The sequence below is a fragment of the Arthrobacter sp. H-02-3 genome (genome assembly GCF_003097355.1).
Lineage (GTDB): Bacteria > Actinomycetota > Actinomycetes > Actinomycetales > Micrococcaceae > Arthrobacter > Arthrobacter humicola.
The window spans coordinates 1-98,405 of the sequence record NZ_PYUI01000017.1 but is presented as its reverse complement, the minus strand read 5'-3'; the positions used below and the strand labels follow the sequence as shown (position 1 = coordinate 98,405).

At 67.7% G+C, this 98,405-nt stretch carries 94 protein-coding genes and 1 rRNA gene; 74 read left to right on the top strand and 21 right to left on the bottom strand.

The window, feature by feature from the left end; translation table 11 throughout:
• Positions 1–352 precede the first annotated feature (352 nt).
• The 8 genes from C9424_RS15775 (at position 353) to C9424_RS15740 (ending at position 9,214) form a co-directional block, all read left to right on the top strand.
• On the top strand, positions 353–736 hold the full coding sequence (locus C9424_RS15775; protein WP_116767844.1) for a hypothetical protein: 384 nt from the start codon (positions 353–355) through the stop codon (positions 734–736).
• 202 nt (positions 737–938) lie between these two features.
• Positions 939–1,922, top strand: a complete 984-nt coding sequence (locus C9424_RS15770; protein ID WP_116767843.1) for a bifunctional riboflavin kinase/FAD synthetase — start codon at positions 939–941, stop codon at positions 1,920–1,922.
• A gap of 99 nt (positions 1,923–2,021) precedes the next feature.
• Positions 2,022–2,876 carry a tryptophan 2,3-dioxygenase gene (gene kynA, locus C9424_RS15765; RefSeq protein ID WP_091249783.1) on the top strand — a complete coding sequence of 285 codons (855 nt, stop codon included), beginning with the start codon at positions 2,022–2,024 and terminating at the stop codon, positions 2,874–2,876.
• Complete coding sequence (kynU, locus tag C9424_RS15760; protein WP_116767842.1) at positions 2,873–4,138, top strand: kynureninase; 1,266 nt, start codon at positions 2,873–2,875, stop codon at positions 4,136–4,138. The genes kynA and kynU overlap by 4 nt, the downstream gene beginning before the upstream one ends.
• A 202-nt stretch (positions 4,139–4,340) precedes the next feature.
• Positions 4,341–4,610 carry a 30S ribosomal protein S15 gene (rpsO, locus tag C9424_RS15755; protein ID WP_091249788.1) on the top strand — a complete coding sequence of 90 codons (270 nt, stop codon included), beginning with the start codon at positions 4,341–4,343 and terminating at the stop codon, positions 4,608–4,610.
• Positions 4,611–4,856: 246 nt separating this feature from the next.
• Positions 4,857–7,109, top strand: a complete 2,253-nt coding sequence (locus tag C9424_RS15750; protein WP_116767853.1) for a polyribonucleotide nucleotidyltransferase — start codon at positions 4,857–4,859, stop codon at positions 7,107–7,109.
• A 185-nt stretch (positions 7,110–7,294) separates the two neighbouring features.
• Positions 7,295–8,638, top strand: a complete 1,344-nt coding sequence (locus C9424_RS15745; RefSeq protein ID WP_116767841.1) for a M16 family metallopeptidase — start codon at positions 7,295–7,297, stop codon at positions 8,636–8,638.
• 78 nt (positions 8,639–8,716) lie between these two features.
• The gene (locus tag C9424_RS15740; RefSeq protein WP_116767840.1) at positions 8,717–9,214 is read left to right on the top strand and encodes a DUF1579 domain-containing protein; all 498 of its coding nucleotides are present in this window, start codon (positions 8,717–8,719) and stop codon (positions 9,212–9,214) included.
• A gap of 29 nt (positions 9,215–9,243) precedes the next feature.
• Here C9424_RS15740 and C9424_RS15735 read toward each other — a convergent pair whose 3' ends face one another.
• Both C9424_RS15735 and moaA read right to left on the bottom strand, forming a co-directional pair.
• The gene (locus C9424_RS15735; protein ID WP_116767839.1) at positions 9,244–9,510 is read right to left on the bottom strand and encodes a MoaD/ThiS family protein; all 267 of its coding nucleotides are present in this window, start codon (positions 9,508–9,510) and stop codon (positions 9,244–9,246) included.
• A 7-nt stretch (positions 9,511–9,517) separates the two neighbouring features.
• Positions 9,518–10,657 carry a GTP 3',8-cyclase MoaA gene (moaA, locus tag C9424_RS15730; protein WP_202615900.1) on the bottom strand — a complete coding sequence of 380 codons (1,140 nt, stop codon included), beginning with the start codon at positions 10,655–10,657 and terminating at the stop codon, positions 9,518–9,520.
• A gap of 132 nt (positions 10,658–10,789) precedes the next feature.
• Between moaA and C9424_RS15725 the strand changes: the two genes are divergently transcribed.
• The 10 genes from C9424_RS15725 (at position 10,790) to C9424_RS15680 (ending at position 19,707) form a co-directional block, all read left to right on the top strand.
• Positions 10,790–11,533, top strand: coding sequence for a response regulator transcription factor (locus C9424_RS15725; RefSeq protein ID WP_116767837.1), 744 nt, complete (start codon positions 10,790–10,792; stop codon positions 11,531–11,533).
• On the top strand, positions 11,520–12,869 hold the full coding sequence (locus tag C9424_RS15720) for a sensor histidine kinase (RefSeq protein WP_116767836.1): 1,350 nt from the start codon (positions 11,520–11,522) through the stop codon (positions 12,867–12,869). Before C9424_RS15725 ends, C9424_RS15720 begins: the two co-directional genes overlap by 14 nt.
• Positions 12,870–12,904: 35 nt before the next feature.
• Entirely contained in the window at positions 12,905–14,806 is a 1,902-nt protein-coding gene (locus C9424_RS15715; protein WP_237563491.1) for a molybdopterin-dependent oxidoreductase, read from the top strand.
• A 26-nt stretch (positions 14,807–14,832) separates the two neighbouring features.
• Positions 14,833–16,056: a molybdopterin molybdotransferase MoeA gene (locus C9424_RS15710; RefSeq protein WP_116767835.1), complete on the top strand. Its 1,224-nt coding sequence runs from the start codon at positions 14,833–14,835 to the stop codon at positions 16,054–16,056.
• Positions 16,044–16,595: a cyclic pyranopterin monophosphate synthase MoaC gene (gene moaC, locus C9424_RS15705; protein ID WP_116767834.1), complete on the top strand. Its 552-nt coding sequence runs from the start codon at positions 16,044–16,046 to the stop codon at positions 16,593–16,595. The genes C9424_RS15710 and moaC overlap by 13 nt, the downstream gene beginning before the upstream one ends.
• Positions 16,592–17,104: a MogA/MoaB family molybdenum cofactor biosynthesis protein gene (locus C9424_RS15700; protein ID WP_116767833.1), complete on the top strand. Its 513-nt coding sequence runs from the start codon at positions 16,592–16,594 to the stop codon at positions 17,102–17,104. Before moaC ends, C9424_RS15700 begins: the two co-directional genes overlap by 4 nt.
• A complete protein-coding gene (locus tag C9424_RS15695; RefSeq protein ID WP_116767832.1) occupies positions 17,094–17,600 on the top strand; it encodes a molybdenum cofactor biosynthesis protein MoaE in 507 nt (168 codons plus the stop codon). Before C9424_RS15700 ends, C9424_RS15695 begins: the two co-directional genes overlap by 11 nt.
• Before the next feature lie 68 nt (positions 17,601–17,668).
• Positions 17,669–18,427, top strand: coding sequence for a 4-hydroxy-tetrahydrodipicolinate reductase (gene dapB / locus C9424_RS15690; RefSeq protein ID WP_091249815.1), 759 nt, complete (start codon positions 17,669–17,671; stop codon positions 18,425–18,427).
• A 5-nt stretch (positions 18,428–18,432) separates the two neighbouring features.
• Entirely contained in the window at positions 18,433–18,915 is a 483-nt protein-coding gene (locus C9424_RS15685) for a hypothetical protein (protein WP_116767831.1), read from the top strand.
• Between the two features lie 54 nt (positions 18,916–18,969).
• Positions 18,970–19,707 (top strand): VOC family protein, encoded by a 738-nt coding sequence (locus C9424_RS15680; protein ID WP_116767830.1) that lies wholly within the window; start codon positions 18,970–18,972, stop codon positions 19,705–19,707.
• A gap of 101 nt (positions 19,708–19,808) precedes the next feature.
• Here C9424_RS15680 and C9424_RS15675 read toward each other — a convergent pair whose 3' ends face one another.
• Entirely contained in the window at positions 19,809–21,062 is a 1,254-nt protein-coding gene (locus C9424_RS15675) for a heparan-alpha-glucosaminide N-acetyltransferase domain-containing protein (protein WP_116767829.1), read from the bottom strand.
• A 92-nt stretch (positions 21,063–21,154) separates the two neighbouring features.
• Between C9424_RS15675 and C9424_RS15670 the strand changes: the two genes are divergently transcribed.
• The 8 genes from C9424_RS15670 (at position 21,155) to C9424_RS15635 (ending at position 30,172) form a co-directional block, all read left to right on the top strand.
• The gene (locus tag C9424_RS15670) at positions 21,155–21,583 is read left to right on the top strand and encodes a hypothetical protein (RefSeq protein WP_237563489.1); all 429 of its coding nucleotides are present in this window, start codon (positions 21,155–21,157) and stop codon (positions 21,581–21,583) included.
• The gene (locus C9424_RS15665; protein WP_116767827.1) at positions 21,580–22,344 is read left to right on the top strand and encodes a carbon-nitrogen hydrolase family protein; all 765 of its coding nucleotides are present in this window, start codon (positions 21,580–21,582) and stop codon (positions 22,342–22,344) included. Before C9424_RS15670 ends, C9424_RS15665 begins: the two co-directional genes overlap by 4 nt.
• 104 nt (positions 22,345–22,448) lie before the next feature.
• On the top strand, positions 22,449–23,357 hold the full coding sequence (dapA, locus tag C9424_RS15660; RefSeq protein WP_116767826.1) for a 4-hydroxy-tetrahydrodipicolinate synthase: 909 nt from the start codon (positions 22,449–22,451) through the stop codon (positions 23,355–23,357).
• A 60-nt stretch (positions 23,358–23,417) separates the two neighbouring features.
• Positions 23,418–25,109, top strand: coding sequence for a ribonuclease J (locus tag C9424_RS15655; protein ID WP_116767825.1), 1,692 nt, complete (start codon positions 23,418–23,420; stop codon positions 25,107–25,109).
• 273 nt (positions 25,110–25,382) lie between these two features.
• Positions 25,383–28,364: an FtsK/SpoIIIE family DNA translocase gene (locus C9424_RS15650; protein ID WP_116767824.1), complete on the top strand. Its 2,982-nt coding sequence runs from the start codon at positions 25,383–25,385 to the stop codon at positions 28,362–28,364.
• A gap of 26 nt (positions 28,365–28,390) precedes the next feature.
• Complete coding sequence (pgsA, locus tag C9424_RS15645; RefSeq protein ID WP_091249836.1) at positions 28,391–29,029, top strand: CDP-diacylglycerol--glycerol-3-phosphate 3-phosphatidyltransferase; 639 nt, start codon at positions 28,391–28,393, stop codon at positions 29,027–29,029.
• Complete coding sequence (locus C9424_RS15640) at positions 29,026–29,580, top strand: CinA family protein (protein WP_116767823.1); 555 nt, start codon at positions 29,026–29,028, stop codon at positions 29,578–29,580. Before pgsA ends, C9424_RS15640 begins: the two co-directional genes overlap by 4 nt.
• 139 nt (positions 29,581–29,719) lie before the next feature.
• Complete coding sequence (locus C9424_RS15635; protein WP_066434909.1) at positions 29,720–30,172, top strand: helix-turn-helix domain-containing protein; 453 nt, start codon at positions 29,720–29,722, stop codon at positions 30,170–30,172.
• A 60-nt stretch (positions 30,173–30,232) separates the two neighbouring features.
• On the opposite strand, the gene C9424_RS15630 is transcribed toward C9424_RS15635, so the two are convergent.
• Positions 30,233–30,760, bottom strand: a complete 528-nt coding sequence (locus C9424_RS15630; protein WP_116767822.1) for a MarR family winged helix-turn-helix transcriptional regulator — start codon at positions 30,758–30,760, stop codon at positions 30,233–30,235.
• A gap of 41 nt (positions 30,761–30,801) precedes the next feature.
• Between C9424_RS15630 and C9424_RS15625 the strand changes: the two genes are divergently transcribed.
• From C9424_RS15625 to dapF, 6 genes are all read left to right on the top strand, one after another.
• Entirely contained in the window at positions 30,802–31,038 is a 237-nt protein-coding gene (locus tag C9424_RS15625; RefSeq protein WP_116767821.1) for a DUF3046 domain-containing protein, read from the top strand.
• A 262-nt stretch (positions 31,039–31,300) separates the two neighbouring features.
• Positions 31,301–32,353, top strand: coding sequence for a recombinase RecA (gene recA, locus C9424_RS15620; protein ID WP_018774457.1), 1,053 nt, complete (start codon positions 31,301–31,303; stop codon positions 32,351–32,353).
• A 190-nt stretch (positions 32,354–32,543) separates the two neighbouring features.
• Positions 32,544–33,023, top strand: a complete 480-nt coding sequence (locus tag C9424_RS15615; RefSeq protein ID WP_202615899.1) for a regulatory protein RecX — start codon at positions 32,544–32,546, stop codon at positions 33,021–33,023.
• A gap of 79 nt (positions 33,024–33,102) precedes the next feature.
• The gene (miaB, locus tag C9424_RS15610; protein WP_202615898.1) at positions 33,103–34,704 is read left to right on the top strand and encodes a tRNA (N6-isopentenyl adenosine(37)-C2)-methylthiotransferase MiaB; all 1,602 of its coding nucleotides are present in this window, start codon (positions 33,103–33,105) and stop codon (positions 34,702–34,704) included.
• 52 nt (positions 34,705–34,756) lie between these two features.
• Positions 34,757–35,695, top strand: a complete 939-nt coding sequence (miaA, locus tag C9424_RS15605; RefSeq protein WP_116767849.1) for a tRNA (adenosine(37)-N6)-dimethylallyltransferase MiaA — start codon at positions 34,757–34,759, stop codon at positions 35,693–35,695.
• Between the two features lie 51 nt (positions 35,696–35,746).
• On the top strand, positions 35,747–36,700 hold the full coding sequence (gene dapF, locus C9424_RS15600; protein WP_116767820.1) for a diaminopimelate epimerase: 954 nt from the start codon (positions 35,747–35,749) through the stop codon (positions 36,698–36,700).
• On the opposite strand, the gene C9424_RS15595 is transcribed toward dapF, so the two are convergent.
• Positions 36,681–37,295, bottom strand: a complete 615-nt coding sequence (locus tag C9424_RS15595; protein WP_116767819.1) for a class I SAM-dependent methyltransferase — start codon at positions 37,293–37,295, stop codon at positions 36,681–36,683. The genes dapF and C9424_RS15595 overlap by 20 nt on opposite strands.
• Positions 37,296–37,985: 690 nt before the next feature.
• On the opposite strand from C9424_RS15595, the gene hflX reads away from it, so the two are divergent.
• Entirely contained in the window at positions 37,986–39,584 is a 1,599-nt protein-coding gene (gene hflX / locus C9424_RS15590) for a GTPase HflX (RefSeq protein WP_116767818.1), read from the top strand.
• Positions 39,577–41,724 carry an ATP-dependent DNA helicase gene (locus C9424_RS15585; protein WP_272914154.1) on the top strand — a complete coding sequence of 716 codons (2,148 nt, stop codon included), beginning with the start codon at positions 39,577–39,579 and terminating at the stop codon, positions 41,722–41,724. Before hflX ends, C9424_RS15585 begins: the two co-directional genes overlap by 8 nt.
• An 81-nt stretch (positions 41,725–41,805) precedes the next feature.
• Here C9424_RS15585 and lexA read toward each other — a convergent pair whose 3' ends face one another.
• Positions 41,806–42,555: a transcriptional repressor LexA gene (lexA, locus tag C9424_RS15580; RefSeq protein WP_091250045.1), complete on the bottom strand. Its 750-nt coding sequence runs from the start codon at positions 42,553–42,555 to the stop codon at positions 41,806–41,808.
• Positions 42,556–42,908: 353 nt separating this feature from the next.
• Here lexA and C9424_RS15575 point away from each other — a divergent pair, with 353 nt between their 5' ends.
• The 8 genes from C9424_RS15575 to C9424_RS15545 all read left to right on the top strand — a co-directional run bounded on the left by C9424_RS15575 (position 42,909) and on the right by C9424_RS15545 (position 49,181).
• Complete coding sequence (locus C9424_RS15575; protein ID WP_116767817.1) at positions 42,909–43,298, top strand: LysM peptidoglycan-binding domain-containing protein; 390 nt, start codon at positions 42,909–42,911, stop codon at positions 43,296–43,298.
• A 68-nt stretch (positions 43,299–43,366) separates the two neighbouring features.
• Positions 43,367–44,485 carry a histidinol-phosphate transaminase gene (locus C9424_RS15570; RefSeq protein WP_116767816.1) on the top strand — a complete coding sequence of 373 codons (1,119 nt, stop codon included), beginning with the start codon at positions 43,367–43,369 and terminating at the stop codon, positions 44,483–44,485.
• Between the two features lie 70 nt (positions 44,486–44,555).
• Positions 44,556–45,182 carry an imidazoleglycerol-phosphate dehydratase HisB gene (gene hisB / locus C9424_RS15565; protein ID WP_091249867.1) on the top strand — a complete coding sequence of 209 codons (627 nt, stop codon included), beginning with the start codon at positions 44,556–44,558 and terminating at the stop codon, positions 45,180–45,182.
• Entirely contained in the window at positions 45,179–45,910 is a 732-nt protein-coding gene (gene hisH / locus C9424_RS15560) for an imidazole glycerol phosphate synthase subunit HisH (protein WP_116767815.1), read from the top strand. Before hisB ends, hisH begins: the two co-directional genes overlap by 4 nt.
• Positions 45,911–46,069, top strand: coding sequence for a hypothetical protein (locus tag C9424_RS21700; RefSeq protein WP_202615897.1), 159 nt, complete (start codon positions 45,911–45,913; stop codon positions 46,067–46,069).
• Between the two features lie 48 nt (positions 46,070–46,117).
• On the top strand, positions 46,118–46,864 hold the full coding sequence (priA, locus tag C9424_RS15555; protein ID WP_116767814.1) for a bifunctional 1-(5-phosphoribosyl)-5-((5-phosphoribosylamino)methylideneamino)imidazole-4-carboxamide isomerase/phosphoribosylanthranilate isomerase PriA: 747 nt from the start codon (positions 46,118–46,120) through the stop codon (positions 46,862–46,864).
• Positions 46,865–46,877: 13 nt separating this feature from the next.
• Positions 46,878–47,804 carry an SseB family protein gene (locus C9424_RS15550; RefSeq protein WP_116767812.1) on the top strand — a complete coding sequence of 309 codons (927 nt, stop codon included), beginning with the start codon at positions 46,878–46,880 and terminating at the stop codon, positions 47,802–47,804.
• 63 nt (positions 47,805–47,867) lie between these two features.
• The gene (locus C9424_RS15545; protein WP_116767811.1) at positions 47,868–49,181 is read left to right on the top strand and encodes an MFS transporter; all 1,314 of its coding nucleotides are present in this window, start codon (positions 47,868–47,870) and stop codon (positions 49,179–49,181) included.
• 187 nt (positions 49,182–49,368) lie between these two features.
• On the opposite strand, the gene C9424_RS15540 is transcribed toward C9424_RS15545, so the two are convergent.
• Positions 49,369–49,755: a DUF1844 domain-containing protein gene (locus C9424_RS15540; RefSeq protein WP_091249882.1), complete on the bottom strand. Its 387-nt coding sequence runs from the start codon at positions 49,753–49,755 to the stop codon at positions 49,369–49,371.
• 440 nt (positions 49,756–50,195) lie between these two features.
• Between C9424_RS15540 and infC the strand changes: the two genes are divergently transcribed.
• The 4 genes from infC to C9424_RS15520 all read left to right on the top strand — a co-directional run bounded on the left by infC (position 50,196) and on the right by C9424_RS15520 (position 53,135).
• Complete coding sequence (gene infC, locus C9424_RS15535; protein WP_237563488.1) at positions 50,196–51,272, top strand: translation initiation factor IF-3; 1,077 nt, start codon at positions 50,196–50,198, stop codon at positions 51,270–51,272.
• A 115-nt stretch (positions 51,273–51,387) separates the two neighbouring features.
• Positions 51,388–51,582 (top strand): 50S ribosomal protein L35, encoded by a 195-nt coding sequence (gene rpmI, locus C9424_RS15530; protein WP_009358635.1) that lies wholly within the window; start codon positions 51,388–51,390, stop codon positions 51,580–51,582.
• 120 nt (positions 51,583–51,702) lie between these two features.
• Complete coding sequence (gene rplT / locus C9424_RS15525; RefSeq protein WP_116767806.1) at positions 51,703–52,173, top strand: 50S ribosomal protein L20; 471 nt, start codon at positions 51,703–51,705, stop codon at positions 52,171–52,173.
• A gap of 65 nt (positions 52,174–52,238) precedes the next feature.
• A complete protein-coding gene (locus tag C9424_RS15520) occupies positions 52,239–53,135 on the top strand; it encodes a TrmH family RNA methyltransferase (RefSeq protein WP_116767804.1) in 897 nt (298 codons plus the stop codon).
• A gap of 142 nt (positions 53,136–53,277) precedes the next feature.
• Here the strand turns inward: C9424_RS15520 and C9424_RS15515 are convergent, their stop codons facing one another.
• On the bottom strand, positions 53,278–53,547 hold the full coding sequence (locus C9424_RS15515) for a GlsB/YeaQ/YmgE family stress response membrane protein (protein ID WP_091249893.1): 270 nt from the start codon (positions 53,545–53,547) through the stop codon (positions 53,278–53,280).
• Positions 53,548–53,776: 229 nt separating this feature from the next.
• On the opposite strand from C9424_RS15515, the gene C9424_RS15510 reads away from it, so the two are divergent.
• Positions 53,777–54,697, top strand: a complete 921-nt coding sequence (locus C9424_RS15510) for a cation diffusion facilitator family transporter (RefSeq protein WP_116767803.1) — start codon at positions 53,777–53,779, stop codon at positions 54,695–54,697.
• 157 nt (positions 54,698–54,854) lie between these two features.
• On the opposite strand, the gene C9424_RS15505 is transcribed toward C9424_RS15510, so the two are convergent.
• Positions 54,855–56,063 (bottom strand): MFS transporter, encoded by a 1,209-nt coding sequence (locus C9424_RS15505; RefSeq protein ID WP_116767801.1) that lies wholly within the window; start codon positions 56,061–56,063, stop codon positions 54,855–54,857.
• Between the two features lie 204 nt (positions 56,064–56,267).
• On the opposite strand from C9424_RS15505, the gene C9424_RS15500 reads away from it, so the two are divergent.
• The 4 genes from C9424_RS15500 to C9424_RS15485 all read left to right on the top strand — a co-directional run bounded on the left by C9424_RS15500 (position 56,268) and on the right by C9424_RS15485 (position 59,730).
• Positions 56,268–56,732, top strand: coding sequence for a (deoxy)nucleoside triphosphate pyrophosphohydrolase (locus C9424_RS15500; protein ID WP_116767799.1), 465 nt, complete (start codon positions 56,268–56,270; stop codon positions 56,730–56,732).
• 90 nt (positions 56,733–56,822) lie between these two features.
• Positions 56,823–57,965, top strand: coding sequence for a Re/Si-specific NAD(P)(+) transhydrogenase subunit alpha (locus C9424_RS15495; RefSeq protein WP_116767797.1), 1,143 nt, complete (start codon positions 56,823–56,825; stop codon positions 57,963–57,965).
• Complete coding sequence (locus C9424_RS15490) at positions 57,965–58,360, top strand: NAD(P) transhydrogenase subunit alpha (RefSeq protein WP_116767795.1); 396 nt, start codon at positions 57,965–57,967, stop codon at positions 58,358–58,360. The genes C9424_RS15495 and C9424_RS15490 overlap by 1 nt, the downstream gene beginning before the upstream one ends.
• Positions 58,357–59,730, top strand: a complete 1,374-nt coding sequence (locus C9424_RS15485) for an NAD(P)(+) transhydrogenase (Re/Si-specific) subunit beta (RefSeq protein ID WP_116767793.1) — start codon at positions 58,357–58,359, stop codon at positions 59,728–59,730. The genes C9424_RS15490 and C9424_RS15485 overlap by 4 nt, the downstream gene beginning before the upstream one ends.
• Before the next feature lie 20 nt (positions 59,731–59,750).
• Here the strand turns inward: C9424_RS15485 and C9424_RS15480 are convergent, their stop codons facing one another.
• Positions 59,751–60,944, bottom strand: coding sequence for an Rv2578c family radical SAM protein (locus tag C9424_RS15480; RefSeq protein ID WP_202615896.1), 1,194 nt, complete (start codon positions 60,942–60,944; stop codon positions 59,751–59,753).
• Between the two features lie 78 nt (positions 60,945–61,022).
• Here C9424_RS15480 and C9424_RS15475 point away from each other — a divergent pair, with 78 nt between their 5' ends.
• On the top strand, positions 61,023–61,370 hold the full coding sequence (locus tag C9424_RS15475) for a GntR family transcriptional regulator (RefSeq protein WP_116767847.1): 348 nt from the start codon (positions 61,023–61,025) through the stop codon (positions 61,368–61,370).
• Positions 61,367–62,449: a DUF1648 domain-containing protein gene (locus tag C9424_RS15470; protein WP_116767791.1), complete on the top strand. Its 1,083-nt coding sequence runs from the start codon at positions 61,367–61,369 to the stop codon at positions 62,447–62,449. The genes C9424_RS15475 and C9424_RS15470 overlap by 4 nt, the downstream gene beginning before the upstream one ends.
• A 49-nt stretch (positions 62,450–62,498) precedes the next feature.
• Here the strand turns inward: C9424_RS15470 and C9424_RS15465 are convergent, their stop codons facing one another.
• On the bottom strand, positions 62,499–62,801 hold the full coding sequence (locus tag C9424_RS15465; RefSeq protein ID WP_116767789.1) for a helix-turn-helix domain-containing protein: 303 nt from the start codon (positions 62,799–62,801) through the stop codon (positions 62,499–62,501).
• A 63-nt stretch (positions 62,802–62,864) separates the two neighbouring features.
• On the opposite strand from C9424_RS15465, the gene map reads away from it, so the two are divergent.
• A complete protein-coding gene (gene map / locus C9424_RS15460) occupies positions 62,865–63,647 on the top strand; it encodes a type I methionyl aminopeptidase (RefSeq protein ID WP_116767787.1) in 783 nt (260 codons plus the stop codon).
• A gap of 100 nt (positions 63,648–63,747) precedes the next feature.
• On the opposite strand, the gene C9424_RS21465 is transcribed toward map, so the two are convergent.
• Positions 63,748–63,897 carry a hypothetical protein gene (locus C9424_RS21465; protein WP_161958237.1) on the bottom strand — a complete coding sequence of 50 codons (150 nt, stop codon included), beginning with the start codon at positions 63,895–63,897 and terminating at the stop codon, positions 63,748–63,750.
• A 28-nt stretch (positions 63,898–63,925) separates the two neighbouring features.
• On the opposite strand from C9424_RS21465, the gene pcp reads away from it, so the two are divergent.
• On the top strand, positions 63,926–64,567 hold the full coding sequence (gene pcp, locus C9424_RS15455; protein ID WP_116767785.1) for a pyroglutamyl-peptidase I: 642 nt from the start codon (positions 63,926–63,928) through the stop codon (positions 64,565–64,567).
• Between the two features lie 51 nt (positions 64,568–64,618).
• Here the strand turns inward: pcp and C9424_RS15450 are convergent, their stop codons facing one another.
• Both C9424_RS15450 and C9424_RS15445 read right to left on the bottom strand, forming a co-directional pair.
• Positions 64,619–65,257, bottom strand: coding sequence for an SIMPL domain-containing protein (locus C9424_RS15450; RefSeq protein ID WP_116767784.1), 639 nt, complete (start codon positions 65,255–65,257; stop codon positions 64,619–64,621).
• Between the two features lie 27 nt (positions 65,258–65,284).
• Positions 65,285–65,728: a hypothetical protein gene (locus C9424_RS15445; RefSeq protein WP_116767782.1), complete on the bottom strand. Its 444-nt coding sequence runs from the start codon at positions 65,726–65,728 to the stop codon at positions 65,285–65,287.
• 426 nt (positions 65,729–66,154) lie between these two features.
• Between C9424_RS15445 and pheS the strand changes: the two genes are divergently transcribed.
• Genes pheS through C9424_RS15430 form a run of 3 tightly spaced genes read left to right on the top strand, consistent with a single transcriptional unit; the run spans position 66,155 to position 70,579 of the window.
• A complete protein-coding gene (pheS, locus tag C9424_RS15440) occupies positions 66,155–67,216 on the top strand; it encodes a phenylalanine--tRNA ligase subunit alpha (RefSeq protein WP_091249929.1) in 1,062 nt (353 codons plus the stop codon).
• A gap of 2 nt (positions 67,217–67,218) precedes the next feature.
• The gene (pheT, locus tag C9424_RS15435) at positions 67,219–69,762 is read left to right on the top strand and encodes a phenylalanine--tRNA ligase subunit beta (RefSeq protein ID WP_116767780.1); all 2,544 of its coding nucleotides are present in this window, start codon (positions 67,219–67,221) and stop codon (positions 69,760–69,762) included.
• Between the two features lie 55 nt (positions 69,763–69,817).
• Complete coding sequence (locus C9424_RS15430; RefSeq protein WP_116767778.1) at positions 69,818–70,579, top strand: 4'-phosphopantetheinyl transferase family protein; 762 nt, start codon at positions 69,818–69,820, stop codon at positions 70,577–70,579.
• Positions 70,580–70,657: 78 nt separating this feature from the next.
• On the opposite strand, the gene C9424_RS15425 is transcribed toward C9424_RS15430, so the two are convergent.
• The 4 genes from C9424_RS15425 to C9424_RS15410 form a co-directional block, all read right to left on the bottom strand.
• Positions 70,658–72,106, bottom strand: coding sequence for a M1 family metallopeptidase (locus C9424_RS15425; RefSeq protein ID WP_442862046.1), 1,449 nt, complete (start codon positions 72,104–72,106; stop codon positions 70,658–70,660).
• 48 nt (positions 72,107–72,154) lie between these two features.
• The gene (locus C9424_RS15420) at positions 72,155–76,078 is read right to left on the bottom strand and encodes a Pls/PosA family non-ribosomal peptide synthetase (RefSeq protein WP_116767775.1); all 3,924 of its coding nucleotides are present in this window, start codon (positions 76,076–76,078) and stop codon (positions 72,155–72,157) included.
• A gap of 123 nt (positions 76,079–76,201) precedes the next feature.
• Positions 76,202–77,167, bottom strand: coding sequence for a quinone oxidoreductase family protein (locus C9424_RS15415; protein WP_116767773.1), 966 nt, complete (start codon positions 77,165–77,167; stop codon positions 76,202–76,204).
• 200 nt (positions 77,168–77,367) lie between these two features.
• Entirely contained in the window at positions 77,368–78,459 is a 1,092-nt protein-coding gene (locus tag C9424_RS15410) for a fatty acid desaturase family protein (protein ID WP_116767771.1), read from the bottom strand.
• A gap of 292 nt (positions 78,460–78,751) precedes the next feature.
• On the opposite strand from C9424_RS15410, the gene argC reads away from it, so the two are divergent.
• The 10 genes from argC (at position 78,752) to C9424_RS15360 (ending at position 89,010) form a co-directional block, all read left to right on the top strand.
• Complete coding sequence (gene argC, locus C9424_RS15405) at positions 78,752–79,783, top strand: N-acetyl-gamma-glutamyl-phosphate reductase (RefSeq protein ID WP_116767769.1); 1,032 nt, start codon at positions 78,752–78,754, stop codon at positions 79,781–79,783.
• Positions 79,780–80,946 carry a bifunctional glutamate N-acetyltransferase/amino-acid acetyltransferase ArgJ gene (gene argJ, locus C9424_RS15400; protein ID WP_116767767.1) on the top strand — a complete coding sequence of 389 codons (1,167 nt, stop codon included), beginning with the start codon at positions 79,780–79,782 and terminating at the stop codon, positions 80,944–80,946. The genes argC and argJ overlap by 4 nt, the downstream gene beginning before the upstream one ends.
• Positions 80,947–80,971: 25 nt before the next feature.
• Positions 80,972–81,904, top strand: coding sequence for an acetylglutamate kinase (gene argB, locus C9424_RS15395; RefSeq protein ID WP_116767766.1), 933 nt, complete (start codon positions 80,972–80,974; stop codon positions 81,902–81,904).
• Positions 81,905–81,954: 50 nt separating this feature from the next.
• Positions 81,955–83,247: an acetylornithine transaminase gene (locus C9424_RS15390; protein ID WP_442862048.1), complete on the top strand. Its 1,293-nt coding sequence runs from the start codon at positions 81,955–81,957 to the stop codon at positions 83,245–83,247.
• Entirely contained in the window at positions 83,244–84,266 is a 1,023-nt protein-coding gene (gene argF, locus C9424_RS15385) for an ornithine carbamoyltransferase (protein WP_237563487.1), read from the top strand. Before C9424_RS15390 ends, argF begins: the two co-directional genes overlap by 4 nt.
• Positions 84,266–84,799, top strand: coding sequence for an arginine repressor (locus C9424_RS15380; protein ID WP_091249947.1), 534 nt, complete (start codon positions 84,266–84,268; stop codon positions 84,797–84,799). The genes argF and C9424_RS15380 overlap by 1 nt, the downstream gene beginning before the upstream one ends.
• 143 nt (positions 84,800–84,942) lie before the next feature.
• Positions 84,943–86,148 carry an argininosuccinate synthase gene (locus tag C9424_RS15375; RefSeq protein WP_091249950.1) on the top strand — a complete coding sequence of 402 codons (1,206 nt, stop codon included), beginning with the start codon at positions 84,943–84,945 and terminating at the stop codon, positions 86,146–86,148.
• A 5-nt stretch (positions 86,149–86,153) separates the two neighbouring features.
• The gene (gene argH, locus C9424_RS15370) at positions 86,154–87,590 is read left to right on the top strand and encodes an argininosuccinate lyase (RefSeq protein ID WP_116767764.1); all 1,437 of its coding nucleotides are present in this window, start codon (positions 86,154–86,156) and stop codon (positions 87,588–87,590) included.
• 104 nt (positions 87,591–87,694) lie between these two features.
• Entirely contained in the window at positions 87,695–88,216 is a 522-nt protein-coding gene (locus C9424_RS15365; protein ID WP_116767762.1) for a pyridoxine/pyridoxamine 5'-phosphate oxidase, read from the top strand.
• A 56-nt stretch (positions 88,217–88,272) separates the two neighbouring features.
• Positions 88,273–89,010: a maleylpyruvate isomerase family mycothiol-dependent enzyme gene (locus tag C9424_RS15360; protein ID WP_116767760.1), complete on the top strand. Its 738-nt coding sequence runs from the start codon at positions 88,273–88,275 to the stop codon at positions 89,008–89,010.
• Between the two features lie 45 nt (positions 89,011–89,055).
• Here the strand turns inward: C9424_RS15360 and C9424_RS15355 are convergent, their stop codons facing one another.
• Positions 89,056–89,574 carry a methylated-DNA--[protein]-cysteine S-methyltransferase gene (locus C9424_RS15355; protein ID WP_116767758.1) on the bottom strand — a complete coding sequence of 173 codons (519 nt, stop codon included), beginning with the start codon at positions 89,572–89,574 and terminating at the stop codon, positions 89,056–89,058.
• A 29-nt stretch (positions 89,575–89,603) separates the two neighbouring features.
• Positions 89,604–91,094, bottom strand: a complete 1,491-nt coding sequence (locus tag C9424_RS15350; protein ID WP_116767756.1) for an AlkA N-terminal domain-containing protein — start codon at positions 91,092–91,094, stop codon at positions 89,604–89,606.
• Positions 91,095–91,194: 100 nt separating this feature from the next.
• On the opposite strand from C9424_RS15350, the gene C9424_RS15345 reads away from it, so the two are divergent.
• Together C9424_RS15345 and C9424_RS15340 are read left to right on the top strand one after the other, a co-directional pair.
• Complete coding sequence (locus tag C9424_RS15345) at positions 91,195–91,929, top strand: DNA-3-methyladenine glycosylase (RefSeq protein ID WP_116767754.1); 735 nt, start codon at positions 91,195–91,197, stop codon at positions 91,927–91,929.
• Positions 91,930–91,980: 51 nt separating this feature from the next.
• Entirely contained in the window at positions 91,981–92,643 is a 663-nt protein-coding gene (locus C9424_RS15340; protein WP_116767752.1) for a hypothetical protein, read from the top strand.
• Between the two features lie 6 nt (positions 92,644–92,649).
• Here C9424_RS15340 and C9424_RS15335 read toward each other — a convergent pair whose 3' ends face one another.
• Positions 92,650–93,267 (bottom strand): GNAT family N-acetyltransferase, encoded by a 618-nt coding sequence (locus C9424_RS15335; RefSeq protein ID WP_116767750.1) that lies wholly within the window; start codon positions 93,265–93,267, stop codon positions 92,650–92,652.
• Positions 93,268–93,403: 136 nt separating this feature from the next.
• Between C9424_RS15335 and C9424_RS15330 the strand changes: the two genes are divergently transcribed.
• From C9424_RS15330 to C9424_RS15315, 4 genes are all read left to right on the top strand, one after another.
• Complete coding sequence (locus C9424_RS15330) at positions 93,404–93,961, top strand: adenine phosphoribosyltransferase (protein ID WP_116767748.1); 558 nt, start codon at positions 93,404–93,406, stop codon at positions 93,959–93,961.
• 150 nt (positions 93,962–94,111) lie between these two features.
• Positions 94,112–96,340: a HelD family protein gene (locus tag C9424_RS15325; protein WP_116767746.1), complete on the top strand. Its 2,229-nt coding sequence runs from the start codon at positions 94,112–94,114 to the stop codon at positions 96,338–96,340.
• 130 nt (positions 96,341–96,470) lie between these two features.
• Complete coding sequence (gene tyrS, locus C9424_RS15320) at positions 96,471–97,784, top strand: tyrosine--tRNA ligase (RefSeq protein WP_116767744.1); 1,314 nt, start codon at positions 96,471–96,473, stop codon at positions 97,782–97,784.
• A 512-nt stretch (positions 97,785–98,296) separates the two neighbouring features.
• A 16S ribosomal RNA gene (locus C9424_RS15315) occupies positions 98,297–98,405 on the top strand; the annotation flags it as partial.

The window sequence follows — 98,405 nt, the reverse complement described above, 5'->3', positions numbered from 1 at the left end:
CCGCCACCCCACGTCGACCCCCGCCAAACACCCCGACGCAACAAATACTTCCGCCCCGATATGCCCCGGCAGTGATTGCGTCACCCGAGCGAGTCACTCGGCGGGGACGATTCAAAGCGGCGCGTCATCCGGGACGTGGAATCCGGGCGGGACCTGGGGGCCAGCCGGGACCTGGTGCCCGGGCGGGAGACCGGACAGGAGTCTGGAGGCCAAACGTCGGCCCGAGGGAGTTCCCCGCGCGTTATCGTCTTCAGGCGGCCCAGGGAATTGGAAACCTGGCTGGCGGAAGAAACCGCGGCCCGGGCCGAAAGCCTCTGAGTCACAACGGCCGATACGTGTCTAGGGTGGAGGCATGGACCAACGCCGTCTGCTGCTGCGGGCAGTGAAGTCGTTCCACACCTTCGCCTGGTTCACAATCGAGGCCTGCATGGCCTACGTCCTCTATACGGGTATCAGGGGCCGCACCGACCGGAAAGCGGGCGCTGCCGCCGTCGTGGTCGCGGTAGAGACGCTGATCTTCGCCGCGAACGGCTTCCACTGTCCGCTGACCGCCGTCGAGCGGGACCTCGGCGACGGCAAAGGCACGGTCACGGATATCTACCTGCCGCATTGGTTCGCGCGAAACCTGCCCGGGATCCACGTCCCGCTCATCGTCGCCGCCGCACTGCTGCACTGGCGGAACTGGCGCATCCACGCGGTCCGGGACAGCCAGCGCAGGCTCCTGCTGGGTCGATAGGCCCCACGCGCGCTGACGCCGTCGCCACGATGCCTTTGAATCGGCTTCCCGCCGAACGGCGCACCGGCCGTGCCCGCGAGGCTGCCCCGGAAGCCGCGTGCGCCGTCCGGAGGCTGCCCGGATTGCGGGTAATCTTAGAGAGTTCCGGAGCCGGCACGGTCCCTCCGGAAGAGTTCATGGCAGGCAGCAAAAGGCGAGGTTGATGGTCCACATCTGGAACGATCTGTCCGAAGTCCCGTCGGACTTTGGTCCTTCGGTTGTCACGTTCGGCAATTTCGACGGCGTGCACCGCGGCCACCAGCAGGTGCTGTCGCAGCTCATCCGCACCGCCCGCTTGAACCACGCCCGCGCCGTCGCGATCACCTTCGATCCGCACCCCGCGCAGGTGCACCGTCCGGAATCGGCTCCCGAGCTGATCATGGGGCTGGAGGACAAGCTCGTGGCACTGGGTGAGCTCGGCCTCGATGCCGTACTGGTGATGAAGTACTCGCTGGAGCTCGCCAGCCACACACCTGAAGAATTTGTCTCCACGGTCCTTGTGGACGCCCTGAAAGCGAGCCACGTGGTGATCGGCCACGATGCCCGGTTCGGCCGCGGCAATTCCGGCGACCTCTCCACCATGCAGGAACTGGGCAGGAAGTTCGGTTTCGAGGTGCTGGTCATCAGTGAGTTCGGCTCTGAAGGCTTCCCCATCCACGACGACGCCGGCACGGACCGCCGCTGTTCGTCCACGTGGGTGCGCGAGGCCCTCCGCGCCGGCGACGTTGCCACCGCCGCTGCCGTACTGGGGAGACCGCACCGGATGCGCGGCGAGGTGGTGCACGGTGCCGCACGCGGCCGCGACCTTGGCTTCCCCACGGCAAACCTGGCGTCGACGGCGAGCGGGTACATTCCCGCGGACGGCATCTACGCCGGCTGGCTCGTGGACCAGGCCGGGACCCGCTGGCCTGCGGCCATCTCCGTGGGCTCCAACCCCACGTTCGACGGCGTGAGCCGTCAGGTAGAAGCCCACGTGATCGACCGCCCGGAGGAGTCCGTAGAGGACTTCGATCTGTACGACCAGACAGTTGTGGTGGAATTCGTCTCCAGGCTGCGCGGCATGGTGGCGTACCGTGGGCCTGAGGCATTGGTGGAGCAGATGCGTCTGGACGTCGTCCAGGCCCATGACATCCTGTTCGCCCGCTGACAGCGGGGCCGGACCGGCGTCCAACCCCGCGCCGACGGCGTTCTGACTCACTGGAGCCGCGCGCTGAATCACAGCCAGGCGGCAAGGAAGGCAAGAGACGTGACCATCGAGAAGAACACGAGGGAGCTGGACAGGGACATCGTCCGCGACTTCAGCACGCGGATGAGCTACGCATCCTATTTGCAGTTGCCCACCCTGCTCAGCGCCCAGCAGCCTGTCAGCACCCCGGAACACCACGACGAGATGTTGTTCATCATCCAGCACCAGACCACGGAGCTGTGGCTGAAGCTGGTGCTGCACGAGCTTCGCAGCGCCGCCGCCTGGCTGCGTTCTGACGACCTCGGCTCCGCCCTCAAAGCGATCGCCCGCGTCAAGCACATCCAGAAGACCCTTACCGAGCAGTGGTCCGTGCTGGCCACCCTCACGCCCACCGAGTACTCGCAGTTCCGCGGCTTCCTCGGCAACTCGTCCGGGTTCCAGTCCAGCCAGTACCGGGCGGTCGAGTTCCTGCTCGGCAACAAGAACGCCAAGATGCTTCCGGTCTTCGAATCGGACCCCGAGGCCCACGAAATGCTGCGCGAACTGCTCGACGCCCCCAGCATCTACGACGACTTCCTGGCGTATCTCAAGCGCCAGGGCTTCGACGTCCCGGCCTCCGTGCTGGAACGCGACGTCACCAAGGCCCACGAGTTCTGCCCGGAATTGGTTCCGGTGTTCAAGTACATCTACGAGAACGCCGCCGACAACTGGGGTGCCTATGAGGCCTGCGAGGAACTCGTGGACCTCGAGGACAACTTCCAGCTCTGGCGCTTCCGCCACCTGCGCACCGTCCAGCGCACCATCGGAATGAAGGCCGGCACCGGCGGGTCCAGCGGGGCCGCGTTCTTGCAGAAGGCCCTGGAACTGACCTTCTTCCCGGAGCTCTTCGCAGTGCGGACGGAGATCGGCCAGTGAACGCGATCAATGCGGAGACCGCAGGCAACACTACCGACGCCCTGTGGCAGCGCGCCCGCGACCTCGATGCCGCGGATCCGCTCGCAAACTACCGGGAACACTTCGTCGGCACGGACACCGACCTGTCCTACCTTGACGGGAACTCGCTCGGACGGCCGCTCAAACGGACCATCACCGACATCAGCACCTTCATCCAGGACAGCTGGGGCGGCCGCCTGATCCGGGGCTGGGATGAGGAGTGGCTCGAACTGCCCCAGGCCATCGGCGACCAGCTCGGCCGCGCGGTGCTCGGTGCGGCGCCCGGACAGACCATCATTGCCGACTCCACCACCGTGGTGCTGTACAAGCTGATCCGCGCCGCCCTGGCCGCCGTCACAGATCCGGCCCGGACCGAAATCGTCCTGGACACGGACAATTTCCCCACCGACCGCTATCTGGTGGAGGGAATCGCCCGCGAACGGGGCCTGACCCTGCGCTGGATCGACGCCGATCCCGCCTCCGGCGTCACCGTCGAGCAGGTGCGGGCCGCGACGGGGCCGGCCACCGCCGTCGTGGTCCTGAGCCAGATCGCCTACCGTTCCGGTTTCCTCGCCGACCTGCCGGCCGTCACCGCCGCAATCCACGACGCCGGCGCCCTGGTGGTGTGGGACCTTTGCCACTCCGCCGGATCGGTGGAGATCGCATTGGACGACGCCGACGTCGACTTTGCGGCAGGCTGCACCTATAAGTACCTGAACGGGGGACCGGGCTCGCCCGCGTTCGCCTACGTCAACGACCGGCACCTGGCCGGGTTGCAGCAGCCGATCTGGGGCTGGATGGGACGCAAGGACGCGTTCGAAATGGGTCCCGGCTACGAGGCCGCTCCCGGCATCCGAGGCTTCCTCAGCGGCACCCCGGCCATCTTCGGGATGCTCGCCATGCGCGGCACACTGGACCTGATCGAGGAAGTGGGCATGGCCGCGCTCCGCGCGAAGTCGCGGGTGCTGACGGCCTTCGCCCTCGAACTCTACGACGCCTGGCTGGCACCGGCCGGCGTGCAGCTGTCCACCCCGCGGGACCCCGAACTGCGCGGCAGCCACGTGACGATCGACCACCCTGCTTTCCGTGAAATGACGGCCGCCTTGTGGGATCAGGACGTGATTCCCGATTTCCGTGCCCCGCAGGGCATCAGGATCGGGCTGTCTCCGCTCAGCACCTCCTTTGAGGAGCTGTACCGCGGCGTCGCTGCCATCCGGGAGCTGCTTTCGGGCCCGGAGAACTGAGCCCCTTCGCCGGCTGGCACGGCAGGCGGTTTCGACAAGATCGCGGACGTGCCACTAAACTAAACGTTGGATCCGGCTGCAGTCCGTGGCGGCTGGTTCCTGTTGTGTACGGGATACCTGGCTTCGGCAGGGTATTCCGGGACGGCACCCCCGGCAGTGAAGTACTGTTTTCGGGCCTCACGGCACATCTCTAGGAGTTAACGTGGCACTTGAAGCCGCTGTAAAGCAGTCCATCATCAAGGAATTCGCAACGTCCGAGGGCGACACCGGTTCGCCGGAGGTCCAGGTTGCAGTCCTGACTCAGCGGATCAAGGATCTCACTGAGCACATGAAGGTGCACAAGCACGACTACCACACCCAGCGCGGTCTGCTGGCCATGGTTGGTCGTCGCAAGCGCATGCTCACCTACCTCAAGAACACTGACATCACCCGCTACCGTCAGCTCATCGAGCGCCTCGGCCTGCGTCGCTAGTCAGCTTTAAGGGGCGGCCCCTTCCGGACCGGAAAGGGCCGCCTTCTTCAGGACAAAACTAAACAGGAGGATCAACCGCATCACGCATTCGCGGTCCTCGGTAGTGATTCCCGGGAACGGCTTCAAGGATTGAAGCCCGGCCCGTGGGTCTCGATCGATGACCGGGTGCAGTGCAGGCCAGTAGACAGATGCTGGGCTGGGTTGATGCGGCTGGGCTCCGTGAACCATGAAACGGAGGTGACTCTCTTGGAGGGTCCCGAAATCCAGTTCTCAGAAGCAGTCATTGACAATGGCCGCTTCGGCAAGCGTGTAATCCGCTTCGAAACCGGCCGTCTTGCCAAGCAGGCCGCCGGCGCAGCGATGGTCTACATCGATGAAGAGACCGCACTGCTGTCCGCCACCACCGCCGGCAAGCACCCGCGTGAAGGCTTCGACTTCTTCCCGCTGACGGTCGACGTCGAAGAGCGCATGTACGCTGCCGGCCGTATCCCGGGCTCGTTCTTCCGCCGCGAAGGCCGCCCCTCCACGGAAGCCATCCTGGCCTGCCGTCTCATGGACCGCCCCCTGCGCCCCGCATTCGTCAAGGGCCTGCGCAACGAGGTCCAAATCGTCGTCACCGTGCTGTCCATCAACCCGGACGAGCTCTACGACGTCGTAGCCATCAACGCTTCCTCGATGTCCACCCAGCTTTCCGGCCTGCCCTTCTCCGGCCCGATCGGCGGCGTCCGCGTTGCCCTCGTCGCCGACGAGCACGGCTCGCAGTGGGTTGCTTTCCCGAAGCACTCCCAGCTTGAGAACGCCGTCTTCAACATGGTCGTTGCCGGCCGCATTGCTGGCGATGACGTCGCCATCATGATGGTTGAAGCCGAAGCCACCGACAACTCCTGGAACCTCATCAAGGAACAGGGCGCCACCGCCCCGACCGAAGAAGTTGTCTCCGAAGGACTTGAGGCCGCCAAGCCGTTCATCAAGGCCCTCTGCGAAGCACAGTCCGACCTGGCGGCCCGCGCCGCCAAGCCGACCGTCGAGTTCCCGGTTTTCCTGGACTACCAGGACGACGTCTACGCCGCCGTCGAGTCCGCTGCCGCCGAGAAGCTGGCAGCCGTCTTCCAGATCGCCGACAAGCAGGAACGCGACACCGCCTCCGACGAGCTCAAGGACGAGGTCACCTCTTCCCTGGCCGGCCAGTTCGAAGGCCGTGAGAAGGAGCTGTCCGCAGCCTTCCGCTCCGTCACGAAGCAGGTTGTGCGCCAGCGCATCCTCAAGGACCAGATCCGCATCGACGGCCGCGGCCTGACGGACATCCGCCAGCTCACCGCCGAGGTTGAGGTCCTGCCCCGCGTTCACGGCTCGGCCATCTTCGAGCGCGGCGAGACGCAGATCATGGGTGTCACCACGCTGAACATGCTCAAGATGGAACAGCAGATCGACTCGCTGTCTCCCGTGACGCGCAAGCGCTACATGCACAACTACAACTTCCCGCCGTACTCCACCGGCGAGACCGGCCGCGTCGGTTCCCCGAAGCGCCGCGAAATCGGTCACGGAGCCCTCGCAGAGCGCGCCATCATGCCGGTGCTGCCCTCCCGCGAGGAATTCCCCTACGCCATCCGCCAGGTGTCTGAGGCCCTCAGCTCCAACGGTTCGACGTCGATGGGTTCCGTCTGCGCGTCCACGCTGTCCCTGCTCAACGCAGGTGTGCCGCTGAAGGCCGCTGTTGCCGGCATCGCCATGGGCCTGGTCTCCGACCAGGTTGACGGTCAGACCCGCTACGCCGCCCTGACCGATATCCTCGGCGCCGAAGATGCTTTCGGCGACATGGACTTCAAGGTTGCCGGTACCTCCGAGTTCGTCACGGCCATCCAGCTGGACACGAAGCTCGACGGCATCCCGGCCTCCGTCCTGGCAGCCGCCCTGAAGCAGGCCCGCGAAGCCCGCCTGCACATCCTGGACGTCCTGAACTCCGCGATCGACACCCCGGACGAGCTCTCCGAGTTCGCGCCGCGCGTCATCGCGGTTAAGATCCCGGTAGACAAGATCGGCGAGGTCATCGGCCCGAAGGGCAAGATGATCAACCAGATCCAGGAAGACACCGGAGCCGACATCTCGATCGAGGACGACGGAACTGTCTACATCGGCGCCACGAACGGCCCGTCTGCCGACGCAGCACGGTCCGCGATCAACGCCATCGCCAACCCGCAGATCCCGGAAATCGGTGAGCGTTACCTGGGCACGGTCGTCAAGACCACCACCTTCGGCGCCTTCGTTTCCCTGACCCCGGGCAAGGACGGTCTGCTGCACATCTCCGAGCTGCGCAAGATCGCCGGTGGCAAGCGCGTGGACAACGTCGAGGACGTCGTCTCCGTCGGCCAGAAGATCCAGGTGGAAATCACCAAGATCGACGACCGCGGCAAGCTCTCCCTGTCGCCCGTTGTGGCCGACGAGGCAGGCTCCGAGGACGCAGACAGCGCTGAGGTCTCCGCGGACGCCGCAGCAGAGTAGTCTCTCCTGACCAAACGGCGGGGCCGGTGGATCATCCACCGGCCCCGCCGATGGTTAAAGCCCTCGTAGGTGTCCCTGCAGATGTTCCTGCTTATGTCCAGGGAGCAGCCGCCGGGGGAGTGGCCCGCTGGTACGATGGCAGGCAGATTTGACGCATTATTTTGATGGTTTATGGAAAGGTCTTGATGACAGTCGTCCCCCTGCCGCTTGAGCAGAATCAGCACGCAGACACCCTGATCCACGGAGCCGACGGCGGTTCCGAGGTTCGCCGCTCGGTCCTTCCCGGCGGCGTCCGCGTGCTGACCGAAGCCATGCCCGGCCAGCGGTCGGCAACCATCGGTTTTTGGGTCGGTGTGGGCTCACGCGACGAGGCCCCCGGGCAGCACGGCTCCACCCACTTCCTGGAACACCTGCTGTTCAAAGGCACCAAGCGCCGGACCGCCCTGGAAATCGCCTCGGCCTTCGACGAGGTCGGCGGGGAATCAAACGCCGCCACCGCGAAGGAAAGCACCTGCTACTTCGCCCGCGTCCTGGACACCGACCTCCCCATGGCGATCGACGTCATCGCCGACATGATCACTGGGGCCGTCCTGGACCCGCAGGAGATGGAGCAGGAACGCGACGTCATCCTCGAGGAAATCGCGATGGACAGCGACGACCCCACGGACGTCGCGCATGAGCACTTTGTCGCCGCCGTCCTCGGATCCCACCCCCTCGGCCGCCCGATCGGCGGCACCCCGGCAGCCATCCGCGCCGTGGCCCGCGACTCGGTGTGGGACCACTACCGCCGTTACTACCGTCCCGACGAGCTCGTGGTCACCGCCGCCGGCGGGCTGGACCACGACGTCGTCTGCGGGCTTGTGGTGGATGCCCTGCACTCCGCCGGCTGGAACCTTGAGCCCGCTGCCGCTCCCGTGCAGCGCCGCTCCACCGAGCGCGCGGACATCACCGGCACCGCCGGCTTGCACGTCGTCAAGCGTCCCGTGGAACAGGCCAATATCATCATGGGGTGCCCGTCGCTGGTCGCCACGGACGACCGCCGCTTCGTCATGAGCGTTCTCAACGCCGTCCTTGGCGGCGGCATGTCGTCCCGGCTCTTCCAGGAGGTCCGCGAGAAGCGCGGACTCGTCTACTCCACCTACTCTTTCGCCTCCTCGTACGCCGACGCCGGCTATTTCGGCATGTACGCCGGCTGCACGCCGTCGAAGGTCCGGCAGGTTATCGAGCTGCTCGGCGCAGAACTGGACAAGCTGGCCTCGGACGGAATCTCCGACGAGGAACTCCGCAAGGCAGTGGGACAGCTGTGCGGCGGCATCGTGCTGGCACTGGAGGACACCGGTTCCCGGATGTCCCGGCTGGGCCGCGCGGAGCTGGTGTCCGGCGAGTACCAGGACATCGACGAGACCCTGCGCCAGATCAAAACCGTCACCGCAGCGGAAGTCCAGGAGCTCGCCCGTCAGCTCGCGGCCGCGCCGCGGACCGTCACGGTGGTGGGTCCGTTTGAGGAAACCGAGACGTTCGGGCTCTAGCTTTGTAAATCGCCGGTCTTTACACCGGCGCAGGCACGGCGTGATGATGGTGGCGGGGTCACTCGGGAGGAACTCCGCATGGGAGGAACTGTGGACCGGCCGCTGCCAGGCAGTGCATGCGCGGCGCTAGAGCCTTTCCTGGGCCGGTGGACGGGGACCACACACTGGGAGGCCTCCGCATGGGGTCCGGCGCGCAGCGCGGAATCCGAGATCATCTTCTCTCCCGCGGCCGCCGGGCTGGCTGTGACACAGAGCTACCGCCACACGGATGAAGACGGATCCCGCTCCGAAGGTCATGGTGTCTTCACAATGGACCCGGATCGCCCCGACACCTTCTGGTACCACGTCAACAGCATGGGGCTGCCGCCCGAGGCGCCCGCGCGCGCGAGCTGGGAAGCCGGCACCCTGACCGTGGAACGACGCAGCGACCGCGGCACCGCGCGGCACACCTTCCGGGTGGACGGCGGCGTCCTGACGCACGCTGCCGGGCTCCGCCTGGGCAAGGCGAGCGAGTTCACCACCTTTATGACCACCGTCTGCCGTCGCGTCCCCGAAGGCGCCTCCATCACGGCCTGAGGTTAGCCGATGCGTCGGGCCGTTGAGGCTTAGCCTCCGGCGAACGGCGGCAGCACGTCCACGACGTCGGCCTGCTGGAGCGTCTTTGCATGGTCACGCACGGCCACCTCGTTGAGCAGGAAGCTGGAACGGGACAGGATGCGTGCCAGCGGCGGTGTACCGGCCGGCGGCTCGGGGCGTTCGACGGCGAGGATCGCCTCAAGCAGCGCGGCGAGGGTGTCGCCGTCGGCGAGGTCGAAGCGTTCTTCATCCACGCCGGCGGCAGCGCGCGCGGCAGCGAAGTAGCGTACGTTCACGAAAAAGTCAGCCTCCGATGGCGCTCATGCTGCGGTCCGGCTGGACAAAGTCGGGGGCGTCGAGCCCCACATGGTCCATGCCGTGGGCCTTGGGCTTGATCCACATGGCATCCTGCCAGCGTTCGGCCAGTCGTTCGTCGCTTGCACCCTCGCGCAGCAGCCCCAGCAGGTCCACTTCCTCGCGCGAGAACAGGCAGCTCATGATCTTGCCTTCGGCAGTGATGCGCGTGCGGCGGCAGTCTGAGCAGAATGGCTCCGTAACGGAGGCGATGATGCCCACGGTGCCGAGCACTGGGCCGGTGGCCTCGCCGGTGCCGGGAACGCGTGCACGCACTTCGAACCGTTCCGCCGGGGCGCCGTCGCGGTCCCGCGGGTCGGAACTGAGCACGTAGTCGGTGGAGAGCAGCCCGCGGATCTCCGCAGCGGTGATCATATTCCGGCGGGTCCAGCCGTGGTCCGCATCCAGCGGCATCTGCTCGATGAAGCGCAACTCATAGCCGCGGTCCAGCGCCCAGGCCAGCAAGGCCGGCGACTCGACGTCGTTGATGCCGCGCATGAGCACGGCGTTGAGCTTGACCGGACCCAGGCCCGCAGCCCAGGCGGCGTCCACGCCGGCGAGGACCTTGTCCAGGAAGGGGCGGCGGGTCAGCTTGGCGAAGGTTTCCTCGTGCAGGGAATCGAGGGAGACATTGATCCGGGAGAGTCCGGCAGCCTTGAGCCCGGCAGCCTTCTTGTCCAGGCCGACGGCGTTGGTGGTCATGGAGATCGGCAGCTCAGGGTGGGCCCGGCGGAGCGCGGAGATAATGTCCAGCAGATCCGCGCGCACCAGCGGCTCGCCTCCGGTCAGCCGGAGTTCGCGCACGCCCAGCATGTCGACGCCGATCCGCACAATCCGCACGATCTCCTCGGCAGACATCACCGCCTGCTTGGACAGCCACTCCAGGCCCTCGGCCGGCATGCAGTACGTGCAGCGCAGGTTGCACTTGTCCGTCAGCGATAAGCGCATGTCCGTGGCACGGCGGCCGTAACGATCGACGAGCCCGGCAGGCAGGCCGTGCGGGCGCCCGGACAGCGCGGCTGCGGCAGGCGTGCCTGTTCCGGGACTGCCTGCCTCGCGGGGCTGGGGCATACCCAGTTGAACTGTCATAGAGTCAGGCTACGCCACCCCGCGGCAGACGTCACAGCCGCGTGACGGCAGGGATATTACGTCTTCGGGAACGATGTCCGGCAGGGCTTCGGATGCCTGCCCGCGGCGCGGCCGCGAACCTATGCTGGAAGCGTGAACACGACCCAGCAGGCCTCGGATGCAACGGAGTACCGGCGCATCCTCCTCGTCGAAGACGAGCCGACCATCGCCGGGGTGGTCCGAGACTATCTCGTCCAGGCGGGATTCCAGGTGGTCCTCGCCGGCGACGGGTTCACGGCCCTGCGCCTGGCCGCGGAACGCCGCCCGGACCTTGTCCTGCTGGACCGGATGCTGCCGGGCCTGGACGGCGTGGAAGTCTGCCGCCGGCTGCGGGCAGCACATAGTGTCCCGGTCATCATGCTCACGGCCCTGGGCACCGAGGACGACCGGATCCTGGGCCTGGAAGCCGGCGCGGACGACTACGTCACCAAACCGTTCTCGCCCCGCGAACTGGTCCTGCGCGTCCGCTCGGTCCTGCGCCGGAGCATTCCCGAATTCAGTCCCGAGCCCTCCATTGAAGTGGGCGGCTTCGACCTCAGCCCGGCCGCGCGCACGGTCACCCGCCACGGCCGGCCCCTGGCGCTGACCGCGCGGGAATTTGACCTGCTGGCCTTCATGCTGCGCCGTCCCCGCCAGGTCTTCAGCCGCGAAGAGCTCATGAAGGCCGTGTGGGGCTGGGATTACGGTGACCTCTCGACGGTGACGGTCCACGTGCGCAGGCTGCGCGAGAAGATCGAGGACGACCCCACCCGCCCCGCCATCCTGAAAACGGTCTGGGGCGTCGGCTACCGGCTGGACCCCAGCGACGAGGAAGAAACCGCCGGTGCAGACCTCTGAACTCCTGACCATCATCGGCTGGGCCGTGGCATGGGGCGCCGTGATCGGGGCCGCATCCCTGCTCGTGCTGAAACCGCTGCGCAAGGCCTCCTTCGCGGTGCAGATCTGTGTGGTGGTCCTCGCCGCCGTGGCGGTCCTGGTCGCCGGAATGGTCAGCGCCTTCAACGCCATGTTCATCTCGGCCCGGGACCTCGAGGTCATGTGGTACGTCCTGGCGGTGGCCTCTGCGGTGGCCGTTGCCATCGCCCTGGTGCTCGGATCGCGGGTGTCGCGGAACGCCAGGGACCTGGTCGAAGCCGCCCGGAGCATCGGCCGCGGCGAGAGCCCGGGGATCCAGTCCCCGGTGATGAGCCACGAACTGGCCGCCCTCGCCGCGGAGCTCGACTCCAGCAGCCGGAAGCTGGAGGCGTCCCGGCAGCGGGAGGCCGCCGTCGAGAACGCCCGCCGCGAACTCGTCAGCTGGATCTCCCACGACCTCCGGACGCCGCTGGCGAGCATGCGGGCCATGACCGAGGCGCTGGAAGACGGCATGGCATCGGATGTCCCCGGCTATTACCGCAAGATCATCGCTCAGACGGACCTCATGGCGGGCATGGTCAACGACCTCCTGGAACTGTCGAAGATCCATGCCGGGACCATGCGGCTCAAAGCCGAGCCGCTGGACCTGTACGACCTCGCCAGCGACGCCATCGCCGACCTCGCCGCGCTAGCGCAGCAGCATGGCGTCACGCTCGACGGCGGCGGCCGGCGCGAGTGCCTGGCTCTCGCCGACGGCCCCTCGATGGGACGCGCCATCCGGAACGTCGTGCTGAACGCCATCGTCCACAGCCCGCCGGGCTCCCGCGTCACCGTCGAAGTGGGGCGGGAAGGGGACCGGGCCGTCGTCGCTGTCACCGACGGCTGCGGCGGGATCCCCGAAGAGGACCTGCCGCATGTCTTCGAGACCGGCTGGCAAAAGAATCCCGCCCGGCGCCCGGCGAGCCGCCTGCCCGCTCCGGACGACGCGGGGGTGCCAGGGTCGGACGAGCCGGCAGGCACCTTGCGCTACAGCGGGGCCGGGCTTGGCCTGAGCATCGTCGCCGGAATCGTCAAGGCCCATGAGGGGACCGTCACCGTGGAGAACGTCGACGGCGGATGCCGCTTCTCGCTGCTGCTTCCCGGCCAGGAGGTCCCTGCCAAGGAGGCCTCCGGCCACGCGACGGCGGTTCGGCCATCCCCGGCGGACGTTCCGTCCGCTGGCGGCCTCGCTCCCGGCGCGTCCTCGGCGGGCGGGGAACAGGACAGGCGTCCGCCGGACCCGGCGGACGAGACGCTCCATACCGGACGCACGCAGTGAACCGCGGCGCGGGCCTGGACGAACAGGGGGCCGAAATGGACAAGGACATGCACAAGCGGTTGGACCAGGACACGGCCCAAGCAACGGATGAGGACACGGGCAAGGCCATGGATAAGGAAATCACCGGTCAGGAGCAACGCGCTGGAACGCAGGTGCAGCAGGGACAGGCCGGGCAACCGCCACGCAAGCAACCGCAGTCCAAGCAAGGCCGGCCCGGGCAAGACCGTTCGAAGGACCGGCGGACGCGGGACCTGTGGGCCGCCGCGGCCGGACTGGTGGCCGTCGGGACCGCAGTGGTGCTCGGCGAACTCACGGCCAGCCTGGTGAGCCCCACAGTTTCTCCCGTGACGGCCGTGGGCGGGGCAGTGATCGATGCCGTCCCGCCGGGCGTCAAAGAATGGGTCATCTCCGTCTTTGGTACCGCGGACAAACTGGCACTCCTCGGTGGCATGGCACTGGTCATCGCCGCGCTCGCCGCCTTGTCCGGGGTCCTGGAAGTGCGGCGCCGATTCGCCGGGGTGGCCGTCATCGCGGTCTTCGGCGCCGTGGGCCTCGTGGCCGTCCTGAGCCGGGCCGACCTGACCGCGAACGCGATCCCCGTCCCGGTGCTGGTGGCACTCGTGGGGATCGCCCTGCTGCGCTGGCTCATCCGCAAACTCGAGACGTGGCTGCCCGACCCGAACGGAGCCCCGGACGGAGCCACGGACGGGGAGCCGGCCGCGGCGACGGTCCCGCCGGAGCCCGACCCGTCCGAAACCCGGGCGGCGGCGCAGCCTGTCCCGGTGGTGGCCCCGGCCGCGGAGACTTCCCCGCCGGAAACCGCTGCCGCCGCGCGGGCCGCCGAGCCTCCGGCCGGCGAGGTCGGACCTGCCCGGCGCCGCTTCCTGCTGGCCCTCGGCGGAACCGCTGCGGTTGCCGCCGTCGCGGGTGTGCTCGCGTCCACCCTCAGGGGAGCCGCCGCCGTCGTCAGTGACGTGCGCAGCAAGCTGGCCATCCCGACGGCCGCCTCACCGGCGCCGCCCATCCCCGCGGGCGCCGAGATCCGGCTGGACGGCCTCGGACCGCTCGTGACCCCCAACAAGGACTTCTACCGGATCGACACCGCCCTGCGCGTGCCTCTGGTGGACCCGGCGCAATGGACGCTGAAGGTCACCGGCCTGGTGGAACGCGAGATTGAACTCGACTTCGCCACCCTTCTGGCCAAACCCCTGACAGAACGCCATGTGACCATCGCCTGCGTCTCCAACGAGGTGGGCGGAGACCTGATCGGCAACGCCAAGTGGCTCGGCTGGCCGGTCCGCGAACTGCTCGCCATGGCCGGACCCAAGCCCGGAGCCGACATGGTGCTCTCCCGAAGCACGGACGGCTGGACGGCCGGGACGCCGCTGGAGGCACTCACAGACAGCCGCGACGCGCTGCTGGTCGTGGGAATGAACGGCGAACCGCTCCCGCTGGAGCACGGTTTCCCGGTCCGGATGATCGTGCCCGGGCTGTACGGCTACGTCTCGGCCACCAAGTGGGTCACCGAACTGAAAGTGACCCGCTACGCGGACGATGTCGCCTACTGGACGCCCCGCGGCTGGAGCGAGCGCGGGCCCATCAAGACCTCGTCCCGCATCGACGTGCCGCAGGACGGGCGCAGCGTGACGGCAGGGACCGTGGTGTTCGGCGGGGTCGCGTGGGACCAGCACACGGGCATCGGCACGGTGGAGCTGCGGGTCAACCGGGGCGACTGGAAACAGGCCGAGCTCGCCCCGGGCATTTCGAAGGACACATGGTACCAATGGAAGCTGGCGCTTCCGCTGACTCCGGGCCGGTACGAGGTCCAGGTCCGGGCCACGGACCTCGAGGGCGTCCCGCAAGTGGAGGAGTCCGCCCCCGTCGCGCCGAGCGGGGCCACCGGCTTTCACACGGTTAGAGTTGACGTGAAATCCTAGTGAGCTGAGCAAAGGTCAGGACACGCATGCACCGCACCGAGACAAGGCACGTCAGCGTGGAAGCGCACCGGGACAAGGTCCGCGCCCTGCTCGCGCCGCTCCGCACCGATGACCGGGTGGAACGGCTCCCGCTGCTTGAAGCCTTGGGCCGGGGACTCGCTGTCGACATCGTGGCACCGCTGGATCTTCCCCCCTTTGCCAACTCGCAGATGGACGGTTTCGCGATCCGCAGCGGCGACGTGCCCGACGGCGGCACGGAACTGCGCGTCGTCGCGCCTGTTCCGGCCGGCGCCGCACCGGCGGAACTAGCCGTCGGCACCGCCGCGCCGATCATGACCGGAGCCATGATGCCGGCCGGAGCCGACGCCGTCGTGCCCATTGAACAGGCAGTGCCCGATTCGTTCCCCGCGCCCGGCGAGTCCGCCACGGTCCGCCTGCCGGCCACGGCTGCCGGAACGTTTGTGCGCGACATCGGCAGTGACATCCGCTCCGGCGAGCCCGCCCTCGGCTCCGGGACATTCCTTGGCCCCGGCCAGCTGGGACTCCTGGCGGCCATGGGCTTCACGGACGTGCCCGTCCGTCCTTCGCTGCGTGTCCTGCTGGTCACCACCGGCGACGAAGTCGTGGAACCGGGCAGCCCGCTGGGACCTGGCAAGATCTTCGACTCCAACGGCACGCTGCTCGAAGCCTCCATGCGCCAGGCCGGCCTCGAGGTCACCCGGACGGCCATTTCCACGGACCGGCCGGATGAGCTCGCCCTGCTGCTGCGCCGGCACGCCCCGGACGTGGACCTGATCGTCACCACCGGTGGTGTCAGCAAGGGCGCCTACGAAGTGGTCCGCCAGGCCATGGCCGGACACGACGTCGAGTTCACTGCAGTGGCCATGCAGCCCGGCGGACCGCAGGGAATCGGCAGCTTCGACGGCGTCCCCGTGCTGGGGTTCCCCGGTAACCCGGTGAGCTGCCTCGTGTCATTTGAAATGTTCCTGCGCCCCGTCCTCACCGAACTCTTCGGCGCTCCCGCGCCGCGGCCCGCCGTCCGGGCCCGGCTGGTCGAGGCGCTGACCTCCCCGCCCGGCAAGCACCAGGTCCGGCGCGGCACCCTGGCTCCGGACGGCACGGTCCGGCTGGAGGGCGGTGCCGGCTCACACCTGGTGCACGCACTGGCCCGTTCCAACGCCCTGGTCCACGTTCCCGAGGGCACAGCGGCTCTCGCTGCGGGCGATGAAGTGGAAGTATGGATTCTGTGAATGAAGCAGAGAACGCTGAGGCAACTCCCGCGCCAGCGGAAAACAGCACAGCGGAAAATAGCGCAGGGGACAACACCCGCCTGACCCACCTCCGCCACGATGGCACGGCCCAGATGGTTGATGTGTCCAACAAGGCGGAGTCCACCCGGGAAGCCACGGCCACCGCGACCGTCCGCAGCACGGCGGAGGTCCTCGCGCTCCTCGGCGGCGGCGAGCTCCCGAAGGGGGACGCCCTGGCCGTTGCCCGCATCGCCGGGATCATGGCGGCGAAAAAGACACCGGATCTCATCCCGCTCTGCCACCCGCTGCCGATCGCCAAGGTCACCATCGACTTCGAGCTCGACACCGCCTCCGTCACGGTGTTTGCCACCGTCAAGACCCGCGGCGTCACCGGGGTCGAGATGGAGGCCCTGACCGCGGCGTCGGTTGCGGCACTGAGCGTCTACGACATGATCAAGGCCGTGGACAAGCACGCGGTCCTGACCGATATCAAAGTGCTCGCCAAAAGTGGCGGCAAGAGCGGGGACTGGACCTTATGAACATGCCCGAACCGCACCGCCACGGCGAAGCCACCGGCCGGAAGGCAGGCGTCGTGATCGCCTCCACCCGCGCGGCCGCCGGCGTCTACGAGGACCTCACGGGGCCCGTCATCGTCGACTGGCTCACCGAACACGGCTTTGAGCCGTTCCCGGCCCTGGTGGTTCCGGACGGGGCTCCGGTGGGAGCCGCGCTGCGTGCCCTGCTGAGCCAGCAGCCGGCCGTCATCATTACCAGCGGCGGCACGGGCCTCAGCCCCACCGACGCGACCCCCGAGGAGACCCTGCCCCTGCTGGACCGGGAAATCCCGGGCATCATGGAAGGCATCCGCAGCGCCGGGACAGCCAAGACGCCCATGGCCATGCTCAGCCGTGGCCACGCGGGCGCGGCTGGCCAGACCTTCATCGTGAACCTGCCCGGATCACCGAAGGGCGTCATGGATGGCCTGAGCGTGCTCGATCCCATCCTTGGACATCTTTGCGACCAGCTGGAAGGCAGTCATGGGCACTGAAACAGGATTTGAAGTCGTGCACGCCGTCCTGAGCGCCGAACCTATCTCGGTGGACCAGGCCATTGCGGCCGTCGAATCGGACACCGCCGGCGCGGTGGTCAGCTTCAGCGGCGTCGTCCGGAACCACGACGGCGGCAAGCAGGTTTCGCGGCTCAGCTACAGCGCCCACCCGACGGCGCACCAGGTGATGGCAGACGTCGTCGCCCGGCTCGTGGCGGAACACTCGGTCCCGGCCGGCGGCCCGGCGTCCGACGGATCTTCGGATGACGGCGGCGCTGAACAGCGTCAGCAGCCGGTGCGGATCTGGGCCGCGCACAGGATTGGCATGCTCGAGATCGGCGACCCCGCCCTGGTCTGCGCCGTTTCCGCAGCGCATCGCGGCCAGGCCTTCGAGGTGTGCGCCGAACTCGTGGACCGGATCAAGGCCCAGGTGCCCATCTGGAAAGAGCAGTTTTTCGCCGACGGCACCGTCGAATGGGTCGGGGCCGGCGAGTAGGCGCACGGCCGTGTAACTCAAGGCCGCCGGTTCCAGAGGGCAACGGCCCCGGCGGTAGGGTTGATGGCATGACCGAACAACTCTCCGTCGCCGTGCTGGGCGCCAACGGGCGCATGGGCGCCGAGGCCGTGAAGGCCATCGACGCCGCCGCGGACCTGACGCTCGTCGCGGCCCTTGGCCGCAACGATTCCCTTGAATCGCTCGTCAGCTCGGGCGCGCAGATCGTGGTGGACCTGACCGTTCCCGAAAGCACCGAAGCGAACGTCCGCTTCGCCGTCGAACACGGCATGCACGCCGTCGTCGGCACTACGGGCTGGGATGCCGGCCGGCTTGCCCGTCTGGAGGAGCTCCTCGCCGACCGGCCCGGAGTCGGCGTCCTCATCGCCCCGAACTTCGCCCTCGGCTCGGTCCTGGCCTCCGCCTTCGCCGCCAAGGCGTCGAAGTACTTCGAGTCCGTTGAAATCATTGAACTGCACCACCCTGACAAGGTAGATGCCCCCTCCGGCACGGCTGTGCGCACGGCGCAGCTGATCTCGGCCGAGCGCACCGCCGCCGGCGTGCCTTCCAGCCCGGACGCCACCACCACGGAACTCGAGGGCGCCCGTGGCAGCGACGTGGAGGGCGTCCGGGTCCACAGCGTCCGGCTCAGCGGCCTCGTCGCGCATCAAGAGGTCCTGCTGGGCGGCCCGGGGGAGCAGCTGACCATCCGCCACGACTCCTTCGACCGCGCCTCCTTCATGCCCGGCGTGCTGCTGGGGATCCGCAATGTCGCCGCACACCCCGGCCTCACCGTGGGGCTCGACGGCTACCTGGACCTGGGGCTCTGAGCCCGATGGCCGCAGCCCTGAGCGCCCTGAAAGCGAACCGCACCAAGATCTGGGTGGGAGCCGTCACCCTTCTGCTTGTCTTCTACCTGGTGGTGTCATTTGAGCGCTCCCTACTCCTGATGTCGGACCAAAACCTCGTGGCGAAGGCGATCGGTGTCGCCTACCTCGTGCTGCCGGTCATCGGAGCGTGGGCCCTGGTCCGGGAATTGCTGTTCGGTGCCCGCACCGAGCGTTTGGCGAAGATCCTCGAAGCCGAAGGCGGACTGCCGGAGGACACGCTGCCGCGCACGCCTGCAGGCCGGATCATCCGCGAAGCCGCCGACCTCGAATTTGAGAAATACCGCGCCGAGGCCGAAGCTGCGCCCGACGACTGGCGGTCCTGGTTCCGGATCAGCTGTGCCTACGATGCCGCCGGCGACCGCAAGCGTGCCCGCGCTTCGATGCGCGACGCCGTACGGATGTTTCGTGCCGGGGCGCAAAAGCCCTAGCCGGCGCTGAGCGTTCCTCCCATATCGGGGAGGAACTGGATAGGATCGGGCGCTATGGCGCTGCGACTTGTTCAGGTGAATTTCAAGGCTCGGGACGACTCCGCGCTCGGTCGGTTTTGGGCCGAGGCGCTCGGCTGGGGTGTTTCCAGCGAGGGCCCCGGTGTGACCAATGTTGAACCCGTGGGCTTCGTCTGGCCGGACCCCGTCGCCATCTGCGTCGATGTCGTCACCGTCCCGGACCCCGAGACGGTAAAGTACCGCGCGCACCTCGAACTCACCTCCACCTCCGTGGCCCATCAGGCGGAGCTGGTCGCGGACCTGTTGGAGCTCGGCGCGACGCCCGCCGACGTGGGCCAGGGTGATGTGCCGTGGACGCTTCTGGCCGACCCCGAGGGCAACCTGTTCCGCGTGCTGGAGCCTCGATCGATCTACCGGGATACCGGGCCGATCGCCGCCGTGGTGGTCAGCTGTGCGGATCCGCGGGCCATGGCCCGGTTCTGGAGCGAGGCGATGGACTGGACTCTGCACGAGGTGACCGACGATCATGCGAGACTGCGTTCCGCCACGGGTGTCGGGCCGTATCTGGAGTTCCTGCGCACGCCCGACGTGAAGACCGTGTGTGGCCGCGTCCATCTAGACCTGATGCCTTACCCCGGTGATGATCAAGCGGCAGAAGTGGCCCGGTTGCGGGCTCTGGGCGCCACTGACGCCGACGTCGGCCAGGGCGATGTGCCGTGGGTGTGCCTCTCCGATTCAGAGGGCAACGAGTTCTGCGTCCTCACCCCGGGCTGACGCAGGGCCTCAGCCCTACACGCGCGTTCAGGCGATGCAGACGCGGAGAACCCGCTTGGCGATCATCCGGCGCGGTCCACCGCCCTCATGGGTGAGACTCCCTAGCGGAGACGGGCCGACTGACGCCCGCGGGCGGGCTGGTAGCGGCCCACCTGGTTGGCGGCATGGGACACCCACTCCAGCGGCCCGCGCCAGATCAGGGACGCGAAGACCCCGCCGACCACCAACATGCCGATGGCCTGCGCCCAGTACACGCCCTCCACGGTCCAGCCGGGCGCCAGCGGCTGATCGTGCAGGGCCGCCATGATGCACAAATGCGCCGTGTAGAGGGTCAAAGTCATGGCCCCGATTCCGCGGAGCGGTAGCAGCAGGTCCAGCTCCACCCATTCGCCCAGCCGGCCCAGCAGCAGGCACACGCCAATCCCGGCGGCGGCGACTCCCGAGGTGTGAAGCAGGTCCAGCGTGGTGCCCGCATGCGGTGCGCTAGTGGCCAGCCACCACACTGAGCCTGACTGGTCGACACCCGCCAGGTTGACCTGCAGCAGACTCCCCAGCGGGTAGGTGGGATCGCCGATCTGCGACTCCAATGCCTGCCGGCCGCCCCAGTCCTCCATCAGGACTGCCCCGAGCCACTTGGCAAAGACCGCCACCGTTGTCCCGGCAGCCAGCAGCAGGAACGGCGTGGCTGCCTTCGACAGCGCCATCCGGCCGATCGCCAGTCCCACCAGGAGATAGGCGATCCACTGCAGGACGGGATAGTAGCCCGTGAGGAAGAGGTCGCCGAGGAGTCTTGCGGGTGTGGCCAGGTCCTCCCAGCCGGGGTTATGTCCCAGCCGCAAGGGCGGATCTGCTGACAGGATCCAGGGCCGCAGCAGGTAGGCCAGCACAGGAGAAGCCAGGATCCATGCGGTCGCGAGGACAAGCAGGCGGTTGACCCCGAGACCGACGAACGGCAGCACGCACAGGAACAGGAGCGCGTAGTGGACCAGAATGACGGCGATGCTGACGTCCAGGCCGCCCAGCGAGAGTCCGACGGCGCCTACCACCAGCGCCCTAAGTGCGATGCCGCGGCGGGCGGCCCAGAGCGCGGAACCCTCTACGGGCTGCTGTTTCCCGGTGGACAGCGCCAAGCCGACGCCGGCCAGCACGGCGAACAGTGCCGAAGCCCGCCCGGAAAACGCGAGCCCGATCCATGTGGGCGTGAGCTGCGCGTTCGACTCGAAGGTCGCCAGGACGTGCGTGGCCATCATGGCCAGTAACGCGAGCCCGCGGGCGGCGTCAATGCCGGCCAGGCGGACGCCGGCGGAGGTGGTCTTGGCGGTCCGGGAAGCAGTGGTCATTCCGCGCGGGGTCATCGTTCGATCGTCTCATGTTAGGCCTGCCCGCAGCGTCACGCAGGCCCCGACAAAGCCTTGTGTTCGAATATATGTTCGAATAAGATGGGCGCATGAACAACGCCTCAGAGCCCGCCTTCCTGACTCCGGATTCACCAGGCCGGAAACCTTCGGGCCGGGATTCCGGCAACACTCCACCCGGCGGCCGTCGGGACGGCTGTGAGGCAGGGGCCGGCGTTCTCAAAGCCATGAGCCCGGGCGTCGTGGACTTCCTCTTCCGGCGGCTGGTCGCCGGAGAGCCGGCAGAGGATGTCCAGTGGGGCCAGGAGGGCACGGCGTTGGCTGTGCAGCCGCCGGGGGCGGAGCTGGCGCGGCGGCTGGCGGAGACGGATCTCGACGCCCTCACTCCGACCGAGTTGTTCCACTACGTGCGGGCGGCCCAGCGGCTCGCGGCCTGGGCGGAGTCTTTGCGCGAATCCGCTGTCGGACGTTACTGCTCGGCGCCCGCGGGAGGGAGGGAGATGCCTAGGATGGCAGAGTGACCACTGGCTCCATAACTGCTCTGACGCTGTCCGCGATCCAATACGAGGCCCTTGACGGCGGCGTTGCCGCCAATGTGCCCGAACACATCCGCCTGATCGAAGACGCCGAGTCCCACGGAGCCCGGCTGGTCATCTTTCCCGAACTCTCGCTGACGGGGTACCGGCTGGACCTGCTGGAGGGGCCCGAAGAGTGGCTGAGCACGGCAGACCGACGGCTGGACGGCATCCGGGAAATCTGCCGCCGGACTGGAATTACCGCCGTGGTCGGGGCCGCCTTCACGCAGGACGACGGCACGCCGCGGCTTGCCTCCCTGGCCATTCACCCATCAGGCGCCATCGAGCCCAGCTTCAAGACCTGGCTGCACGGTCCGGAGCAGGGGATCTTTGTCGCCGGCAGTCACCCCGCGGTCCTGGAGATCGACGGCTGGAAGATCGCATTGGCGATCTGCTTCGACGCCGCCCGCCCCGGTCACGCGGAGTGGGCGGCTGGGGCAGGGGCGGACGTCTATGCCGTCTCGGCCGTCTACACGGCGGGGGAGGACCATCGGCTGGGGCTGCATCTTGGCGCCCGCGCCATGGACAACCGGATGTTCTCCGTCCTGGCGAATCTGGCAGGCACCACGCCACTGGGTCCCTCGTGCGGGCTGAGCGGATTCTGGGGTCCTGACGGACTCCCTTTCCGGCAGGCGGCCGGTACCGGGACGGAAGTGCTGACGGCGAGCCTTCAGCACAGTGTCCTTGCCCGGTTTCGGCGGCCCTGAGCCCGGCCGGAAGGCCGAAACGTGACGCGCGGCCGGGCAAGTTTGACGTTCCTCACACCGCCGCCATTGTCCTAACATGCCGCAGACAAGGTAACGTTTTTCATATGGCTGACTCTGATATTCGCTCTTACACGTTCGGTACCCTCGTGACTGCCATGGTTACGCCTTTCACGACGGACGGTGAGGTCGACTACAAGCAGTCGGCGGAACTGGCGAGCAAGCTCGTCGACGACGGCAATGATGCCCTCGTCATCTCCGGCACCACCGGGGAGACCTCCACGCTCGAGGACGACGAAAAAGAGAAGCTCTTCCGCGTCATCGTCGAGGCCGTCGGCGACCGTGCCAAGGTCATCGCCGGAACCGGGACCAACCACACCTCGCACTCGATCGAGATGGCCAAGCGCGCCGCCAAGGCGGGAGCCCACGGCCAGCTGATCGTCACCCCGTATTACAACAAGCCCAGCCAGGCCGGCATCCAAGCCCACATCGAAGCCGTAGCCGACGCCGCCGACCTCCCCGTCATGGTGTACGACATTCCGGGCCGCGCCGGGGTGCCCATCCTGCCCGAGACCATGATCCGTCTCGCCGACCACCCCCGGATCGTCGCCCTCAAGGATGCGAAGGCTGATTTCGCCGCGCTCACCCAGGTCCTGGCCAACACCGACATCGATGTCTACTCCGGCGACGACGGCCTCACGCTGCCGTGGATGGCCGCAGGTGCCGTCGGCCTTGTCAGCGTCTCCGCGCACGTCGCTACGCGGCAGTTCCGCGCGCTGATCGATGCCGCACTTGCAGGCGATTTTGCTACCGCCCGCACCCTACATTTCGAACTGGACCCCGTGGTCCGCGCAGTGATGACCCACATTCAGGGTGCTGTCGCTGCCAAGCAGGTTCTTAAGTGGCAGGGAGTCCTGCCCAACTCGGTTGTCCGTTTGCCCCTCGTGGAGCCGGACGAGGCCGAGATCGTAATCATCCGCGAGGATTTGGCGGAAGCGGGGATGGTCTTTTCCTGAGCAGGAGCAAATCCTGATCGTGAAAGTCCAGCCCGGTTTCCGCCTGGAAAGTAGTGCACTATGACCCAAACCGCCCTTCCCGGCCTTGTTACGCCGCCCCGCCTCCCGAACAACACCCTGCGGATCGTGCCGCTCGGCGGGCTCGGGGAAATTGGCCGCAACATGACCGTCTTCGAGATCGGGGGCAAGCTCCTCATCGTTGACTGCGGCGTGCTCTTCCCCGAGGAGACCCAGCCCGGCGTCGACCTCATCCTGCCGGATTTCTCCTACATCGAGAACCGTCTCCAGGACATCGTCGCCGTCGTCCTGACCCACGGTCACGAGGACCACATCGGCGCCGTTCCCTACCTCCTGCGCCTGCGCGCCGACATCCCCATCGTGGGCTCGCAGCTCACCCTTGCCCTCATCGAGGCCAAGCTGCAGGAACACCGGATCAAGCCCAACACCAAGATTGTCGTCGAGGGCCAGGTCGAGAAGTTCGGGCCCTTCGAATGCGAGTTCATCGCCGTCAACCACTCCATCCCGGACGCCTTGGCCGTGTTCCTCCGCACCGCGGGCGGCACCGTCCTGCACACCGGTGACTTCAAGATGGACCAGCTGCCGCTCGACGGCCGCATCACCGACCTCCGGCACTTCGCCAAGCTGGGCGAAGAAGGCGTGGACCTGTTCATGTCGGACTCGACCAATGCCGACGTCCCCGGTTTCACCACCGCGGAGAAGGAAATCGGGCCCACCCTGGACCGGCTGTTCGGCCAGGCCTCCAAGCGGATCATCGTCGCGTCCTTCTCCTCCCACGTGCACCGCGTCCAGCAGGTCCTCGACGCCGCCGCCAACCACAACCGCAAGGTTGCCTTCGTGGGGCGCTCCATGGTCCGGAACATGGCCATCGCCGCGAAACTGGGCTACCTGGAAGTCCCGGCCGGGATCCTGGTCGATATCAAGAACATCGACAACCTGCCGGACAACCGGGTTGTACTGATGTCCACCGGCTCCCAGGGCGAGCCCATGGCGGCCCTGTCCCGCATGGCCAACGGCGACCACCGCGTCGTCGTCGGCGAGGGCGACACCGTCATCCTCGCCTCGAGCCTCATCCCGGGTAACGAGAACGCGGTCTTCCGCATCATCAACGGCCTGCTGAAGCTCGGCGCAGATGTCATCCACAAGGGCAACGCCAAGGTGCACGTCTCCGGCCACGCTGCCGCCGGCGAGCTGCTGTACTGCTACAACATCCTTGAGCCGCTCAACGCCATGCCGGTGCACGGCGAAACCCGTCACCTCATCGCCAACGGCAAGATTGCCCTGGAATCCGGTGTGCCGGAGGAAAGCATCCTGCTCGCAGACAACGGCACCGTGATCGATCTCCGCGACCACCAGGCCGACATCGTCGGCCAGGTCGAGGTCGGGTTCGTCTACGTTGACGGCTCCAGCGTGGGTGAAATCACCGACGCCGACCTCAAGGACCGTCAGGTCCTCGGCGACGAAGGTTTCATCTCCATCATCACCGTCATCCACCGGGCCACCGGCAAGGTGGTGTCCGGGCCGGAGATCCACGCCCGCGGCGTGGCCGAGGACGACTCCGTCTTTGACGAGATCATCCCCAAGATCAACGAGGCCCTCGAAGAAGCAGTGCAGAACCGAACCGACCACACGACGCACCAGCTCCAGCAGGTCGTCCGCCGGGTCGTGGGCACCTGGGTGAACCGCAAGCTGCGCCGCAAGCCCATGATCATTCCGGTGGTCCTTGAGGCGTAAGCCTCAGTTGGTTCGCCGGGCGTAAGCCTCAGTTGGTTCGCCGGGCGTAAGCCTCAGTTGGTTCGCCGGGCGTAAGCCTCAGTTGGTTCGCCGGGCGTAAACCCCTTCGCGGACACCGGGCGGATACCCGGGGAACGGCCTTCCCGGCCCGCTCGCAGCCTCAGGGCTACAGCGGACGGGGGAGGCCGTTCGGCGTTGGAACCGGGAACAACATGATCCCGGGCGGCCCGGAAATTCGGGGTTTTAGAGCTGGCATCCGGTACCGTGGCGGGTATGGCGACTCGTACTTCTCCCGCGCCTAGAGGAAACTCAAGCGGCAAATCAGGCAGTTCTCCCGGCCGGGGGTCCAGTCCCGCCGCATCCAAATCTGCCCGGCCGCGGGGCGCCGCAGGTGGGACCGCAGGTAGAACCACCGGCACCGCCCGGACCCGTCAGCTGGCCGCCGTTGAGCCGCCCCAGCCCTGGATTGTCCGGGTGCTCGCCGGTGCATGGCTTGGCATTGGCCACGTGGTCGGCGCCGGCATCCGGCGTGTCGGCCACGACGTCAGCGACCTCGCCCCCGAGGACCGCCGCGACGGTGCCGCACTGTTCAACCTGGCACTGGGCGTCTTCGTCGCCACCTTTGCGTGGTGGGGGTTCCAAGGCTGGCTCCCGGACCTCGTGTTCGCGGTCATCAACGGCACGTTCGGCTGGATGTCCCTGCTGCTGCCGCTCATGCTGTTCGTGTGCGCCTTCCGCCTGTTCCGCCAGCCCGACGACGGCCGCGGCAACAACCGGATCGGCATCGGCTTCCTCATCATGACCTTCGCCGGTTCCGGCCTGGCCCACATCATCGGCGGCCAGCCGACGGTGGCCGACGGCTTCGACGGCCTGCGCAAGGCCGGCGGCATGCTCGGTTACCTCGCCGCCGCCCCGCTGGCCGCAGTCCACCCCGCCGTCCCCGTGGCGGTGTACAGCCTGCTGGCCTTCACCTCACTGCTGATCGTCACGGCGACACCCTTCGGCGCCATCCCCGGCCGCCTCCGGGACGCCTACGAGCACTTGATGGGCATCGACCTGCAGGACGACGACGGCGGGGACCGTCACGACCGCAGCTACCTCTACGAGAACGACGCCGCGGCGGCGCCCAGGAAGAAGCGCAGGCGCCTCTTCGGCAGGGACCATGACGACGACGCCGGCCTGGAAGGCTACGTCGGCGACGAAGCGTTCGAGCGGGCGCTCATTGCCGACGAGGAAGCAGCTGACGACGCGCCGCCCGCCAAACGGGCCAGGGGCGCCAAGGCGCTGGCTGGTGCCGGCCCCGACGTCGAACCCGGTGCCGAGTCCGGCGTCGCACCTGGTGTCCGCCGTCCCACCCAGGCCGAGATCGCCGTTGAGAAGATCAAGGCGGCCCAGGGCCTCGGCGCGGCCGCCGGATCGCCGGGAGACTACGCCACCGAGGCCATCCCGCTGGTGACTCCCGGAATGGTGGCCGCGGGCTCGCTCAACCCCGCCGCCGCGGCAGCCCCGAAGGTCCCCGCCAACCCGGTGGCGCCGGCACCCCTGCCCACCCCGATTCCGCAGCGCACCGAACAGCTCTCGCTGGCCGGCGACGTCACCTACACGCTGCCGGCGTCGGACATGCTGACGCCCGGCTCCATCCCGAAGGAACGCACCGAGGCCAACGACGCGATCGTCGCCTCGCTCACCGAGACCCTGAACCAGTTCAACGTCGATGCCCAGGTGACCGGCTTCAGCCGCGGCCCCACCGTGACCCGCTACGAAATCGAACTGTCCCCGGGCACCAAGGTGGAGCGGGTCACCGCCTTGTCCAAGAACATCTCCTACGCCGTCGCGAGCTCGGACGTGCGCATCCTGAGCCCCATCCCGGGCAAGTCCGCCATCGGCATCGAGATCCCCAACACGGACCGCGAGACCGTGTCCCTGGGCGACGTGCTCCGCAGCCAGAACGCCCGCCGCACCGACCACCCCATGGTCATGGGCGTCGGCAAGGACGTCGAGGGCGGATACGTCGTGGCAAACCTCGCCAAGATGCCACACCTCCTGGTGGCCGGCGCCACCGGCGCCGGCAAGTCCTCGTTCGTGAACTCCATGATCACTTCGATCCTGATGCGGGCCACCCCGGACGAGGTCCGCATGGTCATGGTGGACCCCAAGCGCGTGGAACTCACGGCCTATGAGGGCGTCCCGCACCTCATCACCCCGATCATCACCAACCCGAAGAAGGCCGCCGAGGCGCTGCAGTGGGTGGTCCGGGAAATGGACGCCCGCTACGACGACCTCGCCAACTACGGCTTCAAGCACATCGACGACTTCAACAAGGCCGTCCGGGCCGGCAAGGTCCACCCGCCGGTGGACTCCAAGCGCGTCATCAAGCCCTACCCGTACCTGCTGGTGATCGTGGACGAACTCGCCGACCTCATGATGGTCGCCCCGCGCGACGTCGAAGACTCGATCGTCCGCATCACCCAGCTGGCGCGTGCGGCCGGCATCCACCTCGTTCTCGCCACCCAGCGTCCGTCCGTCGACGTCGTGACCGGCCTGATCAAGGCGAACGTGCCCTCCCGCATGGCCTTCGCCACGTCCTCCGTCACCGACTCCCGGGTGGTCCTGGACCAGCCGGGCGCCGAGAAACTCATCGGCCAGGGCGACGCCCTCTTCCTGCCCATGGGCGCCTCCAAGGCCATGCGCGTCCAGGGCGCGTGGGTCACGGAGTCGGAGATTCACAAGGTGGTCGAACACGTCAAGGGCCAGCTCAAGGCCGTCTACCGGGACGACGTCGCGCCCGAGGCGCAGAAGAAGCAGATCGACGACGACATCGGGGACGACCTCGAAGTCCTCCTCCAGGCGACCGAACTCGTGGTCACCACGCAGTTCGGCTCCACCTCGATGCTGCAGCGCAAGCTCCGTGTCGGCTTCGCGAAGGCCGGACGCCTCATGGACCTGCTCGAGTCCAGGGGAGTGGTGGGACCCTCGGAAGGGTCCAAGGCCCGCGACGTGCTGGTCAAGCCGGATGACCTCGCCGCGGTACTGGCCGCGATGAAGGGGCTCGACGCGCCCGCCGTCGCGGATTCCCAGACGGCGGCGCTGAGCGAGAACGCAAACGCGAACATCGCCCAGGGCGGCTACGCGGAGGACCTCGTGGCGGCTGACCTGGCCAACCGCACCCAGGCGATCGACTACCACGACGGCGCCGACGGCGGCTCCGATGACGAGGACGGCTCGGAGGACGCCTGGTCCCTCACCGGACGGTAGTGCGGGAAGACGGGTAGCCTAGGAAGGTGAATAGCGCCGAAGCCAACGCCGGATCCGCCTCGCGAATCTGGAACCTGCCGAATATCCTGACGATGCTGCGGATAGTGCTGGTGCCGTTCTTCGTCTGGTTCCTCGTCCTCGACGCCCCCGGGCTCCAGGCCCAGAACGGCGTCTGGCGCTGGGCGGCCTCCGTCGTGTTCGCGGTCGCTATCTACACGGACAAGCTCGACGGCGACATCGCCAGGTCCCGCGGACTCGTCACCGACTTCGGGAAGATCGCGGACCCGATCGCCGACAAACTCCTGATCGGCTCGGCCCTGGTCATGCTTTCGCTGCTCCAGGAACTGCCGTGGTGGGTGACGATCCTGATCCTGCTCCGGGAGTGGGGCATCACCGCCCTGCGGTTCTTCGTTATCCGCTACGGCGTCATTCCGGCCTCGCGGGGCGGGAAGCTCAAGACGGTTGTGCAGACGGTGGCGATCTTCCTCTACGTCCTACCGCTGGCATCCATCGCCCCGTGGCTCGGAGTTGTGGCGTTCGTCGTCATGATGGCTGCGCTGGCCATCACGTTGTGGACCGGCGGCGAGTACGTTATCGAGGCCCTCAAACTGCGGGCCGCCGGCATCAAGGCAGAGAAAGCACGGGTAGGGGAGAACAAACCATGACTGATCTGAACGCCACTCCAGACGCCAAGCCGGACCCCAATCTTCATCCCAAGCTGCATCCCAACCTTCACCGGCTGGCGGAGCAGGCCGTCACCGGCGCCATTGGCCGTGGGGTGACCGCTGCCACCGCCGAATCCCTGACGGCCGGAATGGTCGCGGCGATCCTGGCCGACACGCCGGGCGCCTCCGCGATGCTGCAGGGCGGCGTCGTGTCCTACGCCAGCTCGGTCAAGACCGACGTCCTGGGCGTCCCCGCCGGTCTGCTCGACGCCGTCGGTTCCGTGGACGGGCAGGTCGCCGCGGCGATGGCCGACGGTGCCCGGCGCGTCTGTCGCGCCGATATTGGCGTGTCAACCACCGGTGTGGCCGGGCCCGAACCGCACGACGGCAAGGCGGTGGGCACGGTCTTTGTCGGCATCGCGACGGCGGAGGGCTCGACGTCGTACCCCTATTCCTTTGACGGCAGCCGCGCCGAGATCCGCGCCCTCGCGTGCGGCGCGGCCCTGGAACGCCTGCTTGAGGCCCTATCTTCCGAAGGCTACCCGGCGTAAAGTTGCCGGGAACAAAAGTTGATTCCGAATAGTTGTTACATTGTGTCGCTTCCAAATAAGGGAGGCGCCTAGGATGAAAACATCAGCAGAGTCCGCCCCCACCGGCGGACTCGACAGTACGAGGAGCAAGGCGATACAGATGGTAAAGCAGCCCGTATCCGTAAACGGCGTTGTCCGCTGGAAGGATGTGGGCCTCGCCGATCAGGCAAAGAGCGAACAGAAGGAGCGCAAGATGGTAGTACTTCGTCACGAAATCGGTGATGTCCTGCGCGATGTCCGCCAGCGCCAAGGCCGTACCCTCCGCGAAGTTTCGCACAGTGCCCGTGTGTCCTTGGGCTACCTGAGTGAAGTGGAGCGCGGCCAGAAGGAAGCCTCCTCGGAGTTGCTGTCCTCGATCTGCTCGGCCCTCGATGTTCCGCTCTCGAGCATGCTCCGCGAAGTCAGCGACCGCGTCGCGGTCGCCGAGGGTGTCGCGGTTCCGGACACCGTCCCGCAGGAGTTCGCGCAGCGCTACGGCCGCGACCTCGACCGAGAACTCAACTCCGACCTCAACGACGAGCTGGCGAAGGGCCTCCTTTCCGGAGCACGCTAGACGCCAACTCACAGACGTTAGAAAAGGACCCCCGGCTCGGCCGGGGGTCCTTTTCGAGTCTCAGGCGTGTTCGTCCCGGGGGAAGCCATCGCGTTCGTAGGTGGCATTGAGCTTTGCCATGTAGGTGGCGAGAGCCTGTAGGTCTTCGGCCGGCCACTGCGCCAGGCGCTTCCGGAAGACCTCACGCCGGGCGTCCTGGACCTGGTGCATCCTTTCCTCGCCCTCGGGCGTCAGGCGGATGGCCTGCGCCCGGCCATCGAGGGGGTCCGCTTCCTTCGACACGAGGCCGAGGCCCTCGAGGAACGCGATTTGCCGGCTCACCGAGGGTTTGCCGACGCCGATGCTGGAGGCGAGGTCGGTCAGCCGGATAGGTCCTTGCTTGCGGATCACGGTGAGCAGTCCGTACGCAGCGGGTTCCACGTCCGGGTGGACCTCGCGGGAGAGCTGATTGGAAATGGACCGGCCGCGACGCCAGAGCAGGCTCAGCTGGTTTTCGACGGCGTTCAGGGCGGCATCGGCGTCAACGACGGCGTCAACGCCGGTGTCTCCAGGGGAGGAATCTGCGGCGGCCTCGGGTGGGTTGCTCATGGCAACCATTCTAGAGTCCCGCGCCGTGAGAGACTTTACTGGTGCGAATCAGTGACTTTTGGCGGCTTATGGACGACGAGTTCGGTGCCGGGTACTCCCGTGTCCTGAGCAGCTCGCTGGTTCTGGCCGGCGTCGGCGGACGCACCGCGGACCAGGCCCTCAGCGCCGGCATCCCTCCCCGCCAGGTGTGGCTTGCCCTGTGCGACGTCCAGGACGTCCCGCCGGAACGCCGTCTCGGCAGGGACATCAAACCCCGCGACAACGCCGGGCCCAGCTGACGCCTGAAACTCCGCCCGGTATGCCGCCGGATGCGCCGCCGAGCCCCCTGCCGTCAGGGGCCGGCGTCTGACACGCCGCATTATTGTTCGAATATCTGTTCGGATAGGGATATGCTTTTTTTGAGCGTTTTCCACATACGGCGTTTTCCACATAAGGGGTCCCCAGCGACAACTTTGTCGGAGGGTGCCAGTAGCGTCAGTGATGACAGACGAAGGGCCTATACGGCCACTCCACAGCGAGAAAGTATTAGAGGTGTGAATCATGGCCGCAGCCCCGGATCGCCAGAAGGCGCTCGACGCAGCGCTTGCCCAGATTGACAAGCAGTTCGGCAAAGGCTCGGTTATGCGCCTCGGCGACGAAGTCCGTGCGCCCATCGAGGTTATCCCCACCGGCTCCATTGCCCTGGACGTCGCTTTGGGAATTGGCGGCCTGCCCCGCGGCCGTGTCGTGGAAATCTACGGTCCGGAATCCTCCGGTAAGACCACCGTGGCGCTGCACGCCGTTGCCAACGCCCAGCGCCAGGGCGGCATCGCCGCCTTCATCGACGCCGAACACGCCCTCGACCCGGAATACGCCGCCAAGCTGGGCGTCGACACTGACGCCCTCCTGGTCTCCCAGCCGGACACCGGCGAGCAGGCCCTGGAAATCATGGACATGCTCATTGGTTCGGGATCCCTTGACGTCATTGTCATTGACTCGGTTGCAGCGCTCGTTCCCCGTGCCGAAATCGAAGGCGACATGGGCGACAGCCACGTCGGCCTGCAGGCCCGCCTGATGAGCCAGGCCCTCCGCAAGATCACCGGCCGACTGAGCCAGACCAAGACCACGGCCATCTTCATCAACCAGTTGCGCGAAAAGATCGGCGTCTTCTTTGGCTCCCCGGAAACCACCACCGGTGGTAAGGCCCTGAAGTTCTATGCCTCAATCCGCATCGACGTCCGCCGGATCCAGACCCTCAAGGAGGGCGCGGACTCCGTCGGCAACCGCACCAAGGCCAAGATCGTCAAGAACAAGATGGCACCGCCCTTCAAGATCGCCGAGTTCGACATTATCTACGGCCAGGGTATTTCCCGCGAGGGCGGCATCATCGATATGGGTGTCGAGCACGGCCTGATCAAGAAGTCCGGCTCCTGGTTCACCTACGATGGCGACCAGCTGGGCCAGGGCATGGAGAACTCCCGCCGGTTCCTGCGCGACAACCCGGAACTGGCGGCCGAACTCGAGCGCCTGATCAAGGAAAAGCTCGGCGTCGGCGTGAAGGCCCCCGCCGAGACCGAGGAATCACCGAAGCTGAAGGCCGTTGACGGCTTCTAGCCCCGGCACCGGCAGCGGGTCAGGGTTCCGGCAACGGAACCCTGACCCGGTCGCCGGCGACCCCGGCATGGGGCCGACCCGGCGCGGTTCACGAGGAACGCAGGGCTCGCGCAGTTCCCGCGGGTCGAACGGGTCCCGGGGAACCACGGCGCCGTCACCGGAACTGGACCCGGACGCGGATCCTGCGGCGGTGGCACGTGCCATCGTGCTGCGCCAACTGACGAATTCGCCCAAGAGCCGGCTGCAGCTGTCCCGCAAGCTGGCCGAGCGTAACGTCCCCGAGGACGTGGCCGAGGCCGTACTGGACCGCTTCGAGGAAGTGCGGCTGGTTGACGACGCCGAGTTCGCCGACATGTGGGTCCGCAGCAGGTCCCAAACGCGCAAGCTCGCCAAAGGGGCCCTGCGCCGCGAACTGGCGGACAAGGGGATCGACCCGGATACCGCTGCCAGCGCGCTCGATCAGCTCAGCGACGCCGACGAAGAGGCGGCCGCCCGTGAGCTCGTGGAGCGCAAACTGCGGGGATTCACCGGCGACGAGGACCGTGCGGAGCGGGACAAGATCACCCGCCGCCTGGCATCGATGCTTGCCCGCAAGGGTTATCAGCCCGCACTGGCCTTCCGGATCGTCGCCGAGGTGCTCGATGCCGCGGCCGCCGGAGCCGGCGACTAAGGGCTCGCAGCCGCCGTCCCTTCCCGCGCCCGCGCAGGCCCGGCCACAACCGGTTACCCCTAACCGTTACCCTTAACAGGTGAGTTTTACCATTCCCTCCCCAGCGGCCGGCACCACTTCTCCCACAGCGTCTTCGGCAGTCAGCGCAGACGCAACTGCCACGGAGCTCAACTCCGGTTCGGCTCAGCCCCGCACGTACCAGGTACGCACTTTCGGGTGCCAAATGAACGTGCACGATTCCGAGCGTATGGCCGGCATGCTTGAAGCCGCGGGCTACGTACCGTCCACCGGCGAGCTTGCCGACGTCGTGGTCTTCAACACCTGCGCGGTCCGGGAGAACGCCGACAACAAGCTGTACGGGAACCTGGGCATCCTGGCCCCGGTCAAGGCAGCCAATCCCGGCATGCAGATCGCCGTCGGCGGGTGCCTCGCGCAGAAGGACCGGGAGACCATCCTCAAGAAGGCGCCGTGGGTCGACGCGGTCTTCGGCACCCACAACGTCGGTGCCCTTCCTGCCCTGCTGGACCGGGCCCGCCACAACAACGAGGCCCAGCTGGAAATCCTCGAATCGTTGGACGTCTTCCCCTCGACCCTTCCGACCAAGCGAGACTCCGTCTATTCGGGCTGGGTGTCCATCTCGGTTGGCTGCAACAACACCTGCACCTTCTGCATCGTGCCTGCCTTGCGCGGCAAGGAAAAGGACCGCCGCCCGGGGGAGATCCTGGCCGAAATCCAGGCCCTCGTGGACGACGGCGCCATCGAAGTGACTCTCCTGGGGCAGAACGTGAATTCCTATGGCGTCGAGTTCGGCGACCGGCAGGCGTTTTCGAAGCTCCTGCGTGCCTGCGGGGAAATCCCGGGCCTGGAGCGTGTCCGCTTCACGAGTCCGCACCCCGCAGCCTTCACCGACGACGTCATCGACGCCATGGCCGAGACGCCCAACGTCATGCCGCAGCTGCATATGCCCCTGCAGTCCGGCTCGGATAAGGTCCTCAAGGATATGAAGCGGTCCTACCGCTCTGCGAAGTTCCTCGGCATCCTGGACAAGGTCCGTGAGAAGATCCCGCACGCGGCCATCTCCACGGACATCATCGTCGGCTTCCCCGGCGAGACCGAGGAAGACTTCCAGGCCACGCTCGACGTCGTCGAGAAGTCCCGCTTCGCCACCGCCTTCACCTTCCAATACTCCAAGCGGCCCGGCACCCCCGCCGCGGACCTGCCGGACCAGCTCCCGAAGGCCGTGGTCCAGGAGCGCTTCGAGCGCCTCACGGCCCTGCAGGACCGGATTGCTGCCGAGGAAAACGCCCGCCAGCTCGGCCGCCGCGTCGAGGTCATGGTGACCGCCCAGCCCGGCCGCAAGGCGGAGGAAACCCACCGCCTCTCCGGCCGGTCCCAGGACCAGCGGCTGGTGCACTTCTCGGTGCCCGAGGGCGCCGACGTGCCCCGGCCCGGCGACCTCGTGACCGTCACCATCACTGAAGCGGCCGCGTTCCACCTCGTCGCCGACCCCGCCTCGGCGGCGGACTACAGCCTGCGCCGGTCGCGTGCCGGTGACGCCTGGGACCGTTCCCAGGCCGATTCCTGCGGTGCCGGCCCGACGAGCCCGGCTGGCAAAACCGGCGCGTCGGGCAAGGCCGGCGTGTCGTTGGGCATGCCCAGCCTTCCGGTCCGCGGCCGTTAGCGCCGTGCCGGGACCTCAACGCAGCGCCGCCGCGCAGGTGCACGGCCAGCCGGTGACGGCGCCGCAGACGGCGGCAGCGCCGCCGGTGATCGCCGTCGTCGGGCCCACCGGTTCCGGCAAGTCCGACCTCGCCGTTTCGCTGGCGCTGGAACTCAACGGCGAGGTCATCAACACCGATTCCATGCAGTTCTACCGCGGCATGGACATCGGCACGGCCAAGATCACCGACGCCGAACGCAGGGGAGTCCCGCACCACCTCCTGGACATCCTGGACGTGACCGAGGAAGCGAGCGTCTCGGACTTCCAGCAGCAGGCCCGCGCCCTGATCGGAGACATCCACGCCCGCGGGAAGCGGGCCATCCTGGCCGGCGGCTCCGGACTGTACGTCCGTGCCGCGCTCGATGTCCTGGAGTTTCCCGGCACGGATCCGGATATCCGACGGCGCCTGGAGGTCGAACTGGAAACGGCGGGCCCCGCGCCGCTGCGGCAACGGCTGGAAGCCGTGGACCCCGTGTCGGCCGGTAGGCTCGGCGATGCCCGGCGCATCGTCCGCGCCCTGGAAGTCTTCGAACTCACTGGACGCCCGTTCAGCTCCTTCATGCCCGCCCGCGAGTACTTCCAGCCTGCCGTTCAGATCGGGCTCGAAGTCGACAGGGAACTGCTCCGGGAGCGCCTGGCCCTGCGGGTCCACGCCATGGTGGACAGTGGGCTGCTGGAGGAAGTCCGGCGGCTCGACGCCGCGGGGCTCCGCAACGGCAGGACCGCGCCACGGGCCCTCGGCTATGCCCAGTTCCTCCGGGTTCTCGACGGCGCTTCCAACCTCGAGCAGGCCGCGGACGAAACGATCATCGCCACCCGGCAGTTCGCGCGCCGGCAACTGACCTGGTTCCGTGCCGATCCCCGGGTCAACTGGCTGGACTGGCAGGATCCCGCCCTGGTGGCCAGGGCCGCGGCCCTGTGCCGGACGGCGCCCGTTCCGCCGCCGGCGTAGCGTTCCCGTCACGGTGCCGGAGCGCGCCATACGGAACGGTAACCTTGGAGCATGGACGCATCCCAAGCCGTAACCGCCGCCCCTGCCGCCGGCGAGACCGCATCCCTCAGCGGTCTGAAGTTTTCCAAAGGCCACGGAACAGGCAACGACTTTGTCCTGATCGCCGACCCCAACGGCACACTGTCGCTCAGCCCCGATCAGGTCGCGGCGCTCTGCGACCGGCACCGCGGCATCGGCGGCGACGGCCTGATCCGTGCGGTGCCCTCGCGGCTCCTGCCCGAGGGCCAGGAATTGCTGACCGCCCACCCCGACGCCGAGTGGTTCATGGACTACCGAAATGGCGACGGCTCACTGTCTGAGATGTGCGGCAACGGCGTCCGCGTCTTTGTGCACTTCCTCATCGCCGAAGGCCTCGTGAACCTGCCGGCCGGCGAATCCCTCGTCATCGGCACCCGGGGCGGCGTGAAGACGATCGTCCGCACCGCTGCCGGCTATGCCGTCGATATGGGGCCCTGGGCGTTCATTTTTCCGGGCGAGGCGACCGCGCGGGCCATGGATTCGCTCGTCAGCGCCGAGGGGCTGGAGGTGGCCAGGCCTGCCCTGTCGGTCAGCATGGGCAACCCGCACACAGTGGTGGCCCTGGCCGAAATGGCCGAACTTGAGGCCACGCAGCTGTTCACCGCGCCCAAGGTGGATCCGACGCCGCCGCACGGCACCAATGTTGAATTCGTGGTGCCCTCCGAACCACTCGTCCACGACGGCACGGGCACCATCACCATGCGGGTTCACGAGCGGGGGGTGGGGGAAACCCAGTCATGCGGCACCGGTGCCTGCGCCGCCGCCGTCGCCATCCGCCACTGGGCCGGGCAGGGCGCACCGGACGCGTGGAACGTTCACGTTCCCGGCGGAGCGGTCGGTGTGAAATTCTTCGTCGGCCCGGAGGGACACGAACACGTCGAGCTCAGCGGCCCGGCCGTGATCGTGGCTACCGGGACGCTTTCCTGACCCGAAGGATCCGGAACGACTTCGACGTGCTCTCACGGGTCACGGTGAAGCTGGAATCGAGCTCCGCCGCGAGCCAACGCTGCAGCGAATCCGAGCCGAGATTCTTCTGGACCACCAGCCACGCCGATCCGCCCGGCGCCAGCCGCGGAATCCACAGGCGCAGGAGCGCGTGAAGTTCGTCCTTGCCGATCCGGATAGGCGGGTTGGACCAGATGGTGTCAAAACGCAGTTCGGGGTCCACCGCCTCCGGCGTGCTGGCGGTGACGTTGGTGAGTCCCAGCAGTGCGGCGTTTTCGTTGGTCAGGGTCACGCAGCGCTCGTTCACGTCCACCGCGTAGACGCGGGAGTGCGGTGCCCGCAGGGCCATGGTCAGGGCAATCGGGCCCCAGCCGCAGCCGATATCAAGCAGGTTTCCCTGCGGAGCCGGAGCCGGGACATCGGCCAGCAGCACGGCCGTTCCCTTGTCGATCCCGTCCGGGCTGAAGATCCCCGAGGACGTCTGCAGCCGGCGCGTCTCACCGGCAAGGTCCACGGTGAGCGGCTTGCGGGTGAAGGGCCCGGCGGGCTGGGCGCTGAAATAGTGTGCAGACTCCATAATGGGCCAGATTAGTTGGCGGTCCACCCGAATGGGAAACTGGACGGGACTCGGAACGGCGTCCGGGCCCGGGTACACAACGGAACGGCCGCGGTGCCGGGAAGGAGCGGCCGCCAAGCCTTGGAACGGGGCGTGAACGGTCCCGGCGGCCCTCCCCGAACGGCGCACCCCGGGGGAGCTGGCCGCGTGAACCGGGCGAGCTGCGGCGTCTGCTAGGCTTAAAAGCATGATCTTGATCTCCAAGTAGCCGGCACGGGTCTCATCCCGTCCCCGCAGCGACGCAGGTAAACGCCTTCCGCTCAGTGCTCCATCGCCATGTCGAGTTATCTCGCCGGCAGGTGCACGAAACACTTGGAATCCAGCCGCTTTTCTCGGCAACGCCTTGACGGCGGCCCTTCTTTCCTTGACACCGTGCCTGGCCCGCTTCCGGGCCGGCCCGGCGGACGGCAATTACCTCACTGCGTTCCCCGCAGCCAGGCGCCTCGGGCGCCTCTCCCACCGAGCCGCTCTCTTCACCTAGCTGTTCTCTTTACCTAGCCAGCGCTCCGTCCGGAGCCAGCCCCCCCGGCACCGTTGCCGCGGGCATTCCAGGAGGCCTGCATGACCCCTCGCCGTCAGCCCAGCGCGAATACCGCCCCACAGAGCACCAATCGGCACTATTCTGAAATAGCCGAACCCCTAAAGGAGACCATGACCAGCCAGCCCAACACCGGACCCGATTCAGCCGCCCAGGACATGAGCCCTGAGGAGATCCAGGCTGTTATCGACCGGATCCTCTCCAAGGACGCCCCTGCCCCGAATGCGGGCCGCGGCACCGGAGCCCACGACGCAGCCGGCACGAGTGCCGGCGGCCAGAAGGCGGTCTTCGGCACGGCACAGGCCATCTCGCGCCTGGACGACGTGTACACCAACTTCGACGGCGACCAGCAAGACCTCGAGGAACGCCACGCCCTGCGCCGCAAGGCGGGCCTGTCCACCGAACTCGAGGACGTCACCGAGGTCGAATACCGTCAGCTGCGCCTCGAACGCGTCGTCCTGGCCGGACTCTGGAGCGAAGGTACCCTCGCCGACGCCGAGAACTCCCTGCGTGAACTTGCGGCCCTCGCTGAGACAGCCGGCTCTGAGGTCCTGGACGGGCTCGTCCAGCGCCGGGCCAAGCCCGACCCCGGAACCTTCCTCGGCTCCGGCAAGGCGCAGGAACTCAAAGCCATCGTGATGTCCACGGGCGCCGACACCGTAGTTGTCGACGCCGAACTCGCCCCGTCCCAGCGGCGCGGCCTGGAGGACATCGTCAAGGTCAAAGTCATCGACCGCACCGCGCTCATCCTGGACATCTTCGCGCAGCATGCCAAGAGCCGGGAAGGCAAGGCACAGGTGGAACTGGCCCAGCTCGAATACCTGCTCCCGCGCCTGCGCGGCTGGGGCGAGTCGATGTCCCGCCAGGCCGGTGGCCAGGTGGGCGGCGCCGGCGCCGGCATGGGTTCCCGTGGTCCCGGTGAAACCAAGATTGAACTGGACCGCCGCCGGATCCGCACCCGCATGGCCAAGCTGCGGCGCGAAATCGCCGCCATGAAGCCCGCCCGGGAAACCAAGCGCGCCAACCGCCGTCGTAATGCCGTGCCGTCAGTAGCGATCGCCGGCTACACCAACGCCGGGAAGTCCTCGCTCCTGAACCGCCTGACCGACGCCGGGGTGCTGGTGGAGAACGCCCTGTTCGCCACGCTGGACCCCACCGTGCGCAAGGCAGAAACCGCCGACGGCCTCGGCTACACGCTGGCCGACACCGTGGGATTCGTCCGCTCGCTGCCGACCCAGCTCGTGGAAGCATTCCGCTCCACCCTGGAAGAGGTGGCCGACTCGGACCTCATCCTGCACGTCGTCGACGTCTCGCACCCGGACCCCGAGGGCCAGATCGCCGCAGTCCGGGCAGTCTTCAGCGAAGTCGACGCCCGCAAGGTTCCGGAAATCATCGTCCTGAACAAGGCCGACGCCGCCGACCCGTTTGTGGTCGAACGGCTCAAGCAGCGCGAACCGCGCCACGTGGTGGTCTCGGCACGCACAGGTGAAGGCATCCCGGAACTGCTCAAGGCCATCAGCGACGGCATTCCGCGCCCCGGTGTGAAGCTTGAACTGTTGATCCCGTACAACCGCGGAGATCTGCTCAACAAGCTCCACGAGACCGACGCTGAGATCCTCAGCCTCGAGCACGAGGAAACCGGCACCCGGGCCGTGGTGATGGTGCGCGAAGGACTCGCCGCTGAACTGGATCCCTTCATCAGCAATGACTGAGGCTGCGGTGACCAAAGCCAAGGCCGGATCCCCGGACGCCGGGGCCGCTGACGCGGAACCGGCCGATGGCGGGACGGGTGAGGACGCCGCGGGCGGCAACACGGCCGGCGGGACCGGCGAGGAGTTCGTGATTGAACTGCTCGACCGTGCCGTGTCCGGCATGGGTGGCCAGAGCCGCGACGGCCAGCACGAAATGGCCCGGCAGGTGGCGCGCGCGATCGACAGCGGCGACCACCTGCTGGTCCAGGCCGGCACGGGCACCGGCAAGTCTCTGGCGTACCTGATTCCGCTGATCGCCCACTCGCTGACCAGCAACAAGCCCACCCTGGTCTCCACCGCGACCCTGGCACTGCAGACCCAGATTGTCGGCCGCGACCTGCCCCGGCTGCTCAAGACGATCACCCCGGCCCTGGATCGGCCCGTCAAGGTTGCCCTGGTGAAGGGCCGGTCCAACTATGTGTGCCGGCACAAGATCGAGGGCGGCTTCCCGTCCGAGGAACCGTCCGAGGGACAACTGTTCTCCCTCGGCGAGGACACGTCCGTGCCGCACTTTGCCGCCGCGCTGGGCGGGCCGTCCTCCCAGCTCGGCAAGGAAGTCGTGCGCCTGCGCGAATGGGCGGAGGAGACGGCCACGGGAGACCGGGACGAACTCATGCCCGGTGTCACGGACCGGGCCTGGCGGCAGGTCTCCGTCACGTCCATGGAGTGTCTCGGCGCGCAAAAGTGCCCGCTCGCGGCCGAATGCTTCAGTGAACTGGCCCGGCAGAACGCCGCCGATGCCGACGTCGTGGTCACCAACCACGCCATGCTCGCCGTCAGCGCCTTCGAAGGCCTGGCGGTCCTGCCCGAGTACGACGTCGTGGTGGTGGACGAGGCCCACGAACTGCAGGACCGCGTCACAGGCGCGGTCTCCGGCCAGCTCTCCGTCGCGATGGTCCACGCCGCTGCCTCCGGGGCCCGGAAGCACACCGGCATCACCGTGGACGCCCTGAACAATGCCGCCTCCCACCTGGAACTCGCCATCGACGGCGTCCCCAGCGGGTTGATGCCCAACGGCCTGAACACCGAGCAGCTGGACTGCATCGACCAGTTGCGCGACGCCTGCCGCGCCGCGCTCTCCGATTCCAAGGGGGACAGCTCCACGACGGCCGACGGCGGTCGCCAGCTCGCCCGGTCCCGCCTCATGGTCATCCTGGAACTCTGCGAACGACTCCTGGCCGCGCGGGAAAACCGCGAAGTCGTGTGGTTCTCCCGCAATAGCAGCTTCGACCCGACGCAGGGCTACTTCCAGCCGGACGAGACCGCGCCGGCCTTGATCAATGTGGCTCCGTTGAGCGTCGCGGGGCGGTTGCGTGAAGGACTGTTCGCGGACCACACCGTCATCCTGACATCCGCCACGCTCGCCATCGGAGCGGCGTTCGAGCCGGCCGCCGGAGGCCTCGGCCTGGTCGGCAGCGGCGCCCCGAGCTGGACCGGCGTCGACGTCGGGTCCCCGTTCGACTATCCGAAGCAGGGCATCCTCTATGTCGCCCAGCACCTGCCCAAGCCCGGCCGCGGCACGTCCCCGGAGGCCCTGGACGAACTCGAGAAACTGATCCGTGCCTCCGGCGGGGGCGCCCTGTGCTTGTTTTCCTCCCGGCGGGCGGCGGAGGAGGCCGCCGAGGCGATGCGGCCACGGCTGGGCCTCAGCATCCTGTGTCAGGGGGAGTCGAGCATGACGGCGCTCGTGCGGCAGTTTGCCGACGAGCCGGACACATGTTTGTTCGGCACGATGTCCCTGTGGCAGGGTGTCGACGTTCCCGGGGTGTCCTGCCGCCTGGTGGTCATTGACAGGATTCCGTTCCCGCGGCCGGACGACCCGCTCATGACCGCACGTTCCCGTGCGGTGGCGCAGGCCGGCGGCAACGGCTTCATGTCCGTCTCGGCCACGCACGCCGCAATCCGCCTGGCGCAGGGCGCCGGCCGGCTGATCCGCTCGACCTCGGACAAGGGTGTGGTGGCGGTGCTGGATTCGCGGCTGTCCACGGAGCGCTACGGCGGGTTCCTCCGCGCCGCGCTTCCGCCGTTCTGGCCCACCACGGATCCTTCGATCGCCGTGGCCGCCTTGAAGCGCCTGGCGAAGGACTCCGGAAAGGACTAAAGAGCAGGGGCCGGAGCCACGGCTCCGGCCCCTGGAAGCCGTCCCGGGGGTGGCCACCCCGGGAGGCTTGCCACGGGGTGGCTACAGGGAGCGGAGCACCGAGACGACCTTGCCCATGATCACGGCGTGGTCGCCGAGGATGGGCTCGTACTGGGTGTTTTGCGGCAGCAGCCAGGTGTGGCCGTCGCGCTGGCGGAACGTCTTGACCGTTGCTTCATCATCGAGCAGCGCGGCCACGATGTCGCCGTTCACGGCGTCACCCTGGCGGCGGACAACCACCCAGTCGCCGTCGCAGATGGCGGCATCGATCATCGAGTCGCCGGCCACCTTGAGCATAAAGAGTTCGCCGTGGCCCACCAGCTGGCGCGGCAGGGGCATGACGTCCTCCACCACCTGGTCGGCGAGGATCGGTCCGCCGGCCGCGATGCGTCCGACGAACGGCACCATTGCCGTGTCGGTGGCGCTGGCGAGTTCCGTCACGGAGAGGCCACCGACGGCGCGGAGGCCGCTGGACTTCTCGACGCCCGAAATGGCCCTCGTACCCTCGTCCAGGGTCAGCGGCATGAGCACTTCCATGGCCCTTGGACGCTTTGGGTCGCGACGCAGGTACCCGAGCTTTTCCAGTTGGGACAGTTGATGGGTCACGCTCGACAGGCTGGCGAGTCCGACGGTGTCGCCGATTTCGCGCATGGACGGCGGGTAGCCGTTGTCACTGACGGAGCGCTGGATCGTTTCCAGGATTTTCTTCTGCCGGACGGTCAGGCTCTTGGGGGCCCGGGCAGGCTGGGCGCTCCGTGAGCTGGCCCGGCCGCCGGTGGCTTGTGCTGCCATGTTCGCCAACGCCTTTCCGTTCCACCCGGCCGCCGTGGCTGCTGTCACCGGGAACTTCCGGCCTGAAATGTCAGACCCTCCTGATCAACTACCGATGAACGAGTTCACAAGCTGTTGTTCTTTCCCTCAAAAGTAGGCCAGCGGCAGAGCTTTTTCAAACATTTGTTCTAGCGAGTCTCGACATCGTTCGTTACTAAGTGCTAAAACAGAACTAGCAAAGTTCGAATATGTGTTCGATTTAAGGATTTGCGAGTCGAGTGCATTGTTCGGTTCTATGTTCGAAGGTTCGGCCGGTTGGCGGCGAGTATGTGGAGAACGCCGGCGGCACCGTATGGTCCAGGAGGGCTCAGTTCATGTCAGCATCAAGCGCGTTTCACAGCACTTTTGATCACAGCATCACGGACCGTGGGGTCACCCGGCGGCCGAAGCAGGCGCCGCTGCGGCTCACCCGGCGCGGACGGTTCGTCTTCTTCGGGATCCCGCTGATCCTGCTGGCAGCGCTCATCTTGTCGTTCAGCGGATTCCTCAACGCTCCGGCCAAGGCGGCGGATTCCGCGGACCAGCTCAATGTGACGCCCACTGTTTCCGTGACAGTCCAGCCGGGGGAGTCCCTCTGGGCCATTGCGGGGACCGTCGCGCCGGAACGCGATCCCCGTGACGTCGTGGCCGATATCGTGCAGCTGAACAACCTTGACGCTGCGCGTGTGATGCCGGGCCAGCAGCTGTTCGTTCCGTCCAAGTAGGTACCGCCGGCGCCCGTCCCGGGCGTCACAGTTTCAGCGCCCGTCCCGCTTCCACTTAAACTGGTCACGTGACTGACCAGCTTGAGCGCCTCAACCGACTGCCCCTCCGAACCAATCTGCGCGGCCTGCGACCGTATGGCGCACCCCAGCTGGACGTCCCCATTCTGCTCAACGTCAACGAGAACACCCATGGTGTCCCGGCCGACGTCCGCGCCGCCATCACCGAGGCTGTCAGCGCCGCCGCAGCCGGGCTGAACCGGTATCCGGACCGGGAGTTCACCGAATTGCGGGAAGCCCTGGCCGAGTACCTTGGCCACGGTCTGGGCGCGGAGAACATCTGGGCCGCGAACGGCTCCAACGAAGTCCTTCAGCAAATCCTCCAGGCCTTTGGCGGCCCCGGCCGGACGGCCCTCGGTTTCCCTCCCACATACTCGATGTACCCGCTGCTGGCCGCCGGCACGGACACGGAGTACATCGTCGGCGCCCGCGCGGCGGACTACGGGCTCAGCGCGGAATCGGCTGCCCGCCAGGTCCGGGAACTGCAGCCCAACATTGTCTTCCTATGCTCCCCGAACAACCCCACCGGTACCGGACTGGGTCTTGATGTCGTCGAGGCCGTCTATGACGCCGGCCAGGCCAGCCAGACCATCGTGATCGTCGACGAGGCGTACCACGAGTTTGCCCACGACGGCACACCCAGCGCGCTGACCCTGCTGCCCGGCCGGGAGCGGCTCATCGTCTCGCGCACCATGAGCAAGGCCTTCGCCCTCGCCGGGGCGCGGCTCGGGTACATGGCAGCGGCTCCGGAGGTCACCGACGCCCTGCGGCTGGTCCGTCTGCCGTACCACCTGTCAGCTATCACGCAGGCGACGGCCCTGGCCGCACTGCACCACCGCGTGGCCCTCATGGCCGACGTCGAGGACATCAAGCGCCAGCGCGACCGGATCGTGTCCGAGCTGACCCGCCTGGGCCTCAAGCCGGCGGCTTCCGATTCGAACTACGTGTTCTTCGGCGGCCTGGAGAGCCCGCACGACGTCTGGCAGGGCCTACTGGACGCCGGCGTCCTCATCCGCGACGTCGGCATCCCGGGGCACCTTCGCGTGACCGCGGGCACTGAGACGGAAACCACAGCCTTCCTCGAAGCCCTTGAACGCATCCTGACCAGCCACGCAACGCCGCAGGCCTAGACTTGACGGGGAGCCAGTGCGCCCCGCCAGACTGCCCAGCACCCTGCCTTCTTCCAAAGGACACATCTACATGAGCAACACCGGAGCCACCGCCGCCGAGGGCCGGACCGCACGCATGGAACGGACCACCAGTGAGTCCTCGGTCCTGGTCGAGATCAACCTGGACGGCACCGGGGTCTCGGATATCAGCACGTCGGTCCCGTTCTACGACCACATGCTGACGGCCCTGAGCAAGCACTCGCTGATTGACATGACCGTCAAGGCCACCGGCGACACCCACATCGATGTCCACCACACCGTCGAGGACGTGGCCATCACCTTTGGCGAGGTTCTGCGGACCGCGTTGGGCAACAAGGCCGGAATCCGCCGCTTCGGCGAGGCGACCGTGCCCCTGGATGAGGCCCTCGCGCAGGCCGTCGTCGACGTCTCGGGCCGGCCCTACCTTGTGCACGCCGGCGAGCCGGCAGGCCAGGAATACCACCTGATCGGCGGCCACTTCACCGGCTCGCTGACCCGCCACGTGTTCGAGGCGATCACGCTCCACGCCGGGATCTGCCTTCACATGAACGTCACGGCCGGACGCGACCCCCACCACATCGTCGAGGCCCAGTTCAAGGCGTTCGCCCGGGCCCTGCGCGCAGCCGTCGAACCGGACCCCCGGGTCGAGGGCATCCCGTCCACCAAGGGCGCCCTGTGACCGGCCCGGTCCTGCGCGACGGGGCCATCATCGACCCCGCCGCCGGAACCAAGCCGGTGTCTCCGGAGGGAAAGCCGACCGTCACTGTGCTGGACTACGGTTCCGGCAACGTCCGCTCTGCAGTCCGTGCTCTGGAGCGGGCCGGCGCCGAGGTCATCCTCAGTTCCAAGCCCGAGGACGTCCTCAACGCCGACGGCCTCGTGGTCCCCGGCGTCGGCGCCTTCGAAACCGTCATGCGCGAGCTCAAGTCCGTGGATGCCATCCGCATGATCGGCCGCCGCGTCGCCGGCGGCCGCCCCGTGCTTGCCATCTGCGTGGGACTCCAGGTGCTGTTCGAGGCAGGCGTCGAGCACGGCACGGAAGCCGAAGGCATGGGGGAGTGGCCCGGCAAGGTCGAGTTGCTGCCCGCCGACGTCGTGCCCCATATGGGCTGGAACACCGTCTCCGTCCCGGAGGGATCCAAGTTGTTCGCCGGCGTCGAGGGTGAGCGCTTCTACTTCGTGCACTCCTACGGGGTCCAGCACTGGGACTTCGACGTCATCCAGCCCCGGATGGCGGCGCCCCTGGTGACCTGGTCCGAACACGGTGCCCCGTTCATTGCGGCCGTGGAGAACGGCCCGCTGTGCGCCACGCAGTTCCACCCGGAGAAGTCCGGCGACGCCGGCGCCCGGCTCCTGCGCAACTGGGTCGACAGCCTGCGCCCCGCGGCACCGGAACAGACCGCCTAGATGTGGTCCCTGGTCCTCATGGGCATCGCCGGCCTGCTGGTCGGCGGCGCAATCTCCTTCCGCCAGCAGAAAAGTCCGCGCTGGGTGGAGGTCGTGTTCTACATCCTGGCCGGCATGTCGCTGCTGGCCGCCTATCTTCTGACCCTGCCGGCGTCCTGACGACCGCGCCGCGTTCCTGACCCACCATCCCGAGCTGAGGACACCACGATGACCACCGAAACCCCGCTGTCCGTACTCGAGCTTCTGCCTGCCGTCGACGTCGTCAACGGCCAGGCCGTCCGGCTCGTGCAGGGCGAAGCCGGCAGCGAGACGAGCTACGGCACCCCGCTGGAGGCCGCCCTCAACTGGCAGCAGCAGGGGGCCGAGTGGGTGCATCTGGTGGACCTGGACGCCGCATTCGGGCGCGGCTCCAACGCTGAACTGCTGCGCGAGGTCGTGGGGCGGCTGGACATCAAGGTGGAACTCTCCGGCGGCCTGCGCGACGACGAATCCCTCGAAAAGGCGCTCGACCTCGGCGTGGCCCGCGTGAACCTGGGCACCGCGGCACTGGAGAACCCGGAATGGACCTCCCGGGTAATCGAGCGCTTTGGCGATAAGATCGCCGTCGGCCTCGATGTCCGCGGTACCACGCTCGCCGGCCGCGGCTGGACCAAGGAAGGCGGGGACCTCTGGGAGGTGCTCGGCCGCCTCGAAGACGCCGGCTGCGCCCGGTACGTCGTCACCGACGTGACCAAGGACGGCACCCTCCAGGGCCCCAACGTCGAACTCCTGCGCCAGATGGTCGAGAAGACGGGCAAGCCGGTGGTCGCCTCCGGCGGCATTTCCAGCCTTGAGGACCTGCAGGTCCTGCGGTCCCTGGTGCCGCTCGGCGTCGAGGGCGCCATCATCGGCAAGGCCCTCTACAACGGCAACTTCACACTGCCCCAGGCCCTCGACGTCGCCGGCCGCCGCTAAGCGGTCACCGGTCATGACGCACACCCGCGAGCCCGGCGACACCCACGACCCCCACAACTCAGGGCAGCCGGACGCCGGCGCGGCTCCGGTCCGGCATCTGCCCGGACATATCGCGGCTGCCCTCGCCGGCGCCGGCGGCGCCACGGACTCCGCTGGCCAACCCTGGGCGGGCCGCAGCCTGTCCGGGGAAGCCGCGAAGATCCATAATTTCGAGGACGACGACGGCGCTGCCGACGCCGGCTACCTAGCGGCCGTGGCCAACCTCGCCGCGGGCACCGGCGACGAGGCAGCCGTGGTGGCCGCGCTTGCCACCGCCCGGGTCTTCGTGCCCATCCTGGCCCAGCTCGCCGAGGAGGGGGAAGGCGCCGGCGGCCTCCATGCCGACAAGCAGGCCGATATGGCCCTCGTCACGCTCAAAGCGCCGGACGGACGGACGGCCATGCCGGTCTTCACCTCGGCGGCGTCACTGGAGGCCTGGCATCCGGAGGCCAGGCCGGTGGCGGTCTACGCGGCCCGGGCGGCCCTGTCGGCCGTTGCGGAAGGTGCCGAGCTGCTCGTGCTGGATCCCGGCGCGGACCTGACATTCGTGGTCCGCAGACCGGCGGTCTGGGCACTGGCCCAGCAGCAAACCTGGACGCCGTCGTATGCCGATCCGGAACTCGCGCGCGCCCTCGGGGACAGCGCGGTTGGCTTTCCGGCGGTCCGCCGTGTTGAAATTCATCCGGGGGGTGGAATTGCCTCGGCTACAGCCGATGGCAGGCGGCTCCCCGGCGGGGGATCCGGCCCGGAACTCCGCGTGGTCCTGTACCTTGAGGACGGACTCGACGCCGCCGGCGTGCAGTCCATCGTCGCCGGCCTCAACAACGACTGGGCCCGGAATGAATTCTTTGCCGAGCGGGTTGACTCAATCGAGGTCAAGCTGCAGCGCGCAGCACCATAGCTGACGGCCCAACGGGGGGACCTCCCGGTGCTGCCGTGGGCAGTACCAGAAGGATGTAGTGTCGTGAATTTCGCGCTTTACCGGGAGCTGCTCGCCGTCCGGCCCATCAGGCGGCTCCTGCTGGTCGGGATGATTGCCCGCATACCGCACTCGGCGGCCGGCGTCCTGCTGACCCTGCACATCGTCCTGACCCTCGGCCAGGGCTACGCGGCCGCCGGCGCGGCGGCCGCCGTCATGACGATCGGAATCGCCGTCGGGGCGCCCTGGCGCGGACGCCGGGTCGACACCGTGGGACTGCGCAAGGCGCTCATCCCGTCCGTCATCTCCGAGACCGTGATCTGGTCCATCGTGCCGCACGTCTCCTACGAGGTCCTGCTGCCGTTGGTCTTCGTCGGCGGCCTGCTCACGCTGCCCATCTTCAGCGTGGTGCGGCAGTCCCTGGGCGTACTGGCCGCCGGGGACCAGCGCCGCACCGCCTTCGCCCTCGATGCCATCGCCACCGAGCTGGTCTTCATGATCGGCCCCGCAGTCGGCGCCGTCGTCGCCACCAGCGGGCAGTCGGTCCTGGGCCTGACAATAGTCGGCGTGGCCACGTCCGTCTCCGGACTTTTCCTCATGTGGTTTAATCCGCCCACCCGGAGCGCGGCCCCCGACGCCGGGCTCGAGGCGGAGGAGCTCGAGTGCGCGGAGGCCGCCGTCGTCGCCGCCGCGCCGGCCCACCTCCAGGAGGCCGCGGCCGAACTGGCGCCCCTGGCGGCCGCGGCCGAGGAACGGCGGCAGCGGCGCTCTGGCCTTCGCCACCGGGTCATACACAATTTCAGTTGGTTCACCGCCGCCGTGGGAGCCGTCTTCGCCGTCGCGGCCGGTGCCGGCATGGTCCTCAGCGGCACCGACGTCGGCATCGTCGCAGCCCTCCAGACCGGCGGGCACGAGGGCGAAATCGGGATCGTCTTCGTCTTCTGGTGCGCGGCCTCGGTAGTGGGCGGCATAATCTACGGCGCCATGCACCGGCCCGTCTCGCCGATCCTCCTGCTGTTGGGAATGTCAGCGCTGACGGTCCCGATGGCGTTCGCGACCGATACCTGGACCCTCAGCCTGCTCTCGCTGTTGCCGGGGCTGCTGTGCGCACCGGTGCTGTCCGCGGCCTCGGAAAAGGTGGCCGAACTCGTTGACGAGAGCCGCCGCGGCGAGGCTATGGGCTGGTACGGGTCCTCGCTCACCGGCGGCGTGGCGTTGGGCGCGCCGCTCGCCGGGCTGTTCATCGACGTCATCGGCCCGTCGGCCGGCTTCGTCGCCGTGGGGCTCGCTGGCGTGGCCCTCTGCCTCGTAGGACTCGTCCTGCAGCAGATGCGCCGCCGCCGCCTGGCCCACGCTTGACGCCGGGCCGTCCCTGACAGGGGGACCGCGCCGTGCCCGGCCCCGGGGGCCGCACTGAGTCCCGATGGATCGAAACAGAGTTAACGACGCCGGCGGGCGGACCCGGATGGTCCGCCCGCCGGCGTGTCATAGCTGACGAAAGTGCTGAGGTGGCCGTGGCTAGTTGGCCGTGACTAGTTGACTGGGACTAGTTGACGGGGCCGGTGTACTTCTCGCCCGGGCCCTTGCCCGGAGCGTCGGGGATGATCGATTCCTCGCGGAAGGCCAGCTGCAGCGAACGCAGTCCGTCGCGCAACGGCCCGGCGTGCTGCGAGCCGATTTCCGGTGCCGCGGACGTCACCAGGCCGGCAAGGGCGGTGATGAGTTTGCGGGCCTCGTCCAGGTCCTTGAGTTCCTGGGCATTTTCCTCGGCGGCGAGGCCCAGCTTCACTGCGGCGGCACTCATCAGGTGCACGGCGGCCGTGGTGATGACCTCGATCGCGGGGACTTCCGAGATGTCGCGAATCTGCTGCGAGACGTCGGCCTGTGCGGCTGCGGGCTCGAAGACATGGGAATTACTGTCTGAAGTGCTCATGCTGGTAAGCTTGTCACAGACCGACTGAATGTCGTTATTCTGCAGTGCTTCCTACCTGTGGTGCTAGTTCTTGACTGGTGCTTCCCGGTGTAGGCGGTGCCCGGCGACGCACACGTGCGTTGAGCGGGTATCTTTCTGTAGAATTGACTTTTAGTTTGCAAGCGGAGTTCTCTCCCACCCGCGTCAGCCGCGAAACTTCCTTCGGGAAGCCCCTCCCTCACGGGAGTCAAGGTTGCCGGGTACCTGGTCGGGCACAACCTCGGACTCCGGTCCGGCGAAAGTGCATGCCGCCTCATTGAGGCCGGCAGTTCCGATCTCGAGGCCTTCGATTGCTCCGGCAATTGGGGGCCTTCTCTTTTTGCCGGTGGAATACCCCTCACGAACACAGGAGCTTTAACATTAGCGAGCCAAGAATCAATGAGCGTATCCGCGTCCCCGAGGTGCGGCTGGTCGGCCCTGCAGGCGAACAGGTAGGAATTGTCCGTATTGAGGATGCCCTGCGTTTGGCTGCCGAGTCCGATCTTGATCTCGTTGAAGTTGCACCGCAGGCCAAGCCTCCGGTGTGCAAGCTGATGGACTTCGGCAAGTACAAGTACGAGGCCGCTGTCAAGGCGCGCGAGGCCCGGAAGAATCAGACCAACACGGTCCTGAAGGAAATCCGCTTCCGCCTGAAGATTGACACCCACGACTACGAGACGAAGCGCGGCCACGCGCTCCGCTTCCTCGGCGCTGGTGACAAGGTCAAGGCCATGATTCAGTTCCGCGGCCGTGAGCAGCAGCGTCCCGAGATGGGCATCCGCCTACTCCAGCGTTTCGCGGACGACGTCGCCGAAGTTGGCGTTGTGGAGTCCAGCCCCCGGATCGATGGCCGCAACATGGTCATGGTGGTGGGCCCGCTGAAGAACAAGGCTGAAGCCAAGGCAGAGGCCCGCCGCGCAACGCAGCGTGCGGAAGCCAAGGCTGAGAACGAAGCCAAGGCATCAGGCCGCGTCGACGTCTCCGGCGGCAACGCCCCGCTCACGCAGACGCTGTCCGACCTCCTGCCGGAAGGCTACGTGGTAGCGACGGAGGCTCCTGCAACGGAGGCTCCCGCGGTCGAAGAAGCCAAGGTCGAAGAGACCACGGCTGAAACGGCGGCAGCCACGCACGCCCCGGTCGAGGAAGCCAAGGCCGAGGAGGCTCCGGCCCAGGAAGCCCCGAAGGAAGCTGCTCCCAAGGCAGCCGAGAAGCCGGCAGCAGCCAAGGCTCCCGAGGCTCCGAAGGCGGCCGAGAAGCCGGCAGCAGCCAAGGCTCCCGAGGCTCCGAAGGCCGCTCCGGCCCCGGCTCCCGTGGCTAAGGCCCCCGTGGCTAAGGCTCCGGAGGAGAAGGCTGCGGAATCCGCTCCGGCCGCTCCGGCAGCAGCACCGAAGCCGGTCGCTGCTCCGAAGCCGGTTCCGAGGCCTGCAGCTCCGAAGCCCGCCGCACGGCCGGCCGCCCCCCGGGCTGCCGCCAAGCCCGGCAGCAAGAAGACCAACTAGTTCACGGCTGCCGGACAGCAATGTCCGGCAGCAAGCAACCAGCACGCCGCCCGCAGGGGCGGCTGCACGAAAGAGCTGCAGACTTTTCTGCGGATACGTAAGGAGATCGGTTCCCATGCCGAAGATGAAGACCCACAGCGGTGCTAAGAAGCGCTTCAAGCTGACCGGTAGCGGCAAGCTGCGCCGTCAGCAGGCCAACCGCCGTCACTACCTCGAGCACAAGTCCTCACGGCTGACCCGTCGCCTTGCCGGCGACAAGATCGTCTTCAAGGGCGACGCCAAGGTCATCCGGAAGATGCTCGGCATCTAAGTTCCAAGTTCTCTGATTGCCGGCCACCTGGCGGCAATCAACTACCAAAAAGGCTTCTCAGGCCAGCCGGACTTTTCCGGCAGTAGACGCTTGGGATCAGAATTCTGAAGGAGTACGCACGTGGCACGTGTGAAGAGGGCTGTAAATGCCCACAAGAAGCGCCGGGTTATCCTCGAACGCGCAAAGGGCTACCGCGGACAGCGCTCACGCCTGTACCGCAAGGCCAAAGAGCAGCTGCTGCACTCGTTTGTGTACAGCTACGGCGACCGCAAGAAGAAGAAGGGCGACTTCCGCCGTCTTTGGATCCAGCGCATCAACGCTGCATCCCGCGCCAACGGCCTGACCTACAACCGCCTGATCCAGGGCCTGAAGGCCGCTGAGGTTGAGGTTGACCGCCGCATGCTGGCCGAGCTCGCCGTTTCCGACGCCAACGCCTTCGCCGCGCTGGTCAAGGTCGCCAAGGACGCGCTGCCCGCCGACACGTCAGCTCCGGCTGTCCAGTCTGAGGCCGCTCCGGCTCCGAAGGCCGCCAAGAAGGCTCCCGCGAAGAAGCCTGCTGCCAAGAAGGCCGCCGACGAGGCTGCAAAGTAGTTCCCGCAGCAGTTGAAAAACTGCAGCGTTCAAGAACCGGCTGCGAGAGCAACTAAGGTTCTTATATGAACGAAACCGGGCGCCCGCAAGATCTTCCACTTTCCAACCCCCGAGCTGATCGGGTGAGGAAGGTGGCACAACTTGCCGGGCGCCCGGCCCGTTTAAAGCGTCGCGAGTTCCTGGCGGAGGGGCCGCAGGCGGTCCGGGAGGCCCTCGTCCTACACCAAAAGAGGCTCGCCGCGGGGCAACCCGGCATTGTCTATGAGGTCTACGCGAGCGAGTCCTGCCTGGACCGGCACCCGGATCTGGAGACACTCGCGGAGGGCACCACCGCCTACCTCGCCACCGACGAAGTGCTCGCCGCGATGGCGGACACGGTCACCCCGCAGGGCGTTCTCGCGGTCTGCGGTTTCCTGGACGTTGGCCTCGATGAGGTGCTGGACGCCGGGCCACGGCTGATCGCCGTCCTTTGCCAGGTCCGCGATCCCGGCAACGCCGGAACCGTCCTGCGCGCCGCCGACGCTGCCGGAGCGGACGCGGTGGTCCTGACCGGATCCAGCGTGGACATCTACAACCCCAAAGCGGTGCGTTCGACGGCGGGATCCCTCTTCCACCTGCCGATCGTCCTTGGCGCCGATGCGGCTGACATCGTGGCCCGCTGCAAGGAACGGGGGATCGGCGTCCTCGCCGCCGATGGCTACGGCCAGCTGAACCTGGACCGTCTCCAGGACGAGAATGCGGCCCGCCGGCTGGGCGCGTCCGCCGCGGGATCGGTCTACGCGCTGGAACAGCCCACCGCCTGGCTTTTTGGCAACGAGGCCCAGGGCCTGTCCGAGGACGAAATTGCGCTGGCCGACCACCGGGTGGCCGTGCCGGTCTACGGGCAAGCGGAGAGCCTCAACCTCGGCACCGCGGCCACCGTTTGCCTCTACGCCAGCGCCCGGTCACAGCAGGTGCCCTAAAAACCCGGCTGCCCGAAAAGGCATCCCGGCGCATGCAGGCGCACAAAAAGGCGGGGCCCGCCAAAGGTGGGCTCCGCCGTCGTACTGTTCTGTCTTACTGTTACTAGGGCCTCACTCGAAGCGTGAGGTCAGCCGTACAGAATTATGATGTGGTCTTGTTGCGTCCTGTGATGGCGCCGTAGGCGAGGGCAACCACCAAGCCGCCGACGATGGCCAGGAGCCAGGAACCGAGATTCCAGAATTCCATCTTGCCGCCGCCAAACAGAAGGTCGCCGATCCAGCCACCGACAATGGCTCCGACGACGCCGAGCACGAGGCTGGTAACCCAGCCGCCGCCGACCCTGCCGGGCATGACTGCCTTGACGATTGCACCTACTATGAGTCCGAGAATGATCCAGCCAAGAAAGCCCATGTCTCCTCCTACATATTCGTCGGTATCCAAATTGTGAATCCCGAATATGGCTTCAAGCTAACATAGGCCGGATTACTTGTCAGCAGGGGAGTGCCCAATCGTTACGTGGCGGTATCGGCCCTCCCGCGGTTCGGAGGCCGTCCGGAAACGGGTAGCGTATTCCTTGCGGACGCCGGGTTCTTCCGGCGTCCGGTTACACCCCGGAAGAACCCCGTAAGGAGAAGCTCACGTGGCTGCAAATGGCGGTACCAAGGCGATAATTGCGGCGCTGGCCGCCAACCTGACCATCGCCGTTTTGAAGTTCGTCGCCTATTTTCTGACGCTGTCGTCATCCATGCTGGCCGAAGCCATTCACTCGCTCGCAGACTCCGGCAACCAGTTGCTGCTGCTGGTCGGCGGCAAGCGCGCGGAGCGGGAAGCCAGCCAGGAACACCCCTTTGGCTACGGCCGTGAGCGCTACATCTACGCCTTCATCGTCTCGATTGTGCTGTTCAGCGTCGGCGGTCTCTTTGCGCTCTACGAGGCGTGGGGAAAGATCCAGCACCCGCATGGCATCGAAGGTGACTTCTGGTGGGTGCCGCTGGCTGTGCTGGTGGGCGCGATCATTGCCGAATCCTTCTCGTTCCGGACGGCGATCGCCGAATCCAACCCCCTCCGCGGGAAGCAGAGCTGGGTCAAGTTCATCCGCAACGCCAAGCAGCCGGAACTCCCCGTGATCCTGCTCGAAGATTTCGGCGCCCTCGTGGGCCTCGTCTTCGCGCTCTTCGGCGTAAGCCTGACACTCATCACCGGGAACGGCATCTGGGACGCCCTGGGCACCGCCATGATCGGCCTCCTGCTCGTGGGGATCGCCGTCGTGCTGGCCATGGAAACAAAGTCCCTGCTCCTGGGCGAGTCGGCCACCCGGGACGACGTTGCCAAGATCCGCAGCGCGATCGAAGCTGGCGGCACCGGCATCATTCACCTCAAGACCATGCACCTGGGCCCCGAGGAACTGCTGGTGGCGGCGAAGATCAGCATCGGCCGCACGGACTCCGGCCAGGACATCGCGAAGGCGATTGACGCCGCAGAGGCCCGGATCCGCGAGGCCGTCCCGATCGCCCGGGTCATCTACCTGGAGCCGGATGTGCAGCGGGTCAGTGCGTCCTAACCGGTGGCCGCCGTCGACGGCAGCGCAGTAGAAGGCAGGGCAGTAAAGGCAGCGCCGTAGAAGACAGCGCAGTTAGACGTCAGCAAACAAGAACGGCAGCCCGGTCCAGTACACCGATGGATCGGGCTGCCGTTCTTTGTGGGCGGCGGGGCCGCGGCTACGAGGCCAGCGGCCGCCGGCGTTCCACGGCGCCGCTGATGGCGGCGACCCCGAGGCCCAGGATGGCCAGGACGGCACCCACGAGCGCGGGGGCGACGTAACCCCAGCCCCAGGCGATCACGAGTCCGCCGAGAAAGGCGCCCAAGGCGTTGGCGACGTTGAGCGCCGCATGGTTGAGCGAGGAGGCCAGTGACGGGGCATCAGGCGATGCATCCAGAAGCCTGGTCTGCAAGGCCGGAACCAGCATGGACCCGGCGGCACCGACCACGAACACCATGATCAGCGCCGACCACGCCCAATGGGCCGCAACGGCATAGACCACGAGGGCCACGGCTGTCGCCGGCAGCACCCAGTAGATCGTCCCCATGACGGACTTATCGGCGATCCGGCCGCCAACGATGTTGCCTGCCACCATGCCCACTCCGTACAGCGCCACGACGAGCGGCAGCCACGGCGCCGGGACGCCGGCCACGGATGTCATGGTGTGCGAAATGTAGGTGTAGGTCGCGAAGAAGCCGCCGAAGCCGACGATGCCGACCAGGATGGCGAGCCACACCTGGAGCCGCTTGAGTGCCCCGAGCTCGCGGCGGAAGCTGGCATCGGCGTGCGGCTTCTGGAACGGAACGAACTTCCACAACATGGCGAGCGTGATGATGCCGATCAGGCCGACCAGCAGGAACAGCAGCCTCCACCCGTAGCTCTGGCCCAGCCAGGTAGCGAAGGGAACGCCGATGACGTTGGATACCGTCAGCCCGGCCATGACCATCGAAATGGCCCAGCCCCGCTTGGTCGGCGCCACGAGGGACGCGGCAATCACGGCCGCGACGCCGAAGAAGGCGCCGTGCGGCAGCCCCGCCGCGAACCGTGACACCAGCATGGAGCCGTAGTCAGGGGCGAGGAAGGAACTGAGGTTGGCGATGCTGAAGAAGAGCATGAGCCCCAGGGCCAGATGCTTCCGCGGGAGTTTGGCTCCGACGGCGGCCAGCACGGGCGCACCGACGACGACGCCGAGGGCGTAGGCCGAGATGAGGTGGCCGGCCTCGGGCGTGCTGATGTTCAGGCCCTGCTCAATCTCCTTGAGCAGGCCCATCATGGTGAATTCTGTGGTGCCGATCCCGAACCCGCCCATGGCCAGGGCAATGATGGCGAGGGCAAGGTGACGGGTGCCGGTCTTGGACGACGCCGGAGCTTGTGTGGTGGTTGTCATTCGTCTTTTCGGGTGATTTCCGGGAGATGCCGGGAAGAGTCGGCCAGATAAATATGCTTTATAGAACTGAGAGAGCGTGCCGAATATTCCGCAGGCTGCCCGGCAACGCCTTCACCATTGTCCCTTACCCGTTCCCAGCTGTGACGCCCCCCGCGACGCCGGCCGCCGACGTCGATCCCTGGCGCCCGCCTTAGACTGGGGAGCGTGACTGGACTCATCAACGTCGTCGGCGGCGCAGTAGTGGACTCCCTGGCGGAACCGGGCAAACTCCTTGTGGCGCGGCGCACGGCGCCACCGCAGTTTGCCGGTATGTGGGAGTTCCCGGGCGGAAAAGTGGAGCCGGGCGAAGCAGCCGAAGACGCCCTGCACCGCGAGCTCCGGGAGGAACTCGGTGTGCAGGTCCGGCTCGGAGCCGAGCTGCCCGCGGTGACGGCGGCGGGCTGGCCGCTCAACGAGAAGGCGGCGATGCGGGTCTGGTTCGCCGAACTTGAGGACGGGGAGCCCCGGCCGCTGGAGGACCACGACGAACTGCGCTGGCTTGACCTCCGCAATTCCGAGGACGTCCTGGGCCTGCCGTGGATCCCGGCCGACTTCCCGATCGTCGAAGCGCTCCTGGCCGCCGTCCATGCCGCCAGGCTGCGCGGCGGGGGAGCCGAACTGATCCGCTGACCCGGACACGCCGACCGGCATACGCCCGGCCGCCTCTCGCCAAACGGTCAGGCATGTGCCTACTCTGAACGCAATCGAGAGGAGCAGCCCGTGCAGGTCGGTGTCGGACGAGAACAGCGCGCCGGAGAACGCCGGGTTGCGGCCACGCCGGAAACGGTGCAGCAGCTGACGGCCCTTGGGCTCACACTTGTGGTGGAGAGCGGCGCAGGAACCGAGGCGGGGTTCGCGGACGCAGCGTTCAAAGAGGCCGGCGCCACGGTGATCTCGGAGCTCCCGCTCGCGGCCCTGGACGTCCTGCTGCATGTTCGTCCGCTCGCGCCGGAAACTGCCGCCCGGCTGCGGCCCGGTGCCATCACTGTCGGCCTGGCGTCGCCAGCCTCCGAGTTGCCGACCGTCCGGGCGCTCGCCGCCGCCGGGATCACCTCGTTCGCCCTGGAGCTGCTTCCGAGGATCTCCCGGGCCCAGTCGATGGACGCACTCACTTCGCAGTCCCTTGTCACCGGGTACCGCGCCGTGCTGGAAGCCGCCGTGCGGTATCCGCGGTTCTTCCCGCTCTACATGACGGCCGCCGGTACCATCCCCCCGGCGAGGGTACTGGTCCTGGGAGCCGGTGTCGCCGGCCTGCAGGCCATCGGCACCGCGAAGCGGCTGGGCGCCCGCGTTTCGGCCAACGACATCCGCGCCGCCTCCGCCGACGAGGTCGCCTCGATGGGCGGCACGTTCATCAATCTGGACCTCGACGCGGCGGCGGAAGGAACCGGTGGCTACGCCCGCGCCCTCGGCGAGGACCGGGCGCAACGCCAGCGCAGCCTGCTGGCCCCGCACGTCGCGGCCACGGACATCCTGATCACGACGGCGGCCATCCCGGGCCGGGCCGCTCCCTTGCTGGTAACCACCGACATGGTGACCGGCATGCGGGCAGGGTCCGTCGTCGTCGACCTCGCCGCGGAGTCCGGCGGCAATGTGGAAGGCGTGATCGCCGGCCAGGACATCCAGGTGCCGGTTGAGGGCGGATCTGTCACACTCGTGGGCCTGCAGGACGCCGCGTCCGCCATGCCGTCGGACGCGTCCCGGCTCTTCGCCCGGAACGTCAGCAACTTCCTCGCCCTCATGACCGACGGCGGCACCGTTGCCCCGGACTTCGACGACGACGTGGTCGCCGGAACATGCCTGACCCACGGCGGCGCCGTACGGCATTCCGCCACCGCCGCAGCCCTGGGAGAGGAGGCCTGATGGGCCCCGTTGCGCTGCTGACAGTCGTGGTGCTTGCCGTATTCGTCGGCTTCGAAGTCGTCTCCAAGGTGACCAGCAAGCTGCATACACCGCTCATGTCCGGCGCCAATGCCATCCACGGGATCATCCTCGTCGGCGCCATCATCGTTGCCGGACAAGCCGGCGACCCCTGGGTGCTCGGCATCGCGCTCCTGGCAGTGGTCCTGGCGACCGTGAACCTGGTGGGTGGTTTTGTGGTCACGGACCGGATGCTGGAGATGTTCAGCGTGCACAAGCCCCAGCACAAATCGGCGCAGAAGCCCTCAGGAACCGGTACCGCCAAAGCCGGCGGAACGGCGGCCGAAGGACACACCGGTGACGGCTCCTCCGGCGGCGTCGCAGGGGAGGCGAGATGAGCCTCCTGACCCCGGAATGGACGGCCCTGCTGTATCTGGTGGCTGCCGTCTGCTTCATCCTGGCGCTAAAGGGCCTGAGCTCGCCAAAAACTGCCCGCCGCGGCAACGCCATCGGGGCGGCCGGGGCGCTCGTGGCGGTCATCACGGTGTTCTTCTCTGCCCGGCTGGAGAATATTCCGCTCATCCTGGCCGCCATCGCCGTCGGCTCCGCGATAGCCGTCCCCGTGGCCCGGCGGGTGCAGATGACGCAGATGCCCCAACTGGTGGCACTGTTCAACGGCGTCGGCGGCGGCGCCGCAGCGCTGGTCGCCGCACTCGAACTGAGCCACAGCGAGGATCCGTGGGTGCGCCTGGCGGTCGTCTTCACCATGCTCGTGGGCGCGGTGTCCTTCGCGGGCTCCGCGGTGACCGTGGGCAAGCTGCAGGAACTCATCAGCACCCGTCCGCTGCTGTTTCCCGGGATGCCCTGGGTGATGGGGGCAGTCATGCTCGGGGCGGTCGTCTCAGGGGCGCTGGTCGTCCTGAGCGGGTCCGTCGGCTGGTCGCTGGCGCTGCTGGGCCTGGGGCTCGCGGCAGGTCTGCTGCTCGTGTTGCCGGTGGGCGGGGCGGATGTGCCGATCGTGATCTCGCTGCTGAATGCCTTCACGGGCCTGGCGGTGGCCGCGTCGGGCGTCGTCCTGGGCAACGTCCTGCTGCTCGTCGCCGGAACTCTGGTCGGCGCGAGCGGCACCATCCTGACCAAGGTCATGGCCTCTGCCATGGGGCGCGGAGTCACCGGAATCATGTTCGGCGCCTTCAAGGGCGGCTCGACGGCGGGTTCCACCGCCGTGAGTGACCGGCCCGTACGCTCGTCCTCCCCGGAAGACGTCGCCGTCCAGCTCGGCTATGCCCAGCGCGTGGTGATCGTTCCCGGGTACGGGCTCGCCGTGGCACAAGGCCAGCACACCGTGGCGGAGCTCGCCACAGCTTTGGCCGACCGCGGCATTGATGTGGTGTTCGCCATACATCCCGTGGCGGGACGCATGCCGGGCCACATGAACGTGCTCCTGGCCGAGGCCGATGTGCCGTATGAGTCCCTGCGGGAGCTGGCGGAAATAAATCCCGAGTTCGCCAACACGGACATCGTGCTGGTGGTCGGCGCCAACGACGTCGTCAACCCGGCGGCCAAGTCTTCACCTGGTTCGCCGATCTACGGGATGCCGATCCTGGACGTGGTGCAGGCCCAGCAGGTGGTCTTCCTGAAGCGGTCGATGCGTCCGGGCTTCGCGGGCATCGAAAACGATCTCCTGCACGACCCCAAAACCACGCTCCTGTTCGGGGATGCCAAGGATTCGCTGTCCAAGGTGCTCGGTGCGGTCAAGGCGCTCTGAGGTCAGGGAGCTGGCGCGTTTCAGAACAACGTCGGCTGCGCTGCCTGGTGGCCGGCATGCACCGTGCCGGGGTGCCGGTTAGTGGCGTACCGGGATGTGTCCGGGATGCTTCCAGCCGGGTACTGGGCTTCCTCTTCCCGGGCATCATCGCTGAGATCCGCGTTGCCGCTGAGGTCCCTGTGGCTGAAGCCCTGCGAACCGGAAAAGCCGTGCAGGTCCTTGAAATAGCGGATGCGACCGGCCAGCCACGCCCGGTATTCCTTTGAGGCATAGGACCCGCTGCCGTACAACCGGCGGTACTTGCCCGCCAGGTGCGGATGTTCGCGGGCAATCCACTGCATGAACCACTCACGCGTCCCCGGCTTCAGGTACAGCGCGCCGGCTGTGACCCCCGTGGCGCCGGCCGCTGCCAGGGCCCCGAAGAGGGAGTTGAGGGCGTCGTCACCGTCGGAAAGCCACGGCAGGATCGGCATGGCCATGACGCCGCAGGGCAGGCCTGCTTCCCTGAGCCGGGAAATGAGCTTCAGCCGTGCCCGCGGACCCGGTGTACCGGGCTCCACGGCCTCGGACAGGTGCTCGTTGGTCATGGCCAGCGAGATGCCCACCCCGACCGGCACCTGGGCCGCGGCATGCTTCAGCAGCGGGATGTCCCTGGCCAGGAGCGTGCCTTTAGTGAGGATGGACAGGGGCGTGCCGGAGTCGGCGAGGGCGCCAATGATGCCGGGCATGAGCTGGTAGCGGCCCTCGGCGCGCTGATAGGGGTCCGTGTTGGTGCCGAGGGCCACGTGCTCGTGCCGCCAGGAGGGCCTGGCCAGTTCCCTGCGCAGGACCTCGGCAGCATTGATCTTGACCACCACCTGGCTGTCAAAGTCCAGGCCGGCGTCGAAGTCCAGGTACGTGTGGCTCTTGCGGGCAAAGCAGTAGACGCAGGCATGGCTGCAGCCGCGGTACGGGTTGATGGTCCAGTCGAACGGCATCCGAGAACCCGCGACCACCTTGTTGAGCACCGATTTGGCGGTGACCTCATGGAAAGTGATCCCGGCAAACTCCGGGGTGGAGACGGACCGAACCAGTCCGGCCAGGGGCAGCAGGGCATCGGGGGACGGGGGAGTGGCGGACCCGATATTGGCGGATTCCGACGAGGTGGACGGGCCTCCCGTAGACGCGTCGCTTCCGGAGCTGCCGCGCTTCAGTGATTGTGCATCCCATCTCATGCCACCATTCGAATATATGTTCGACTTAATGTCAAGGATGCCGTCGAACCATGCGGATGAGATTCGGCAGTGCATCGAATGCTTCGGGACCGGATCGTGGAGGCGATCGCCGAGGGTGTGCTGACCGTGGGCAGCTCGTTGGCGGCCACCAGGACGCTCGCTGCGGACTTCGGGATCAACTTTCACACCGTGAACAAGGCGTACGACCTCCTGCGCCAGCAGGGCGTGATTCGGCTCAACCGCAAGTCCGGGGCGGTGGTGACTTCCACGGCCGCGGCCCCGCCGTTCTCCGCCGAGTGGACCGTGAGGGCACGGACCCTCCTGGCGGAGGCCGTGGCCAGAGGACTGCCACCCGACGAGGTTCTCGAGATCTGTCGATCCGTACTCGATTCATTCGGCGCCACACAGCCCGAGGACATGCCATGACCGTTGCCATCGCCCTGAGTTCCATGTTGTCAGCACTGGTGCTCACGCTTGCCCTCGTGCTGCCCTCGATCACCGGCCCGACTGTCCCCTTCGGAGTCCGGGTGCCAGCCCGGCGTGCCGGAGACCCGACGGTGGTCAGGCAGACCCGTATCTACCGATGGCGGGTACTCGTCGGTGGACTCGTTGCCGCCGTGGTCGGCGGCGCCATCTACGGCGTGACCGGTGAAACGGTATTGCTGCCGCTGTCGGTCGTGGTGCTCCTCGGCGTTTTTTACGGCTGCTTCTTCCTGGCCAACCATGAGATCCGGGCCGCCAAGGCCGCCGGAGGCTGGTATGAGGGCCTGCATCAAGGCATTGCGGTGGACACCGGACTGCGGACAGATCCGCCGCGGTTTCCCTGGCTCTGGCTGGCCCCTGCAGTGATCGTCACGGTCACCACGGTGGTGATCGGTGTGGTCAGTTACCCGTCGATGCCCGAGATGCTCGCGGTCCACTATGGCGCGAACGGCGCGCCTAACCGGGTGGCCGCCAAATCGGTCGGCACCGCCTTCTCTCTGGTGTTCGTGCAGATCGGCGTGACCGCGCTGCTGGCGGGTATCGCGGCGGCCATCTTCCACAGCCGGCCCGACCTCGACCCGGCGCACCCGGTAGGCTCCGCGCGCTGGTATCGCCAGTACATGTCCCTGGGCTCCAAGGCGCTGCTCGGGCTGGCCGCGATGATCGACGTGGGGATGCTGGGATCATCGCTGCTGAGGTGGACCGGGACGGTCACGCGGTGGGCGCCGCTGATGGTCGTGCTTCCGGTCCTGGCCGCCGTCGTGGTTGCCATCATGGTCCTGGCGGGAAACAACCGTGAGCGGGATGAGGGCGAGAAGGACACCGGGCTGACCCACCGCGACGACGACAAGTACTGGCGCGGTGGCCTGTTCTATGTCAACCGCGACGACCACGCGCTGATGGTTCCGCGCCGGTTCGGTCTGGGATGGACGCTCAACTTCGGCAATCCCAAGTCCGCGATGTTTCTGGCCGGCGTGGTCGTACTGATCGGGCTGCTGATCACCCTCCGTCTTGGCGGCTGACCCCAGGCGCTTCTCCTGGAAGCCTCCAACGCAGCTGCGGGATTGAGACTTACGAGGCCAGCCGCTCGCGTGCGTTGTGATCGGAGCTGATCGGCTCAGCGCCACGTTTGGGCTGGTTAACCTCGGCCCACACAGCATCGAGGGAAAGTCCCAGGACCTCGGCGATCGCAGCGATAGTCGGGAAGGCGGGGGTCGCGACACGGCCCGTCTCGATCTTCCGGAGGGTCTCCGGTGAGACGCGTGCATCGAGCGCGACGTCGAGCATCGAGCGCCCTCCCCTGGCGCGACGCAACAGGGCGCCGAGGCGCTGTCCGCGCTCGACCTCTTCGAATGTAAGCGGCAACCTGACCATGGCTCCGATTATACCGGGATAATATGGCCGGTATAGTTATTGGATGCGTGAGAAAGGCGCCGCATGACCGAGATCCTGAACCCCGCCGAACTGGCCCGAGCAAAAGAAACAGGCGCCCTTGTCGCCGACATCCTGCAGACGCTGAAGAGCCGAAGCACAGTCGGCGCGAACCTCCTGGACCTCGACCGGTGGGCCCGGAGCATGATCGTCGACGCTGGAGCGCAGTCCTGTTACGTCGACTACGAGCCATCCTTCGGGCGCGGGCCGTTCGGACACTACATCTGCACGGCCGTCAACGACGCCGTGCTCCACGGGCTCCCGTACGACTACGCGCTCGCCGACGGCGACCTGCTGACACTCGACCTCGCCGTCTCCAAACGAGGAGTCGCTGCGGACTCTGCCATCAGCTTCATCGTGGGCGACTCAAGGCCCCCGGAGAGCGTCGCAATGATCAGCGCGACCGAGCGCGCATTGAACGCAGGGATAGCCGCTGCCCGACCCGGGGCTCGCATCGGCGACATCTCCCATGCCATCGGCTCGGTCCTCAGCGAGGCGGGATACCCGATCAACACCGAGTTTGGCGGTCATGGCATCGGATCGACGATGCACCAGGACCCGCACGTTCCTAACACCGGACGGCCGGGCCGCGGATACAAACTGCGCCCCGGTTTGCTGCTCGCACTCGAGCCGTGGGTCATGGCCGACACCGCTGAACTCACCACCGACGCCGACGGGTGGACGCTCCGAAGTGCGACAGGCTGCCGGACAGCACACAGTGAGCATACGATCGCCATCACCAGCGACGGAGCCGAAATACTCACCTTGCCGACGCAGGCGCACCCGTGAGATCGGAGCCAGACCTGCCCCGTGTGCTGCATCTGATGCAGGATCCGCTGTACGGAGACTGTCCAACAGGCCGAGCCTGGATTACGCGACGAAGGACTGCTTAGGCTGCCGGCTGGATCATGTCGTGTTCCCCCGGATCCCGGGGTGCCTCACTGGAAGGTACGACGCCGGCCATGCCGCCTTTCGCCGCGACAAGCGCCGCCGAGCGCAGTGTGGGGGCGATCTGCCGGAGCGAATCGTTGGGCCGCATCGTGGTGGCGCGTTGTTAGGCTGGGGCGATGATTCTCCTGACCGGATTCGAGCCCTTCGGTGGCGAAACAACCAACCCGTCCTGGGCCGCGGCCCGTTCGGCGGCGCGGTTGCTCCGGTCGGAAGGACTCGACGTCCGGGCCGTGGAACTTCCCTGCGTCTTCGGGACATCGGCGACGGTGCTGGAGGAGGCTCTGGAGCGCTTCCGGCCGGAACTCGTGCTGTGCACCGGCCAGGCCGGCGGCAGGGCACGTATCTCCCTGGAGCGCGTGGCCATCAACTGTGACGACGCCCGGATCCCGGACAACGCCGGCAACCGGCCCGTGGACGAACCCGTGGTCAGCGGCGGACCGGCAGCCTACTTCACGTCCCTGCCGGTCAAGGCGGCGCTCGCGGCCCTGGCCGCAGAACAGATCCCGGCGGAAGTGTCGCAAAGCGCGGGGACCTATGTGTGCAACCACACCTTCTATGCGCTCATGCACGCACTGAGGCTGCGGCCGGGCACCAGGGGAGGCTTCGTCCACGTCCCCTACGAGGACAGCCAACTTCCGGCCGGGAACAGCACGCCGTCGCTGCCGGCGCACCAGATGGCGGCGGCGCTCGCCGTCGTCGTCCGCACCGCGCTCGCGACGACGACGGATCTCAAGATCGCTGCCGGCGCAACGCACTAGCGGGCCGAGCGCCAGGCAGGCCGCCAGCGGCTCAAGCGTCGACAGGATGACTCAGTCGAGCAGTTCCCAGACGACGCCGACCGTGGCGGTGACGCTCGACTCACCGGCCTCAACGGTGAGAGCTTCCGCCGCCACCGCGCGCTGCATCTTCGCGACCGGGACCGGCGGCTGGAACCCGGTGTGCTGGGTGAGGGAAAGAACCCTGCCCAGGCCTGTCCCGGAGAGGTCGGCGTAGTGCGCGGCTGTGGTGCGGGCATCCTGCCAGGCAGCCTCCCGCGCCCGGACCTCGACGCCGGCGGAATCCGCGAAGCCGAGCGTCAGGCCGTTCAGCCGGACGTCGTCTCCGCCGGCGGCAACGGCCGCGGCGATGACCTCCGAGGATGCGGACAGCGTTCGGATCCTGATGGTGAGCGTGCTTGAGGCCAGATAGCCGGTGACGGTCTGTCCGCGGCCCTCCTGCCAGTTCACTTCGGCGCGGACGTTCAGCCCGGAGGTGGACATGTCGGGGCCGTCCACCCCGTGCTGCCGGAGCGCCGACGTGATGGCGGCCGAGCGTGTTCCGGCGTCGCCGTAGGCCTCGGCCACAGTAGCCCGGCGGCATTCGACGCCAACTGACAACGTCAGGAGGTCAGGCACCGCCTCCGCGCTGCCGGTTCCGGTGACCGAAATGCTTCTGGGGTTGTGTGTCATGTCAGGCCTCGTATCGCTCGGGGGCAGTCACGCCCGTGTGCGGTTTGTTCGCGGATCGGTCGCCGGGGCGCTCGCGCGGGGATAGCCGCCTGCTTCCAGCCCGGCGTGGCGCTCGAAGAAGTTCGCGCTGCCCGGGTTGCCCGTCCGCCAGAGCGACCAGCCCGCGGCGATGAAGTACAGGGGAAGGAAGGGAAGCCCCAGGCACCAGGCGTACTGGGTGCTGTGGCGCTCCTCGTGTCCGAGCAGTGCCGGATTGGCGCGGGCGGCTTCCGGGCCGGCACGGAAGAGGATCACGTTGCCCACCGTGAAGGCCCCGGCAAAGGGCAGCCGCCAGCGGTAGTGGCTCGCGATCAGCAGCCCACGCGGACCCCTGCCGACGTTCGTCCCGGCACAGACCGCCAGCGCCAGCCCCAGGAGGGTGGTGCCATTGAGCATGTTGGCGATCTGCCGCAGCCGTTGACCGGACGTCATGAGGCCATGGTAGCCGGGGACATGTCCACGGGTCAGGGGAGCGGGGGGACATGTCCGGTGGTCAGGCAAGCCCGACCCCGGGGGCGCGCCGGGGACCTTAGGAGAGCCGCCGTGATGTGTCACGTCACGCGGCCGTTGCCGTGCGGCCGACGGCCGTCTACTAGACTGGAGGAAGTGCCCGCCGGAGGGATCTCGGCTGGCCAGCACTATGAATTCAGCACAATGAATCCAGCACAATGAATCCAGCGCAGCGAACTGGGACAGCGAACCGTGATCAGGAACCGTGATCAAGAATTGTGATCGGGAACCGTGACCGGGAACTGTGACAATGAACTGTGACAATAAGCCTTGCCGACAACCCGCGTCCGTGCCCTGTGCCCGGCCGTGCGCCGTTGGCATGATCCGACTCGTAGCTAAGAACAGTAGATGACTGAAACTTTGCCGGGCGCCGCCGTCCCGAATCCTCTGGATGAAGCCGCCATTACCGCTGCCGTAGACCAAGCCGTTGCCGCCATCGCCGCTGCCGCGACCCTCGATGAACTCAAGGCCGTGCGCCTCGCGCACACGGGTGAGAAGTCCGCGCTGAGCCTCGCCAACCGCGAGATCGGCGCGTTGCCCAAGGACCAGAAGGCCGCCGCCGGCAAACTCATGGGAGCCTCCCGCGGACGCGTCAACAAGGCGCTCGCGGACCGTACGGCCGAGCTCGAAGCCGAGAATGACGCGCGGATCCTCGTCGAAGAGACCGTCGACGTCACGGCGGCGCCCCGCCGGCGCCGGGCCGGTGCACGCCACCCGCTTTCCACGCTGCAGGACCGCGTCGCGGACATCTTCGTTGGCATGGGCTGGGAGATCGCCGAGGGGCCCGAGGTCGAGTCCGAATGGTTCAACTTCGATGCCCTGAACTTCAAGCCGGACCACCCCGCCCGCGACATGCAGGACACGTTCTTCGTCGAGCCGCCCGAGGCGCACCTGCTCATGCGCACTCACACCTCACCGGTGCAGGTCCGCTCCATGCTGGAACGCGAACTGCCCATCTACGTGCTGTGCCCGGGCAAAGTGTTCCGCACGGATGAACTCGACGCGACGCACACCCCTGTCTTCCACCAGTTCGAAGGCCTGGCCATCGACAAGAAGCTGAGCATGGCCGACCTCCGCGGCACCCTGGAGCACTTCGCACGGCAGATGTTCGGCGGGGAAGCACAGATTCGGCTGCGCCCGAACTACTTCCCGTTCACCGAGCCCTCCGCCGAGCTGGACATCTGGCACCCGGGCGCCAAGGGCGGCCCCAGCTGGATCGAGTGGGGCGGCTGCGGCATGGTCAACCCGAACGTCCTGCGCGCCGCCGGCATCGATCCGGACGTATATTCAGGTTTTGCCTTCGGTATGGGCATCGAGCGCACCCTCATGTTCCGCAATGAGGTTGGCGACATGCGCGACATGATTGAAGGCGACGTACGTTTCAGCGAGCACTTCGGGATGGAGATCTAACAGTGCGTATCCCACTTTCCTGGTTGCGCGAATTCGCGCAGGTACCGGCCGAAGCAACGGCCGAAGACGTCATGGCCGAGCTCGTCAAGGTCGGACTCGAAGAAGAAGCGGTCCACCGTCCCACGGACACCATCCAGGGTCCGATCGTGGTGGGCCAGGTGCTCAGCATCGTCAAGGAACCCCAGACCAACGGCAAGACCATCAACTGGTGCCAGGTCCGGGTTGTCCCCGAAGGCCAGCAGCAGACCCTGACCGGTGAGGGCATCGACCCCTCCGGTGTGCAGGGCATCATCTGCGGCGCCCACAACTTCGTCGAAGGCGACAAGGTGGTTGTCACCCTCCCCGGTGCCGTACTGCCCGGCGACTTCCACATCTCCGCACGCAAGACTTACGGACACCTCTCCGCCGGCATGATCGCGTCCGTGCGTGAACTCGGCATCGGCGAGGACCACGACGGCATCCTGGTCCTGTCCCGGATCGGCCTCGACCCCGAACTGGGCACCGACGCCATGGAACTCCTGGGCCTCTATGACCAGGCCGCCGAAATCAACGTCACCCCGGACCGCAGCTACTGCTTCTCCATCCGCGGAGTGGCCCGTGAATACGCGCATGCCACCGGCACCGAGTTCACCGACCCGGCATCCAAGGTCCACGCCCCGCAGGTGCTGTCCGGCGGCTACGGCGTCAAGCTCAACGACGACGCCCCGATCTACGGCAAGCCCGGCTGCGACCGCTTCGTGGCCCGCACCGTGCGCGGCGTGGACGCCACCCGGCCCACCCCGCCGTGGATGACGTCCCGCCTCCGGCTCGCCGGCATCCGGTCCATCTCCCTGCCGGTGGATATCTCCAATTACGTCATGCTCGAGCTCGGGCAGCCGAACCACTGCTATGACCTGGACAAGCTGTCCGGCGACATCGTGGTCCGGAGGGCCGCGGCAGGGGAGAAGATCACCACCCTGGATGACAAGGAGCGCACGCTCGACGCCGAGGACCTGCTCATCACGGACGCCTCCGGGCCCATCGGGATCGCCGGCGTCATGGGCGGTGCCCACACCGAGGTATCGGACTCCACCACCAACGTCCTGGTCGAGGCCGCGCACTTCGACGAAGTCTCGATCGCGCGCTCGCGCCGCCGCCACAAGCTCCCATCCGAGGCGTCCAAGCGCTTCGAACGCGGCGTGGACTGGCAGGTTGCCGACGTCGCCGCCCAGCGCGTGGTGGACCTGCTGGTCGAACTCGCCGGCGGCACCGCCGACGAGGCGGGGACCGACGTCGGCACTGCACCGGACGCCGTCACCATCGAACTGCCGGCAGGCTACGCTGCCGCCCGGATCGGGATCGACTTCACCGAGGACCACATCGTGACCTCGCTCGAGGACCTCGGCGCCGTCGTCGAAACGAGCGCCGCCGGCCATACGGTGACCGCCCCGAGCTGGCGCAACGACCTCGAAACCAAAGACGACCTCACCGAGGAAATCGCCCGGCTGGTCGGCTACGACAAGATCCCGGCAACCCTGCCGGTGGCGCCGCCGGGCCGTGGCCTGACCCGTGTCCAGCAGCAGCGTCGACGCCTGATCCAGGCCCTCGCCGACGCCGGACTTACCGAAGTGCTGGCCTACCCGTTCGTGTCCAAGGCCGCCAACGACACCTTCGGCGTTCCTGCCGAGGGTGCGGCGCGCATGGCCCTCAAACTGGCGAACCCGATCAGCGAGGAGCACGGCTTCCTGCGGACCTCCATCCTGCCGGGCCTGATCGAGGTGGCCAAGCGCAACCACTCCCGTGGTTTCCGCGACCTCGCCCTCTTCGAGGCCGGGCTCGTGTTCCTGCCCGGCGAGCAGTTGGGCACCGCCTCGATTCCGCCGCTCGGCGTCAAACCCGGCGACGAGGTGCTGGATGCCCTGTACGACGGCGTCCCGGACCAGCCGCTGCACCTCGCCGCGGTTCTCACGGGGCACGACTCGCCCGCAGCCCCGGGCCACGCCCCGCGGGCGTGGGACTGGGCCGACGCCCTGGATATCGCCCGCGTCGCCGGCGACGTGCTCGGCGTCGACCTCGTGGTCACTCAGGGCCGGCACCAGGCCTTCCACCCGGGCCGGGCCGCGCAGATTGCCCTGCGCACCGGCGAGGTGGTGGGCTATGCCGGGGAGCTGCACCCGAAGCTGCTGGCAGCCTACGACATGCCGGCCCGCTCCGTGGCGCTGGAACTGAACGCCGACGCCCTGTTCGAGGCCGCCGCCGACGTGATCGTGGCCCGGCACATCTCGACGTACCCGGTGGCGACCCAGGATGTGGCCCTCGTGGTCCCGCAGGACGTCCCGGCCGGAGAGGTGCTTACGGCCCTGCGTGAAGGCGCCGGCGAACTGCTCGAGGACGTCGCACTGTTCGACGTCTACGCGGGCAAGGGCATCGAGGACGGCAAGAAGTCGCTCGCGTTCAGCCTGCGCTTCCGCGCCGACGACCGTACCCTGACGGCGGACGAGGCATCGGCGGCCCGTGAGGGTGCCGTCGCCGCTGCCCACGAACGCTTCGGGGCTGTGCAGCGCTAACTGCGGCGCTGAGCACTGAGCTGACGACGGCGCTGGCGAGCTGAAAGGGCGGGTCATGGCATCACACCTTGTTGTGCGTGCCTGCCCGCCCTTTCGCGTGCCCGTGAGCTCCGGCGATCCCTTGGACCCCGCATCAGCCGCGGCAACGGCGGCAGCTGCCTCGCTCCTGGAGAGCGACGCGCGTTCCCTTCTGGACGGACCGGAGCTGGACCGGGCATGGGCCATGACCGCCCGGACACGAGAGGACTTCCTCGCCGGACGGCTGGCGCAGCGGAGGTTTGCCGCCGGGCTGCTGGGTGTGCCGGCGTCGGCCCTCACAGCCTGGTACAGCTGTCCGCGCTGCGGCGCCGGCACGCAGATCTCCCACGGCCGTCCCGGCTACCTGATCGGGGGAGCAGCGGCGCCGTTGCTGCTCAGCCTTTCCCGTGCGGCCGGCTGGACGCTGTTGGCCGGAATCGTTGACCCGGAACCGGGCCTGCGCCTGGGGATAGACGTTGAGGATCCGGCCAGGACGGGCTTCGAGGGTTTCGACGCCGTAGTGCTGACCCCGGCGGAACGCGCACACCTCGCGGGCCTGACCGGCACCGAGCTGTTCCGCGCGCGGGCACGGCTGTGGGCGCGCAAGGAGGCCTGGCTCAAGATGACCGGCACGGGACTGCAGACGGCTCCTGACACCGTGGATGTGTTCGATGACGCCCCGGATGACGTGCTGGAGGGGGACGTCAACGGCCGTGCCGGGCTCCGGGACCTGCCGCCGGCAGAGGCCGGGCTGCCCGGATACCTCGTGGCCGCCGTCGCCGTGGCGGTCTATCCCTAGGCGCTTCCGGTCTGTACGCGGCAGGTGTGTCTGCGACCGGTCTTTCTCCGACAGGCCTTTCTGCGGCGCCGGCGGCCGTCAGGGCGTTGGCGGCGCCGACTGCGGCAGCGGTGGGAGGGCGTCCTCGTAGAGCCACGGGTGCAGCAGTGCCTCGGCATCGAGGCCCGTCGCGCGGGCCGCCGTGAGGATGAAGTCGGCCGTCGTCACGGTGCTGTAGCGGAAACGGTCCGTCCAGTCATGCAGGAGGGCGAAGAACGCGAGGTCGCCAGAGCGCACCCGCAGTGCGTGCAGGGCCAAGGCTCCGCGCTTGTAGACGCGGTCGTCAAACATCAGCTCCGGGCCGGGGTCGCCGACCATCAGGTCCTGTGGGAGGGCGGAAAGCTTGCGCCAGGCAGCCCGGGCGCGGCCGGCCACCGACATCACGCCGGCCTCTTCGGACCAGAGCCATTCGGCATAGCAGGCAAAGCCCTCGTGCAGCCAGATGTCCTTCCACGTGGCCGTCGTCAGCGAGTTCCCGAACCACTGGTGGGCGAGCTCGTGGGCGACCATCCGCTGCGACTCCCAGTCCTGCCGCAAATGGTTGGGACCCAGGATGGACAGCGTCTGTGCCTCCAGCGGGATCTCCAGCACGTCCCCGGTCACCACCACGGTGTACTCCGGGAACGGATACGGCCCAAAGCAGTTGGTGAAGGTCCGCATCATGTCGGGCTGCCGGGCCAGGGCGGTCCGGGCGTCCGCCGCCTGCGACGCCGGAACGGCCACATACTGGGGAACGTGTCCCGACGGCCGCTCGGCGTTGAGCGTCAGGAGCTCATAACGCCCGATCTGGACCGTTGCGAGGTAGGTGGCCATGGGTTCGGCCTGCTCGTACACCCAGGTCTCGCGGCTGGCCCTGCTGGTGCGGGACAGCAGCACGCCGTTGCACACCGCCCGGTAGTTCGCCTCGGTGGTCACCGTGATGCGATAGCTGGCCTTGTCCCGCGGGTGGTCATTGCACGGGAACCAGGAAGCCGCGCCGTTGGGCTGGCCAGCCACCAGCACGCCATCGGAGAGCTCTTCCCAGCCCACTTCGCCCCAGAGGCCGCGGCGGGGTGCAGGGTATCCCTCGTAGCGGATATCCAGGCTGAAGGCCTCATCGGCGAGCAGCGGCACTTCCGGGTATACGACGAGCTGCTCGGCCCGCTGGGTGAACCGGCGCACTTTGCGGCCGTCGAGCTGGATCTTGGTGGCCCGCAGCCCGGTCAAGTCCAGGACGATCGCCGACGTCGGAAGTTGCGTCATGGCGTGCAGGACAGCACGCCCGTTCAGGCGGTTGCTGCTGACCCTGTAGTCCAGCTCGAGTTCATACCGGGTGACCCGGTAGGCATGGGTCCCGTGACCAGGCATGTAGGGGTCCGGGGAGCCAACAACCCGGGCCGGTGCCCTGGCTGTATCCCTGCTGATCTGCCGGGCAATATCCCCGCCGATTTCTCCGGCAGTATCCCCGCCGGTGGCAGAGGCGCCGCTGCTTGGTGCACTGGTACTCAATGGACGGACCTTCGGATTGTGGTGCTGTCGGACATACGCGGGCCGGGCCTACCGGGACTTGGCGGGCGGTGCGGGGCCGTCCCAGGGGCTGACCGGGTTGCCCATCCAGTACGTGCCGGCAGGGACGGTTTCGCCCCGCATGACGAGGGACGCCGGCCCCACCGTGCCGCCGGTCCCGATCCTGGCCTGCGGCAGGATGACGCCATGCGGTCCCATGGTGGCTCCGTCATCGAGCGTAACAGTGTCGATGCTCATGACGCGGTCATGGAACAGATGGGTCTGCACGACGCACCCACGGTTGACGGTCGAGTTCCTGCCGAGGGTCACGAGGTCTGCCTCGGGCAGCCAGTAGCTTTCGCACCAGGTTCCCCTGCCGATTTTCGCGCCGAGTGCCCGCAGCCACCAGACCAGCGCCGGTGTGCCTGTGGCCGCGCGCGCGAACCACGGGGCGCTGACCATCTCAATGAAGGTGTCCACCACTTCGTTCCGCCAAATGAAGGAGCTCCAGAGCGGGTGTTCACCGGGGCGGATACGGCCGACGAGCAGCCATTTGGCCGCCACCGCACTACCTGCGGCCGTGGCACCGGCCAGCAGGATCACCACCCCGCCCAGGACGGCGGCGATGCCATAGTTGAAGATGGTTGCGATCGCGTCAAATGCCAGCATCACGGCGACGGCGATCGCGACCGTGAGCATGACCGGGACGAACCGGCACAGCTCCCACAGGGTGCGCGCGACCTTCAGCCGCCGGGGCGGCTGGTAGGTCCGGGTGTCGTCGGAGGCGATGGCGGTGCGCCGCAGCCGCACGGGCGGGCTGCCGAGCCACGACGTCCCGGACTTCGCCTTGGCCGGGGTCGCGGAGAGGACCGCCACGAGGGAGTTCTTGGGCACGTTGCGGCCGGCTGCCGTCATGCCCGAGTTGCCCAGGAAGGACCGCTTGCCGATCTTTGCCGGCGCAATCCGCATCCAGCCGCCGTCGAGTTCGTAGGACGCCACCATGGTGTCGTCGGCCAGGAACGCGCCTTCTCCCACAGTGGTCATGCGGGGGATCAGGAGCACCGTGGAGGCTTCCACGTTGCGGCCGATCTTCGCGCCGAGAAGCCGGAGCCAGACAGGGGTGAAGAGGCTGGCGTAGATCGGGAACAGCAGATCCCGGGCCAGGTCCAGCACCCGCTCGGTCGCCCACACCTGCCATCCGATCCGGCTGCGGACACGGTAGTAGCCCTCGGCGAGGCCGATGCTGAGGAGCCGTGTGGTGGCAAGTATCAGCAACAGGTTGGTCAGGAACCACACGAGTGCCGCCAGGGGGATGGAGAGCACAAGTCCGGGCAGGGCTGCGGACAACGAGGAGTGCCCCTTGATGAACGAGAACATCACAAAGGCCGCAACGGCGGCGGAGGCGTAGGGGATAAGAGCCAGCACAGCTGATGCCGCGGCGAACCCGGCAAACCACAGCCGGCCGATCAGCCGGTGCTCGGCCGGGGATTCCGGCCACGAGTGCCGGGCCTTGCCGCGTCGCTCGGCCGGTGACCCTGCCACCAGCTGGCCGGCTTTGACCTTCCCCATGACTGCGGAGCCCGGCTCCACCTGCGCTCCTGCGCCCACGATGGCTCCCGGCATGAGTGTGCTGCGCGCCCCGACGCTTGCGCCGGGGCCAATTCTGATGGCGCCGATGTGGACGAGGTCGCCGTCGATCCACCAGCCGGATAGATCAACTTCAGGTTCGATGTTGGACCCGGCTCCGAGGGTCAGCAGCCCGGTGACGGGCGGGAGGGAATGCAGTTGGACGTTCTCGCCGATCTTGGCGCCCAGGGCTTTTGCGTAGTAAGGGACCCACGGCGCGCTGGCCAGGCTGATAGCGCCGGCAAGGTCCTGGATCTGCTCGGCGAGCCAGAGCCGGATGTGCACCTTCCCGGACCGCGGGTACGTTCCGGGCCCGACGTTGCGGAGCAGGATCCGGGCCGCGGCAATGGAGATCATCATCCGCCCGGCGGGGCTGACGAAGACGAGCCAGGAGGCGAGGACCCACCACCACGAAATTGTTGGCGCCGCGCTGAATCCGGCGAAGGCCGCCAGAAGGTTGTTGGCGGCCATCAGGTAGGTCAGCCAGCGCATGCCGACGAGGATGTGCAGGGGGACGCCCATGAACGTCTGGAAGGCCTGGGACCTCCGTGCCGTGGGCCGGACGGTCCGCTCCTGTGCGGGAACGGCCCCGCCCTCGGGTAGCGACTGGCGGGCCGTGTCCACCAGCGCGCCTACCCTGGGGGTTGCGTAGATATCGGCCACCGTGATGGTCGGGTAGCGCACGCGCAGGGCGGACACGAGCTGCGCGGCTGCCAGCGAGCCGCCGCCGTAGGCGAAGAAATCAGCGTCCAGGCTCGTGACCGGGCTCCCCAGCACGGCGCTCCACTGCTGCACGATCCATTGCGCGTCCTCGGGCAGGTTGAGCGGGGCGCCTTCGGCCTCGACGGCTCCGGTACCGCTGAGCGGCCAGGGCAGGGCATGGCGGTCCACTTTGCCGCTGGTCTTTGTGGGCAGCGAATCGACGAGGGTCAGGAGCGGGATGAGCGGTGCCGGGAGGTTCTCGCCCAGCAGTTCGCGCGCGACGGCGAGGTCAATGTCCTGGCCAGCCACGGCGGCAAGGTAGCCGACCAGGATCTGGTTGCCCGCCGCCGTGGTCTGCACCGCGGCGGCGGCACCGGCGACATCCGGCAGCGACTGCAGGGCGGCGTCGATTTCGCCCAGTTCGATCCGGCGGCCGCCGAGCTTGACCTGTTCATCGGCGCGGCCCTGGAAGATGAGTCCCTCGGCCTCGTACTTGACGAGGTCGCCCGAGCGGTAGGCGCGCTCCCAGCCCAGCGTCGGCATGGGGGCGTACTTTTCCGCATCCTTGACCGGGTCAAGGTACCGGGCCAGCCCGACGCCGCCGATGATCAGTTCGCCCACCGCGCCTTCGGCGACCGGGAGCGAATCGGCGTCGACGACGGCGAGGTCCCAGCCGTCCAGCGGCAGGCCGATCCGGATGGGGCCGGGCGTGCCGAGCGGCGCGGCACACGCGACCACGGTGGCCTCGGTGGGACCGTAGGTGTTCCATACTTCCCGGCCTTCGACGGCGAGCCGCTCGGCAAGGTCCGGCGGACACGCTTCCCCGCCGAAGATCAGCAGGCGGACGCTTTCCAGCGACTCGACGGGCCAGAGCGCGGCGAGCGTGGGGACGGTGGATACCACTGTGATGCCGTGGCTGATGAGCCAGGGGCCAAGGTCCATCCCGGTGCGGACCAGCGCCCGGGGTGCCGGGACGAGGCAGGCGCCGTTGCGCCATGCGAGCCACATTTCCTCGCAGGAGGCGTCAAAAGCAACGGACAATCCTGCCAGCACCCGGTCCTGCGGGCCCACCGGATCATCCTGCAGGAAGAGGCGGGCCTCGGCGTCCACGAACGCGGCGGCCGAGCGGTGCTGGACGGCAACGCCCTTGGGAGTGCCGGTGGAACCGGAAGTGAAGATAACCCACGCGTCGTCGTCGGGGCCCGGCTGCCTGGCCGCGGGGAACGGCCGGGGGTGTTTGCTGTCCGTGACGATCTTCGCGCCGGCGCGAAGAATGCCGGAAACCCTGGCTTCCCCGAAGACCAGTTTGGCCCGCTCGTCGGGGTCGTCGGCGTCGACCGGGACGTACGCCGCCCCGACGAGCAGCACCGCCAGGATCGAGATGTAGAGCTCATTGGTGCCGGACGGGATCCGGACGCCGATCTTGTCGCCGGCACCCAGTCCGGCCATGTGCAGTTTCCGCGCGGTTGCCCGGACTTCGTGCATGAGCTGGGCGTAACTGAGCGAGCGGTGGCCGTCGTCGAGGGCGGATGCATCAGGGAAACGGTCGGCAGTAGTGCGGAGGATGTCTATGAGCGTCCGCTCCGGCGGGGCGGAGAGCGCGCCGGGCAGTTGGGGCGCGTGGACGGTGGTGTCGTCCGCCGCCACACGCTGTGCCGAACCGGCGTCGGGGGCTTTACTCGGGGTCAGTTGTTGCTCGGTCACTGGCGCATTGTCCCTGCAAGAGATGAACGGATGGTGTTGCCGCGTGGTCTAGGCGCCCGCGCGGCTTTAGGGGACCAGGATGACTTTGCCCGTGGTGCGGCGCTGTTCGAGGTCATCATGGGCCTGTGCCGCTTCGGCGAGGGAGTAGCGCGCGCCGATCCTGACCTTGAGGCTGCCCGCGGCAGCGGCGGCAAAGACTTCGTCCGAGCGCCAGCGGCGTTCCCGGGCGTCGCGAAGGTAGTGGCCCATGGTGGGCCGCGTGAGGTACAGCGAGCCGCCGGCATTGAGCCGCTGCGGGTCGAACGGCGGGACCGGGCCGGAGGCTCCGCCGAAGAGGACCAGCATGCCCCGGATGCGCAGCGACGCCAGGGACCCGTCGAAGGTGTCTTTTCCGACGCCGTCGTACACCACGTCCGCGCCGGTGCCGCTGGTCAGGTCGCGGACGTGCTCCGCGAATCCGTCGTAGCGCAGCACGTGGTCTGCCCCGGCGTTCCGGGCCAGCTGTTCTTTCGCGTCCGTGGAGACGGTGGTGATGACGTGCGCGCCCTTGGCCTTGAGCAGTTGGATCATGAGGAGCCCGACACCACCGGCGCCGGCGTGGACCAGCACCGTGTGGTCAGGCTCGACCTTGAAGGTGGAATTGATCAGGTAATGGGCTGTGACGCCCTGTAGCGGCAGGGCGGCGGCGGTGAAATCGTCCAGACCGTCCGGAACCGGGAGGGCCTTGTCCCCGTCGACGAGGGCATAGCCGGCGTAGCAGTTGATGCCTTCCGCCGTCGCCACCCGGTCGCCGGGAGCGAATCCGGTGACGCCGTCGCCGACTTCCTCCACGGTCCCCGAGGCTTCGGAGCCGGGTGTGAAGGGGTAGGCGACCTTGTAGACGCCGCTGCGCTTGTAGGTGTCGATGAAGTTCACGCCCGCGGCGGCGACCTTGATCAGAAGCTGGCCCGGTCCGGGAACGGGACGGGCTGTTTCGTCGAGTTCCAGGACCTCGGGGCCCCCTGACCGGCGGGCGACGATAGCGTGCATCATATGGCTCCTTTTCCGGGCGGGAATTTTCTGTCCCGGTCCCATGGACCATCCTAGGGACACCGGCGACAACCATGAAGGGGCCGTCCGTAACTAGCCGTCACGTGGTGCGGCTATGAACAGACCAGCGCATGATGGTCCCACACCTGCCCGGTCCGCCGGCGGAGCCCGCACCCGGGCGGCGGCAGAGGCGTTGCGCCCGGCTAGTAGCGGCGGGTGACGGTCGCCATCGGGCACTCGAAGTGGCGTCCGGCGGAGAGGCCGACGTCGTTGAGGTAACGGACGATGATGCCGTAGGACTGCAGGAGCGTGGTTTCCGTGTAAGGAACCTGGTGCTTCGCGCAGAACTCGCGGACGATCACGGCGGCCTTGTCCAGCTGGGGGCGGGCCATGTCCGGGAAGAGGTGGTGCTCGGCCTGGCGGTTGAGGCCGCCGAGCAGGATGTCCATGAAGCGGCCGCCCGAGATGTTCCGGGAGGTCAGGACCTGGCGGCTGAAGAAGTCCACGCGGCTGTCGGCAGGCAGGACCGGCATGCCCTTGTGGTTCGGGGCGAAGGAGGCACCCATGTAGAAACCGAAGACGGCGAGCTGGACCGCGATGAACGCGAGTGCCATGCCCCACGGCAGGAAAGTGAAGGCGAGAACCGGCAGCAGGCTGAGGCGGACCACGAGGATCGGGATTTCAACCCAGCGGTGCGTGACCTTGGCGCGCTGGAAGATGAACTTGATCGAATCGATCTGCAGGCCCAGGCCCACAAGGAACAGGAGCGGGAAGAAGAACCAGCCCTGTTTGCGGGTGAGGAACGAGAACCGTCCCTGCCGGTCGGCTACGGCCTCGGCGTGGAAGGCGATGGGGCCGGGCGCGATGTCCGGGTCCTTGGAAATGACGTTCGGGTGGTTGTGGTGCGCGCCGTGCTTCTGCTCCCACCAGGAGTAGCTGATCCCGGCGACCGAGGTGGCAAGGAGCCGTGCGGCCCAGTCGTTGGCGCGGCGGGAGGCGAAGATCTGCCGATGCCCGGCCTCGTGGGCCAGGAAGCTCAGCTGGGTGCAGAGGATGCCCAGGGCCGCGGCGATGAGGAGCTGGAACCAGCTGTCACCGATCAAGGCGAAGCCGAACCAGGTGGCGGCCATCAGGAGGGCCAGGACGGAAAACACCGTGATGTAGAAACCGACGCGGCGTTCGAGCAGGCCTGCGGCCTTGACGGTTTTCAGGAGTTCCGAGTAGCTGAGGACGACGGCATTGGGCTGCCGGACGCGCGATTTCGGTCGCTCCGTCGTTGCGGTGGTGAGGGTCATGGAGCGCTTGCCTCGTAACTGTTACGGGCAACGCGCCAACTGACATTCGCAGCTGCACGGTCTGTATTACCCTTTACCCAGCATACGCCCCGGTGTCTACACGGACCGCCGATCCACACCGTCATCCTCTGCCGGCGGAACTCTCCTGACGCCGGCACGCTTTTTCCGGAGCCGTGCTCGGAGGACTGGCTAGGGGGCCGTAGCCGTACGCATTTCGGGGTTCATCCGGACACGGACGCATCGATGCATAAATATCGGCATCTATGCATACTCTTGCTGTATAGTCGTGCTTATGACTATTTCTGTTGCCGTTTCCGGGGCGAGCGGTTATGCCGGCGGCGAGGTCCTGCGGATCCTTGCCGGTCATCCCGACGTCACCATCGGCGCCATCACGGCCCACAGCAACGCCGGTTCCAGACTAGGGGAATTGCAGCCGCATCTCCATGGCCTGGCAGACCGGATCCTTGAAGACACCACGGTGGACAACCTGGCCGGGCACGACGTCGTGTTCCTGGCACTCCCGCACGGGGCGTCCGCGGAGATCGCGGCCCGGCTTCCGGCCGGAACCGTGGTGATCGACGCCGGCGCGGACCACCGCCTCGAGGACCCGCACGCCTGGGAGAAGTTCTACGGCTCCGCGCACGCCGGCACCTGGCCCTACGGACTCCCCGAGCTGCCCGGCCAGCGCGACGCCCTGCGCGGCGCCACCCGGATCGCCGTCCCGGGCTGCTACCCGACGTCGGCCCTGCTGGCCCTCACGCCCGGCTTCAGCAACCACCTCCTGGAAGGCGACGACGTCGTGATCGTCTCCGCTTCCGGCACGTCCGGGGCCGGCAAGGCCGCCAAGGTGAACCTGATCGGCGCCGAGGTCATGGGCTCCATGAGCCCCTACGGTGTGGGCGGCGGACACCGGCACACCCCGGAGATCGAGCAGGGACTGTCCAAAGCCCTGAACGCCCCGGTCACCGTGTCCTTCACGCCCACGCTCGCTCCGATGAGCCGCGGCATCCTCACGACGGCGACTGCGAAGGTGCGTTCGGGCGTCACCGCCGAGGAGTTACGCCGCGCCTGGAGCGAGGCTTACGACGACGAACCGTTCGTGCACCTGCTCCCCGAAAGCCAGTGGCCCTCCACCAAATCGGTCCAGGGATCCAACCACACGGCCATGCAACTTGCGTTCGATGAGCACACCGGCCGCGTGATCGTGTGCTGCGCCATCGACAACCTGACCAAGGGAACCGCCGGCGGGGCCGTGCAGTCCATGAATATTGCCCTCGGCCTGGCGGAAGACGCCGGCCTCAACCTCCAGGGAGTCGCACCGTGAGCATCACCGCACCGCAGGGATTCCGCGCCGCCGGCGTCACCGCCGGCCTCAAGACCTCCGGCAAACCGGACCTGGCCCTCGTGGTCAACGACGGCCCGTCCAAGGCCGCCGCGGCGGTCTTCACGTCCAACCGCGTCGCCGCGGCACCCGTGCACTGGTCCCGCGAAGTGGTCAAGGACGGCCGCGTCGACGCCGTCATCCTCAACTCCGGGGGAGCCAACGCCTGCACCGGGCCCCAGGGCTTCCAGAACACGCACACCACGGCCGAGAAGACCGCCGAGTCGCTGGGTGTCTCGGCCACCGACGTCGTGGTCTGCTCCACCGGACTGATCGGCGAGCAGCTGCCCATGGACAAGATCCTGGCCGGGATCGGTTCCGCCACCGCCGGCCTGGCCGCCGACGGCGGGGCAGCAGCGGCCACCGCAATCATGACCACGGACTCCGTGTCCAAGCAGGCCGTCTTCACCGGCACGGACGCCGAGGGCAACGAGTTCACCATCGGCGGCATGGCCAAGGGCGCCGGCATGCTGGCCCCGGGCCTCGCCACCATGCTGGTGGTCCTCACCACGGACGCCGACGTCCAGCCGGAAATGCTCGACGTCGTCCTCCGCGACGCCACCCGGGTCACCTTCGACCGGGCGGACTCCGACGGCTGCATGTCCACCAACGACACCGTGGTGCTCCTGGCCTCCGGTGCCTCCGGTGCCGTGCCGTCCGCCGTCGCGTTCGGCGCAGGACTGACCGAGGTCTGCGCCGAGCTGGCACGCAAACTGATCGGCGACGCCGAGGGTGCCAGCCACGATATTGCGATCCGGACGTTCAACGCTGCGAGCGAGCGGGACGCCGAGACCGTCAGCCGTGCCGTCGCCCGCTCCAACCTGTTCAAGACCGCGATTTTCGGCAAGGACCCCAACTGGGGCCGCGTGCTGTCCGCCGTCGGCACCACCGACGCGGCGTTCGAGCCGGACCAGCTCAATGTGACCATGAACGGCGTCCAGATCTGCCGCAACGGCAGCATCGGCGACGACCGGAACCTCGTGGACCTGGAGCCGCGCGAGGTCCTCGTCGAGATCGACCTGCAGGCCGGCGAGGCCGAGGCCACGATCCTCACCAACGACCTCACCCACGACTACGTCCACGAGAACAGCGCCTACTCAAGCTAGGCCCTTCCGGGAAGGGACGAACAGCATGAACACCCAGACACGCGAGACCACCTCCATGTCCGAGGCCCGCGACAAAGCAGCCACGCTGATCGAGGCGCTGCCCTGGATCCAGCGCTTTGCCGGCACCACCATGGTGATCAAGTACGGCGGCAACGCCATGGTCAACGACGAGCTCCGCCGCGCCTTCGCGGAAGACGTCGTCTTCCTGCACCACGTCGGCATCCACCCCGTGGTGGTGCACGGCGGCGGCCCGCAGATCAACAGCATGCTCAGCCGGCTCGGGATCGAATCCGAGTTCAAGGGCGGCCTGCGCGTCACCACCCCTGAGGCCATGGACGTGGTCCGGATGGTCCTCACCGGCCAGGTGGGACGCGAACTCGTGGGCCTGATCAACTCCCACGGCCCGTACGCCGTCGGCATGTCGGGTGAGGACGGTGGCCTGCTCCGCGCCGTCCGTACCGGCACCGTGGTGGACGGCGAAGAGGTGGACCTGGGCCTGGTGGGCGAGGTCGTCGGGGTCAACCCGGAAGGCATCCTGGACATCGTGGCCGCCGGGCGGATTCCCGTGATCTCCACCGTCGCCCCGGAAATCCACGACGACGGGTCCACCACCGGGCAGGTGCTAAACGTCAACGCGGACACGGCGGCGGCCGCGGTCGCGTCGGCGCTGGGTGCATCCAAGCTGGTCATCCTGACCGATGTCGAAGGCCTTTACGCCAACTGGCCGGACCGGTCCTCGCTCATCTCGTCGCTGACGGCTTCGGAGCTCCGCGAGCTGCTGCCGCGCCTTGAGTCCGGCATGATCCCGAAGATGGCGGCCTGCCTGAAAGCAATTGACGACGGCGTCGAGCGCGCCCACATCGTGGACGGCCGGCTGCCGCACTCGATGCTGCTGGAAACCTTTACCACCGCCGGCATCGGCACCCAAGTGGTCCCGGACGAGGAAGTGAACGCATAGTGAGCAGCACTGAACTGAGCCATTCCGCTGAAGGCCGCAGCAGCGATGGGGTGAGCCCGGGGACGGGCGGGGCCCCCATCGCTGCGGAGGCCGCCGCAACCGCGCTCGTCGGTCAAACCACCGGCGCGCAGTGGCTCTCCCGCTACTCCTCCTCCCTGCTGGGCGTCTTCGGCACCCCGCAACGGGTTCTGGTCCGCGGCGCCGGCTGCCTCGTGTGGGACGCCGACGGCAAGGAGTACCTCGACCTGCTCGGCGGAATCGCGGTGAACGCCCTGGGCCACGCCCACCCGTTCGTCACCTCGGTGATCTCCAGCCAGCTCGCCACCCTGGGCCACGTCTCCAACTTCTTCACGAGCCCCACCCAGATCGCCCTGGCCGAAAAGCTGCTGGAACTGTCCAAGGCGCCGGCCGGCTCCAAGGTGTTCTTCGCCAACTCCGGCACCGAGGCCGTCGAAGCGGCGTTCAAGCTGGCGCGCCGGAACACCGGCGCCAGCCACGCCGCAGCCGCGGAGAGCGCAGCGAAGCCGCGCACCAAGATCATCGCGCTCGAGGGCGCCTTTCACGGCCGCACAATGGGCGCCCTCGCGCTGACCGCCAAGGAGGCATACCGGGCGCCGTTCGCGCCGCTGCCCGGCGGCGTCGTGCACGTTCCGTTCGGTGACATCGAGGCCCTTCGCGCCGCGGTGGACAACACCACCGCCGCGGTCTTCCTGGAACCGATACAGGGCGAGGCCGGCGTCCGGCCGCTGCCCGCCGGCTACCTCAAGGCTGCCCGCGAGGCCACAACCGCCGCGGGCGCGCTGCTGATCCTCGACGAGGTCCAGACCGGCATCGGCCGCACCGGCAAGTGGCTGGCCAGCGAGGACGCCGGGATCGTGCCCGACGCCGTGACCCTCGCCAAGGGGCTGGGCGGCGGCTTCCCGATCGGCGCCCTCGTGACCTTCGGCCCGGAAAACTCCGCGCTGCTGACCGCCGGCCAGCACGGGACCACGTTCGGCGGCAACCCGGTGGCCACCGCGGCCGCCCTCGCCACCCTGCACGTCCTCGAAAGCCAGGACGTCCTGGCCCACGTCCGGGCCGTGGGGGAGCACCTGCGCGCGGGCCTGGCCGGGATCGACGGCGTGACCGAGGTCCGCGGCGAGGGGCTGCTGATCGGCTTCGACCTCGACGCCGACGTCGCCCCCGGCGTCGTTGCCGCCGGGCTCGACGCCGGGTTCATCGTCAACAGCCCGGGCCCGCGCACCATCCGGCTGGCACCGCCCCTGATCCTGACCACCGATCAGGCCGACCGCTTCCTCGCGGCGCTGCCCGCCCTCCTCCAGACCGCAAAGGACGCCCAGTGACCGCAACTGAAATTTCGACAAGACCCGTCCGCCACTTCCTCAAGGACACGGACCTCAGCCCGGCCGAACAAGCCGAGGTCCTCGAGCTCGCCGCCCGGATGAAGGCCGCGCCGTACAGCGTCCAGCCCTTCGCCGCGGCGGCCAGCGGCCGCAAGACCGTGGCTGTCATCTTCGACAAGACCTCCACCCGGACCCGGGTCTCTTTCGCCACCGGCATCGCGGACATGGGCGGCAACCCGCTCATCATCAACCCGGGCGAAGCACAGATCGGCCACAAGGAATCGGTCGAGGACACCGCCAAGGTGCTCGAACGCATGGTCTCCACCATCGTGTGGCGCACCGGCGCGCACGCCGGCCTCGTCGCCATGGCCGAAAACTCGCGCGTTCCGGTCATCAACGCCCTTTGCGATGACTACCACCCGTGCCAGCTGCTCGCCGACCTCCTGACCATCAAGGAACACAAGGGCGAACTCAACGGCCTGACCATGGCGTACCTGGGCGACTCCGCCAACAACATGGCCAACTCCTACCTGCTGGCCGGTGTCACGGCGGGCATGAACGTCCGCATCGCGGGCCCGGACGGGTACCTGCCGTCCCCGGAGATCATCGCCGCCGCCGAGGATCGCGCCGCGGAGACCGGCGGCTCGGTGCTCGTGACGATCGACCCCGCCGAGGCCCTCCTCGGCGCTGATGTCGTCGCCACCGACACGTGGGTGTCCATGGGCCAGGAAGCGGAAAAGGAAGCGCGGATGAAGCTGTTCCGCAACTATTCCGTGGACGCTGACGCCATGAAGCTCGCGGCGCCGGACGCCGTCGTGCTCCACTGCCTGCCGGCCTACCGCGGCTACGAGATCGCCGCGGACGTCATTGACGGCCCGCAGTCGGTGGTCTGGGACGAGGCCGAAAACCGCCTCCACGCCCAGAAGGCACTCCTGGCATGGCTCATGCACCGCTCAGGCCTGGCGGTTGTTGACGGGCTCGCGCCGGTCGATGGGCTGGCGCCGGTGGGCCCGGCCTGATGTCCGTCCAGCCAGCCTCTCCGGGGGCCAGCCCGGCCACCAAAACGGCCCGGCAGGCTCGGATCACGGCGATCCTCACGGGCGAATCGGTCCGGTCGCAGGCCGAGCTCGCGGCGCTGCTCGCGGACGACGGCGTCCAGGTTACCCAGGCCACGCTCTCCCGCGACCTCGTGGAACTCGGCGCGGTCCGGGTCCGCGGCAAGGACGGCGTGCTGGTCTACGCCGTCCCGGGGGAGGGCGGCGAACGGGCCGCCAAAAGCGGTGTCACCCAGGAAATCCTCGACGCCCGGCTGAGCCGGCTGTGCGGGGAACTGCTCGTGACCGCCGAGGCCTCGGCCAACCTCGTGGTGCTCAGGACCCCGCCGGGGGCCGCGAACTTCCTGGCCCTCGCGATCGACCACTCCGTGATGCCTTCGATCCTGGGCACCATCGCGGGGGACGACACCGTCCTCCTCGTCACCCGGGACCCCCTGGGCGGCGCCGACGTCGCAGCCCGCTTCCTGCAGTTCGCCGAGGAAGCCGGCAGCCAATAGCGCCGCGGCAAACGGAGGATTGGGCCTGCGGTGGGCCTGTGACAGGCTTTCAGTAGACACGATTTCCGCAGCAGTTTTCCCGACAGTTCTTCCACATTCTTCCCAGACAACTGCATCAACCAAACAACTAAGGAGCATTTCAAGTGACTGAGCGTATTGTTCTGGCCTACTCCGGCGGCCTGGATACTTCCGTAGCCATCGGCTGGATCGGTGAAGCCACCGGCGCCGAGGTCATCGCCGTGGCCGTCGACGTCGGACAGGGCGGCGAATCCCTGGAAACCATCCGCCAGCGCGCGTTGGGCTGCGGCGCCGTCGAGGCCTACGTGGCCGACGCCAGCGACGAGTTCGCCAACGAGTACTGCGTCCCCACGCTGAAGGCCAACGCCCTCTACCAGGGCCACTACCCGCTGGTCTCCGCCATCTCCCGCCCGGTGATCGTCAAGCACCTGGTCAAGGCCGCCCGTGAATTCGGTGCCACCACCGTGGCCCACGGCTGCACCGGCAAGGGCAACGACCAGGTCCGCTTCGAGGTCGGCATCCAGACCCTCGGCCCGGACCTGAAGTGCATCGCCCCGGTCCGCGACCTCGCCCTGACCCGCGACAAGGCCATCGCCTTCGCCGAGGAGAAGGGACTGCCGATCGAGACCACCAAGAAGAACCCGTACTCGATCGACCAGAACGTCTGGGGCCGCGCCGTCGAAACCGGCTACCTCGAGGACATCTGGAACGCCCCGACCAAGGACATCTACGACTACACCGCCACCCCGGAATTCCCGCCGGCGCCGGATGAAGTCACCATCTCCTTCGAGGCCGGCGTGCCGGTCGCGATCGACGGCGTCAAGGTCACCCCGCTGCAGGCCATCAAGGAACTCAACCGCCGGGCCGGTGCCCAGGGCGTCGGCCGGATCGACGTCGTCGAGGACCGCCTGGTGGGCATCAAGTCCCGCGAAATCTACGAGGCCCCCGGTGCCATGGCGCTGATCACCGCGCACAAGCACCTCGAGGACATCACGATCGAGCGCGAGCAGGCCCGCTTCAAGGCCACCGTCGGCCAGCGCTGGGCCGAGCTGGTCTACGACGGCCAGTGGTTCTCCCCGCTCAAGCGCTCGCTCGACGCCTTCATCGAAGACACCCAGCGCTACGTCTCCGGCGACATCCGCATGGTCCTGCACGGCGGCCAGGCGATCGTCAACGGACGCCGCTCCGAGACCTCGCTTTACGACTTCGACCTCGCCACCTACGACACCGGCGACACTTTCGACCAGTCGATGGCGCGTGGCTTCATCGAGCTGTGGGGCATGTCCGCCAAGGTTGCCTCCGGCCGCGACATCCGCGTCGCCGGAAAGTAGCCCCTGTGGCTGAGCAGGAAAGCACCAAGTCCGAGGCAACGAACACGGGAGCGCTGTGGGGCGGTCGGTTCGCCGGCGGCCCCGCGGACGCCCTCGCGGCGCTGAGCAAGTCCACGCACTTTGACTGGCGGCTGGCCCGCTACGACATCGCCGGGTCCAAGGCGCACGCCCGCGTGCTGCACAAGGCCGGGCTGCTGGACGACGCCGAGCTCGAGGGCATGCTGGCCGCCCTGACGCGGCTGGATGAGGACGTCGCCTCGGGGGCCTATACGCCGGCCGAGTCCGATGAGGACGTGCATGGTTCCCTGGAGCGCGGCCTGATCGAGCGCGCCGGGACCCAGCTCGGCGGCAAGCTCCGCGCCGGCCGGTCCCGCAACGACCAGGTGGCCACCCTGGGCCGGATGTTCCTGCGGGACCACGCCCGCATCATCGCGCGCGGCGTGCTCGCCACGATCGATGCTCTCGTGGACCAGGCCAAGGCCCACCGTGGTGTGGCCATGCCCGGCCGCACCCACCTCCAGCATGCCCAGCCGGTGCTGCTCAGCCACCACCTGCTGGCCCACGCCTGGGCACTGCTTCGGGATGTGCAGCGGCTGGCCGACTGGGACAAGCGCGCCGGGGTTTCGCCCTATGGCTCGGGGGCCCTTGCCGGCTCCTCGCTGGGCCTGGACCCCGAAGCCGTTGCCGCGGAACTGGGCTTCTTCTCCGCCACGCACAACTCGATCGACGGCACCGCCTCCCGCGATGTCTTCGCTGAGTTCGCCTGGATCACGGCCATGATCGGGGTGGACTTGTCCCGGGTCTCGGAGGAAGTGATCCTGTGGGCCACGAAGGAGTTCTCCTTCGTCACCCTGCATGATTCCTACTCCACCGGCTCCTCGATCATGCCGCAGAAGAAGAACCCGGACGTCGCCGAGCTCGCGCGCGGTAAGGCCGGCCGGCTGATCGGCAACCTGACGGGCCTGCTGGCGACGCTCAAGGGCCTGCCGCTCGCGTACAACCGCGACCTGCAGGAAGACAAGGAGCCGGTCTTCGACGCCGCCGACACCCTGGAAGTGCTGCTTCCGGCCGTCTCCGGCATGATCGCGACCCTGAAGTTCAACACCGAACGGATGGAAGCGCTGGCGCCGCAGGGCTTCGCGCTGGCCACGGACATTGCCGAATGGCTGGTCCGGCAGGGTGTTCCGTTCCGCGAGGCGCACGAGCTCTCCGGTGCCGCGGTGAAGCAGGCCGAAAGCCGCGGCGTCGAGCTCTGGGACCTGACGGACGCGGAATACGCCGCCATCTCGGAGCACCTGACGCCGGAAGTCCGCACGGTCCTGTCCACCGAAGGCTCGCTCAACAGCCGCAACTCCCAGGGCGGCACCGCACCGGCCGCCGTCGAGCGCCAGCTGCTGGCCCTTGAAGGCGAGCTGGCCGGCGCGCGGGAGTACGCGGGGTAGCAACTCTCGCCACCCGGGCGTCTACCACCGAGTTGGCATTTCGCGGCAATGTTTTTCGAAAACACGGCCGTGAAGTGCCAACTCGCGGCGTTTAAGGTGGGTGCATGAGCGAATCCTTCCGCCGGTACCTGCGTGCCCTGCCCGATTTCCCCGATGTCCTCCCGGAGTTTGATCCGGCCGCCGCCCCCGCAGATCCCGCCGAACTCTTCCGGCAGTGGCTCGCCGAAGCCCTCGAGGCCGGGGTGCCGCAACCCAACGCCTGCAGCCTGGCCACGGCCGACGCCGACGGCCGGCCGTCCTCGCGCATGCTGATCCTGAAGGACATCGACGCCGACGGCTGGCACTTCGCCACGTCCCGGGAGTCCCGGAAGGGACACGAACTCACGTCCAACCCGCACGCGGCGCTGAACTTCTTCTGGCAGCCGCAGGGCCGCCAGGTGCGGGTGGCAGGGGACGTCGTGGCGCTGTCCGCCGCGGCCTCGGCCGCGGACTGGCACGCCCGGCCCGGAGCGGACGGCACTGAGAACCCCAACTGGCAGCTCTACGCGGTGCGTCCGCGGGAGATCGAATTCTGGCAGGCACGGCACGACCGCCGGCACATCCGGCACCGCTACCCGACCCGCTGACCGGACCCGGCTCAGTTAATCGCTGCTAATCCGGTGGCTCCGTTAGGATGGGCGCCATGACCGCAATCACACCAGAAAAGCTTCGGGAAGAACTGCACCGGGCCGCCGACACCGTGACGGGTATTGCCGCTTCGCTCTCGGAACAGGACATCAAAGCGCCATCCGAGCTGCCGGGCTGGACCCGCGGGCACGTGCTGGCGCACATCTGCGGCATCGCCAACGCGATGGCCCGCCAGCTCGAACATGCCGCCCGCGGCGAAAAAATCGAGCTCTATGACGGCGGTTTCGAGGGGCGCACCCGTGCCATCGAAATGGCGGCCGGCCACAGCCTCGCGGAGCACCGTGCCGACCTCGCCTCGTCGCTGGAACGGGCTCTGCGCGCCTTCGATTCCCTCGACGCGGCCGGCTGGCGTGCGCCCATTGCCTACCGCGGGGGAGTCGTCCTTGACGGCGGCCTGGCGCTGTGGCGAGAACTCGTCATCCATGCCACGGACCTCGGCACCGGGCGCGGACCGGAAACCTGGAGCCGGCCCTTCTGCGAACACCTCTTCGACTTCCTCTCCGCCAGGGTCCCGGACGGCCAGCGTTTCGTGCTGCAGCCGCTCGGGCTGCCCGACCGGGCCATTGGCAGCGGGGGGAAATCCACCGTCATCTGCGGCATGCTGACCGATATCGCCGCCTGGCTGGCCGGCCGCACCCCGAGCCTCGGGAGCCTGCGCGCCACGGCAGCGGCCGACGGCGTGGACCTTCCGGAGCTGCTGCCTTGGCCCGCGGGCGTGCCCGTCAACAACTGAGCGGGGCCTGCCTTTCGCCAGGCGGCGCTCCCGGGGCCTGCAGCCCTACGGCCGCGACGCCGTCAGGGCCAGTTCGCGTTCCCGGTCCAGCAGGCTGCCCTTGACGGCCAGCCCCCAGCGGAAGCCACCCAGGGTCCCGTCGGTCCGGATGACCCGGTGGCAGGGAACAAACAGGGCCGCCGCATTGAAGGCGCAGGCACTGGCCGCTGCGCGGACGGCCTTGGCGTTGCCGGAAAGCTCCGCATACTCCGTGTAGGTCACAGGGCGTCCCGGTGCGACGGTGCGGAGCACGTCCCAGGCGTGGCTGCGGAATGGACCGGATTTCTGCAGCACCGGCACGCCCATGGCCGGTTCCGGATCGCCGGAGTAGAACGCCTCCACCGCCTCGGAGATGGCGCCGAGGCCGGTAACGGTCTCGAATTCGGCCGGCAGCAGGTCCGCGTGGATCTGACCGGTCAGCTCCCCGGGAACGGCGGTCCAGCCGGATGACAGCACGGCGCCGTCGCGGGCAATGATGGTGAAAGGACCGTCCGGGGTGGACATGGTCAACAACTGGGCTTTCATGGTTTCGCTTTCTTCGGAGTCTGCGGCGGTCACTGCGACCGGGTACGAGATGCTGTGCGCGCCGCGGCCTGGGCAGCAGCTGCCGCGCGCCAAAGGTGCATCGTGGCGTAGGAGCGCCACGGACTCACCTCACGGAAATCGGGGGAAGGAGTGGTGCCGTCTGTGGCCGGAGTGAGGGACCGGATGCCATTGCGGACCGCGGCGTCGTTGGCCAGGAACACGTCCGGGGCCCCGATGACCCGCATCGCGACGTATCCCACCGTCCACGGCCCGACGCCGGCAAGCGGCAAGAGCTTGTCCTCAAGTCCGCGCACGTCATCGCCGTAGCCGAAGTCCAGGTCCCCGGAGGCCATTGCCGCGGCCGCTGCCCGGACCGAGTCGATGCGGCGTTGCGGCCCGCGGAGCAGTTCGAAGCCTGTTTCCGCGATCTGGGCAGCCGTGGGGAAGAGCCGGTGGAGACCATCGGCGGGCACCAGGCTCTCGCTTCCGGCCGCGGAGAGCTGGACCAGGGCGGTCCGCGCGGCAGCCACGGTGATCTGCTGGCCGATCATGGCCCGGATCAGGAGTTCCTGCGGGTCTACGGCACCGGGCATCCGCATGCCCGGCGTGCGTGCCACGGCGGCGGCAAGGCGGGGATCGGCCGCGAGGGCGGCATCGATGGCGACGGGATCGGCGTCGAGGTCCAGCAGACGCCGGACCCGGCTCAGCAGAGAGGCCAGGTCCCGGAGGTCGACGGCGCCGATGGTCAGCACCAGCGGACGGCCGGGCGCGCCGGCGTCGTACTCCACCCGGAACCGGGCATCGCCGTGCGCCAGCCGCAGGGTCCGGGCATAGGAGCCGGAGCTGCCTTCCTCGATCCCGGGGATGGCGCGGACGGCGAGGAAGTCGAACACGCCGGGATTGAACGGTTCCCGGTACGGAAGGTTGAGCGTGAGCGCCGTGGTGGCAGCGGGGGCACGGTGATGCCGGGCCGTGGCACGGAGGGCGGAGGGCGTCATGGCAAAGACTTCGCCGATGGTCTCGTTGAACTGGCGCACGCTGCTGAATCCGGCGGCGAAGGCGATGTCCGAGACCTTCATTCCGGTGGAGACCAGCAGGGTGCGCGCGGTCTGGGCGCGGCTGGCCCGCGCGAGGGACAGCGGGCCGGCGCCGAGTTCATGGCTCAGGATCCGGTTGAGCTGGCGCGAGGAATAGCCCAGCCGGGCCGCCAGCCCCTCGACGCCGTCGCGGTTGATCACGCCGTCGTTGATGAGCCGCATGGCGCGGCCGGCGATGTCCGAGCGCACGTTCCAGGCCGGCGTGCCGGGCACGGCCTCGGGCAGGCAGCGCTTACAGGCCCGGTAGCCGGCCTCGTGCGCGGCGGCCGAGGTTTCATAGAACGTGACGTTGTCCGCTTTGGGGGTCCGGGCCGGGCATGAGGGCCGGCAGTAGATCCCTGTGGTCCGGACAGCGGTATAGAACTGCCCGTCGAATCGGGTGTCCCGGGCGTCGATTGCCCGGTAGCGCTGCCAGAAGTCCATGACCCCATCCTGCCAGCTTCGCCGACCACCTGCTAGCGGAATTCGGACACGGCCGTGGCGGGCGGTTCAGTGTCCGGCGGGCGTTTGTTAAAGTCGGAGCATGACGTCCAGCCCGCTTCCCGCCAGGTCCGGTGCCGTGTCCGGGGCGGGAACAGTGCCGGGTGCGGTATCCGGCGCATCGCCCGTTGCGGCCGGGTTGCTCCGGGAGCTGCTCTCGGCGGACGCCCGGCACGTGGCGCCGCTGATTCTGGGAGCCGTGTTGACGCATGACGGGCGCGACGGTTCCGTCTCGGTACGGATCACCGAAGTGGAGGCCTACCTTGGCCCGCATGATTCACTGCACCCTGACCCGGGCTCCCACACCTTCCGCGGCGAAACGGCGCGCAACGCGCCGATGTTCGGGCCGGCCGGCCACCTCTACGTGTATTTCACGTACGGGATGCACCATTGCGCCAACATCGTCTGCGGACCCGCCGGCACGGCGTCGGCCTTGCTGCTGCGGGCCGGCGAAGTTGTCGCCGGACACGAGCTGGCCCGGCGCAGGCGCCCGACGTCGAAATCCGACAACGACCTCGCAAGCGGGCCCGCCCGGCTTGCCACCGCGCTGGGGCTGACGACGGCGGACAGCGGGCGGGACGCCCTCGTGGCACCCTTCCGGCTGGAGCTGCCCGCGACGCCGCCGGGCGCGGCCGCCGCGGACATCAGCTCGGGTCCGCGCGTCGGCGTCTCCGGCGCCGGCGGCAGCCACGACTACCCATGGCGGTTCTGGCTCAGCGGCGACCCCACCGTGTCCCGCTACAAGGCCGCCAAAGCGCCAAACACCAGGAACGCGTAGCCGGAGGGACCCCTGATGCCGGGCACCCGCGGTGGGGCATGATGAAGCATTATGGGCGAGGGAAAACGGGGAAAGCCAAGCAGCGAGCTCGAACGCCTGCAGATCTTTGCGCAGCTGGCCACCGAGTACTTCCGCATGGTTGAGCTGTTCTCCGCAGATGGCGGCCCGGTCCCGAGGGAGCCGGCGGAGCCAGCGGAACCCGTCGATTCCGTCGACGCTGCAGCGGCGGAGCGCACGCACTGGATCGAGCTCTTCCGTGCGGTCTTGCTGCGCAAATTCATCGTTCCGGATGAACACGTGTCGCTCAAACTCGTGGTGCGGGCCTTGCGTTTGTGCAATTACGCGGCGGACGTCCGGATAACCGAGGGCGCAGACCAGGCGGCCACCTTGTTCACCGATGGGATGATCCGGGGCCGCCAGAAGTTGATGTCCGGACTCGCTCCGGATGATCAGGATGATGCCCATGACCTCTTCGAGGACGTGCTCTACGGGCGGCTCCTGCATGGCGACGCAGACAGGTTCCGCCGGTCCGGCTGGGCGGAGGACTACGCCAGGCTGAGCACTGTGGCGGCCGGACGGTTCCATGCCGAGCACGCGCTCAGAAAGGCGCTCGACGTCGTCTCCTATGGGCTCGCCCAGGACCTCCTGCGCTCACCGGACCCGGGCGGCGACGCCGGGGGCGCCTCCTGTGCAGATGCAGGGCCTGGGGCCTAGGGAGTTCTAGAGGCCCGCGAAGGCGCGGAGTGCGCAGTCGGCTCCGACAGCGAACGGGGCAAGCCGGCGCCGGAGGTCTTCGCGCACCTGCGGCCACTCCTGCGAGAGGATCGAGAACACGGCGGTGTCCGAACGGCCCCCGCCGGGCGCTACACGGTGGCCGCGCAGGATCCCCTCGAAGCGGGCGCCGAGCCGCTCGATCGCCGTCGCGCTCCGGGTGTTGCGGGCATCGCAGCGGAACGCCACCCGGTGGACTTCCAGTACCTCAAAGGCGTGGGCGAGGAGCATGTGCTTGCTCGCGGGATTGATGTGGCTGCCCCAGAACTGCCGCCCGAAGAACGTTCCCCCGATTTCCAGGCGCTGTTGGGCGGGAACGTAGTCACACAGGGACGTCGTGCCAAGGAGGGCGCCGGTGCGCCCGTCCGTCACAGCGAACGGGATGGTTGCAGGATCGTCCAGCCGGGACTGGAACAGCGCCGCCAGCTCGCCGCTGGTCCCGGGCATCGGCGCCGCCATGCCCGCCCACATGCCGGAATCCACAAAATCAAAGAGACCTTCCGCATGCTCCGGGGCCAGCGGAACCACGTGGACGCCATGGCCGGAGAGGACGATTTCGTGTCGCATTGGAGCATTCAATCACCGCGGGAGTGGACGCAACGGTGGAATCCGGCACCCCTGAGGTGAACATTCGGTGACCGCCAGGTTGCCCGGCACGGGGCAGGCCCGGCGGCGCGTGGCTACCAGCCAGTAAGGTGGATGGGTGAATCCAAGCGAGCCGAACCAGATCAAGCCAGCAAAGCCCGTGGACGAGCTGATCAACAGCCTCTGCGCCACCATCCCGGACTACCCCCAACCCGGAATCAGCTTCAAGGACCTGACCCCGGTGTTCGCCGACGGGGCGGCACTGAAGGCGGTGGTCGACGCCCTCGTTGAGCCGTTCAAGGGCCAGTTCGACGCCGTCGCCGGGGTGGAAGCCCGCGGCTTCCTTCTTGCCGCCGCCGCCGCGTATGCCACCGGCACCGGCGTCATCACCGTCCGGAAGGCGGGCAAGCTGCCGCGCGAGGTCGTCTCCGAGGACTACGCCCTGGAATACGGCACCGCCACCCTCGAGCTGCATACGACCGATCTGGCGCCCGGGAGCCGCGTGCTGATCCTCGACGACGTCCTCGCCACCGGCGGTACGCTCGGCGCCACGGCACGGCTGTTTGAGCGCTGCGGCATCCACGTGGCCGGCGTCGGCGTGGTCATGGAACTGGACGATCTTGGCGGCCGCGCGGCCCTGACCGGCCACAACGTCCGATCCTTGTTACGACTCTAACGGGAGGTCCGGGGCTGGACCATTCGGGACGTGTCGGTAGAATTCCCTGACGAAGACTGCCTTGGCATTGTTCGACAGACCGGCGAAAGCTGAGTCTGCCGAAATGGCTGTAGAATGGTGGGTCTGTCTTTTTCGATAGGGGAACGTTCGATGCACGACGCTGATTTGGCCCATGAACGCGACTATGTGGCCGGACTTTACGCCCGGCTCGATGAGTTGCGGGCAGAGAAGCGCACCCAGCTGGCCCAGGTGCGCCGTGCCGGTGCCGTGGGCACCATGCAAAACGTCTCCGAACGCGATGCCTTCGCGGCCCTGTACGAGGACCGCCTCGCCCAGCTCGACGCCGTCGATGACCGCCTCGTCTTCGGCCGCCTGGACCTGGACTCCGGGGAGGCCCAGTACATCGGCCGCATCGGGCTGACCACCGAGGACCTGCAGCGGCTCATGGTGGACTGGCGGGCGCCCGAGGCCGGCCATTTCTACCAGGCCACGGCTTTTGACCGGCAGGGCGTTCGTCGCCGCCGTCACCTGATCCTGCAGGGCCGCGAGGTCAAGGCGATCGAGGATGACGTGCTCGACGCCGACATGCTCGCCGACAACGACTCCCTCCAGGGCGAAGGCGCCCTGCTGGCTGCCCTGAATTCCAAGCGGACCGGCCGGATGTCGGACATCGTCGGCACCATCCAGTCCGAGCAGGACCGGATCATCCGTTCCTCCATCTCCGGCGCGCTCGTGGTCCAGGGCGGACCGGGCACTGGCAAGACCGCCGTCGCACTGCACCGCGCGGCCTACCTGCTCTACACGCACCGGGACCGGCTCAAGAGCGCCGGCGTCCTGCTGGTGGGGCCGACGTCGTCCTTCATGAAGTACATCGAACGTGTGCTGCCCTCGCTGGGTGAGACCGGCGTCGTGATGGCGAGCCTTGGCCGGCTTATGCCGGGCATCACCGCCGTGGCCGAGCCGGACTCTGCCGTGGCCGCCATCAAGGGCCGGCTGGACATGGCCGACGTGGTGGCCAACGCCGTCGCTAACCGGCAGCGCCTCCCGGCCGGAAACCGCGTCCTGGAGGTCGACGGGCGCAAGCTGATCCTGACGCCGCGGCAGGTCCGCCGCGCCAAGGAGAGGGCACGGGCCACGGGCAAGCCGCACAACGAGGCCCGAGTCTCCTTCGTCAAGATTCTGCTCCGCGAACTGACCGAACAGATGACGGAGCTGGTGGAAGCCGGCAACATCGGCAACAACGCCGACCGCTCCTACCTGGCGGAGGATGTCCGGTCCGCCAGGGATGTCCGGATCGCGCTGAACCTGTGCTGGATGCCCATGACCCCGGAGAAGCTTGTGGGCGAGTTGCTGAGCAAGCCGGCCATTCTCGAGGCATGCACCCCGAACCTCACCCCGGAGGAACGCGCTCTGCTGCTCCGCCCGGCCGGCTCGCCGTGGACGGAGTCCGACGTCCCGTTGCTCGACGAGGCCGCCGAATTGCTCGGCGAGCTTGATGCCGCCGCCGGCCGGGGACTGGCTCAGCAGGAACAGGACCGCGCCCGCGATCTCGCCAACGCCAAGCAGACTCTGGTCAACATGGAAACCGCCGGGGTGGATGTCCTCGTCACCGCCGAAGACCTCGTGGACCAGAACCAGGAGCGCGAGACGCGGCTGACCGCTGCCGAGCGTGCCACCACGGACCGCAGCTGGGCGTTCGGGCACATTGTGGTGGACGAGGCGCAGGAGTTGTCGCCCATGCAGTGGCGGCTACTCGTCCGCCGTTGCCCGCTGAAGTCGTTCACGATCGTCGGCGATATCGCCCAGACGAGTTCAGTCGCCGGCGCCAACTCCTGGCACAGCGCTCTGGCCCCCATGTTTGGCGACCGCTGGCAGCTCGAGGAACTCACCGTCAACTACCGCACGCCGTCGCAGATCGCCGAGGCGGCCGCCCGGATGGCCAATGCGGCCGGCCTGGTGGTTTCCGCGCCGAAGGCAGTCAGGGAAGGACGCTGGGCGCCGGTGATCGACCGCGTGGACCAGAGCCAGATTGTCACGAAGCTCGTCGAGGTACTGCCGGAGGAACTGGACGCGATCGAAGGTGGCCTGCTGGCGGTCATTGCCGACGGCGAGCTTCTCCCGGAAGCCAGCGCTGCACTCCGGGCCGTGTACGGGCACCGCGTGGGGACCGGTGCGGGAAGCTACGCGCAGGACATCGTGGTTATCAGCCCCCGCGAGGCAAAGGGACTGGAGTTCGACGGCGTCGTGGTCCTGGAACCGACGGACATGCTCAACCATGAGCACGGCCGGGTGGGCGACCTCTATGTGGCCATGACCAGGCCCACGCAACGCCTGAGGCTCATCGCCGCCTCCGGCGTCCCCGCCGGCATCGAGGAGTAGGCCCGTTCCGGCCGCCGCGCTGTACGGCTGCCGGACGGCGGCTCCCCGTTGCCGAACGGCGGCGGGGAGACAGCGGTCGGCAGGGCGTCACCTGCGATGCGGATGTGCTGATCCTGCTACCTTAGATTCCGTGTCCCAGCTAAATAATCTCGATGCCCAGCAGAACGACCCCAGCTTCGCCAATATCTGGCAGGAGCTGAAATGGCGCGGCCTTGTCCACGTCTCCACGGATGAGGCGGAGCTCGAGAAGCTCCTCGCCGGCGAGCCTGTGACGTATTACTGCGGCTTCGATCCGACCGCGCCGAGCCTGCACCTGGGCAACCTCGTCCAGCTGCTGCTCATGCGCCGGATCCAGCTGGCCGGCCACAAGCCGCTCGGCCTGGTCGGCGGCTCCACGGGGCTGATCGGGGATCCGCGTCCGACGGCGGAACGCACCCTTAACACCAAGGACACCGTCTCGGAGTGGGTGGGCTACCTGCAGGCGCAGGTCCGCCGCTTCCTGAGCTTCGAGGGTGACAACGCCGCCCGGATGGTCAACAACCTGGATTGGACGGCGCCGCTGAGCGCCATCGACTTCCTGCGCGACATCGGCAAGCACTTCCGGGTCGGGACCATGCTCCGCAAGGATGCCGTCGCGTCCCGCCTTGGCTCGGATGAAGGCATCAGCTACACCGAATTCAGTTACCAGATCCTGCAGGGCATGGACTACCTCCAGTTGTTCCGCGACTACGGCTGCGCCTTGCAGACCGGCGGCTCGGACCAGTGGGGCAACCTCACCAGCGGCACCGAACTCATCCGGAAGGTTGAGGGCAAGCACGTCCATGCCCTGGGAACGCCGCTCATCACCAACTCTGACGGCACCAAGTTCGGCAAGAGCGAGGGCAACGCGATCTGGCTGGATCCGGCGATGTGCAGCCCGTACGCCTTTTACCAGTTCTGGCTCAACACGGCAGATGCCGACGTCGCGGCTCGCCTCAAGGTCTTCACGTTCCTGACCCGTGCGGAGATCGAGGCACTGGAACTGGCGGTCGCCGAACGGCCGTTCGCCCGCGAGGGCCAGCGGAAACTGGCATACGAGGTGACCTCTCTTGTCCACGGTGTTGACGCCACGGAAAAGGTCATTGCGGCGTCGGCGGCGGTGTTCGGCAACGGCGATCTGACTGTGCTGGATGAAGCGACCCTGAAGGCTGCCACCTCCGAGCTGCCGTCCGCCACCGTGGACGCCGGCGGTCTGGGCATCATCGAACTGCTCGTGGCCTCCGGCCTGTCCGAGAGCAAGTCCGCCGCCCGCCGCACCGTGGGGGAGGGCGGGGCCTACGTGAACAACGCGAAGGTTTCCGACCCCGACGCCGTTATTGCGGCCAGCCAGTTGCTCCACGGGCGCTACCTGCTCCTGCGTCGGGGCAAGAAGAACCTCGCAACGGTGGAGGTCGCGGCGTCCTGATCAGCTGCTGGTCCGTACTGAGAACGCACGCTGCACGCTCCTTCCTGGCTGATTTGCACGGCCGGGGAGGAGCGTGTATTGTTTTCTGAGTCGCCGCCGCTGAGCGGAGACAAACCCCCACAAATGAGAAGCAATTCTTCATGCGCTAGGCGCGGATAATGAAAAATTGCTTCAATTCTGCTGGGCGGATTCGCTCCACTGAGTGAAATTCGGATGAAAATCGCGAATTTGCAAAGTGGAAATGAATGAAATAAGCTGTAAACATCGCAGCGAAGAAAAGCGAAATAAAAGAATTCATTGAAATGAATTGTTTCGACGAGTATTCGAATGTGTCTGTTGTTTGAGAACTCAATAGTGTGCCAAGTTTGTTGATACCAATTTATTGTATTGAATTGGTTGAATGTGCCGGGCCCGCCACCCCGTGGTGTGGTCTGGTGTTTTTGGCTGGTTTCAAATTTTGTGCAGCGTGTGTTCCCCGTTTTCCCGGGGGCGCGTGTTGTGTCTGTTTTTCTTCAACGGAGAGTTTGATCCTGGCTCAGGATGAACGCTGGCGGCGTGCTTAACACATGCAAGTCGAACGATGATCCGGTGCTTGCACCGGGGATTAGTGGCGAACGGGTG

Coding starts and splice junctions, on each gene's coding strand:
- C9424_RS15775 (WP_116767844.1), top strand. CDS start 353: ATGGACCAACGCCGTCTGCTGCTGCGGGCAGTGAAGTCGTTCCACACC.
- C9424_RS15770 (WP_116767843.1), top strand. CDS start 939: ATGGTCCACATCTGGAACGATCTGTCCGAAGTCCCGTCGGACTTTGGT.
- C9424_RS15745 (WP_116767841.1), top strand. CDS start 7,295: ATGACAGTCGTCCCCCTGCCGCTTGAGCAGAATCAGCACGCAGACACC.
- C9424_RS15740 (WP_116767840.1), top strand. CDS start 8,717: ATGGGAGGAACTGTGGACCGGCCGCTGCCAGGCAGTGCATGCGCGGCG.
- moaA (WP_202615900.1), bottom strand. CDS start 10,657: ATGACAGTTCAACTGGGTATGCCCCAGCCCCGCGAGGCAGGCAGTCCC.
- C9424_RS15715 (WP_237563491.1), top strand. CDS start 12,905: ATGGACAAGGACATGCACAAGCGGTTGGACCAGGACACGGCCCAAGCA.
- C9424_RS15710 (WP_116767835.1), top strand. CDS start 14,833: ATGCACCGCACCGAGACAAGGCACGTCAGCGTGGAAGCGCACCGGGAC.
- moaC (WP_116767834.1), top strand. CDS start 16,044: ATGGATTCTGTGAATGAAGCAGAGAACGCTGAGGCAACTCCCGCGCCA.
- C9424_RS15700 (WP_116767833.1), top strand. CDS start 16,592: ATGAACATGCCCGAACCGCACCGCCACGGCGAAGCCACCGGCCGGAAG.
- C9424_RS15695 (WP_116767832.1), top strand. CDS start 17,094: ATGGGCACTGAAACAGGATTTGAAGTCGTGCACGCCGTCCTGAGCGCC.
- dapB (WP_091249815.1), top strand. CDS start 17,669: ATGACCGAACAACTCTCCGTCGCCGTGCTGGGCGCCAACGGGCGCATG.
- C9424_RS15685 (WP_116767831.1), top strand. CDS start 18,433: ATGGCCGCAGCCCTGAGCGCCCTGAAAGCGAACCGCACCAAGATCTGG.
- C9424_RS15680 (WP_116767830.1), top strand. CDS start 18,970: ATGGCGCTGCGACTTGTTCAGGTGAATTTCAAGGCTCGGGACGACTCC.
- C9424_RS15675 (WP_116767829.1), bottom strand. CDS start 21,062: ATGACCCCGCGCGGAATGACCACTGCTTCCCGGACCGCCAAGACCACC.
- C9424_RS15670 (WP_237563489.1), top strand. CDS start 21,155: ATGAACAACGCCTCAGAGCCCGCCTTCCTGACTCCGGATTCACCAGGC.
- dapA (WP_116767826.1), top strand. CDS start 22,449: ATGGCTGACTCTGATATTCGCTCTTACACGTTCGGTACCCTCGTGACT.
- C9424_RS15655 (WP_116767825.1), top strand. CDS start 23,418: ATGACCCAAACCGCCCTTCCCGGCCTTGTTACGCCGCCCCGCCTCCCG.
- C9424_RS15650 (WP_116767824.1), top strand. CDS start 25,383: ATGGCGACTCGTACTTCTCCCGCGCCTAGAGGAAACTCAAGCGGCAAA.
- C9424_RS15640 (WP_116767823.1), top strand. CDS start 29,026: ATGACTGATCTGAACGCCACTCCAGACGCCAAGCCGGACCCCAATCTT.
- C9424_RS15635 (WP_066434909.1), top strand. CDS start 29,720: ATGGTAAAGCAGCCCGTATCCGTAAACGGCGTTGTCCGCTGGAAGGAT.
- C9424_RS15630 (WP_116767822.1), bottom strand. CDS start 30,760: ATGAGCAACCCACCCGAGGCCGCCGCAGATTCCTCCCCTGGAGACACC.
- recA (WP_018774457.1), top strand. CDS start 31,301: ATGGCCGCAGCCCCGGATCGCCAGAAGGCGCTCGACGCAGCGCTTGCC.
- dapF (WP_116767820.1), top strand. CDS start 35,747: ATGGACGCATCCCAAGCCGTAACCGCCGCCCCTGCCGCCGGCGAGACC.
- C9424_RS15595 (WP_116767819.1), bottom strand. CDS start 37,295: ATGGAGTCTGCACACTATTTCAGCGCCCAGCCCGCCGGGCCCTTCACC.
- hflX (WP_116767818.1), top strand. CDS start 37,986: ATGACCAGCCAGCCCAACACCGGACCCGATTCAGCCGCCCAGGACATG.
- C9424_RS15585 (WP_272914154.1), top strand. CDS start 39,577: ATGACTGAGGCTGCGGTGACCAAAGCCAAGGCCGGATCCCCGGACGCC.
- lexA (WP_091250045.1), bottom strand. CDS start 42,555: ATGGCAGCACAAGCCACCGGCGGCCGGGCCAGCTCACGGAGCGCCCAG.
- C9424_RS15575 (WP_116767817.1), top strand. CDS start 42,909: ATGTCAGCATCAAGCGCGTTTCACAGCACTTTTGATCACAGCATCACG.
- hisB (WP_091249867.1), top strand. CDS start 44,556: ATGAGCAACACCGGAGCCACCGCCGCCGAGGGCCGGACCGCACGCATG.
- C9424_RS21700 (WP_202615897.1), top strand. CDS start 45,911: ATGTGGTCCCTGGTCCTCATGGGCATCGCCGGCCTGCTGGTCGGCGGC.
- priA (WP_116767814.1), top strand. CDS start 46,118: ATGACCACCGAAACCCCGCTGTCCGTACTCGAGCTTCTGCCTGCCGTC.
- C9424_RS15550 (WP_116767812.1), top strand. CDS start 46,878: ATGACGCACACCCGCGAGCCCGGCGACACCCACGACCCCCACAACTCA.
- C9424_RS15540 (WP_091249882.1), bottom strand. CDS start 49,755: ATGAGCACTTCAGACAGTAATTCCCATGTCTTCGAGCCCGCAGCCGCA.
- rpmI (WP_009358635.1), top strand. CDS start 51,388: ATGCCGAAGATGAAGACCCACAGCGGTGCTAAGAAGCGCTTCAAGCTG.
- C9424_RS15520 (WP_116767804.1), top strand. CDS start 52,239: ATGAACGAAACCGGGCGCCCGCAAGATCTTCCACTTTCCAACCCCCGA.
- C9424_RS15515 (WP_091249893.1), bottom strand. CDS start 53,547: ATGGGCTTTCTTGGCTGGATCATTCTCGGACTCATAGTAGGTGCAATC.
- C9424_RS15505 (WP_116767801.1), bottom strand. CDS start 56,063: ATGACAACCACCACACAAGCTCCGGCGTCGTCCAAGACCGGCACCCGT.
- C9424_RS15490 (WP_116767795.1), top strand. CDS start 57,965: ATGGGCCCCGTTGCGCTGCTGACAGTCGTGGTGCTTGCCGTATTCGTC.
- C9424_RS15485 (WP_116767793.1), top strand. CDS start 58,357: ATGAGCCTCCTGACCCCGGAATGGACGGCCCTGCTGTATCTGGTGGCT.
- C9424_RS15480 (WP_202615896.1), bottom strand. CDS start 60,944: ATGAGATGGGATGCACAATCACTGAAGCGCGGCAGCTCCGGAAGCGAC.
- C9424_RS15475 (WP_116767847.1), top strand. CDS start 61,023: ATGCTTCGGGACCGGATCGTGGAGGCGATCGCCGAGGGTGTGCTGACC.
- C9424_RS15470 (WP_116767791.1), top strand. CDS start 61,367: ATGACCGTTGCCATCGCCCTGAGTTCCATGTTGTCAGCACTGGTGCTC.
- C9424_RS15465 (WP_116767789.1), bottom strand. CDS start 62,801: ATGGTCAGGTTGCCGCTTACATTCGAAGAGGTCGAGCGCGGACAGCGC.
- map (WP_116767787.1), top strand. CDS start 62,865: ATGACCGAGATCCTGAACCCCGCCGAACTGGCCCGAGCAAAAGAAACA.
- C9424_RS21465 (WP_161958237.1), bottom strand. CDS start 63,897: ATGCGGCCCAACGATTCGCTCCGGCAGATCGCCCCCACACTGCGCTCG.
- pcp (WP_116767785.1), top strand. CDS start 63,926: ATGATTCTCCTGACCGGATTCGAGCCCTTCGGTGGCGAAACAACCAAC.
- C9424_RS15450 (WP_116767784.1), bottom strand. CDS start 65,257: ATGACACACAACCCCAGAAGCATTTCGGTCACCGGAACCGGCAGCGCG.
- C9424_RS15445 (WP_116767782.1), bottom strand. CDS start 65,728: ATGACGTCCGGTCAACGGCTGCGGCAGATCGCCAACATGCTCAATGGC.
- pheS (WP_091249929.1), top strand. CDS start 66,155: ATGACTGAAACTTTGCCGGGCGCCGCCGTCCCGAATCCTCTGGATGAA.
- C9424_RS15430 (WP_116767778.1), top strand. CDS start 69,818: ATGGCATCACACCTTGTTGTGCGTGCCTGCCCGCCCTTTCGCGTGCCC.
- C9424_RS15415 (WP_116767773.1), bottom strand. CDS start 77,167: ATGATGCACGCTATCGTCGCCCGCCGGTCAGGGGGCCCCGAGGTCCTG.
- C9424_RS15410 (WP_116767771.1), bottom strand. CDS start 78,459: ATGACCCTCACCACCGCAACGACGGAGCGACCGAAATCGCGCGTCCGG.
- argC (WP_116767769.1), top strand. CDS start 78,752: ATGACTATTTCTGTTGCCGTTTCCGGGGCGAGCGGTTATGCCGGCGGC.
- argB (WP_116767766.1), top strand. CDS start 80,972: ATGAACACCCAGACACGCGAGACCACCTCCATGTCCGAGGCCCGCGAC.
- C9424_RS15380 (WP_091249947.1), top strand. CDS start 84,266: ATGTCCGTCCAGCCAGCCTCTCCGGGGGCCAGCCCGGCCACCAAAACG.
- C9424_RS15365 (WP_116767762.1), top strand. CDS start 87,695: ATGAGCGAATCCTTCCGCCGGTACCTGCGTGCCCTGCCCGATTTCCCC.
- C9424_RS15360 (WP_116767760.1), top strand. CDS start 88,273: ATGACCGCAATCACACCAGAAAAGCTTCGGGAAGAACTGCACCGGGCC.
- C9424_RS15355 (WP_116767758.1), bottom strand. CDS start 89,574: ATGAAAGCCCAGTTGTTGACCATGTCCACCCCGGACGGTCCTTTCACC.
- C9424_RS15350 (WP_116767756.1), bottom strand. CDS start 91,094: ATGGACTTCTGGCAGCGCTACCGGGCAATCGACGCCCGGGACACCCGA.
- C9424_RS15345 (WP_116767754.1), top strand. CDS start 91,195: ATGACGTCCAGCCCGCTTCCCGCCAGGTCCGGTGCCGTGTCCGGGGCG.
- C9424_RS15340 (WP_116767752.1), top strand. CDS start 91,981: ATGGGCGAGGGAAAACGGGGAAAGCCAAGCAGCGAGCTCGAACGCCTG.
- C9424_RS15335 (WP_116767750.1), bottom strand. CDS start 93,267: ATGCGACACGAAATCGTCCTCTCCGGCCATGGCGTCCACGTGGTTCCG.
- C9424_RS15325 (WP_116767746.1), top strand. CDS start 94,112: ATGCACGACGCTGATTTGGCCCATGAACGCGACTATGTGGCCGGACTT.